The organism is Paenibacillus sp. FSL K6-1330 (assembly GCF_037976825.1).
GTDB lineage: Bacteria > Bacillota > Bacilli > Paenibacillales > Paenibacillaceae > Paenibacillus_AQ.
Genome location: NZ_CP150269.1, coordinates 1558873 through 1674215 on the forward strand (window position 1 = coordinate 1558873; position 115343 = coordinate 1674215).

The window sequence follows — 115343 nt, forward strand, 5'->3', positions numbered from 1 at the left end:
GCGACCTTCTGCCGGATTACTTCAGCTTCGTGAAAGGGATGGTCGATTCCGAGGATCTGTCGCTGAACATCTCCCGCGAGATGCTCCAGCATGATCGTCAGTTGACGCTGATCGCGAAGAACATCAAGAGCAAAGTGAAAAGCGCGCTGCAGGGCATGATGAAGGACGAACGAGACAACTATGAGAAGTTCTTCGCCTCCTTCGGCAGAGGTCTGAAATTCGGCGTCTACAACGATTATGGCATGAACAAGGAAGATCTTCAGGATCTGCTGCTGTTCACTTCCTCCAAGGAGAAGAAGCTGGTTTCGCTGGATGAGTACGTATCGAGAATGCCGGAGGATCAGAAGTATATTTATTATGCTTCCGGTGATTCCATCGACCGGATCGAGAAGCTCCCGCAGACGGAAATGGTGCTCGATAAAGGTTATGAAATCCTGTACTTCACCGATGATGTTGATGAGTTTGCGATCAAGATGCTCATGAAATACAAGGAGAAGGAATTCAAGTCGGTATCCAGCGGCGATCTTGGCCTCGATTCCGAGGCGGACAAACAGGAGAATGAAGCCGAAGAGAACGACAATAAGGAACTGTTTGAAGCCATGGGCAGCCTCTTGGCCGGCAAGGTGAAATCCGTTAAAGCTTCCAAACGATTGAAATCCCATCCGGTATGCCTGTCCACGGAAGGTGATGTCTCGATTGAGATGGAGAAAATCCTGAAGGCGATGCCGAACGGACAGGATATCCAAGCCGACAAGGTGCTGGAGATTAACACGAATCATGAGGTGTTTAAATCTCTGAAAGCTCAGCAAGCGGATGAGGATAAGCTGAAGCTTTACACGAATCTGCTGTACAATCAGGCGCTGCTGATCGAAGGCTTGCCGATTGCCGATCCGGTGGAATTCACGAACGATATTTGCAAAATCATGGTGTAACCGGCGCAGCTGGATTATAAGATAATAACAAACAAACCTGAAACTCTGGTGTAAGGTACCAGGGAATCGGGTTTGTTTTTTTGTACATCTAATCTCAGTGCAGTGTAGATCGTTACACTACGTCCGCGGCAAGATCCGATAACAATCCGTTCTCGGTTGCCAGGCCTAAAAGGTCGTACACCGATATTGGGAACATCGGAAAGCCGACATAGTATGGGGTGATGGCATATAGCGGATAGAAGATGACCAGTGACTTATCCGCTAGATAGAAGTCCTGGTTCGGCGAAACGGTAACCGGACGGTTCTCCAGCACGGGAATGCCGCGTTCCTTGATCTGACGGTTCACCTCGACGGCCAAGATGGCTTGATAGCCCGAGCCTGGGCGGAACAGATCGGATAAGGCATAGGATTTTCCGGTGGCCGTGGCAAAGGTCAGGCCTTTCGTCACCGTATACCCGTGCGCCATATGTTCGGAGTAGGTATAGTTCGTCAGCACGAGGCTAAGAATGCCGCGCTCGTTCGTTTTGATCTCAAAGGTGCCCGTCGTTTGCGGGTTGGTGCCGGTCTGAACCTGCTGCTGTTCTCGCTGCATGTCCTGGATTTGAAGAATAATGACCCGGTTGATGGCTTCTTCCGCCCCCGGATCCATGAGGCCGTGTACTTGCGGATAATGAATCACGAGACTGGGTGCCGTATGCGTAAGGGTATGGATACTTGCCGGGGGTACATATTGCGCCATACGTACAATCGCTCCAATCTAACATCAGATACGTTAGCCTATTCGGAAGCGGACGCAGAGGTTACGAAGTTGGCAGGAGCGGAGGCTTGAGACTTGGAGGCTTCTAAGGCTCCGTCAACCCGGCAGAAGGGCTTCGGATAGGCAGAACGCTCCAATGCGAAAGAAAGCTCTAATGCGAAAGAACGCTCCAATGCGACAGCGGTAGTCCAAGGCCGCGGGCATGTTTGTTGTAAATCAGCAAGCCTTCACTCCTTGTCTGTAACGCCAGACGTAAGCAATCTTCTTACAAAGATCGTGAATATGACTAAGGAAACGACTACCGATGCTGCTGTAACCGTGAACAAATACGTATAGCCGATACGCTCGGAAACCAAGCCGAGTATAATGGCGCCAAGTCCGATGCCGAGATCGAATGCCGTCATGAACGAGGCGTTGGCTGCTCCTCTCCGGTTCTCCGGAGCAATGCGCAGGGTCGCTGCTTGAAGCGCGGGCTGGGCCGAGCCGAAGCCGATACCGTACAGAATGGCTGCCGTAATCAGCCCGGTCAATCCGTTTGACATACTTAAGACGATCAGAGCCGCCGCCGTCACGACAAGGGACGGAATGATGACAGCCGCTTCGCCGAAACGGTCCGACAGCTTCCCGGCAAAGGGTCTGATCAAGGTAAGAGCGACGGCGTACACCAGGAAAAAGGTTCCCGGATTGACCCGGATGGACTCGGCAAACAGCGGGAGGAAGGTCGTGATCCCCCCGTATGCGACAGCCAGGAAAAAGATTGCGACCGTGACAGGGAGAACGGATTTCTCGACTAACTGAATTCGCCCTGCCGACGGTTTGGCTTGATAAGGGGCTCTGGTCATGTAGGCCAGTATGAAGGCAATCAGAGAGAGTCCGGTAGCGACAAGGAACAACGTCCGAAACGAATACCCGCTGACGATAAAAGTACCCAGCATGGGGCCGATGGCCATCGCAACCGTCATCGCCATACCGTACCAGCCCATGCCTTCCCCGCGGCGGGAGGTTGGGATTAAATCCGTAATGACCGTTCCGATGGAGGTTGTCGAGAAAGCCCAGCTCGCGCCATGCAAGATCCGCAGCGCAAGCAGAAGCAGAATGCTGCCAACCCAATCGTAGAGATACATCGAAAGAACAAAGAAGATAAGACCCCAAACGTAAAAAGCTCTTCTGCCGTATCGGTCCACCAATCCCCCGACCATCGGGCGAAAGACGACCGCCGTCAGCGTGAACGCACCGGCCGCCAAGCCCACCTGGGATTCGGAGCCGCCTAAATGCTTGATATATAGCGGAAGCGTGGGCAGCAGCAGATAGAAGCCCGTAAACAGAAATAACATCCCGACCGTCATCTGAATAAACGGTTTCGTCCATAAACGTTCCATCCTGTATCCCTCCTTATTTCGAATTTCTCAATGTGAAAACATCTGGACTCTAGTCTTCTTCGGATTTAACAGTCGATATTTCTTTCCGGATCCACTCGATATTCGTCATTCCTATCTGCTTCCGGTGATCGAGTACCCGCAGCAATTGAAGCCGCTGTTTCTCAGGATCAGGTTTATAAAACGTGATCTCCGCTTCAAAGTCCGTCACATGTTTCAGGTTGGTCTCCAGATAAATCAAATACTGCTCTAGACAATCGAGCCGAACCTTCTTCGGAACATACCGGAAATAGACCATTTTAAAATGGAATATCTGCTCCGTATCCATGTTGTATTCCAGGGGGTTCTCCATGAGCTCGAGAAACTTCTTCCGTCCGGAATCGGTGATCCCGTAGATTTTGCGGGGGCGTTTGCCTCCGCCGGATTCGTCCAGACGAAGATGGATCCACTCGTGATCCACCATCCGGGAGAGCAGGGGATATAACGTTCCGGAACTAATCTGACGGTAAGGACCCCCTGCATTTTTTAATATCTCTTGAAGCATATACCCGTGTTTATCCCCGGTCATCAATTCACCCAACACAAAAATTTCATACATATGAGCGCCTCCAACAATATGTCGTTACGATATAAATATATATCGTAACGACATAAATATGCAATACCTGGAAAAGATTTTTTGCAATCGTTCTCCAAACGACGGTAACTATGACATGGCGCTTTAAGATAGTGATAGATGAAGTGAAGCAAGAGGAGCGATACATTTAATCTGCGTCAGACACAAAAAATAGGAAGAGAGGGATTAGCGGTTTAAAACGGAGTCTTGTAAAAACTGATCCCTGTTAGAACTACCAGCTTAGAGGGGACCTAACAAATGAAGCCGATCTGAGTAGGATCGGCCGAAGAGTGCGCGAGGGGGATGGAGGTCAATTGCAAATTGAGGAATATAGCAGACTAGGATTCGTGGTGCACAGCAGGGAGTAAATGCATGCGTTCGTATAGGCGAGCAGTGCCCAGCATGAGCATTAAGGGTTTTGCTTCCTGCGTTTACAGTCCGCCTGCGTTTTTCCCATGACTTTCACCTTGTTGTCCGTTGTTCTTCTCGACATAATCCAAATGTTGAAACCCCCAGGTGCACATGTCGGTCAGAACGCTGCCCAAGCTCTTTCCGTGCTCCGAGATGGAATACTCTACTTTGGGCGGAATCTCCTGATATACCTTGCGTACGACCAGCCCATCCTGTTCCAGTTCGCGGAGCTGATTTGTGAGCATGCCTTGGGTCACGCCCGGAAGCAGCCGCCGGAGCTCCCCGAACCGTTTGGTTCCGTCCTGCAGCAGTATAAACAAAATCAGCGGTTTCCACTTGCCTCCGATTAATTGCAGCGTTGTCAGGATGCCTTCGGTGTTAGGCCGTTCATGATCGCTTGTTCTCATATTCTCATCTCCCATAGGAAGGGTGTCATCGGTCTTTGTTCATGTGATGTTAGTAATGTAGCACAGTATTCCGTTTAAACCCAGTACTATTCTTATTCGTACTTAGTATGTTTTATCGTACTATGCATGGGATGAATAGGTACGCTAAAACCGACTAAGTACATAAAAAGAGCGTACTTTTCAACGAAGCCGATCCGAAACATAATGGGGGTGTCAAACAAACCAAATGAGACAGGAGAGACCTGAATATGAAAATCATGGTGATTGTGGCTCACCCGAATTTAGACAACTCGCGTGCGAATCGAGTGCTGATGCAGCACAGCAGGCTGTATGCGAATGGAAATGTAGATATCCGGGATCTTTACAAGGAGTATCCGGACTGGAATATCGATATCGAGCGCGAGCAGCAGCTTCTTCTTCAGTATGATCGGGTGGTGTTCCAGTTCCCGTTTTACTGGTACAGCTGCCCGCCACTGTTGAAGAAATGGTTCGATGACGTGCTGACCTTCGGCTGGGCGTTCGGACCGGAAGGCAACAGTCTGAAGGGCAAGGAGTTTATGCTGGCCACGACGGCAGCAGGCACGGAACAGGAGTATCAGGCAGGTGGGGACAATTGGTACACCGTCAGTGAGCTGCTGCGTCCGATTCAAGCCACGTTGGACCGGTGTAAAGTCCGTTATTTGCCGGCCTTCGCGACCTATAACGTGGAGCGGGTAAGCGATGAAACCCTCCAGGCGGAGGCCGACAGATATGCCAATCAGGTTCTAGCACCTGCAGCCGAAAGCCGATACTGAGGCTCGCTTCTCCGTTAACCGATAGAAGATTGGCTCTTGCCGGCCGAAACCATTAAGGGCATGATAGAGTCATATATGACATGACCTGAAGCAGTTCTTATGCTCTTTTATGGGGGCCCGCTACTATTAGCTCGAGGCAGCTTCATAAGCACATGCGCACCAAATTGGAGGGAGGAAGCTTTATGACGATTGATGAAGATATTCATTTGGAGTCCTACGACAAGCAGTGGGCGGATCGGTTTTGCGACGAACACCAGACGTTAATCAGGGAGATCGGCGCTTATACGTCCGCCATCGAACATTTCGGAAGTACATCCGTACCGGGGATGACGGCTAAACCCATCATCGATATTCTGGTGGGCGTGGAGAACGCGTTGCATACGAATGAAATCATCCCCAAACTGACCGCTATGGGTTACGAGGACTTGGGCGAAGCCGGGATTCCCGGCCGTTTATACCTGCGCAAAAGAGGTAAGCATGCCTATAATGTTCACATTGTGTTATACCGTGGCGACATTTGGAATCATAACATCATCATCCGGGAGTACTTGCGAGCACATGCCGTGGAAGCCGAGCGTTACAGTGAGATCAAACAGCGTATCGTTTTGCAAGGAACCCGGACCTTGCTCCGATATTCCGATGAGAAGAATGCGTTCGTTGAGCAGCTTCTTGCTAGAGCGAAAGTATGGATGAATGGTGTGCAATCCGAATAAGCGTCTGGTAACTCTATCCTCCATTCATGGCCTTGCACTGCTTTCGGTAAGCGGAAGGGGTGAGGCCATGAAATTTTTTGAACGTCTTGCTGAAATGGACATAGTCCGAGAAGCCGACGCGGTAGGCCGTTTCCTCGGCGGAAAGCTCAGACTCCGCCAGCAATTCCCTCGCTTTTTCCATGCGAACCTGCACCAAGTATTTCACGAAGTTCATATTCGTTTCGCTCTTGAAGGTACGGCTTAGATACGTGACCGACATCCCCACTGAATCAGCCACCTCCTGTAAGGACAAATCCTCCATCGCGTAATTCTCTTCAATGTATCGCTTGGCTTTCTGAATATTGTGGCGAGACCCTAGATTTCGGGAACCCTTAATCAGCGCCAGCATTTCCTTGACCTTATCCTCGATTTGACGGCGGCAGGCCATGGGGTCATCCTGTGGCCATTGATCCTCGCCGATCTCCATTGCAAGAAGCAAACCGCGTTCTTCAAGCGCAGCCAGCAGATCCTGCATCAGCATATGAGCATATCTTGATAAGCTCACCTCTTCGGGTCCCCTCGTCTCAAAAAGAGCCATGATCTGGCGGATTTGTTCCAATGCTCCCTGCTCATCGGCAGAATACAGCAGCTGGGCGAGCCTGGCTTTATGGCGCTGCTGCGCAAGCGTCCATTCCGTCTGCCGGGAGAATCGCGCTTTCCGGTTATCCAGCTCCCTGCAGGCACGTTCCAGTGTTGTATGGAACTGCGCCGGGTCGATGGGCTTCAGCAGGAAATCCGAAACGCCATAGCGCAGGGCCTGACGTGCAAATTCGAAGTTGTCGTGGCCTGAGAGGATAATAAAATGCATCTGTGGATGGGATTCCCGGACACAGCGGATAAATTCCAGTCCATCCATTTCAGGCATGCAAATGTCGGTCACGATAATATCTGGCCGGGTGCTCTCTAGCATCTGCAGGGCTTCAACCCCGTCTTCGGCTTCGCCGGTGACCACAATTTGAAGACCGGACCTCTCAACAAGCTTTCGCAAACTCAAATGAATGGCGTATTCGTCATCAATCATCATTAACCGGTACATGGTGTCCCTCCTCGCTAGTCCTATACGGCAGTCTAATCTCAAATATCGTGCCTTCCAAGGGCACGGACTCCACAAGATGCAGGCCATACTCGTCACCGAAGGTAAGCTGAAGTCTTTGATGCACGTTCAAGAGCCCGATGCCGCTCGTGGGTTCCTCCCCGCCGTTTCGCAGCATGCCTTCACCCGGCTTCTCCCGGGTTTGCAGGATGCTGCTGATCTGCCACAGCGTTTCCGCTGCCATGCCAATCCCCTTGTCACGGATCATGATGGCAAAATAGCCCGCCTCCGCACGGGTGCTTATCCCGAGGTAGCTTGGCTTCTTGCCTCGGTATCCGTGTATGAACACATTCTCTACGATCGGCTGCAGCGTCAGTCTGACGGCATTTACGCGATCCAGGTCCCGTTCGTTCACATCCATATCAATCTGGAGTCTGCGGAAACGGGCGCTTTGAAGATCGAGATAATACTGGACATGCGTCATCTCCTCCCGCAGCGGCACGACAGACCCGGCATGGCCGATATTGTAACGGAACATATGGGCCAGCGCCCGCGTCATGCGACTGATCTCCATATGATCGTCCGCAATGGCATATGAATTAATAATCTCCAGTGAATTGTACAAAAAATGCGGGTTGATGTGGGACTGCATGGAGCGGAGCTCGGATTCCTTCTGCTTGATCATGAGCTCCCGTTCCTTCAGTTGGGAATCCTGGACCTCCCGAATCAGCCGCTTCAGCTCTCCCGTCATGCTGTAAAAGCTCTGGAATACGGCAGTCATTTCATTGTTGCGGAACCGGTTCATTTTGGTAGGAAGCACAAAATCACCCCGCTCGACGCGGGCCATCAACTTCTGGAGCATGGATAGCGCTCTCGTCAAGGACAAGGAGAATCCGCCTACAAGCGCCAATGCAATGATTAAGAGAATGGCTGCGGCCGCTAGCGAGTAATTACGCTGGGTGATCAAACCGCCGATGAGATTGTTCAGCGGCAGGTCGGCGACGACCGTCCAGCCAGTGATCTGCGAGCGTTCATGCAGGACCATCTTTTCGGTGCTGGAAGCTGCGTCTTGATGCCGGAAGAAGGAGGAGTCCCGGTTTTGAATATGCGTTAACAGCCCCGGTTCGACTTGGGTTCCGACCCGACTCGGATCCGGGTGGTAGATCATCTGCCCATCCTTGCCCATGATCCAGACATCAAAGCCGCCCAGCGAATCATTAGAGCAGATGGCTCCGATTTGCTTCAGATTGAGATCGACAATCAATAAGCCTTTATAGAGAAAGGAAGAATTGTCATAGAGCTTCCGGGCCACGGTAAGGGCTGGCGTGTTTCCTACCCGGCTGAGGCCGATGATTTGAAAATCGTTGAATTGATCCAGCTGCGCTTGAAAGGACCGGTTGCGTTTGCGGATTTCACTCATATCGAGCAGCCCCGGCGCGCTTTCGTAATCGGTGATTTGTCTCTTGTTCTCGGCGACGAGCGAAATTCCGATAATATCGGACCGGCCGTAGATCATCTGGGCAAACAAGTCGTCCTCGACTTTTTTGGCAAGCTGAAAGTACGCATAGGGGGTAAGCTGGGTGGTCGAGAGAAATTGCTGGATCTGCGGGTTGTGGATAAAGGGATAGGTGGAATTCTCCAGATTGGATATGTACGAATCCAGTGAGACGTTGGTTTGCTCGATGATACGCCTGTTAGCGCCTGCGGCAAACTGTTCAATCGCATCGGTAGACGACTGGTACCAGAAGCTGCCAAGCAGAAAGAAGGGGAGGCCAATGAATAGGATGATCAGAACGAACAAACGTTGGTTAATGGTCAGATTACCGGTGGAAACGCCTTGGATGTTCATCGCTCTTCCGCCTTCCGCATTGAAGTAGGGAATTTGAGACTCCCACGGCAAAGCCGCAAGCTGACACCTTCGGTATCATTGGGATTCTTGGGTGGTAGTCGGTCGTGCATTTCTGCTAACCGTAGTTCCCCCAAGTTCAGGGCTGTCTCATCAGCCCGTCCTAAGACAGTGCATATAGCATCTTAGGCTGACAGACTGTTACCATCTGCCACAGGTTGATTCATGATATTGATCGCTCCAACCCGATCACGATGAGCGTGGAATCCGCATGAGCATTCGTACCTTCTGTCTTTTGGTTTGTTCTTCTCCCCACAGGCAGGACAAGATTGCGAAGTGTAGGCAGGATCTACCTCCACAACCTTAATGCCGACAAGCTTTGCTTTGTAGAAGATGAATTGCCCAAGCTGATAGAATGTCCAACTATGCAGATTCTTTGCGTTTTTGCGGCTTGTTCTTGCCGTCTTGCGAATATTCTCTAGTCGTTCAAGCTTGATGATTGACACACCTTCCTGGGTGGCTGTATCGACAATTTGCCGACTAATCTTATGGTTTTGATCTTTCATCCAACGTTGCTCTTTATGACCTAGCTTACGAATGGCAGACAATTTTTTGAGTTTTCCTAATTTACGCCTACGTTGCTCATGCTTTCTTCGTATGTACTTGTTTTGTCTGCCGTTTCCAAAGAATCGGGTTTTACCTGTAGAAGTTACAGAAACAGCAGGAACTTTTAAACCAAGATCAATTCCCATGATGTTTTCGTTGCTTGTTACACTTGTTGGCACTTCTACCGAAATTTGAGCGTACCATTTCCCTGACTTTTCAATGATACGCATCAATCCAAGTTTAGCTGTTCTTAACAGCTCCATATCTCTTCTAGTCGCTGTAGCACGAAACGTTGTTTTCTTCGTCTTTTCATCTACAACGATAGGGAAAGCAACTGTATTTTCGGATACCGTGTAGTTTTGATTGTTAACGAAATATACAGGTTTTTTAAGAATGGGACGAACACCAAGTTTCTTGATTTTACTGAAAACACTTTTGGCATCACGAATCGCTTGATTACAAACCGCAGACGGAAGAATGGTTTCTACATCTTTTGTAGTCATTTTCGGAAATGCCCCCAGTTGTTCAGCCCGTTCGGTTAGTTGATTGACTACCCGAATGTACTCATTTCCCAATTGACCTAGAATGGCTGGTTGATCAGGAAATATGCGTATCTTAACGGTTAAAACTTGCATGTGTTCACCCCTTTTTCTTTTGTTCTTCAACATAACGCTTTACGGTTTCGCTTGATACGTTTCCAGCTGTACTAACGAAAAAAGAACGTGTCCACAGACTAGGCAAATGAGCAAGATGCTCAAACTCCTGCCTTAATATTCGAGAGGTCACTTCTTTCACTTTTGCCATAACGTCTGATGAAGAATCGGTGGGAAGACAGTTCAGGAACAGATGGACATGATCGGGCATCACTCCCATTTCCACAATAATCCAGTTATTCTGATGGCATATTTCAGCTAATAGCTCCTTGAATCGAATTTCCACTTGTTTTACTAACACTTTTCTTCGATAACGAGGGCAGAAAACAAAATGATAGTTAATGAGAGATACCGTCGTAGCTGTACGTCTATATTCTTGTCCCATAAAACAATTCTATCAGTTCAACCGCACAACTGAAACGATTAAACAAAAAGAAAAGCACACACGCACACGTGCTATGTGTTTGCCCTTCCCATCCATGAAGGGATGTTCTGGCAAAGCCGACTGAAAGCCCACGATTAAAACCGTGGGCTTTCAGTCGGCAATCAATGTAAGGAACATTGTAGCAAAAAAACACAAGTTGTAAATAAAAAAACATGATGCCGCAGCAAGAAATCACAAGTGGGCTAAGAAAGCACATGGGCGCATTCGGTCGTTATCAACTACAATCGCATTAATCCATTTCAAACAATAGGGGGCGAGGATTTGTGAAAAAGAGAAAAGGGCTTTACAGCTGGTTAACGGCCTTATTGCTGATAACCGTTATAGTAAGCGGTTGCAGCAATGCTGATGAAGGAAAGGGCGGTACTGCCACACCTGGTACCGGAGGCGATGAAGGGAAAAAGGTAGAAATCCTGCTCGGGTATTATTCCAGCGACAGCTCCGATACGAAGATGAAGGAGCTGATTGAGCAGTTCGAAAAACAGCATCCGAACATTAAGGTGAAGACGCAAAGCGCGCCATACGGGCAGTTCTATCAGAAGCTGGATACGCAAATCGCGGCCGGCCAAGCGCCGGACGTATGGCTGTCCGACGGCGTCTACGTCATGAAATACGCCCAGCGGGGCGCCGCTAAGGATCTGACGGATTGGATCGCAAGAGACCTGAAAGCCGACGAGTACTACGGCCTCGATTTTAATAAGGACGCGGACGGGCGCTATTGGGGCGTGCCGCAGGGCATTCAGGTCGGCGTGCTGTTTTACAACAAGGAGCTGTTTGATAAAGCAGGCGTAATGTATCCTTCGGATGAATGGACCTGGGACGACCTGAAATCGTCGGCAGCCAAGCTGACGGTGGATGCCGGTGGAAAAACCGCCGAGGACAGCGGGTTTGACGCTGCAAGCGTGAATCAGTTCGGGCTGACGTTCTTCAGCATTACCGAAGGCTGGTTCTCCGTGATGAAATCCTACGGCGGCGGTGTCCTTGACGAGAAAGCGGAGAACTCCATCATCAATTCGCCGGAGAACAAGCAGGCGTTCGAATGGATGGTCGACGGCATGCAGCGCGGCATCATTACGGATCCGGTCGACCTGAAGAGCTTCCAGAGCAATACCGCCGTGTTCCCAAGCGGATCTGCAGCCATGCGGATCGGCATCTATGCCCGGGTGCAGGCAGCGAATGAAGCCGGCCTGAATTACGATGTGACGCTGCTGCCGAAGGGACCTGATGGCAAGCGAGTGTCCCCGGTCATCGCCAACTCATGGGTGATTAATCAGAAGTCGAGCGACGAGAAAGCCGAGGCTGCCTGGGAGTGGATTAAATACTGGGCTACGGAAGACGATGTGCAGAAGCAGTGGACTGAACTGGGTGAAGCCGTGCCCGTCAAAAAATCCGTAGCGGAATCCGAAGTGTTCCTCAAGGCGGGAGAGCAGCCGGCTAACCGCCAGGCCTTCCTGGATAGCCTGGAGTTCGCACAGACACTCGACAATAACGCGGTCTGGGAAGAATGGGTAGGCAAATTCAACGAACATGCGGAGCGTGCCTTCCTTGGGGATGCAACTATCGATCAAGCGCTCAGCGAAGCGGATGCTGCCGTTCAATCAATTCTCGATGATTTTTATAAAAAATAAAACAAGGGTGGAAGAAAGGCGGGAGTGAAATGGGCAATACATTAAACGACAATGCAGCACTCAAAGCCGATCCGATGCCGCACGGAAAGCCCGCCCGAAAACGGAAATGGGATCATGAGGGGAGATGGGGGCTGCTCATGGCCTCCCCCTATTTTCTCCACTTTATCATCTTTGTGGCAGGTCCTCTCGCCGCATCCCTGTACTTCAGCTTTTCCGATTACGATATGCTGAATCCGCCCGAGTGGAGCGGACTGGATAATTTCCGGCGCATGGCCGAGGATTCGATGTTCTGGCGTTCTCTGTGGAACACCTTGTATTTTGCGGTTCTGTTCGTACCGCTCCAGACTTTTCTCGCTTTAGTACTGGCTGTCGCGCTAAACCAGCGTTTGAAAGGGCTTAAATGGTTTCGAATGGCCCATTTTATTCCGGTGATCTCCTCATGGACCGTCATCCTGTACGTCGCCGACGCCATATTCAACCCTCGCTTCGGTCTGGCGAACACGCTGCTTGCCAAGCTGGGGCTGGAAGGGCAAGGCTGGCTGCAGGATCCGAAGTTGGCCATTCCGCTGCTTGTCTTCATCGCGGTCTGGAAAGGGATCGGCTATATTATGGTCATTTATCTGGCGGGTCTGCAGAGCGTTCCCGGGGATCTGTATGAAGCCGCGGAGATCGACGGCGCAGGAGCTCTGCGAAAATTCCGCTACATTACGGTTCCGTTGATCTCGCCGACCACGTTCCTGGTGGTCATTATGAGCACGATTTCAACCTTCCAGGCATTTGAACAGATTTATGTACTAACCGGCAGAGGCGACATCAGCTCGGCGGGAGGCCCGAATAACTCCAGTCTGGTCATGATGCTGTATTTATATCGTGAAGGGTTCACGTTTATGAGGATGGGGTATGCTTCCGCCATTGCCTGGGTGCTGTTCATGATCCTCTTCCTGTTGACGCTGATACAGCTCAGGGGTCAGAAGAAGTGGGTGCACTATGACTGATCAAGCAGTCAAGATGGAACTGCAGATGTGGAACCGCATCGGAGGAAGGAGGAACCTCACATGAGAAGAAAGCTGCTGGGAAAAAGCATCGGTTACGTGCTGATCGGGATCAGCTCGCTCATCATGATCGTGCCGTTTCTGTCGGCGCTCATGAATTCATTGAAAACCTACAAGGAATATACAACCGTTCCGCCCCGCTGGATTCCCGAGGTATTCCAGTGGTCTAACTACGCGCAGGTGTTTCAGCTTGGGAATATTGGCGGCTACACGTTAAACAGCATCTTCGTAGCCGTATTGTCCGTCGTCGGCGCACTGATCTCCTGCTCGATGGTCGGTTATGCGTTCGCAAGGCTGCGCTTTCCGCTGAAAAGCGCGCTGTTCGTAATGGTGCTGGGAACGATGATGATTCCGGCGGTGGTCATCATCATCCCGCATTTCATCATTTTTAATAAGCTGAACATGCTGGATACGCTTACGCCGCTGTGGATTATCGAATGGCTGGCTCAACCATTTGGGATTTTTCTCATGCGGCAGGCTTTTATGAATATACCTAAGGAGTACGAGGAGGCGGCCAAGATGGAGGGCTGCAATCCGTTCCAGATTTATCTGCGGATCTTTATTCCGATGGCCAGGCCTACGCTGGCGACGCTGGCGATCTTTACATTCATGGGCAAGTGGAACGAGATTTTGACGCCTGTCATTTATTTGACCTCGAATGAGAAGTATACGCTGCCCATCGGCATTCTCTCCTTATCAGGCCAATGGACCGGCAATGAACAGCTTATGATCGCAGCCGCACTGGTCAGTCTCGTTCCAATTCTGCTGGTATTCCTGTTTGCCGAGAAATATTTTGTGCAGAACCACAATATGGCCGGGATTAAATAATGGAGTGTTATCATCGGCCCGGGAAGGGGCCATGTCTGTGAAGGAAAGGATGAAAGACAAGATGAAAATAGCGGCATTCAGCGGATCGTTAATCGATTACAGCATCCATGAAGCGATGTCGATCACGGCCGGGCTTGGTTTCGACGGAATCGAAATTGCCTGCCGCGAACCGCACTTAAGTCCGGAAGCTTCGCTGCCGCGAGTTCGCGAAATGAAGGCTGTTGCGGAAGTTCATGGCTTGGAGATTCCGGCATTGGCAGGTTATATGGGATATTTCTCGACAAGCGGAGATGCGGAATGCGCTGAGGCTTATGATCAGTTTATGGGCCTGCTTGAACGCGCGGTGATGTTGGAGGCAGGCATGATCCGGATCTTTCAGGGTGGGCCGAATGCCTTCCTGGCGGAGGATTATCATTATGCCAAGGCGGCTTTCTGGATTCGGAAATGCGCGAAGGAAGCCCGGGCTGCGGGAAAACGGATCGTCCTGGAGATCCACAACCAGAGCCTGGTGGAGACAACGGACAGCGCACTGCGGTTGCTGGATTTGATCGGCGATGATCAGGTTGGCCTGATTCATGATGCAGGGAATATGTACATCACGGACACGGAATTTGGGGAAGCGTCGGTCCGGCAGCTCGGAAGCCGGTTGTTTCATGTGCACATTAAGGATGAACGGCGGATCGGGCAAGTGGGCGCGCCGGGAACGTTCAAGAATTTGACCCGACACGGGGAAGAGTTCTTCCTGCAGTGCCGTCTTGGTGAGGGAGAAGTGGATCACGGCGGGCTGCTCAGGGGACTTCGGGAACAGCGGTACGCAGGTTGGCTTACGCTGGAATGCGCAGCACCCTATCCGCCGAAGGAACGGCTCGCTTATGATCTGTCGGTCATCAAGGAATGGCTGCAGGCTGTGGAGGTGTCGACAAGATGACGGGGAAAGCGCGGAAATTTGGAATCATTGGCTGTCAGCATGCCCACATCGGCATGTTTATCGAGGAGATGCTGGCCCTGGGCTACGAATGTGCAGGCGTATACGAACCGGATAATAAGCCGTTAGCCCGTACTCTTGCCCACCGGTACGGCCTGGAACTGACGGGGGATCGGGAATCGCTGCTGAGCGATAAAGGAGTGAGTGTTATCGGCTGCGCGGCCATTAACTATCAGAAGATGGATGTCATTGAGCTGTGCGAGCTCCATGGCAAACCAATCATGATCGACAAGCCCGCCGTGACGGATCGGGCGGGGCTGACCCGGCTGCGCGGCGTTCTGGAGCGGGGAAGGATCGAGGTAGGCATGATGCTCACCGAGCGCTTTCGTCCTTCCCTGCATACCGTTCAGCGGATGATCCGGGCGGGTGAATTGGGGGACATTGTCCATATCTCGATGCGTAAACCGCATCGGCTGAATCCGGAAGCTCGACCTGCCTGGCACTTTGACAAGTCACAATCCGGGGGCATCATCAACGATCTCTTCGTGCACGATTTTGACCTGTTACGGTGGCTGACGGGCCGGGAAGTGGAGACGACATCCGGTTATCTGGCGAAGAATATACTGCCTGAACATCCGACCTTCTATGATACGGCCGGCGTGCAGGTATTCATGGCTGGCGGCATAACGGCGCAGCTTTACGCGGATTGGCATACACCGGCAGGCTGCTGGACATGGGGAGACGGACGGATATTCATTACGGGGACAAGAGGCATTGTGGAAATTCGGCTGGAAGGAGACCCGTTGCTCTCGAGTGATGAGGCTGTGCTTGTTATCACCGATCAGGAGCTGCGCTCCTTGCCGTTGGCGCAGCCGCCGTTCTCCCTCTCGCAGGATTTTCTGAACCGGGTGGAGGGAGAAGCGGGCTTCATCACGCATGACGATATTTACAAAGCCTCGGAGGCGACGGTAACGGCCGATGAGGAAGCACGGATCCTGATTCGGGAAAAGGGAAAAGCATGCGGTTTCGCTGCAAACTGAACGTAACGAGGAGGCGTAGGATACATGACGGAGGAAACATTGCCGGTTCGATTCGGAATTATCGGCTGCGGAATTATTGCCGACATTCATGCACAGGGCATTTTGAACACGGAGGAAGCCGTGCTTGCCGCCGTATTTGATACGAAACGGGAATCTGCGGTCAAGCTGACTGCAAAGTACGGAGGAGATATCTGCGATACATTGGAAGAACTGCTGGCACGCGAGGATGTGGAGGTTGTCTGCATCTGCACGCCAAGCGGCATGCACGCAGAGCAGACGGCGATGGTCGCCCGGGCGGGCAAACATGTGCTGGCGGAGAAGCCGATGGCGATCAAGCTTGACGATGTCGAGCGCATGATCGAGGTATGTGCGGAGAATGGTGTGCTGCTGGCAACCGTCTTTCCGAGGCGCATGTCCCCGCAGGCCCGATACGCCCGGCAGGTCATTCAAGAAGGACGGCTTGGGAAGCTTAGCTTATGCTCGGCGTATGTCATGCTGTTCCGCGATCAAGCCTATTATGACAGCGCAGGCTGGCGCGGGACCTGGGCGATGGATGGCGGCGGGGCCATGATGAATCAGGGAATTCACACGGTGGATATGCTGCAATGGCTCGTTGGGCCTGTTGCGTCCTTGTCCGCGAAAGCCAAAGCCGTGCTGCGCAATATCGAAGTCGAAGATACCGTTATCGCTGCGCTTGAATTTGAAAGCGGCGCGCTGGGCGTGCTGGAGATCACGACGACGGCCTGCGACGGGAAAGGGCAGCGGCTGGTCATCCATGGCGAGAAGGGCGCGCTTGTCATTGAGGAGGATACGATTGTATCCCTTGAAATTGATGGCCAGCAGATTCAGCTGCCTGAGTTCGAGCCCTTTAAAGTTATACCTGACGGACACCGGCTGCAAATTCGAGATATGGCGCTTGCCGTTCGCGAAGGCCGCGAGCCTGTAGTCACCGGGAAGGACGGCCGACATTCATTGGAGATTATTCTTGGCACATACGAAGCTTCCCGGCAGCACAAGGAAATCAAACTGCAGACCGAAACACCGGTATTGTAGGGGATGGAGGTGACTTTATGATGTCTCAGCGCAGCATAAAGCCTGTTCTTGAAGACGTTCAAGATCAACTGAAGGTCCGCGTTTATGACCAGCGCGAAGCGATGGGGAAAGCGGCGGCCGCCGATATCGGCGCGGCCATGCAGCGCCTTCTGGCAGAGAAAGAACACATTCGCATCGTCTTTGCGGCTGCCCCATCCCAGAATGAATGCCTGGCGGCGCTGGTTCAATCGGAAGGATTGGACTGGAGTAGGGTCACGGCTTTTCATATGGATGAATACATCGGCCTTCCTCCGTCGGCACCGCAGCGGTTCGGGAACTTTTTGTCTCGGCAGCTGTTTGATCTGGTATCTCCAGGAGAGGTGCATTTGATCGACGGCATGAATGATCCTGAGGCGGAGTGCGACAGATACAGCGGATTGATTACTGCTGCGCCGATCGATATGGTGGTCCTGGGTATTGGCGAGAACGGGCATATCGCCTTCAACGATCCGCCCGTTGCCGATTTTGCGGATCCGTTATGGGTAAAGCGGGTGAAGCTGGACGAGGATTGCCGCCGACAGCAGGTGAATGACGGCTGTTTCGCAAGCTTGGAGGAGGTTCCGGAATACGCCCTTACGCTCACCATTCCGGCGTTAATGTCAGGTGCCCATCTGTTCTGCGTCGTTCCGGGTGCAAGCAAGCGGGCAGCGGTACAAAGGACGCTGCACGGCGATATACACGAGGCCTGTCCTGCCAGCATTCTTCGAAGGCATGCGGATTGCAAGCTGTACGTGGACCGGGAGTCGTATGGGGAAATCCGGAATGGATAGCCATGCCCTTGTTCGTGTGGGCCGTCATTACGCAACAGGTAAGCGGATAAAGCTAACATGGACTCCTGACGGCCGGATCGAGCAGATGCTTCCGCACGATGGTGACGAGGACGCCTGGATCGCTCCCGGACTTGTTGATCTTCAGATTAACGGCGGGTACGGCCATGATTTCAACTCCTTGCCGCTCACAACGGAGACGGTTATCCAGGCAACCCGGCGTTTATGGGAAAAGGGTATAACGCTTTACTACCCAACCGTCATTACCAATGGCGATGAAGAGATCGAACATTTGCTGCGGGTTATCGACGCCGCTTGCCTGGAGGATGAAGCAGTCGGTTCAACCATTGGCGGGATTCATTTGGAGGGCCCCTTCCTTTCTCCGGAAGAAGGGCCCAGGGGAGCCCATGATTCCCGGTACATCAAAGCGCCTGATTGGGCGTTGTTTTCAAGATGGCAGGCGGCATCGGGAAATCGGATTCGGATCGTGACGCTATCGCCAGAGTGGCCGGAAGCTGCGAGTTTTATCCGGTCGTGCATAGAGGCGGGAATCACGGTATCGATCGGGCATACCGCCGCGACGCCTGCGCAAATTCGAGTAGCCGTGGAAGCAGGAGCGACGATGTCCACTCATCTTGGAAATGGCGCGCATCTGACGCTGCCGCGCCATCCGAATTATATATGGGAGCAGCTTGCGCAAGATCAGCTGTGGGCCGGGATCATCGCGGATGGGTACCATCTGCCGGACTCGGTCATCAAAGTGATGCTCCGCGCCAAGTCCTCCAAAGCGCTGCTAGTCAGCGATGCCGTCTATTTAAGCGGTATGCCGCCAGGCGAATACGAGACCCATATCGGCGGCAATGTCGTATTAACACCCGAAGGCCGATTGCATCTCGCCCGCAAGCCCGAGCTGTTGGCCGGTTCGGCCATGATGCTTGCCGATGCGGTATGGCGGCTGGCTCAGTCAGGGCTGTGCACGTTTCCTGAAGCTTGGGACATGGCTTCAACGCTGCCAGCGCAGGCCATGGGGAAAGCAGACCATTATGGATTAAAGAGAGGGGCGCAGGCCGACTTCGTGGTGTTGGAGAAGGAAGAGGGAAGTCTTCGCATTGTGGAGACGTTCAAGGGAGGCCATTCGGTTTACCAAAGGGAATGTTAGATGTTAAAATATAGAAAACGAAACCGAAAAACCCAGATTGCGATCTGGGTTTTTCCTTATCACGGAACAAGGCGTAGAGATGACATGACATTGAAATGGAGAGTTCCCATTATGCGTAAAATCTCAGCATGGACGTTTATTCTGCCTATCCTCTTATTCACAATTGAGATTTTATTTGTCCGCGACGGGCACTGGTTTCACTATTACGGACTTCTGTCCACTGTCTTTCTTCCACCATTCGGGATTGCGCTATCCATACGTTCCTATGGAATAACAGACTCGAACAAGGACCTGCTATTTATAGCCTGCAATGTGCTTGCGTTATTCTCTTATTTTATCTACACTTTTTTAGGATATCTAATGCTGGGTCCATAGGAGGGCATGTTGGTGTACCAACATAGAGGCAGCTACGGGTAAGTTATTGATCATCGAATATCTATTGGTTGGCGGGGGCTATAGCCTTTATCAGTGGAGGGAATGGGAATTATCTCGGGAACAATATGAATCCGATCGGTTCGCATAAGATGAGGCACTAACCATCAATATTTAGTTTGGCACCTCCGAGTGGGCGGATGGTGCTTTTTTTAGATTCGCTTTTACAACTCTATTACAAAACAATAATAATATGATTGTAGAAGTAGGGGGAGGGGGGAATAATTGTGGCAGCGATTTTAATAGTTGAGGATGAAGTATCAATCAATGAATTGATTAAACGAAATTTGCAGCTTGTGGGGCATCAGTGCACTTCGGTTTTGGATGGTGAAGCTGCGATTTCTGAAATACAATGCCATAACTATGATCTGATCATTTTGGATGTGATGCTGCCTGAATTTGACGGGTTTGAAGTGTTTAAAGAAGTACATGGCACTCCCACCATTTTCTTAACGGCACGTAACAGCTTATCGGATCGAATAACAGGCTTTTCCATGGGGGCTGACGATTATTTGACCAAGCCCTTTGAAATGCTGGAGCTATTGGCTCGTGTCGAAGCGGTGCTGCGGCGAACCCAAAAAAATAAAAAATGCTTTGAAGCGGGAGAGGTGAGGATTGATTTTGATGGCCGTCAGGTATTTTATAAGGGAGAGCTTGTGGAATGCACACCGAAAGAATATGAGTTGCTGGAAGTGCTTGTAAACAACCGCAATATTGCATTGTCCAGGGAGCGGCTTCTGGAGCTCGTGTGGGGCCATGATTATGAAGGCGAAACCCGGACGATTGATGTTCATATCCAAAGACTGAGGAAAAAATTAGGTTGGGAGAACGTGATCAAAACCGTCTATAAGCTGGGTTACCGCTTGGAGGTAAGCCGATGAAATATAGAACCTTTTTAACGACGCTTGTGCTTTTTCTGTTCTCCTTCAATCTCGGGATATTTATCATTTCTGTCGCTTCATTCAAAGATACGGTTCATCGAGCAGAAGAAAGAAGTTTGGGCGAACATTATTTTATTACGTCTGCGCTTATAAAGGATTTTCGTGCAGTGGAGAGCCGCGGAGTTCATATTGAGGGCTCATTGGCTTCTCTGCTCCAACCCTACAGTTATCTGTCCGGGGATCAGAAGGTTAAGCTGGCGCTTTACAAGGGCGAACAGCTTGCCTACTCCAATCGGCTGGAAATGGTATTGCCGAGCCGTTTTTTGGAGCCGCCGAAGGACGGAAATCGTTTGGTTGCGATGCAAAAAACAGGTGGCCATTCCTATGTCATTGTTTCGGGGAAGCTTCCTGCGCCATATGATTCCTATACCATGGTCTATCTTTATGATGCGACAGATGCCATCACCGCATGGAAACATATGAAAAACGTGCTGTTTTTCGCAGGATTTATTCTTTCCTGTCTGCTTGCGCTTGGTCTTATGTTATTACTTAATCGAATATTCAAGCCACTGTCGCAGATTTCCCAAACCTCCCGTAATATCGCAGCGGGTGCATATGAAACCAGGCTTCCGGTATCCGGGCGTGATGAGCTGTCCGAAATGGCACAAAGCTTCAATCATATGGCGTATGAAATCCAGCGTCAAATGACGGAGCTTATCGACGCCGCGGACAAAAAGCAGCAGTTTATTGATAATTTTGCCCATGAACTCCGTACACCCTTGACCGCAATCTATGGATACGCCGAATATATGCAAAAGGCTGCCCTGACTGAGGACGAGAGGCTGTCCGCGATCAGCTATATCATGTCGGAAAGCCGGCGTATGCAGACGATGTCCTATCAATTACTCGAATTGGCGAATCTTAAAAACGATGAGATTGGCTGGGAAGCACAGAATGTAACCGGTCTCTTTCGATCTGTCCAACAGACACTGCATAGTAAAATTACGGAAAAAGATATACAAATCGAGTTTATTTGTGAAATAGATGCTGTGTGGGGAGACGCCTGCTTGCTGCAAAGTCTGTTTGTCAATCTGATTGACAATGCGATAAAGGCATGCAGCACGGGCGGACATATCGTAGTGCGTGCCGCCATAGAGGCCGGAAAGAAGACGGTTTATATCCAGGATAACGGAAAAGGGATGAGCGCTGAAATACTCCGGCATATTACAGAACCTTTTTATCGCGGAGAGAAATCACGAAACCGCAGGGACGGCGGCGCCGGATTAGGCTTGGCCATCTGTCAACAGATCGTCTTGCGTCACCGCGCGGAGCTTGCGTTTACGAGCCATCCCGGGGAAGGAACGACAGTCAAAGTAATTTTTACAACTTCATAATGACTTGGTGATGGTTCTATAATTTGGCTATTCTATACTGCTTATTGTGATCACAAACCAAAACGATGGAGGAGTGAATTCAGATGAAAACAAACAGATCGGAAAGAAAAAAATTTAAAAAAACCATATTAGCGGCTACAGCGGTTATTGGGGCCAGCACACTATTGTTCCAGGGATTCACACAGGCAGCGACGGCGACGGAATTCAAAAAAACAAATACGATCCCTACAAGTTATTCGAATTATGCAGCCGGATCATCCCAAGCGGTGCCAAACAGCTTGCCGAAAGGCTACCAAAAAGCGAATTACAAGATAGGAGCCATTGATCTTGAATATTACCGCAACCAGAAGCCGACCAGCAAGGACATGCCAAAAGAAGAGGCGGCGGAAATTGGCGCACGGGCCTTGTGGGAAGTATTCGGTCTGAACCTGGAGGGTCAGGTGATTGAAATGGGCTACGAGCAGCCAGCCGAAAGTCTCCCCCGTTCGAGATGGTACGCTGATGTGCTCGTGAACGGTAAGCGTAGTTATTCTTTCTCTGTGGATTCGGTAACAGGAGAATTATTTGACATTGTCCACGGTAGAACGCTAGATAAAAAGGTTTCAGTAGCTTTTGATCCGGCACTTGATAAAAACCCGCAGGAATATGTTGCGCTGGCGAAGAAACTGGCGGAGAAATATAACGTTGTTCACGGTCCAATCAAGTCGGTTGCATATAACGGCCAAGGCTACAGCGACAATGATCCGACGATTTCACTTGATATCAAAGGCGAAGATGGGGAAATAGCTTTGATGACTTTCTCTCGATATGACAAGGCGCTGCTCGGTATCGGTTATAACGGGTCATATAAGCCATCACTGGAATTCAGTGAAAGGCTCATGAAGCGGGTGGAGGAAAAGGCCAAAAAGCTTGAAAAGTCAGCTCCCCCAACCAATGAGAACGAAGGATCCTTTCTGAGGGTTTTGGATTTGGATTGAGATATGTTCTTAAAATGGTAAAGTGAAGTTTCAGCCTGTAAGCCGCCACGATGTTGGCGGCTTTTTTGTATAAGAAAACCCCCGGTTCGACCGGGGGTTCAGGAAGGCTTATAGCTATGAGTAAAAATCCCTTGAACATCATGATAAGATGATAGCCGGTTAGAGGGCCGCATCATCAAGATCAAGGAGGACAAGGAAATGGATAAAAGCAGTCTAGCACATACACGATGGAACTACGATTCTGATTGAAACGCAGCGTTGGGTATATCTGCCGCTATTCTTATATTGAACGAATATTTATCGATTATTCGATAGAACTATCGTTACATTTCTTCGTATACCTTTTCTAAATACTTAATGGATACTTGTTGTGCCTCAGATTTTATTTGTATATCGCTTTCATATCCTCGTCTTAGATTTACATATAATGATATCGTATGCTTAATCGCGTTATAGCAACTTTCTTTTTCATGAAGAGCAATTGTTTTTCCCAGTTCCTCGATAAGTTCAGGGGCATGTCTTTCAATTTTCCGTACCCCATTTGGAAGTGAATTGTGTTGCATTAAAATTAATGGACCAATAACAGCCTCTCTAACAAATGAAAGAAGACTGATGACTTCGAATAACTCTCCTCTGCCGAGTTTAGTAGCACCATAATGTATCCAAACCCAGAAACGGTCTTCAATCCATTGAAGATCAGGGGAAGGATAAGAAAACTTGATTTCATTCAGAAGCTGTTCCAAAGAGGAATTCCGTTGCCATACCACAACAGGCTTTTCTACTCCATCCTTTATTTCTTCGATTGTTACAAATTTAAAATCAACATGAAGAGGGCCATGGTACAAGCCAATGAGTAACCGTGGCTCACCTACATGTTCACCAGTAAACCCGGATAAAAGGTGACCAAATTCACCAACGATTTGCAGTCTATTCATCATAATGTCCGTTTTAAAGGTTGGATCATAGACAAGAATCAAATCAAGATCGCTAAACTGATCCATCGTATTAGTTCTCATTGACCCCCCAGCAAGTACACCTACAAATCGTTCGTCATCTTTTATCTTCTTTATAAGATTTTGAATAAACTCTTCATGTTGTTTTAACATGCTTATCACTCCTGAAATTTGACCTATTTAAAAATAGGTATTACGCCATCGTAACATAATTGATGAATCATATTCAATATTGATTTTCTAATCGAAAGAGTTTGAATAATCCATAAGGTTGGCTGCCTCTAATCGTATTTCGCCATCATCTCTGTGAGTATCCCCTTAATGCGATTCACCAGCTCCTGCGGCTCCTTCACGGTGGCTTCATTTCCTAATCCGATAAAAAATTTAGCAAAATACAAAAGCTCGCTCGCAGGGACATTCTGATCGAGCCGTCCGCTTCCATCCGGCCGCATGTCAATGAGGGGAACAGGACACAATTCGGATTCACAGCGCTGAACGCCTTCCCGGCTCAGATCAACCACCATCCGGACATAGACCGATTTCTCTGCCCCGTATTCCCTCCAATTGCCCAGATGGATATGGCGGTTATCCCGCGGCTCGATTCCGGTTGTATCATAGGCCACGGACTTCATGCGGTCACAGCGGAACAGGCGAAAATCATCGCGCAGAAAACAATAAGCGGGACAATACCAGAAGCCATTGCTTGCATAAATGCCCACGGGCTGGATACTCCGCTCGGCATAGCCTTCCCTGCTCTCGTATAACACCGTTACGACCCGCTGGTCGACAGCGGCATCCAGAAGAACGCCGAGAGATTCAACCTTCTGCTGCCTTGTATGCGTCAAAAAATCCACCCGGTTCTTCATCTGGTCAATCCGGTCGCGCACATCCCCGGGCATGTAATAATAAAATTTTTGAAGTGCGGTAGAGGACTCGGCTTCAAAGGGAAGAAATAGATAGTGACGCAGGGCGTGGCTGGCAAAAAACATCGCGACGGCTTCTTCCTCGCTAAAAGCGATTGGCGGAAGAATTCGTTCCTTCAGAACCTGATATCCACCGTGCGGTCCTACCTCGGAATAAAGTGGAACGCCCAGCTCGCTTAGCTCCTGCAGGTCCCGCAAGATCGTGCGAGAGGACACGCCGAATTGATCGGCCAATTCCCTTACCGTGAATTTCCGCATCCGGTTCACGGTCATCATCAGCTCCATGAGACGTTTGGATTTGGACATAAGATCAGCTCCGTATCGTTTGATGACTATGACAATAGTTGTCACCATTATACGCTATACTGGCTGTAGAACCCAGAGACCCCTTATAACTAAAAAATGGAGTGATGAAACGTGAGTCAATTGAATGAAATGAAGCAGTTGTTATTTGAGGAACTGGAGCTTATCGTTAGAACCAGTTCGAATCTGATCGGCAAAATTTCGCCAGAACACTGGGATTACAGACCTGCCCACAATATGAGGTCGCTTCAGGAGCTGGTTTACCATCTCGTTTCGGTACCTGCTACCGATTTATTGATTCTGCAAGAGAAGAGTGAAGCGGAGATCCGGGAGCTGGAGGCAAGCATTGCTGCAGACGGCGTAGACAAGGACAAGCTGATTTCCTGGATGACGAAGGGACTTGCGGATGTAAAGTCATACATGAATGGGTTGACGGATGAAGAATTTATGCAAAAGAAAACTAAACCCTTCTATTTGGAGCAAGGTTCAACGCAAGCCAAGTGGCTGATTGAAATCGTCACGCATGCCCAGCATCATCGGGCGCAAATGTTCAATTACCTGAAAGCCCAGGGTTATGAAGTGAGCATGTTCGATTTATATTAAAGTTAAAGCACGGATATCCAGCGATAATTAAAGGAGAAGTAAAGATGCTGAATATGTTTTTAACATCTTCGTTTAAAGATGTTGCTGATCTTTTTAGAGAATTCGTTGCTGATGATCTGAAAGGCAGGAGTTTAACGTTTATTCCTACTGCGAGTATTCCAGAAGAAATCACCCACTATATTTATACAGCAAAAGAAGCATTCGAAAAGTTGGGAGTCGTCGTTGAAGAGCTTGATATTTCTGCAGCTCCATTGCAGGAAATCAAAGAAAAGCTAGAACGAAATGATTTTATCTACGTATCTGGTGGAAATACGTTCTACTTGTTACAAGAGCTGCGGAAATCAGGGGCAGACAAGATCATAACAGAGCAAGTTCATTCGGGAAAATTGTATATTGGAGAATCAGCGGGATCTATAATAACATCTCCCGATATAGAGTATGTAAAATTCATGGATGATATAGGTAAAGCCACTACATTGAAATCGTTCGAGGGTTTAAACTTCATAAATGTTTATCCTGTTCCGCATTATAACAACGAACCTTTTAAAGACGCAGCTTCTGATTTAATGGCTCACTACAATTCTAAATTAAATCTCGTGCCTATTTCCAATACGCAAGTAATCCAAGTTGAAAAAGATAAAATAGTTGTTCGTTAAAATGATATTCGATTCGATGATTGATGGGATGGCAACTGCCATCCCTTTTTTTATCTTATATATAAATATAATTTCAATTGAAAGTGACGCAACGTCATCTTGTACAATGGTTTCAAAGTTGAAAAGGGGTGTTAGAAAGATATGAAACGATACGCAGCTGCAATTCTATGTGTCCTATGCGTGTTATTGCTCAGTGCATGCAATTCCACGGACGAAGAGGAGGCTCTTCAACGCGTAACGCTTGAGGAGGTTGAAGTGCTGGAGATTGACCATGGCAGCACGACCTTGTTCGTCGAGACAGCGAATGTGGAAGCATTGGAAGTTTCGCTGCTCAGAAACACCAAGTCCGCTGGGGCTGTTGTTGATCAGGATGGCAATCGGGTAAAGATTCGTTTAGATAACGACATCACGCGGATGTTGAATATCGGCAGGATGCCGCAGCTTAGTGTGAGAATTCCTGCGGACTATGCAGGGAAGGTCGTAATTGATGGTTCTTCCGGCAAAGTAACGGGAACTGGGTTGCAAAATCATAGCCTCGAGGTGAAGGGGAAAAGCGGGAATATCTCACTTGCGTTCACCCGTTTGAATAACGATGTGGAGGTATCGGCGACAAGTGGAAACGTGAACATCCAGCTGGATGAAGAAACACCTGATGTGACATGGATGCTGCAATCCGGAAGCGGACATCGGTCCATTGCCGTTCTGCTCCAGGACAGGAAGGAGAGCAATCGGAAGACGGAAGGGCGATCCGGTCATGGCAAGCATGAGGTGAAGCTCAAAACCTCCTCGGGGAACATCTCGATAAAATAATCATGCAAGAACAGAGCTTAAGAAAAAAACAAGCATCCCCATACTCGTCCTTTGCAAGAGTTCACAGCTTTTACGACCCTTGAAGCAGACCATAAGAGGATGCTTGGCATGTTAACCTATTCAAGTTTTTTATATAACAAAGAAGAATGATAGCACTTATTTATTCTTCAGCAGGTACAGAAGCCTTGGATGAAGCGGAGGATCTCATATATTGCGGCGGGTTTACGTCATCAATAAGCAGAATACCATCGTATTGATCACGGGCAATCAGACTTTCGGGGATCATGCCCCAGCTGTAGGCAAAACGCGGCTCGAACATCCAGGAGTTACCCGCCTCACGCTTCTGGTATCGCAAATCAACGAAGGTATACGGCGCACCCGCGGCCGACAGGATCGATTCAATGGAGCCTGGTTCTGCCGGCAGAACGTCATGCACATTGCCCATATTATCTGCGGTTTGTCCGCTGGCCGGATACAAGCCGAGTACGTAACTGTATTTTTTCATTTCGTCCGAGAGTTTTTCTCCCATTAGAGTAACCGGATATGGCGTACCCATGACCTCGGTTTGAGCCTTGCGGATGTGGTCGTTATGTCCCCAGACGATGAATTTCTCCGTTGGATAGACTTCGGTAGCCAGCCACATGAGATTATCGTGCATCGCCTGATCCCGCCATTCCATCGATTCCAGGAACGGTGCATAATCCCCGCTTTCCATGCCGAGGGTTGATTTAATGGAGAGCTCCACATACTCCCGGGCTACCCGAATCCGGTCGTTCAAACTTCTTTCAAGCAGCAAGGACAGCTTGGGGTTATCCGGATATAGCTGCTTCAAATGAGCCTCGTTTGCCTCCATCTTTAAGGATTTTATAGCATCCTTGTATACTTGGATCAGCTGACTTTTCTCTTTGCGATAAGCGGCAAGATCCGTACCAAGAGAGTAGTCTGACAATTTCTTCTCAGCTTCCGCAAGGCGCTTAGCCATGGTCTGATCCTGCAGCCATTGCCCATCCAACAGTGGGTGCTGCATCTGCATGTCAAAACCGGTCAGCACGAGCGGCTGCTTGCTCTTTTGTGCTGTTTTCATGTAGTCGAACAACGGCAAAACTTCCTTGGACCACCAGACACCGAAGATGGAATCCTTCATGGTCGACACGGGACTCTGTTGTCCTGCTTTACCATATGCCAAAGAAGTATTGCTGAGTCCGCTTTCGAAGGCAAGCACGTTATAGCCCATTTCCTGATGCAGGAACTGGATTAAACGAGTCTTGGCCAGATTGAACTCGGCAACGCCGTGGGAGCTCTCGCCGAGGAACACAAAACGTTTATCTTGCAGCAATGGTTTTAGCATTGCCAGATCCTTATATTGGTTTGGACCGCCCGCCGTGTCGGCGGGCTGAATCGTATCCAATCGGTATACGTGGTCTTTAGCCCAGTCCTCCCACTTGGCAATCTTTTCGTCAGAGGTTCGGGCCGTTTTCACTTCTGTAACCTGACCTTGGATGGAATCCGGGGTGGAAGCGTAAATTTTTCCGGCAGGGATTAGGGATGTCCCCACAAGGGAAGCGGTGAGCAGAAACACGGTGAATGCTTTTCTAGCGTTATGTAGCGGCATGCAGGATCACTCCTTAGATGATTTGTTGTATGATTTTCTAATTGAATGGACGTATAGCAAAAAAAGATATTGTCATGGTTACCTTGGGAAACACAGCATCACCTCCTTAATATAGACATAGTTACCGTGATTTTGCTGGAGAACTGCACTGCTGTATTAGCCTTAGTCCTCTTCCCAGAACAGATCATTAAGAGTACGAGATAGCGCTTTGCATATGGCAACGCACAGACTGAGGGACGGATTATATTTACCTAACTCGATCAGACCAATGGTTTGTCTGGAGACACCCACGATCTGGGCTAATTCTTCTTGCGATAGATCCTTCTCAACCCGGGCCATCTTCAGTTTGATGTTTTTCATACGGCAGTCACCCTGATATCCCTTTCTACGAGTCGAACGGATCGTTCTGCGACATTTTCTGGCTCACCTTGTTGGCACCATAGTGGATCATCAAATTCACTCCAACAAAGAGGGGGATATAGATGATCAGTGAGACGAAGAAAACGATAAAGAAGTATTTGATCTCGGTCGCACTGCTGTTATTGCCAAACAGAATGGCGCTGCGGATACCGAAAAAAAGAGCAAGTGCGATACCGATAACGAGTCCCCATATCGCTGTACGCTTACTGAATGAAACTTTGCTTCGCTGGTCATGGACCTCCACTTCATCCGAATAAATTCCCATCGCTACACTGCGGATGCCGAAATATATGCTTCCTCCCAGCATGATCAGCATTTCCAGCCATACAGATTCCGTTCGGGGCAGCGCAAAAGATTTAATAATGACGGAAATGCTGCAAATGATCATGATCAAGGTATACACCTCTTTATATAACTTGTTCTTCAGATTGACGATACGCTCATCCTCAACCGTGCTCTTCTTGAACCAATTCACACTCATCATTCCTTCCATTTTGGTTAACAATCGTTCCTTAGATTTCTTGATACATGGATTGTAATAGTATTTACGTCTTTTTGCAATATATATATGTCATTTTGATTTTAATATTAGTCAATTTGGGAAATAAAAGTATATTCAGCCTCGGGTAAACATCATACCGCACAGGGCTGCCTTTTTCTTGATATATTTTGCTAAGCTGCACATTAGGTTTACAACACTTCTCAGCGTGTTACAATTGGAATTGGGCAGTTCTCTTGCCCGAATTGATTGATACTAGGAGTGTGTTCGTTCTCATGATCCATTTCATTCGCTTACGATAATGTGAGGTACAGATTCAAGTAGGCTCGGCCCTTTTTTTGTGATTGCGGCTTGAGTTTATTTTTCTGTGCCTTTTTCATTGCGTATGATCGAATGAAAGGGTGATTTTGCTGTGTCCAGAAATGAAAGGTTATTAAAAAAAGCACAATGGCTATCGAAACATGAGAAGATGTTTAAATGCCCGATTTGCGGCAGTTCTATGAAGGTTCAACAGCTGGCAAACTTGGTGTGCGAGAAGCTCCATAGCTATGATATATCCAGACAGGGGTACGTCAACCTGCTATCCCATAGAGCCAAAACTAAATATGATAAGGCTTTGTTTGAGGCACGAAAAATGATTAACAGCAGCGGGTTCTTTGGCCCGATGATTGAAGGAATTTCGAATCGTCTGATCCGGATGCAGAAACAGAAGCTGTCGGAATCTGGCAGGCCTCTGAGACTGCTCGATGCAGGATGCGGGGAAGGCTCCCATCTCTCGGCAATTGGACATAACCTACAGGAGCAGGGGCATGAGCCTAACGTTATTGGTGTGGGCATGGATATTGCCAAAGAGGGAGTCGTATTGGCTGCCAAGACATATTCGGACCCTATGTGGTGCGTGGCCGACCTGTCTCAGTGCCCGTTTGCAGACGAACAGTTTAATTACATTTTGAATATTCTGTCTCCTTCCAATTATTCGGAGTTCAGGCGACTGCTTACGAGTGACGGAATGTTGGTGAAGGTAATTCCGGGGAGCCTGTATTTGCAGGAGCTTCGAGCTTTGTTCTATACAGGTACAGGTAAAGAGACGTATTCCAATGACGGCACCATGGAGCTGTTCAGCCGTCACTTTGAACGGATCGAGTTCGAAGAAATTCGGTATCGCGTCGTTCTGGATTCCGAGCAGATGAAGCAATTGATTCATATGACGCCGTTATCCTGGAGCGTTTCGTCTGAGGTTATTGAACGGATGTCAGGTGGAGAGATGGAGATAACCGCCGACTTCACACTTCTGTATGGATGGAAATAACGGTAAGTATTTTTCCAATTTAGATTTCCGTCATATTTTACTAAAGTGTCCACAGTGGGAGATAATAGGAGTTATCTTTGATAATATGAAAAAAAGGTGGTTAACGATCACATGACACTTCGAATGAATCCGTATCTCTTTATGGACGGGAACGCTAAGGAAGCTATTCAATTCTATGAGAAGGCTTTGGACGCCAAAGTCGTCATGGTTCAGACTTTCGGCGAGATGCCGGCTAACCCGGACTTTCCGCTGCCGGAGAGCGCGCGGGATCGGGTATCCCACGCAAATCTTATCGTCGGAGAGACGGTTTTGATGTTATCCGATACGTTTCCCGGGCAACCGGTCCAATCCAGCAATCAGGTCCAGATCTGCATCATGACCGATGCAGCCGAGCGTGCAAAGCAGGTATATGAAGCACTGCAGGAGGGTGGCAAGGTGGTTATGCCGCTGCAGGAAACCTTCTGGAGCCCGGCCTACGGGATCGTTGAGGACAAATATGGCGTAAATTGGAATATCTCAACCGAAGTTGAAGCGTAGAAATAGATTCTATACCTAATAAAAAGGGCCCTGACGATATGCCGTCAGGGCCCTTTTTCAATTATAGCAAATCCAGTTTCCTAAATTACGCCCGCGTTCCATCCCACCACTTATAGTAGATATGGACATGCCCGGCGGGGCTTGCCACTAGCGGATCGATAACGAGTGTCTTGCCGCTTACCTTCAACTCGATCACCTTCTTGTTTTTCTCGGCGGAGTCTATCTTCGCGAGGAAGGAGGAATCGACTTGGAATCCATACAGTTGGAGGAGCTCGATCAGCATGCTGCGCTGCGTTTTATCGGTGGCATTGGATAGCGCGATTCCGCTGAACTGCATAATCTGCGGCTCGAATTGAACGGACACGGCATAATCCGTTTCGCCGGTTTGCTTCGTGCTGGTCATGACTATTTTGTTTAACCCGTCGTCATAGATCCTGTAGCCGCTGTAGTTCGAGAATACCTTCTGACGAATCACGAGATACATCTCATCCCGGTACACATCCCAAGGCGTTGGCAGCTTCGGAAGCATGGCCTCCGCACTTGGCACGGTGGGGCGATCATATAGGTTCGACATTCCACGATCGGTCAGGTTCTTGATCAGCTGAAGCACTTCGGCGCGCGTGATGGTGCCGCTGCCTACATACCCTTCAATCGTATTTTCGCCCTTAATCCGGCCCTGCGCGTACTTTTTGCCCAGAACATATTGAACCGCTTGATTTCCATCGTAGTTCACGCCATCGGCGCTGGATATCAGCTCGGCCACATGGCCCCGCGTTATGTATTGGCTCCGCTTGGTTTTGTCAGTGAATCCGTGTACAGGATAGTTCTTGAAGTGCAGAAAATGATAATATTTATCCGACCATAGTTCGGTCAATAGTTCTCCTGCAGGTCTTTGCCTGTGATGCCGACAACCAGCATGCGGATGAATTCGGCCTCGGTCACATTTTGATTGGGCATGAACATTCCGTTGGCATAGCCGTTGACAATCCCTTTGTCGACGCCCCATTCGATGGTCGTTTTTGCCCAGTGGTTATCGATATCCCGAAACGTAACCCCGGCGGAAGCGCTGCCAGCCCCAACGAATAAAGAGACAACCAGGAGTATAGGCGCACATAGTGCCCTGAACTTCAACATCTGCAATCCTCCATCTATAATTTGCTAAAATACTACAAAATACATTGTATAAGTGTGTTTTTCGACCGGTCAAGCGTCTGAAAGCGCTTCTGGTCAAAGATGGGCTGTTATAACTAGCTAACTAACTTAATCGATACTTAGTGACTACAGGACTAAGGAAGTGCATATATCCTTCACTTTGAAAAATGGATTTGCGAAAGAAAGGCATGTTTTTCGCGAAAGAGCTAGGGAATGGAGTACGATGTACCATGAAATAATTGACTCGGAGCAAGCAGGCTATAGTCTAAAAGTTAGGGGTTCGGAATTCCTATTGGAAGATACCAAGCCATTAGGTAAAATATCCCTTGTTTACTATCTATAGAAGAGGGGCGAAATTCGATGAGATTGGTGCGAAAATCCGTATTGACCCTATGCAGCCTTTTGCTTGCAGTCTCGGTCCTATTTCCGCAAACAACGGTTCACGCAGCGGATCAGAAATGGATGAATCAAGTATGGAGCGAGTATAAATCCTATAACAAGAAGACGGTAAATGCGTATAACAATTACCAGAAACAAGTAGACAAGAAATATCAGGTGTTTTATGATGCGAGCCATGCGTCCCTGGATCAGCTGGAGAAAAAAGTGCTGGAGGATCAAAAGCAGTGGGACGAGAAGCTTCAAGCAGATCTGGATCAGCTGAAGCTGAAGTATGAAGGGAACCGTGATTTAAAGGAGAAGCTGACACAATATGAACGGTTCATCAATCCAAGTTATTTAAACAGTCCGATGTGGAAGTATGCAAAAGCCGCAGACCGGGATTATTTGAACAGTACCCTATGGAAGCTGAGCAAAGCAATGAACGAGGATTATTTGAACAGCTTGATGTGGACATACAAGAAGACGATCACCCCGAGCTATTTGAACAGTTCCGCATGGAAATTCAGCAAAATGGTCAGTGAAAGCTATTTGAACAGCCCGATGTGGAAGCTTCGTAACGGATCCAGTACGTCGTACCTGAACAGTCCGATGTGGAAGTACAAACAGGGGAAAATCAGCAAAGCAACAGCTAAGAGTCAATACAGCAAGCTGTTTAAGGAACAGACAACCGCGATCTCCAAGGGTAATGCTGCAAGAAAATCCGAAATAACGAAAATGGCAAGCGGTACGCAGAAGAAGATAGGCGAGCTATACAAGGAAACGGTGATCACCCTTGAGACACGACGCGAGGAGGCACTGAAGAGCATCTCCGACCTGCGGATTGAAATCACCGGAGAAGGCTTGCAATGGGAAACGCTGCTTGTGGAGAGACCGTAATATTATTTTATTGTTAACAAGGGAAGAGCTGCCCTACTGGTCTGAACATAACCAGAGGGCAGCTTTTGCTTTGTAAAAATGAAAACAAGAAAATGCAGGATATTCTTTGACTTTGACTGCTTTTTCAAATAATTCCGCGCTGTGAGCGAGGAACTGTGCGGCTTATAGAGAAACCAATCTTCGATGGTTTGATTATAAGCAACAGTAACCTAGGGGTATCTTCATCTCCATGTGATGAGGGCATGTATAGGGTGTCCGATTCCGGCTAAATGTCAGCAAATGAAAAGAAGTCCAGCACTCTACTATCGATTACCCTAGATTGGTAGACATTCTGTTGAGATATGTCCATACCCTTAAGCAAAGATCGGGAAGGAGACTAAACATGAAAAAGCAAGTTTTGTTCATCCATAGTGCCGGCCCTCAAGGTATAGACCAAGGCAGCTGTGACTTAATCGCAGATCTAAAAGAACAGCTCGGGGAAGTTTATCATGTCTCATCCCCGGCCATGCCGGATCCGGATTACGCTCTGTGGAAAGCGCAAATCGCTAATGAAATCGAGGCATTGGATGAGGAGGTTCTCCTCATAGGCCATTCCCTGGGCGGCTCGGTGTTGCTAAAATTTCTGTCGGAAGAAGGCTGCAGGCGAACAGTCTCCGGACTGTTCTTGATCGCAGCCCCCTACTGGGGCAAAGACGATAAGTGGCAGAGTGAAGATTTTAGATTGCCTGATTCTTTCGCCACCATGCTGCCTCGCATATCAAGTCTGTACCTGTACCACAGCCGCCACGATCCCGTGGTGCCTTTCGCGCACGCTCAGCACTACGCGAAGCAACTCCCCCAAGCTGTCACCCGAGAATACGAGGGCGACGATCACTATTTCTGCGAGGGCTTGCCCGAGCTTGTAGATGATATCAAGCGTATATAATCTAAGTCTTCAATCTTGGAAAGCCCCCCTGTACATGTTAATTACAGGGGGCGGCTTCCTCTCACTCCCCCTCCCCAAAAAAGGCGAGAGTAGCTGCGCCGCGGCTATCGTTCGTCCCTTTTTATGGCTAATGTGAGATGTATCGAAGCATGAGCTAACAACGGACTACTTAAGGTAGTGCTCCAGCGGAGAAGGCGGAATGATTCTGGAGAAGCGAAGCGGTCTCCTTTGCCCCCGGATTTCTACTCTGGCCCATTCATTCATAGAAATCTGGGGGCAACAGAGATCGGAAGAAACATCCGCATGCGGAGCGATGAAAAAAACAGCCGGAGCGATGCAAAGGGTCTACCTGCGAACATAGCAATGCTATGGGAGCCATAATTTTAACGTGGCGCATATAAAGCTCGCATCAAAAAAGACGACATCAGCTTTTCGCTAATGTCGTCCTCTTTTTTTACTTGCTCGCTTTATATGCGCTCAAGTATTCCTTCACCTTCGCTGGATCGGCAACCAGCTCGTTGCCGGTTTTAACGATTGGGCTGACAGTGGAGTAAGCTTTAATTTTGTTGTTGTTGTAGTAAGTCAGGATTTCATCCTGGTTGATGGAGTAGAGCACCGCTCTTCTCAAATCATCGCTTGTTGCCACATCACGGTTTTTCGTGTTGAACAGCAAGTAGGATACGGCGTTACTTTCGATGGTTTGCAGCTTCAGCTTACTGTCGCCTTTAACCACATCGTATTTCGTTTCAGGCACGCCGTAGTACAGGTGAATTTCGCCGCTACGCAGTGCGGAGAGCGTGCTGTCCGCATCTTTGATAAAGCGAACTTTCACTTGTTCGATTTTCGGTTCGTGCTCGGTACCCTTCATATAGCCAGGGTTTTTGTAGAAGGTCGCTTCATAGTCAGTTTTGGAAGACAGAATGTAAGGACCGCTGGCATACAGCGTGTTGTTGTATTTGTCGCCTTCGGTTACCGTGTTTTGGTCGCCGTAAGGGATGTCTTTGTTCACATCGAATTTCTCAACATCATATGTGTTGATGGATTCCACTTGTTTCTTCGATACGATACCGGCCGATTGGTGAGCCAGGTAGTTCAACACTTGCGGGAACGGCTCGGTGGTCGTCAATTTAATGACTTGGTATTTACCATCTTTCGTGCTTGCTTGATTCTTGTCGTCGACAAGGGAAGTGATCTTGGTATCCAAACCAGCTTCCAGTGCATCCTTGATGCTTTCGCTGCCACCGGACACTTTAGTGTTCTCCAGTGTGCTCAGATCGGTTACAGCTTCAACCGTGTTGATATGCTCGTGAAGCGTGTAGGTGCGATGATCAGGTACCGAATTTTTGTCTTTGGCTCTGTTCATGGAGAAGATGACATCGTCAGCGCCTACGCGCTCGCCGGAATCTTCAGCCTTTTTATTTGTGATTTTCGCAAAGTCAATATCGTCTCTAAGAATGAAGTAGTACTCCGAGTTGCCTTCGCCAATGGCATGGTTATAAGACAGCGATCCTTCGGATGTGATCTTGTCATCATCGGTCAGGTTGATCAGACGTACGTTCATGTTGGTGTTGATGATATTGATGGAACCATCGTTACCCTTGATTGGATCAAGAGAAGTCAGTTCAGAGATCGATTGGGACAGAATCAGCGGCTGCGTAGCACGCTTGGATTGGTCTTTGAAATCAACAGCTTCCCAAGGAAGGGAACGGGATTTCGAGAGACGGACGGAGTTTTCGTCCAGCACATCCTTGTTGAACGCTTGGCTCTTCAGGGAAATGTACAATGGCGCGATGTAAGCTTTGTCCGTAACGAGACGCTGTTCAAGCTGTTTGTAGGTTTCGGCAGCGTCCTCAGGCGTTTGTGTTGCCGCTTGGTCGATCAGTTTGTCCACTTCTTCGTCGGACATGATGCTGTAGTCGCCGCCCGTTTTGAACAAGGAACGTACAGCGTAGTCAGGGTTACCCGTAACGGTTGTCCAGCTGGACAGCGCGATGTCGTAATTTCCGGCATCTTGCTGTGCCTTGTAGCTGCCGTAATCCGGCTGCAGATTCAGCTTCACGTTGAAGCCGTTCTTTGTGAGCTGGTCGCGAATGATGTTGACATCGGATTCGTTAGAGCTCATGCCAAGCAGTTCAATATTTACAGCGGATGTATCTGTAGCTGTATCCGATGGTTCTTGCTGATTTTGCTGTGCATCATCTTTGGTTGTTACGTTGCATCCAGCCAGTACAATGACTAGCGAGAGGAACAGTAACAGCAAGGAACTCTTTTTCATTTGTGATACCCTCCTGAGTTGTATATATATAAAATACTTTTGAAACCATTAGTTAGTGTGCCATGGGCACTGAAGCTCATTAATCCAGCTTAGGATCTAGGGCATCCCGCAGTCCGTCGCCAAGGAAGTTGAAGGACAGGACAAGCGCGATGATCGCGAGACCCGGATAAATGGCCAAGTAGGAATGTGTCTCAAGATACGTGCTTCCGATCTTAAGGATATTACCCCATTCCGGGATGTGCGGCTCAACGCCGAGACCCAGATAACTCAAGCTGCTCGTCGAGATGACGGCTGCACCAATGGTTAGCGTAGATTTGACAATCATGGGTGCAAGCGAGTTTGGAACAATATGCTTGAATATAATCGAAAAATTGCTCGAGCCGAAAGCTCTGGCCGCATCAACGTATTCAAAGGTAGAGGCCAGGAGCACATTCGCCCTCATGGTTCTCGCATATGTCGGGATAGCCCCTACGCTGAGTGCCAGGATGAGGTTGATGGTGTTGGCTCCGAATGCAGCAATGATCGCAATGGCGAGTAAGATACCCGGAATGGCGTACAGCACATCCAGCAAACGCATGATGATGTTATCGGTATGGCGGCCATAGTAGCCGGAGATGGCACCGAGAACACCGCCGATGACAACCGGGATCGCTGTAGAGGCAAATCCGACGATCAGCGAGATTCGGGCCCCGAACACAATTCGGGAGAACAAATCCCGGCCGAAGTTGTCCGTACCGAAGGGGTACACAAGGCTTGGCGGCTGCAGGATGGCACTGTAGTTGTTATCAATTGCGATGCTGTAATCGAAAGTAAACAGGCTGCTTACCGACAGACAGAACAGGAAGATCACAAAGAACAGTCCGGACATGGCCGTGGAGTTAGCGGTAAGCTTCACCCACACGTCGCCCCAGCGAGTCATCGCCGGATTGCCGTTCTTGCGTATCTTCGCTAGCAGGTTGATGCCGAGCACCAGGGCAAAAATATTACCCGTCACTGCAGTCAGAATGACCGGAAAGGCAAGCCAGGCCATTTTGGGATGTGCATAATTCGTTGTTACATATCGGGCAACGAGTATAAGCGCGACCAGTTGAATGACTGCAATAATCAGAAGCGCGGCCATCGCCGGCAGGAATGTATTCGAGACGTAAGGCTTGAACAGATTCAGTGCCGATACCGCGATAACAAACAGCTGGGTTAACAGCATGTAGACGGCAATCGTATATTCAGGAGGCTTCTGTTTTTTAATCAGATTGAAACCGAACGTGACGGTAAACAGATTTCCTGTGACGATGCTCAGCAGCTGAATGTATCCCAGGATCCTCGTCGAGCGCCGGATTTCTCCCTGGCTTTGAAGGTCTCTTCGGATCAACAGCGTGATGATGATCTGAATGATGGTAAACAATGCATATACCGCAAAGGCGGTGAACACCCACGGTTTGATGGTTCCCCCAGTGAAATCAAAGCTGTTCAGAAGCAGGATCACCGTTAAGGTCAAAGAAATAACCCATGTGAAGCTGGCTTGACTGTACTCGTGTGAGGATTTCAGCTGGTGTTTGGTTTCTTGTTTAGAAAGAAGCTTCTTGATCATGAGTACACCTGCTTTAGTATTGTTTCATCTTGGACCTGATCCGTGGATCGAAGAACGCGTACAAGATATCAATGATGACGTTCACCAGCGATATGGTAATGGCGGTGTATACCACGCCGCCCATAATGGCCGGGATGTCAGGGATGAATTGTTTATCGACGATGTAGCTGCCGATACCGCTGATGTTGAACACCTTCTCTGTAACGGCAGAACCGCCAAGCATCCCGCCGAACTGAAGTCCAATGACGGTAATGATCGGAATGATGGCGTTGCGGACAGCATGCTTCATCAGGATGGTGCCCTTGCTGAGCCCCTTCGCTCTGGCTGTGATCATGTAATCTTCATTAATAACCTCCAGGGTAGAGGAGCGCGTCATTCTCGCTACCGAAGCAGTAAGTCCTGTGCCGAGCACAATCACTGGCATGATCATGGACAACCAATTCTCCGGATTAAAGGTGGCGGGCAGCCAATGCAGCTTGATCGAGAAATTCAGGATGAAGATCAGTCCCTGCCAGAAGTTCGGAATGGACAGCCCAAGCAGAGCCACGAACATAAAGGTATAGTCAAAGAATGAATTCGGTCTCGTAGCCGAGATAATCCCGATTGGCAATGCGATCGCAATCGCAATGATCAGGGAAATGACCGTGAGCGTCAGTGTGATCGGGAACTTTCTGGCGATGCTTGAGGTGATCTCTTCGTTGCCAGAGAAGGATTTGCCAAGATCGAAATAGGCGATTCCTTTAATATTGTTCCACAGCTGGGCCAGGTACCCTTGGTCTAGACCGTGCATTTTGTTAAAAGCCGCGATCTGTTCCGGCGTTGCCGTCTCGCCCAGGATGTTGGCTGCAGGGTTGAACGGCGATAAGTGGAGAATCGTAAAGACGAGCACGGCTACCCCAAAGATAACGAAGACCGTCATCACGAGTCTCTCCATAATATATTTCAGGTAAGGATTGCTGTACAAAAAAATAAGGATGTACATCAGCAAGCCTGGAATAAGTGATATAATGAAGAACAACGGATTCTCGATGAGAGAACCAAACGTATCCGCCATGGTCAACCGTTTCCGGTTGTTCAGCTTCAGTTCCTTGGCAGTCCGTTCCTTAAGGACTTCATGGAACCTTGCTTCTACGATCTTGTCGACTTCCTGCCGGAGCTGACCCTCATTGACTTTTTGCTTGAAAAAGTCGTGTTTGCGTTTCTGCTGCTCCATAATCTCGGAGCGAAGGGCCTCCAGATATCCGGCAGCCAGCATCTCGCTGCGTATGCGGTTCTCCGCCGCTGTGTAGTCATCCTTCTTTCTCTGAACCAAATAAAATAGGAAGACCACGAGATTCACGGGCGCTCCCAATAATAATAGTAAGTATCTATAAGAAGGATTCAGAAGGATCTTACTGTATGTGCTGCTTATCAAACCTATGAGTCTGTTTGGTCTTGCTGCTTCTGTCCCCCCCATAAGCTGCCTTTCCTCCTTGTTTCAAATTGCATTATTCCGAGTGATATAGTATATTTTATTTTAGCCTATTTTAAAAGTCAATAGATTATAAGAGTTGTAGATGATATTCCTTTAATGACATAAACGCATAATGGCAGGTGAGCAGAGTTGGAACCGATATTGCAGGTTAAAAATTTGAGTGTAGCCTTTCAATCCCGTGATTCAGAATTTCACGCGGTGCGTGGGGTCAGCTTTGAAGTGAAGAAAGGGGAAACGCTCGGGATCGTTGGGGAATCCGGGAGCGGCAAAAGCGTCACTGCACGCTCGATCATGCGGCTGCTGCCGTCCCCGCCCTCTTATATGAAGGATGGGGAGATCCTGTTCCTTGGCCAGAACCTGGCAGAGAAAACCGAGAAAGAGATGGAGAGCATCCGCGGACGCGATATCGGGATGATTTTTCAGGACCCGATGACCTCGCTTAATCCGACTATCCGAATCGGGGAACAAATATCGGAGAGCCTGGTTAAACACCAGAAGCTGTCCAAGCAGGAAGCGAAGAAGCAGGCGCTTGAGATGCTGAAGCTGGTCGGCATACCGAACAGCGAAGCGCGCTATAATCAATACCCGCACGAGTTCTCGGGCGGCATGCGGCAGCGGGTCATGATCGCCATCGCGCTGGCGTGCAGTCCTGCGCTGCTGATCGCGGATGAACCTACAACGGCGCTTGACGTAACGATTCAGGCCCAGATCCTCAATCTGATGAAAAATATGCAGGAGCGCTTCGGTTCTTCCATTATATTGATCACGCATGACCTCGGCGTTGTTGCGGGCATGTGCGACCGCGTGGCGGTGATGAAGGACGGCATGATCGTGGAGACGGGCACGACGGAGGAAATCTTCGAGAATCCTCAGCATCCTTATACCTTAAAGCTGTTAAACGCGCTTCCGCGTCTGGATGAGAAGAAGAAAGTTAAGCCGGCTCCGATCATCGTGCCAAGCACGGATTACAAGGGACCTCTGTTAGAGGTTAAATCCTTGAAGCAGTATTTTGATATGGGTAAAGGAAATGTGCTTAAAGCGGTGAATGATATCAGCTTTCATATTCAGGCTGGGGAAACACTTGGAGTCGTCGGGGAATCCGGCAGCGGAAAATCGACGACGGGACGAGCCATCCTTCGCCTTCACCAGCCAACAGGCGGAGAAGTGCTGTATCAGGGAATGTCTGTGAATCGTCTTTCTCCTTCGGAAATGAAGGCCATGCGGCGCCATATGCAGATGATTTTCCAGGATCCGTATGCTTCGCTCAACCCGAGATTGAAGGTGGTGGACATTATCGGCGAAGCGCTGGATGTTCACAAATTGACTGGCAGTAAACAGGAGCGGAAGAAACGGGTCGAGGAGCTGCTGGATATGGTCGGATTGGATCCGGCCTATGCCACGCGTTATCCGCATGAGTTCTCCGGCGGTCAACGCCAGCGGATCGGGATTGCCCGGGCGCTTGCAGTGGAGCCGAAATTCATCGTGTGCGATGAGCCGCTCTCCGCGCTCGACGTGTCGATTCAATCGCAGATCGTGAAGCTGCTGGAGGAACTGCAGCATCGTCTGGGCTTGACCTATCTGTTTATTGCGCATGACCTGTCGATGGTGAAGCATATCAGCGACCGCGTTGCTGTTATGTATATGGGCAAAATCGTAGAGCTGGCTGAAAGTGAAGAGCTGTACTCCAATCCGCAGCATGATTATACGAAGTCCTTACTCGCGGCGATTCCGGTACCCGATCCGAAGATCGAATCCAAGAAGAAACGGGTACTGCTGGAAGAACGCACCGGAGAGGACAAGTATAATCTCGAGCATTCGGAGCTTGTGGAAGTATCGGAAGGCCACTGGGTGGCTATGCCAACCGGAGCCTAACGAACAATAATAGAACCTGTCCCGACCGGAGTCGGGGCAGGTTTTTTGTTGAATAAGGAGTATGAAGTTCAGAAGTTTACCGTCTTGATCTCGCCAAAAAAACTTTCGCTAATAACTTCCGCTAGATACGGTCTGTTTTCTGGGAAAGTACGCCCGATCAACTTTGTTCTCATTCAACGGGACATGCCAAAAAAATTCGCTCATAAATCGACGATTTGCGTGGTACATAAAAAAGGAATTGAGCCCTGAACGGCAAATATTTAAATGTTAGGAAGCGTTCTCACGAGAAATGAGCCTACGAATTTCCAATTGTACGTACATTAGCAACATACCGATAAGGAGGAAGTGGAATGAATCGTTTGCAGCAAGGGGATGTCGTATTATTTCAAGGGGACAGTATTACGGATTGCGGTCGTGACCGGAACTTTTCCGGCAGCTTGGGTAACGGCTACCCGCTATTGATCGACTCGTTGTTCGGCATGAAATTTCCTGAGTTAAACGTAACCTTTTTGAATAGAGGGATCAGTGGAAACCGGGTCGTTGACTTGAATGACAGATGGCAGGAGGATTGCCTGGACCTGAAACCGGACTGGGTATCCATCTATATCGGAATCAATGACACTTGGCGTCGATATGATAGCGGTGACCCGACAAGCACCGAGGATTACAAAGCTGGCTACCGTCGATTGATCGAACGCACCAAAGGGGCGCTGGACGCCAAGTTGATTCTGGTTGAACCGTTCGTGCTGCCGCATCCGGAGGATCGCAGAGTTTGGCGCGAGGATCTGGATCCAAAAATCACGGCGGTTCGCGAATTGGCGGTAGAATACGGGGCGCTTCTAGTGCCGCTGGACGGATTGTTCGCTGCGGCGTCGGCGCGCCGCGAGGCTGCTTTCTGGGCGCCGGATGGCGTGCATCCGTCACCGGCTGGACACGGCCTGATCGCGAAGGCTTGGCTTGAAACAATGGGTGTTCGTTTGGATTAATTCATGTATCAGCGAATAGCGGAATGCAAGATGAAGGATAAGCTTGATGCGCTGATCGATCAAGATTAGAAAAGAGCTCGGGCGTGAATCACTGCCTTTCGAGCTCTTTTTTTAATCATGCATTAAAGCGAGAAAATAAAGGTTGACGCCTCCTGTTAAATCCTATAGGATTACTTGTATTAATAGTCGTCCTTTTAACGGAAAACAGGGGGAGAGAGAACATGAAAGGCAGTAAACATGTAAGGAAATTAACGACGCTGGTGCTCGCGTTTATGATTGTCTTAACCGGTTGTGCCGAATCGGGCAGCGGTGGCGGGAACGGAGCCGGGAATCTGGCGGACAAGGTCGAGAACCTGCCGGCAGGCATCGCGGAGAAGGATCCTGTGAAATTGATGGTCGTCCGGAAAATCGGGGGCGATGATCATACGGCGCAATTTTTGGCAGGCGCAAAGCAGGAAGGCGAGGCACTCGGGTTTAAGGTAGATACCTTCTCGGCGAACGGGGATTCCGCCAAATTCCATGATGCGATCGCCCAGGCCATTGACAGCGATTACGATGGATTTATCATTTCGCACGGAGACGACCCTGCATCGGTTCAAGACGTGAAGAAGATTACGGATAAAGGGATTCCTGTCGTCACCTTTGACTCCCTGCCGGAGATCGGCGACATTGCAGGGGTAACCCAGACATCGCAGGATGACGAGCAGCTGGCGAAGCTGGCATTGGACAAACTGGTCGAAGAGCAAGGGCCGGAAGCCAACATTGTCTATCTCTGGGTAGACGGATTCCCGCCGATGGTGCGTCGTAATGCCGTATACCAGGAAACGCTGAAGAACAATCCGGGCATCAAGGAACTGGAGCGTTTCGGTGTAGCGAGTAACCAGACTTCACTGGAAACGCAAAATGCAGTATCCGCCATCCTGACGAAATATCCGAAGGGTGAGCTCGATGCGATCTTCGCTACCTGGGATGCCTTCGCCATCGGTGCAGCCAGAGCGCTAGAGGAAGCGGGACGTACCGAGGTTAAGATTTACGGCATCGACGTATCCAATGCAGATTTGGAGCTGATTCAGAAGCAAGACAGCCCATGGGTGGCAACGGCTGCCGTGGATCCGAAAACGATCGGCGCAATCAACGTCCGTTTGCTTGCTAAAAAGATTGCCGGCGAGGAAACGCCTGCTACGGTCAATCTGGAGCCTGTATTGATCGAGCGCTCAGGCCTTGCCGGTGCAACCGAAGCGGTCAACATGGTCAACCTGGCGGATATTATCCCTAGCTGGGGAACAAGCACCGAATTCGAAGAGGACTGGATGAAGGCGTTGAAAGAAGCAGGCGGCAAATAAACAGCACGATTCATACAGGCGCTCTTGTCGGTCATCGATAAGGGCGCCCTATCCTATTTGAAGGGAAGAATGCACTTGCGAAGCGTTATGGAGCCAACAACTGCCACATCGACCGACGTGTCGGGTGCGGCACCCTTACTTCAAATGAAGCATATCTCGATCTCCTTTCCGGGTGTTAAGGCGTTGACCGATGTTGATTTTCAGACGACGGCGGGAACGGCCCATGCGTTGATCGGCGCGAATGGCGCAGGGAAATCTACATTAATGAAGATTCTATCGGGAGCTTACAACCATTACGAGGGCGAGATCTGGATCAATGGGAGCAAGGTGCACATTCGTTCCCCGAAGGAAGCGAAGGACCTGGGCATTCAGATCGTCTATCAAGAGGTGGATACGGCGCTCATCCCGAACCTGACGGTCGGGGAGAACATTATGCTCGACCGGACGGTTCACGATATGGGCAAACGGCACTTGATCCACTGGAAAGAACTCCATCAGGAGGCCGAATCGATTCTTGCACGGATGAATATCCGGGTTCCCGGCAAGAAGCTGATTTCGGAGCTGACGCTGGCGGAGAAGCAGATGGTGCTGATCGCAAGAGCCGTCTCCAAGCAGTGCCGGATTCTGGTGCTGGACGAGCCGACCGCGCCGCTCAGCCACAGCGAGACGGATCAGTTGTTCAAGCTGGTGCGCAAGCTGAAGCAGGATGGGGTCGGCATTATTTTCATATCGCACCGGCTGCCGGAGCTGTATGAAATTTGCGATGATATTACGATCATGCGGGATGGTCAGCTAGTGAAGAGTGACCGCATTGCGAATATCGATCAGCCGAAAGTGGTGGAGTACATGCTGGGCTCCAAGATGGAGCAGCAGTTTCCCCACGTCGAGCGGGACATCGGCTCCACCTGGTTCGAGGTGAAGAAGATGTTTGACCCGGGCAAAATCAACGGCGTTGACCTGCACATCCGCAAAGGGGAGATCGTCGGTCTGGCTGGTCTGGTCGGGGCCGGGAAAACCGAGCTATGCCGAGCGATATTCGGAGCATCCGACACATCGACCGGCGAGATCACGCTGAACGGGAAAAAGCTGCGCATCCGCTCGCCGCATGATGCCGTATCGCAGGGCATTGCGCTGGTCCCCGAGGAGCGCCGCCGCGAAGGTGTCTTCGTGGAAGAAGCGGTGTCCGTCAATTTAACGGCTGCGGTGCTGTCCCGTTTTTCCAGATGGGGCTCCTGGCTTAGCTTCGGCAAGGAAAAGCAGGCGGCGAGGGAGATTATTCAGTCGCTCGGCATTAAGACCCCAAATGAGCGGGCCAGAGTGAGAAACCTGTCCGGGGGCAACCAGCAGAAGGTGGCGATCGGCAAGTGGCTGTTGGTCGACGCGGACGTGTATATTTTTGATGAGCCGACCAAAGGGGTTGACGTTGGCGCGAAGCGGGACATCTTCCATCTGGTGGCCGAGCTGGCCAAGCGGGGGAAATGCGTGCTGTACGCCTCAAGCGAGCTGTCCGAAATCGTTGGCATCACGGATCGGGTATATGTGATGTATGACGGCGGCATCACGAAGGAGCTAACGACGCAGTCATCCAACGAAGAGGAAATATTGCTTTATTGCACAGGAGGCGTGTTGACATGAATACAGCAAGACCTGTTAAGGAGAAGCCGGCGGCTAGTTTTGCTTTTGATTTTCTTTATAAATACGGTACGTTGATTACGGTATTTGTACTTATTCTCATATTCGGGACCGTCGCCGACAACTTTTTGAATACAAGCAACATTATTAACATACTCCGTTCGATCTCGATCGTGACGATCATTGCCGTCGGGCTGACCGTATCGCTGGCCGTTGGCGGCTTTGACCTGTCTGTCGGCTCGACGGCTTCCCTGGCGAACGCGTTGGTCATTTCCATGTTTGTCTGGCACGGGCAAAATATCGGCATCGGCATTGGTATCACGCTGCTGTTCTGCCTGGTTGTGGGGTTGATTAACGCCTTCCTGGTCATCAATTTCAAAATTGACGATATGCTGATGACGTTGGCCACGATGTTTATCTTTCAGGGCGTTGCGCTCACGTATACCCGCGGCGCTACCATTTCCCAGAATATGATCCTGCCGAGCGGAGATTTTGCCACCGGTAAAATTCCGGCGGTGTTTGAGAAGATTGGGCAAGTGCCATGGATCATTATCATTATGGTTCTCGTCGTCCTCGTCGTCCATCTGTTCCTGACCTATACCAAACACGGACGGTATATGTATATGATCGGAGGCAACCGTGAAGCAGCGGCTTTATCCGGGATTCCGGTGAGCAAATACCGTTTGCTTGCTTATCTGGTTTCTGCATTGTTTGCCGCCATCGGCGGCATTATCCTCGGGGCACGCGTCATGACGGCAGAAGTCAACTCCGGCGGACCTTATCTGATGGATGCCGTCGCCGCGACTTTCATCGGATACTCCGTATTCGGAGCCGGCAAGCCCAACGCGCTCGGGACCTTTGTCGGCGCCGTGTTAATCGGTATATTGCAAAATGGCCTGATCATGCTGTCCGTGCCGTATTATGCGATGGATATCGTGAAGGGCGCCGTGCTGGCGTTGGCGCTTGCTTTAACCTACTATAAGAAGCGGCATTGATCGCTTAAGCTGCGCTTTCTGTAACCGAACTTTGTTCCATTCATACTTATCGAGACCATCCCTCCAGTGTCCCAACTTCGGAGTGGGCGGTCTTTTTTCATGACTAGCAGCATTTAGACAACCGATGGGATAAGCAAAATTTCAAGCCTTATTCTACGGGCGAATTCGGCGGATTATCCATGATTTGGTTATTTAGTTGACGGACCCAACTTGTATTCATTATCCTTGATAGAAGACTGATTATAATTGTACATACATTTGCCTCGTATAAAGAGAAAGGGGACTCATCATGAAAAAAACAACCTTCATACAACCGGATCCCATGACTTGGCTGGACACATTTCACTTTGAAATTCCGATAAAGATAAGGTATTGCGAAACGGATATGCTGGGTCATGTCAATAACGTCAGTTATTTCATGTATTTTGAGCAGGGACGCATTGAGTACTTCGAGAACCTGGGATTGACCGAGGATCTGTTCAGCGACAAAAAGGTGTCGGTGGTTGCGGATCTGGAATGCCAGTATCTTGCTCAAATGTATCTGAAGGACCCGCTTAAGCTTCATGTCCGGGTGGCTGAGATCGGGCGTTCCTCCATGGACGTCCAATATGCGATCGTGGTGGATGGCACCTTAAAAGCGGCCGGTCGCGGAACCATTGTCCTCATCGATACCGCGTCAGGCAAGAGCACACCGATTCCGGATTCGGCACGCGAGCGAATTTCGACGTTTGAAGGATGGATGTAACGAAAGCGAAAGATCAATCATAATCAAATAAGAAGGGAAGGGATTAGGGATGAACATCCGTTTTGCCGTTATCGGCACAAACTGGATTACCGAGCGGTTTCTCCAAGCTGCTCTGGAGACGGAAGAATTTATTCTTGCTGCCGTATACTCTCGTACAGAAGAGAAGGGAAAGGCTTTTGCGGCCAAGTACGCGGATCCCAAAGTGTACACGGATCTTGTGACGATGCTGCAGGATGACGAGATTGATGCGGTGTACATTGCGAGCCCGAATTCCTATCACGTCGATCAGGCGATATTATGCATGAACCACGGAAAGCATGTTCTCTGCGAGAAGCCGATGGCTTCTAACGCAGTCGAAGTGTCCTCCATGATTGAAGCTGCGAAGAATAACAACGTTCTGCTAATGGAAGCCCTGAAGTCGACGTTGATGCCGAATTTCAAGACCGTCAGGGACAACCTGTACAAGCTGGGTCCGATTCGGCGTTATTTTGCAAGCTATTGCCAATACTCCTCCCGTTATGATGCGTACAAGCAGGGGACGGTACTCAATGCATTTAATCCCGAATATTCCAACGGTTCACTCATGGATCTGGGGATTTATTGCCTGTACCCGATGGTCACCCTGTTCGGTAAACCGGGCTCCGTCAAAGCTTCGGGTTATATGCTATCCTCCGGGGTTGATGGCGAGGGCAGTCTGTTGTTGTCCTATCCCGAGATGGATGCCGTTATCATGCACTCCAAGATCAGCGATTCCTATGCCCCTGCCGAAATCCAGGGCGAGAACGGCACGATGATTATCGACAAGATCAATCAGCCTTACGATGTGAAGATCCATTACAGAGACGGCACCATTGAGAACGTCACCCAACTGCAGACCCATGAATCGATGTATTATGAAGCTCGGGAATTTATCGATTTAATCCAATGCGGCGAAAGGGAAAGTGCAATCAATACCCATGCCAACTCACTCATTACGGCTGAAATCATGCAGGAAGCCAGACGTCAGGTCGGACTGCGGTATCCGGCCGATTCCCGCACCGATATATGATATTTGTCATACTCCCGAAATGACGTTTATGACTACGACACGCGTGACATTCTAACTATAATTAAGTTAGACAAGTGCGTGATACATGTATAACGTCCTTGCGCCATTTCGAGGAGGAAGACAACTATGGCTAAACCCGATAACAAACTATCCAGCTTAAAGAAGAACGTTGCCCCTTATGAGGAAATTGACACAAAGGCGAGTATTGGTCAGCTTTTCAATACACTGGTTCCCTTGATATTGCTATGGTATGCAGCTTATTTAAGCCTATCCGTATCGTACTGGCTTACCATTCCCATAGCGGTTATTGCATCGGGGTTTGTTGTCCGGACGTTTATCATATTCCATGACTGCTGTCACGGATCTTTCTTCAAAAGCCGCAAGGCGAACAAAATTCTCGGCACGATTACAGGCGTAATTACATTGTGCCCTTACGAGCAATGGAAGAACACGCACGCGATTCATCACGCGACGAGCAGCAATCTCGATAAGCGTGGAATCGGCGATATGTGGGTATTAACCGTTGAAGAGTATGGAGCGGCTTCTTTTTGGCAGCGTTTATACTACCGGGTATACCGCAATCCGATCGTGATGTTTGGACTGGGTCCTATCGCCATTTTTCTGGTATCTTATCGTTTCAACCGCAAAGGCGCGAGACGCAAGGAGAAGATCAGTAACTATATAACGAATATTTCGATTGTTGCGCTGTATGCATTACTGTGCTGGGCGATTGGATGGCAGGCGTTTCTGCTCGTTCAAGCTCCTATCTTTATGGTATCGGGGATGCTTGGCATTTGGTTGTTCTATGTACAGCATCAATTCGAAGAAACGTACTACGAGCATGATGAAGAGTGGAGTTATATCAATGCAGCCGTAGAAGGCAGCTCTTATTACAAACTTCCGAAGGTTCTGCAATGGATTACGGGTAACATCGGCTTCCATCACGTTCACCATCTTAGTCCGAAGGTTCCTAATTATAACCTGGAGAAGGCCCATGAAGCCGCTCCTCCGCTGCAAAAGGCAACAACGATTACGCTCAAGACCAGTCTGAAGTCTATTCGTTTCCGTCTGTGGGATGAAGAGAAAAAGGTGTTCGTCACGTTTAGGGAAGCCAAGAAGTCGCTCCGTAAACCGCAGGAATCGGTATTGGCGAAAGCCGAGAAGAGCCTGGCGAGCAGCAGACCTAGAGTGCAGGGCGAGTAATTCCGTTCGAGACGAGGTTATAATAGAAATGAATAAGAATACGGGTCCGTTATGTAGAAATGAGGACTAAAGCTTGAACCGACAGAAGGTGGGACTCCATGCAGAAATGGTATCAGATATTTCATAAAAGTACGGGGCTGAGCCCTTATGTATGGGTCGTCTTCTACATCCTTCCGTTTTATTTCATCTTCCGTTCGACCTCTACCTACCAGGTTGTCTTCGGAACACTGATGATTGTGATGTTCTTCGCCTTCTATGTGCTTTCATTTCTGGCCAAAGGCTGGCTCGTCTACTTCTGGACGAGTCTGCAAATTTTAATATCGATTACGATGTCATTGGTATTCGGGTATATCTATTTCTCGTTGTTCCTCGCATTTTTCATCGGGAACATCAAGAATAAAGCGGGGTTTATCACGCTGTACTCCATCCATCTGGTCACGACCATCATTACGGTCAATTATGGATTGTTAACGCGGAATCCGTTCTTTATCACACAGCTGCCATTTATGCTTGTCAGTGTAGTCGGGGTGATTCTGCTGCCCGTGACGAACTATAACCGGAATAAGAATGATCAGCTGCAGGGTCAGCTGGAGGATGCCAACAAACGGATTTCGGAACTGGTGAAGCTGGAGGAACGTCAGCGGATAGCCCGCGATCTGCATGATACGCTCGGACAGAAGCTGTCTCTCATCGGCCTCAAAAGTGATTTGGCCGGTAAATTGATGACGCAAGATACGGAAAGAGCTCAGGCCGAGATCAACGATGTACGCCAGACGGCCAGAACGGCACTCCAGGAAGTGCGTGAGATGGTGACACGGATGCGGGGGACCCGGCTCACGGATGAAATTTTCCGCATTCAGCAAATTCTAAAGGCTGCCCAGATTGAATTAAATTTTGAGGGAACGTTGGAGCCGGAAAATCTGTCGTTAATGAATGAAAATGTGATCAGCATGTGCCTGAAAGAGGCCGTGAATAACATAGTGAAACATAGCAATGCTACGGTGTGCTCCATTGTGATCGAATCCACGGAAACGGATCTGGTTGCGAGGGTGAAGGACAATGGAACAGGGTTCGTGACCGATGCGAGAAACCGCGGAAATGGACTGCGGGGAATGAGAGAGCGGCTTGAATTCGTAAACGGAAGCATGGAGCTCACTTCCGGCGAGGGGACTACGCTGGTCCTTCGTGTACCTAATGTGCTCAGAATGCCGGATAAGGAGGCGGGAATATGATCCGAATTGTCATAGCCGAAGATCAGCGATTGCTGCTTGGAGCCCTGGCCTCACTGCTTGATCTGGAAGAAGATATGCAAGTGGTCGGGACGGCAGGGAACGGGAAGGATGCCGTACAGCTTGTCAAACTTCATAAACCGGATATCTGTATCATGGATATTGAGATGCCGATGATGAACGGACTTGAGGCTGCCGAAGAACTAAAGGGCTTTGGCTGCAAGGTAATGATCTTGACGACCTTTGCCCGGCCGGGGTATTTCGAGCGTGCCGTGAAGGCCGGCGCCAACGCCTACCTGCTTAAGGACAGCCCAAGCGAGGAACTGGCTGCATCCATTCGGAGCATTATGGCAGGCAGACGAATATACGCCTCCGAGCTGGTGGATGAAGCGTATTCCGGTGAAGAGAATCCGCTGACGGAGCGGGAAAAGGAAGTGCTGGGCCTGATAGCGGACGGCAAGAATACGAAGGAAATTGCCAACCAGCTGTTTATTACGACAGGTACCGTGCGGAATTATATTTCCGTTATTCTTGATAAGCTTGGCGTCAGCAACCGGATCGAAGCAATCACGCGTTTTAAAGAAAAAGGTTGGTTTAAATAATTAAATAAATATAGCCGGAAGCCCCGTGGTTGCAGCCACCGGGCTTCTTTTTCGTGTGGATAAAGAGCAAGGGATAGCCTGGAAAATCCATTTTGATTCGCGATATATGTATTTTTTTACCTGATGTATTATTCGTTTTTATGCATAAATATTCATTATCTTTTGTGTGGTAAATTATTTGGATATAATTTATATTTTTTGGAAACCATAAAATCACTAATAAAATTAAGCCTGTACTTTATGTAAATAATGTAGTATCTATTGGGCTATCAAGCAAGAATATTGCTGTTGCTTTGTAAATGTATGCATTTTTATGTATAATAGGAATGATTGCCCGAAGTCAAATTTGAGGAGGAGGAGGTCTTCTATGGACCATATGATGTTTGAGGTTGGAACTGCTCTGATTCTGGTTGCTATAGCCTCCATAATTGCAGGAAAGCTCAAGTTCTCGATTATACCGTTCTTGATTGTACTCGGGATGCTTGTAGGTCCGCATGCACCAACGATAGGAATTCTTGACTTTAAATTTATCGAGAGCCAGGGAATCATCGATTTTCTGGGGCAAATCGGTATTCTATTCTTGCTCTTTTACCTTGGCCTTGAATTCTCTGTTCAAAAATTAATCAAATCCGGACGAAACATAGTGGTAGGCGGAACCATATATGTCATCCTAAACTTTGCACTGGGCCTGGCTTACGGATTTGTAATCAACATGCCGCTATATGAGACGTTAATCATTGCAGGGATGTTGTCCGTTTCCTCTACTGCAATTGTGGCGAAAGTGCTGGTGGATCTGCGGCGCACCGGTAATGCGGAGACGGAGCTTATTCTTGGCATGATTTTGTTCGATGATATATTCCTTGCCGTGTTCTTATCGATTATGTCGGGACTGCTGTTAGGCGGGGCTACATCGGTAGGGGCAACGATTATCTCCGTAGGTATATCCATAGGTTACATGCTGTTGTTCTTTGTTATTGCGAGAAAAGGTCCACCTATACTTAACAAATTGCTGAATATTACATCCAGCGAAATTTTCATTATCGTTGTTTTCTCGTCGATGTTCTTTATTGCTGGATTTTCAGAGACGCTGCACGTAGCTGAAGCGATTGGCGCGCTGTTGTTCGGACTAGCCTTATCCGAGACAGATCATAGTGAACGGATTGAGCAGTTGGTTATTCCTTTCCGTGATTTCTTTGGAGCGATCTTCTTCTTCAGTTTCGGTCTCGGTATCGACCCGACCACGCTGGGGAATGCGTTATGGCTGGCACTCGGTGCCGTGGGACTGACTATTATTGGCAACCTTGTAGCAGGCATGATCGCGGGACGCAAGGCAGGATTATCGCATAAGTCGTCGCTTAACATCGGATTGACTATTATGGCGCGCGGGGAGTTCACGATCATTGTTGCGAATCTGGGACTAGCTGGCGGACTGTCCGCCGTGCTGAAACCGTTCTCGGCGCTATATGTTCTGATTCTTGCGATCCTCGGGCCTCTTCTAGCCAAGGAGTCAAAACGGGTCTATCGTGGCGTGAATAAAATATTCAAATGGAGCGAACCTGTGGAGAAAGTAAAAAAAAGGAAAGTATGAGGATGCTGGGATGATTTACTTTCTTCCAACTAATCTATATAATCTAGAGATTGAATTAACCCCAGAACGGAGGATTTTCACATGAGTATTATTCGCGAATCTGATCTGCCGGGTATCGGGAAGAAATTCCTTATTCAGGCAAGATCAGGGGATAAGCTGGTTATTGTGATTCATGACGATGGCCGTAGAGAACTGTACCATTTTGAAGATGACGATCCTGAGGAGACCATCTCCCAGATTACATTAGAGGATGATGAGGCTAGACAAATTGCCGGCATCATCGGCGGCATGACGTATAAGCCGAAAGCGCTCGAGACGATCGAGGTGACACTTGAAGACCTGATCATCGAATGGGCACGCATCGAGCCGCATTACAAATGCGTGGGACAATCCATTGCAGGGCTTCAGGTTCGTCAACGTACAGGTGCTAATGTATTAGCGATTGTGAACAAGAAAGAGCAGAAAATCAATCCGGGTCCGGACGACATCCTGACAGCGGGATCGACGCTGGTACTAGCGGGCGAGCGCAAGCAGATCAAGCAGCTGAAAGAACTGCTGGTTAACGGTTAATAGCGCTCCTTGGTTGATACGATGATAAACCATACCGAAAGCAAGCTCCTCTTTTGTGGGGGGCTTGCTTTTTTATGCGATGGGCAACCTATTCATCCAAGGGATAATATACGAATCTGTTTTGCATAAAAAAAGCGCCAAGGGCTTTGTCCCTTGTGCGCTTTTTCTGTTTAACAGCGGGATGCTGCGGGTTATGGAATTCCAGAGGGGCCGGTTATTTCCGGGCCACTATCATAAACCGTGCGGAATTCGTCCGAATCCCACGATCTGTGTGATGGTCTCTGATGAACTGCTGCAGGATGCGAAAATCCAATTCCTCCTGTCCAAACCCGGGGATGATGGGCGTGTGCTTGAGCAGAAAGATAAGATCCTCTTCACGCTCATAGTACTCAACCGCATCGTATTCGGCATATTGGATATCGCCGAACCCGGCAAGCCGAAGTTCCTTCATATATTGATCCTTTAAGGCACCGTCTTCACGGGAGGATTGTCCTCTGCCAAAGGCTTGAGCCAGATTGGCTTTATCACATTCGCGAACCTGCTGCGTCAAAAACACGCCATCTTCATCTAGTACTCTTCCCACCTCTGATGCACGGAAAGGGGAGTGTCTGCATGAGATTACATTGAAAAACGCCTCCGGGAATTGAAGAGACTCTGCATTCATCTGCATCAAGCGTACATTGGAAACAGGTACGTTCCGTTTATTCCGCCGGGCTGTCTCTATCATCGCATGCGAAAGATCGATCCCGACCAGCAAGGCTGCTTTGTCGGCGATGGACAACAAGTTCTCTCCACCACCAGTGCCAATATCGAGCACAACATCGGATGGTGTGCAACATTTGCCGACCTCATCGTAAAAATCCCACTCCACACCTTCCGAGATACATCGGACCTGGCTGAAGTCCCAGCCGTTTAAGGCTCCTACAATATCATAAAACTGCTTGTATTCCTGTGAATTCATTTATATTGTCCACCTTCCATATGAGATAAAATGGGATGCTGCAAACCGATTGACCCTCATTCGATCGAAGCCAAAAGCCGGCAGACTTCTTGGTTATAGAGCAGGAGAACTTGTCCATAGGAACGGACGACTCCCTTTCTGTCCGGCAGCTGATTTATGTTATATAGCAAAATGCAGCTCATATGGCTACGAGTTATAATTTTGGCATGGCCCGGTCCTCTGTGAACCCGAGCCTAGCTACTTCGAATGATACGGATCAAGTGCAACATCCCATTCACCCCCATTCTGAAAAGTTTATTTTTGAGATAAGAAAGATATACATCTGAGGCATAGTATCCTTATCTCGCAAGAAAAACTTCCGCTATATGCGGTCTGTCTACTGAGAAAGTACGTCAATAGACGTTTTTCTTATTGTAAGTCCAAGGATTCTTCGTAATCAAGGAGAATTTTATTAGGAGGAAGGACCATAATCTTAAGCAAATGATAAGAATTTGGAAGTGTTGGCGTTAAGAATTGTTTACTATACTAGATAAATCTGTTTCGCAAGGAACGAGAATAATATGATTAAAAACCATGAAAGGGTACTGCCATGAACAAAATAAACGCTTTACCAAGGGAGCGTCTTCCCGAGCTGCAATTGGTACGCGCATTTGCCATCCTCGGCGTGCTGTCCGTGCACTCCACTTCGTATGCTGTATCTGCGATGACAGACTCCAAATACTTTTTTATGTACAATTTCATGAACATCTTCATGAAATACGGAACGCCAACATTTATATTTTTGAGCAGTCTGGTACTCTTTTATAATTACTATGACCGTCCTACGACGAAAAAGCTGATCGGTGGATTTTACAAGAAAAGACTGCTGTATATTATCATTCCATATACGCTGTTCTCTGTGTTCTATTTCGCGCTGCTGCACTATTTATATTATCAGGGCAGACCGTTTGGCGAGACGATGGAGAGCTTTGTTCAAAAGTTGTTGACGGGCAAAGCGTATACGCATCTATATTTCGTATTTATTAGCATTCAGTTTTATGTAATGTTTCCGCTTGTGTTGTGGCTGTTCAAGAAGGTGCCCCAGCTTGCGAAATGGTCGATACCGATTGGACTGGTGATCCAGTGGACGTTTATACTAATGAATAAGTACTATTGGCAGGTACCGAATAAAGGGAGCTGGGCATTGTCCTACATTGCCTATTTCATGCTGGGAGCATTTATCGGCATCTATTACCCGAAACTGAAGGCCTGGCTTGTCATTAGCCGCGCGAACGCACGACCACACCGCATCGCCGCCTGGGTGGTGCTATGGATCGCATGGGCAGCTGCCGGTCTCGGCCATGTGTACATTTATTACAACAACCGTCTTCACGGAACCGGATATAATTCAACGCTGTATGAGCTATTGTGGAATATGCATACTTATTTTGGGGCGCTTGTCCTGCTCCAGTTTGCCATTCTGTTCTATCGGGCAGGGGTGCGCGGATGGACACCAGCGCTGGAGAGACTGGGGGCCGTATCCTTCGGGATATATCTCATTCATCCATTCTTTCTGCTCGTCTACCGGGAGTTTCCGCTAACCACGGGGAGCTCGATGCTGACCCATCTGTGGTATGCAGGAGGTTTTGCGGCAGCGCTAGGCTGTTCATGGATCGTTGTGGAATTGACGGTTCGATATATACCGGGCTCATGGGTGATATTCGGTAATATTCCGAAGGCGAAGAAATCGGTTAAGCCAGTCGATTCGCCGTCCGTGCCGCTTTCCGGTTCGTAGTCGGTTTCATCGCAAACCAGGACGCATCCGAAGACGAGGGCATGGCTATGGAGAAGAAACATCAATTACCGCACCACGCGGTCTGACATCCATGAAGAAAGACGACGTACAGATGTTGTGCTGACGGCCGCATTCGGAACAAGGAGGAGCCATGTCTGGAGTTACGATATTAATGGTTGATGATGAAACCGAAATTTTGAAATTGATGGAGATTTACGTCAGAAATGAGGGCTACACGCTGCTCACCGCATCTCACGGCCTGGAAGCGCTGGAGATTCTAAGAACCCATAAAGTGGATTTAATCATCCTTGATGTCATGATGCCGCAGATGGATGGCATTGAGGCATGTATGAGAATTCGGGAGGAGAACAACACGCCGATCATCATGCTGTCCGCCAAGAGTCAGGAGATTGACAAGATCGCCGGGCTCAGCATCGGCGCGGATGATTATGTGACCAAGCCGTTCAGCCCGCTGGAATTAATCGCTAGAATCAAATCACAGCTCCGCCGATACAAACAGCTGAACAGCAACTCGGTGAGGGATGAGAACGAAATCCAGATCGATGAGCTGATTATGAATGTCGCTTCCCACCGGGTAACGGTGGCAGGCGTTGAGATTAAGCTGACGCCGCGCGAGTTTGCCCTGCTGCATATGCTGGCCATCAATCGCGGACTCGTGCTTAGCATGGACAAGATTTATACCGAGGTGTGGAACGAACCGTTCATGGAATCGAAAAATACGGTCATGGTACATATTCGCAAGCTGCGCGAGAAGATCGAGAAGGATCCGCAGCAGCCGGAATATATTAAGACGGTGTGGGGGATTGGCTACAAAATAGAGTAAACTTAAGCAGAGGTGACTAACTTGAAAGTAATGAAGCTTCATAGCATCCGCCTGAAGATGCTGTTTATGCTGCTTGCCAGCATCGGCATTACGGCAGCCCTGCTTATCATACTCTATGCGTTAAGTACGCTAATACTCTCGATTCCGGCAATCAAGCCGCCGCTCGTCTGGATCATTAACCATATTGGCTCGGATCCGGTTATGCTGGTTACGGGCATCATTCTCTTTTTTGCCAGCTATTATATGAGCACGAAGTGGTTTGTCCTTGATCTGCAGAAAATACAGACCGGTCTTCAGGACATCACGGCGGGACGATTCGATTCCAGAATCGAGCTTAAATCCCAAGATGAATTAGGCGTCGTCGCAACCAGCATAAACCGCATGACCGAACAGCTGAACGTTTATCTGGAGGAAATCAGGAATGGGCTTCGCGAGATTGCCAAGGGGAATTTCGACACCGACATTCCGGTGCAGTCAGGCAGCCAGCTGGGTGAGGTGGCGGAGAGCATCAACCAAATGAGCAGGCAGCTTCACCAATCCATTCTGGAGGAGCGTAACGCGGAGAAAACAAAGAATGATCTGATTACGGGCGTTTCCCATGACTTGCGGACGCCGCTTACATCGATACTGGGATTTCTGGAAGTTATTGAGGAAGACCGGTACCAGGATGAAGTGGAGCTGCGATATTACGTGAATATCGCTTATGAGAAAGCGCAAAATCTAAAGAAGCTCATTGATGATTTGTTCGAATACACACGGATTAATAACGGGCTTCCGCTGGATATCCAGAAGATCGATATGGCTCAGTTCATTAGACAGCTGATCGAGGAATTCGTTCCTGCCCTGGAGAAATCCGGGATGGAATGCAAGCTTGTGGCAGAGGAAGGCCTCATTATTCAGGCAGATGGCGCCCAGCTTGTCCGAGCTTACGAGAATTTGATAACCAATGCGATCCGTTACGGGGATTCGGGCAAAAAGATCGACATCGCCGTCCGCAGCGATGGTAATCAGGTGAGCATTAGCTTCACCAACTACGGAGATCCGATTCCTGAGCGGGATTTGCCGTTCATCTTTGATCGCTTCTACCGTGTGGAGACCTCACGTTCGAAGCAGACAGGGGGTACCGGCTTGGGATTGGCCATTACGAAGAGCATTGTGGAGATCCAAGGCGGTGAAATCCGGGTACGGAGCGACCGGCAGAGGACAACCTTTGAAACGCGGTTTCCTAAAGTCGTATAGTGGCTGCTTCAACTTGCCTGTATGTACTACATCTTTTTTTACAATGTAAAACACAACCCAGTACCGCGACGGTACTGGGTTTGTTGTATACTGGAAAGAAAGAAATTTTTCTAGGGATTAAACCCACTAATATCGAGGCCATAATTGAAACTGCAAAGTTACTCTGTCTCATAGGTATTATTGTTCTCCCGAATCACTTCCATAAACTCCAGGACAATCGTTGATATGGCATCCTCTTGAGGCATATAGATATATTGACTGATTCTCAAAATATCGTCTTTGTATAAATCAATGAGTTGCAGAATGGCTTGATCATCATTCTGCTTTGCAGCTTGCAGCAAAGTCATGAATTCGCGATCTGAGATAACTTTTGGATCATTTTTCTTTTCCATCGGTTCACCGCCTGTTGAGAGATATGGAGCTGCTTGGCTACTTCCGCTTCAGTGAGGTCTTCTATGAAGAGTTTATATATAATGGTTCTCCCTTGCGGGGGTAATGAATCCAGTAATTGACCAATCCAAATGCGGTCATCGGATCTTGCGTGAAATGAGCCTGTCTGCACGGTACTAAAATCAGGGTACGGCGTTTCTCGTTTTCTAAGCTTTTTAGCCTGATATTGTATTCTCCAACCAATTCGATAAATTTCTGTTTTATAGCGTTCGTATGCTGTTATATGCTTCTTCATAACGCATCCCTCCTATGCCTGTCTATAATCGTATTCATCATTTAGGGGAAAAAGAGAAGTTAACGAGCCGCAAAAAAATAAGAACGTTTGTTCCTATTTTATTGTACCATTTTTTACATCTATTGTGAAATGGTACTCTATAAGTTGAACTATTGAATCCACTCATAAAAACGGACAAAAGAAAAAGGACAGCTCCGATAAAGACCGAGCTGTCCTTTTTCATTCTCATGTTATTGGAGTGTGACCCTAGGATTGAGTGTGATCTCAAAGGCTCGCCACCAGATGAAATCAGGATTGTCATAAGCCAGCGAAGCACTGCTGTATTCTGCCAATGTCCACGAACACCCCTTTATTTGTTTGACATTGCATGTCGGAGCGGAGGTGCCAATCAGGAAAGCGTCCCTTCCGGCCAGCGTTGTTTGGTGAATCTGCATTTGATCTCGAAGGATCGTGAACACTTGCTGGTAAGCTGATTCTGTGTTAAAGAGACGCATGTTCTGATCAGCGAACGAGGCTTGAAGATTATCGTAACGAATATGGCTTGGAGTTCTGGAATAGCTTCGGACATCGACGACAGCAAGCCTCTTGTAATAGTAATCCTTCAAAAACCGTTTAAAGAGTAGTGATCCATGAGCGTTAACGGCCATATTCAACTTGGAGGCAGAGGTTTCTGATACCAAAAAAGCATATCTTGCTTGCCCCATGCCAAGCGAGATGCCCATAAGGTTCCCGGCAGTGTTCCATGCACTATAACCTAATAGGCGTCCCGTATACTGGCTGTCTAGCAGCGCTTCCGTTACTGTTGGATTGGCAGAGCCTTTCCCGGTGAAATCCATAACCACGGTTGCTACGAAGTTTGCTCCATTGGCATGGATACGGCTTACGGCATGGGATACCTGTGTTTCGTCTGTGATTGCCAGAATTTCTATGTTTGGTTCGCAAGTTACATATTGGCCGCCAACCACATCAATATGACGAAGAATATTCTGATGTAAAGTCATGTATTCATAGTCGTTGATGATCGTGGATCCATGAGGGCCGTAATATTGCAGCGAAATTTGCGTTTTGCTGCCTTCTCGATGCAATTGATTAGCCATCCGTGCTACCAGAGAATGACCCAAGCCATCTGCATCAGGCAATATAATGGCACGATTCGGATTTTGCCCCTCGCAACCGTCCAGATAACGATCGATGTAGTTCTCCACAAATTTAATTTCATTGATTTGCACACCTTCTACTTTCGCATCGTCCACTCCAACGGCCAGGAAATCAATATAGCCCTGACGTACAAGCCTGTCCAATACATAATGATTGGTTTTAAACTTATGTTGCCTTGTGTTGTAGTAATGGGTTTTATTGAAGTGGACGGTATCGCCCAGCTCGGTGCCATCACTGGATATATTATAGCCGTTCAAAATATCGCTGAAGTCTGTATATTTTTTGCGAGCTATACCCATGAAACTGCGAGACTCGGTGTACGCGTTATAAGAGAGTCCCTCCACATAAGTGGTCGTAGCGAGTCGCAAAATGGTATCAAACACATAGATTGGCTTGCTGGGATAATGTTGTTTAATCTCGCGGATTAGGTCAAGCAAGTCTGTTGTCCCTGAATCATAATGGGGATACGTCCCGCCTCCGCTTGTTCGCAAGCGTCTACTACCGATTAACCCCCCATAAACGAGCATATCGATAGAAATAATAAACCCCTGGACGGAAGAGGCATGATTCAATATGAACTGACGAATATCCTCCGGTTTACCAAAAGTAGGTGCGGAGGTGCCTGTAAGTTGGCTGCCTGAGGCTTCTGCGACCGAATCGATTCGGTTACGAATAACTGCAGCAGTAGGAGTTATCAGGTTCAAGCCCGAAGCTTGTCCCAATTTGATTACATCATCAAGGTTTACTGGGCGATCATCCAAGGGTACATACAATACATTTTTCATTGGTCAACTCTCCTTATTTATGGTTTGATTGGCCTTCATATATATAGGTAAATTTTCCATTCCGTTTACAACCATAAATCATTTATTTTTTTCAATCCAATCTTCCAAGCATTTTAAAGTCAATCCGGATTGCGCTCTGGCTGTTAACCCCTTCAGACGGAGGGAAGTACATGGATTTAAGCATATTTTTCGAATGTATGAAGATCTGATTCAGCATAAGCGAAGGTAATTGTTCAGCTTTATTTAAGCATTCGTTAAGAACTTGCCCCACTGATTGATAAGATATGTTCCTTATACTTTCCTTCAGAGAGTACATAAGGAGGCAGTCGGGATGGGATCCATACATCATGCGAAACGGAACATTAGGCTTACTATGGTATGGCCAGCAATCATAGTATTGGTTGGGGTCTTGCTACTATCGGGGTGCGCAGAGTTCAAGATTTCTGGTGAAGATACCCGGATTGAGAATCGAACCATTGGAGGGGCGGCAGCAGCCAATAGAAACTCATCGATGGCACCAGCATCCTTTCTCGAGCAATTATGGGGGGAAATATCAGACGGGGTGACGAATCGCACCAGAAAAATGAGAGGCAGGCAAACGCCGGGCCATACCCTATCCGAAGCGAGTTGGCGTATGGAGGTACGATAATGCAGGGAAGACGGCTAATTGTGAATATGCTGCAGAAGTCATTTTAACGAGATCCTATCGTGAATGTAGACGACAATAAAGAAAATGAGGACAGCTCCCTTTCCTGGAAGGGAGTTTTTTTGTTTTGATTTTGGAACAGATTGTCTTATAATAGCGTTTACATGATGTATGCTTGTATGGGAGAGGATGGTTTCAGTGAGTTTACGCGTATCGATCCGAAAGCGACTATTCATTGGAATAACGGCAGCTGTCTGTATTTCACTTGTTGGGCAACCGGCTCAGGGTATACAGATGAGCACTCGTATCGTAGTCGCTGGTGCTGCTGAAACTGGGGGCTTTACATCCGGCCAACGCGTTACGATTCAGCAGAAGGCTGCTTTATTTCCTAATACGCTTAGTAAGAATAGCAATCTGACAAAACTCAAGGTGAGCTATTACGGCACCAAGGGGGAAACGCTCCGGCTTTCCTCCGTGAAAGGGGAATTGGCTTTAATCAAATCCGATTCCCGGGGAGACTTATGGCTCCCGACATGGTATGTGTCCAAGGAAGCTGCCCTAGTAAAAGAAATTTCTCCGCTCTCGCTTCAACTGCGCAGCAGCGGCAGTATATATCTTACTCCCGGCAGCACGGTGAAATGGCCAATATCCCAAACGGGAACGTCTCTTATCGCCGTAGCGAAGTGGAAGGACTGGTATGGCGTCATGATCAGTCCTGCCAAGTGGAAGGAAGATTACCGGATCTACCGTCCGGCGATGATGTGGGTGCGAGGCAGTGACGTGACGGCCAAGAAGGCGATGCCTGACGGGCTTCTCGATGGGAATTCGGAAATAACGACGGATGTGGTACGCAACTTGACGGAGTTTCTTTTCAAGAAAGGCACCCCTTCTTCTTATGTGAAAAAGCTGCTTGGCGAGCCGCAGGCGAGGGAGACATCGCGGAATCAGGAGATGAGCTCCAATAAACCGATGATACTTGGAGAGACCTGGAGATATGAGCAGCGGGATGCCCATTATACCGTGACGTTCTCTCCGTCCGGAAAGCTGACGGCCAGCGAGTGGACGATTCCGGGGACCGGATCCCTTGAACGGAGTTTCAGTCCTGGCGATGATTACGAGTTTACCTATCATTTTGCCGCCGTGCCGCCGCCGAAGACCCTAAAAGCTGAGCCCGACTGGCGAAATCAGGGCAATCTGAACTTCACCTTCCTGCTTGAGGCAAACGAGGACGTCCTGCTCCTCAAGGGGGATGATGGCGGATACAGCGGGATGCACGATAATTCATCCTTGTATGCGATTGACCGTGGCACCGGCATGAAGCTGTGGCAGGAGGATGCGGGATTTGGCTGGTATACAGCCGTCACGGATAAGGAGCGGGAGTATGTCACGATGTTCTCGGCTTATAACCCGGTGGTAAAGGATTATGTAGCCCGCGTGCGGCATATCCAGTTGTCGGATGGAAAAGTGTTATGGGAGGTTAAGCCGAAGAACGAATTTGGACTGACGATGACGGCTGCGCAAGACACGGTAGTTCTGGATGAACCGCTCGATCTGAACGAAACCAAAAGTTTGCTGAGCGTGCTGGATCAGGAAACCGGAAAGCTGCGTTGGAAAAAGACGTTGTCCGGCGAACACCGCTTATTGAACCAGGGCACGGACGATCCGTACGTGCTCATCGAGCAGAACGGACAGCTTACCGCTTACGATCCCGAAACCGGCAAAGCCGTATGGGATTACAAAGTCGGGAAAAAGTTCATGGACGATCCGACCCAAGATCCGTATTTTACTGGAGGCTATCGCTACAATCCGGTATCTCCTGCGGATATGACAACAAGATGGATGCTGCTTGGCAAGGAGTGGGTTCTGCTCAATACGGAAACTGGCGAACGCGAAGGCGTGTATCCAGCACGTGAGATGGAACGGTTCGAGGTGCTAAATGAGCGGTATTTGTTGGTGCAGCGCGCGTTGAACGGGAAGTATTTCAGCGGGGCTACCGCTTACGAAAGCGTATTGTATGACAGCTTGGAAGATCGGGAATTATGGACCGTGAAAGGCAAAGCTGCCCGCGGCGCCATTGAGGGAGAGCGAGTCTATCTTACATTGAACGGCATCCCGGCAGCGGTAGATAAAGAAACCGGTAGCGTAATTTGGAAGATGGAGACCATTTCCAAAGCGAGTGACGATCTATCCCATCTAGTTGGCAGCAGTTATGGAATCCTGGACCGCTACCTGCTTCTGAGCTTGGGAAGCGATCTTGTGGTGTTGAACAAGGACGACGGCAGAAGCTTGGGAAGATTGCATAACGTGATTACCGGCAACGTGGATTTGCGAGAGCAATATGCCAGAAACGGTGCACTGAACGTAACGGATCATCAGGTGTTGGTCGGAACAGTGAATGGAGCGTTCATTCGCTATGATGCGGAAGAATTAAAGGCTCGTCTGGATGAACTGTTTGAACGCATGGAATAAAGAATGAATCAAGAGATAAGCGTCCCTGGTGTCTGGAAACAGATGCTGGGGGCGTTTTTTTGGTTTGCAATCTTGCAAATTTTGATATTGTTTCATTTCTATAGGGTGGTATAATATTCCTGGTTCAAATTAACTAGATCTGAAAGACTTACATTCAGATAAGAGATGAGGTTCATTCATGTTCAAGAAAATGTGGGTTCTGCTGTTGGCGGTTTGCGTGATGATCCCGAACGCAGCCGGGGCAGCTTATGGGGAGTCGGGCAAGTCAAGCTCGAAGATTGCAATGTTATTGCCTGATGGTACACCTTTGATGGAGGATGGCACGGTCTGGGTTACGTACAGCCGCCTTCCAATCAACCAAATCCCGATTCCGCTGGGTGGAGATCTGAAGTTCATCGCGGGCTCCAGCGGATATGGATTCGGCGTCAATAACGCGGGTGGACTCGTTATGTGGGGGGAATCGGGATATGAGGCTGTAGCGGGTGTGAACCATGTGAAACAGGTTGGACAAGGCTACTGGTTGACCTCTGACGGCAATGTTCAACGTATGGTTAATTCCAAGCCGCAAGATGTAAAAGGCTTTGAGGGAATAAGCGTTTTTGACGAGAATAAGGGAATTATCGGCGGTGTTACCCAGTCGGGAACAATCTTATATCATAATAGTGCCTATACGCCGGAACCTGTGACGCTTGGTCAAGCAGCGGATGTGAACGCCATTCGCAAAATCAAGGTTGCCGGCGATTACGCCGCTATTTTATACAATGACGGAAGACTTGTGCTGTTCAGTACGCTTCGAATCAATGGCAGCACGACTTATCTGTCCCAAAACCTGATTTCTGACGGGGCTGACATCTCTTTTGGGAAAGAACAGAAACTGATTTTCGTTAAAAAAGATGGAACGGTGTGGAATGCGAGATTGGATGTATTCACGCAAACCTTCGAAATGAGCCCGTTGAACGGGATCAGCGGAGTGAAAGAGATTGTGGGAATCGAAGGTTCCAAAAGCTTTTTTGCCCGGTTATCGGATGGTACTTGGACGGAGTATGATAGTGGACAGCAATACGATGTGGCGGTACCGAGCATTACCGGCGTCACTATTAAGGTATCGAACAGCAAGCCGAAGGTGGGGAGCTCGATCACGCCAACGGTTGAATTTCAGTACAGCAGCGGAGAGAAACACAAGGTTCCGGCGAATATGATCTCGTTATCGGTAGATAAGCCTCATCTGGTCAAGGCAGGGGATAAAGGCACCTATAAAATCATGGGTGTGGGTGAGGCCACGCTGACGGTGGAAGTTGCAGGCAAGAAGCAATCGGTGAAAATCATTTCAGGACTTGGCAAACCGCTGGAGAACGCTAAACAGGAGAAGGGAATTACCTACCTGCCTCTGAAGCCGGTGTTTGAAGCCGTGGGAGGTTCGGTTCAATATCAGGCTGCTTCCAAAACCTTTGATATCACCGTAGGACAGACCGAGCTTACCGTCAAGGCAGGAAGCAAGCAAGCGAAGATCAACGGAAAAACCGTGAATATGAAAGGTGCTCCGATCCAGAACAAAGGGGAGACACTCGTATCCGCGGATCTGCTGACCGCAGCACTGGGTGCAAAACTGAAATGGGACGCATCCAAACAGCAAATGACCGTGACGCTGGGCGCGGCACAATTCGTTGTAAAGGGCGAGCCGAAGAAAGCAACGAGCAGCGGTAACACCGGAAACTCCGGGAAAAGCAAAATGTCATCGGTCCCTGCGACCGGAAGCATGGCTGGTTGGAGGCTGTTAAAAGGCCATGAATATGAAAAATCCTTGCGGATTTATTACCAATACAAGAATGGCATCCTGTCGACCAAAACGGAGGATATCCGTAAGGTGGATTTGAATAAAAAGGTGACTTGGACGGATGATTACGGCCGTAAGCATACCAATACCGTCCGTGAAATCTACTCTCTGTTCACCCTTTCGAATGAATATACCTCTGAATGGCTCCACAAGAAATTCGGTAAGCTTTATGAGGATTGGCTGCTAAGCTCCTTGGTTGATGCCGCTCGTATTGTTGAGCAATATCTGCAAGAGACCGGTCAGATGCCGAGTTATGCACCCAATGTCACCCTGACGCCGGATGCGGTATTTGAATACGAGTGAGTGAACACAAGCAAGGAAAAAAGATATTCTCGTTTCCGATAAGGGCCAGGAGATTCCTGGCTCTTTTTGTTATGGATGCAAACATGTCCGGTAAACGTCATTTCTGTGCAAACTCCATGCACAGAAGTTGCAGCGAATATTATAACTTACATCAAAATATAGTAGACGTAAATGCAAACCTTGTTTACTTGCAATTTTAAATACCAAGGGGGGGACATTCATGAAGCGAAGGACGCCGCCTAACCGATCACCTGAGCCGGGGGATACCGATTCTCTGCCTCCCAGAAGGACCACTCTGTTTTGGAGGCTGTTTGCCAACTATTTTCTCCTCATTCTCATCCCCGTCATTGTTGCTTCGGTTCTTGCGCAGGTGCTGGTCGTTCGCATCATTGAAAAGGATGCCGAGCGTTTTAACCAAGTGATGATGAATCGATTCTCCGAGCAGACGGATACCGAGCTTCAGTCCTTGAAAACGAGCATGATTAATATCCTCAGCACCTCCAGATTACGGAGCGTGCTTCTCGCTCCCATGGCTTCTTCGCCGGAAAGCCAGCTGCTTCCGGAACTGCTTCATTCCCTGCGGGAGCAGCTGCAGCAGCTGGAATCGGATGATCTCGTCGAGAGGGCGTATTATTATTTTGTTCACCAGGATTTGATGATGGATGCCGAAACCTACACGAATAAAGCGTATTATTTCCATTCCCATTATCCCTTGGATCTGAACCGCCGGCATCAGCTGGAAGCTGAATTATCCGGCAAAAAAATGATGGACTTTATGGATACCCCCGACACGTTGACGGCTTCCATGAGCTACCCGTTTAATACCGCGGCTCCTGAAGTCTATCTCCTGGTCGAAGTGAAACGAGACAAGCTTCAGGAGCAGATTCATATTCCGGAGAGCTGGGTTACGGGCACGGCGATTGTGGATGATAGGGCCAAAGTGATCGCCCAGAACGGACTGACCGAGCAGGACCAGCTTGCCCTGCAGCAGCGAATACGTACAGAGGGCATTGCTTCGCAATTCACGATATCGGACAAGACGGGGCTGTCCTTCATGGCATCTGGCTTTGACGAGTCCTGGCATTATATCAGCATGATCGATTTGGGTACATTGATGAAGCCGGTCTATATGACCCGATGGATCTGTTGGTTATTCCTCCTATTCTTTCTCATTGTTGGCGCACTCGCCTCGTATTATTTAAGCCGGCGCTTATATCGGCCGATTCGGGAGATTAAGGATGGACTGAAGCTGCATCACACTCCGAACGGGGAGGTCGGCCACGAAGGAAACGAGTTTGATGTCATCAAACGCTATTCCCAGTTCATTATTACGGAGAATAAAGAGCTGTTCCAGATGGTGAACGGGATGCTGCCGATTGTCCATGAGCAGTTTTTTACGAAAATCCTGCTGGGGCAATACCGCGATGCCTTATCGATTGAGTACTACGCCAAGGAGATTGAGTTTGCCTACAGCCATAAGGCGGCAAGAACCGTCCTGTGCATCTCGTTCCATTATGATCCAACCGTTTACGAGTCGGCATCGGAATCCACCAAGACTTTTTTGCTGACGGAGCTGAAGGACAAGATTCATCGGCTGGCACATGGCATGGTCTGGATCTGCCAGACAAGGCCGGATCTGATAGCTTGCATCGTGGAGCATGGTTCCATTACGGAGGGCGAGGACCATCCGGAACAAATAGCGGAGCAGATAAGGCACGTTTTTCTGGAATACGGTGCTTATTATAAAGCGACCATCGGTATCGGAAAGACCGTTCATGCCATTGAGGAGCTGCACCAGTCTTATGAGCATGCGCTGGCCATGCTGAAGTACCGGGGGCTGCATTCTGCGGTGGAGATTTGCGGCAGTCAGCCTTCCCGGGAGCTGCAGCAGTGGGATTCTTTTCTATCTGTACAGGAGGTTCAGCGGATTCTCAATCAGTACAAAACGAGGGAGTATGACAAGCTGCTTCATTCCGTGCTTGCTCTGCTGGAGGAGGGAGAGGGCAAGGATGCATCTGCCATGCAGATGAAATATCTGCTAGCCGATGTGCTAAACACCTGGATTCGGGCCGTGGAATCGGAGCGCAATGAACTCAACGTTCCGTATTACTCGGGTCTGTTCGAACGAATGAATCGCTGCATGACATGGGACGAGCTGACGTGCTGTTTCGAAGAGATTCATGGTTTTCTGTTCCGGAAGCCGGCTTCCAGCAGCCGGAGTCAACAGTTTAGCGAGATCGTGGAATACATTCATGAGCATTATGATCAAGAGATGTCGATCGAGTATTTTGCCGGTATGTTGAATATGTCCATCGGGCATTTCAGCCGGACCTTCAAGGAGGAGGTCGGGGAGAAATACGTGGAATATATCGCGAAGTACCGGCTGATGAAGGCGAAGCAATTTTTGCTTGAAACCGATTTGAAAATTGACGAAATTGCCGAGAAGGTTGGGTATTGGGGCCGAAATTCTTTGATTCGGGCTTTCCGCCGATATGAAGGCATTACGCCCGCCAAATACCGGAGTTTTCACCAATAGGAAAGAAGAGACTGCATTATTTTCTGAAGTCTCTTTTTTTGCATGGAACAGGCTGAAAGCCTTGCGGCACAGGCAGTGCAAAACATGTGTCTTAAGGAAAAGATGTTTGCTTTACGCGAAGGAAGCACAGCTCGTATAGTGGGGACAACAACGAATGAATGTAAATGCTTTCAATCGGAGGTGGGGATTATTGGCGCAGCTATCACGGATCGGCTATGTTCTGAGAAAACATAAAGCGTTGTACTTGCTGATGCTGCCCGGCATTTTGTACTACTTGATATTTAAGTACGCGCCGATGTACGGCATCATCATTGCCTTCCAGGACTATTCGATCGGCCGGGGTATTTTGGGAAGCCAGTTTGTCGGATTCAAGCATTTGATTGAATTTTTCTACGTCACCCCCGATGCATGGAAGCTGATTCGCAACACGATCATGCTGAATGTGTATGATCTCCTGTTTCATTTTCCGGCGCCGATCATTCTGGCGATCCTGTTCCATGAGTTGAAGAGCAAATGGTTCAAACGGTTTGTGCAAAACATCAGCTATATGCCGCATTTCCTATCCACCGTCGTGATCGCGGGCATTCTCGTGACCTTCCTGTCTCCCACCACGGGCGTGGTGAACCATCTGCTCGTCAAGCTGCTTGGCATCGAGCCGATCATGTTTCTGGGCATGCCTGAGTGGTTCCGGACGGTGTATGTGGGCTCCGAAATATGGCAGAAGGTGGGGTGGGGCACCATTCTCTATCTGGCTGCGATTGCCGGAATCGATCCGACGCTGTATGAAGCGGCCAAGATGGATGGGGCGAACCGGTGGCAGCAGGTCAGACATATTACGTTCATCGGCATGGTGCCTGTCATGATTATTCTGTTTGTACTATCGCTCGGTAATTTCATGGAGGCCAGCTTCGAGAAAATACTATTGATCTACAACACGATGAATTATGAAACCTCGGATGTCATTAACACCTTTGTGTACCGGCGGGGCATCCTCGATGCCGATTTCAGCTTCGCCACCGCGGTGGGCCTGTTCCAATCGGCGATTGGCTTCATTCTGGTCGTTGCGGCCAATCGGATCGTACGCAAATATTCGGAGACCAGCCTGTGGTAAGGGAGGTGCGCGATGAAAAAGCAGGAAAGCTTCGCCTCGAAGCTGTTTGACGTATTCAATGTATTGTTCATGATTGTGCTGATCATTGTAATGGCTTATCCGATGGTTTACGTATTCTCGGCTTCCATCAGCAACAATGCCATGGTCGCGAGTGGCGCCGTGCTGCTATGGCCGAAGAAGATCACGCTGATCGCTTACGAGCAGCTTATCTATAACCCGGATCTCTGGGTGAGTTATTGGAATACGATCCGTTATACCTTCCTTCAGACGGTACTGACGCTGATTGCGACCTCCGCCATGGCATATCCGCTTGCGAAACGATGGCTGCCCGGCCGAAGAGTGATTCTGCTGATGGCGGCGTTCACACTACTGTTCAGCGGCGGCATGATTCCAACCTTCCTGATCGTTCAAAGGCTGGGGATGCTCGATACGATATGGGCGATCGTGCTCCCGTCACTGATCAGCACATGGTATCTGTTTATCATGCGGACATTCTTCGAGGCGCTGCCGGAGGAGCTTGAGGACGCGGCTGCCATCGACGGATGCGGGTCCATGCAGATTCTGGTGCGGATCGTGCTGCCTTTATCCGTACCGGTGATGGTCACGATCGGCCTGTTCACGGCCGTGAATCAATGGAACTCTTTTTTCAGCGCTTTGATCTATCTGAATGACCGGGAGATGTACCCGCTGCAGATTATGATGCGCAACATCCTGATCGCCGGTACGAATGTGCAGGGCGAGGGAGACCTGACACATCTGGAGACGTTGAAATACGCCATGATCATGATCGGTACGCTGCCGATCCTATGCGTCTATCCGTTTATCCACAAATATTTTGTACAGGGCACGATGATTGGCGGCATTAAGGGGTAGTTATGGATTTCAAGCAAATCCGTCTCTATACGTTGTGAAGATAAAAGGGAGGTTAGGGAATGAGGAGAAAGGGGTTCAGAACTGCGCTTGCCATGATCCTGCTCAGCGCGATGCTGGTTGCGGGATGCTCCGGCGGGGGCAAGGATGATTCGGGAACGTTAAGTCCTGACAAACCGGTTACTTTTTCTTGGCTGGTATACGACCGGGTCGAGGGAAAGGTTCGGGATGACTGGGAGATTTTCAAAGAGATCGAGGCGAAGACGGGCGTCAAAGTGAAGTTCCAGATCGTGAGCCAGGAGGGGCTTGAGGAGAAGAGGCAGATCATGATTGCCACAAATACCGCCACGGATTTTATCCAGGTGCCGACGCAGGACGGCAGGGAGCATGGACCGGAGAAGGTGTTCCTGAATCTCAATGATTACTTGGATCGGGCGCCGAATCTGAAAGCCTTTTACGACAAATATCCTGAGGCCAAGGCGCTGGCAACGGGCACGGACGGAGGCTTGTACACCGTACCCGTGTTGGAAGGGGATGCGGAGGGCAAGGGCTTCAACTTTATCTGGTATGCCCGCAAGGATATCATGGATCAGCATGGGATAAAGGCACCGACCACCGTGGACGAATTTTATCAGTATCTGAAAACATTGAAAGAGAAGGTTCCGGATTCCTATCCGCTCATATCCAACGCCATCGTTGGCGATACAGGGCTGTATACGACCTTCGGGCGTATATTCACGGGGATCAGCGGTTTCTACAATCTGGATCCGACCACGGATCAATACGCGTTTGCCCCATATCATGAGAATTATCAGGATATGTTGGTCTATCTGAATAAGCTGTATGCGGAAAAATTGCTGGATCCGGAATTCTCGCTGCTGACGCAAGCGCAGTGGGAGGAGCGAATACTAACCGGCAAATCCTTGGTGACGTTTTTCTGGAAGGCGGACCTGGAGTCGCTCGTAGCGAAGGCGAGGGGGGCTGGTACGGCCGAGTATGAACTCGACGCGATTCCTTCCTTTGCCGCCGAAGGGATCAAGAACTATCAGTTTTCCCGTCCGGTCGTTGGCACTGTCGGTCGAGCGATATCGGCCAAAGTGAAGGATAAAGAGCGTGCCGTTCAATTCCTTGATTATTTGGTCAGCGAAGAGGGAACGAATTATCTGTCCCTGGGAATCGAAGGCAAAACGTATACGATGGAGGACGGTAAAGCGGTATATAACAAGGAATTTGGCGAGTCTCCGTTTAATGCGCTGCGCAAGGACTGGGGCGTATGGTATGACCTGATCACGCTGAATAACGCTAAATCCCGTGAAGTATGGGAGCGTGGTTTAAGCGAGAAGAGCAAGGATATCAATGCCCGGTACGAGCAGTACATTGTCCCGGCACCGAAACAGATCGTCAAGACGGAAGAGGAGCTGGAGCTCGAGAAATCGAAGCTGAACAATCTGAACAAATTCCTTGAGCAAAAGGTGACGGAGTTCGTGACCGGCAAAACCCCGATTAACGACACCACCTATCAGCAATTTATTGACCAGGCCAAGAAACTCGGCTCCGATGAACTCCTTACTATGTACAACACCGCCTACACGCGCACGTACGGCGGTAAGTAATTACTTATGGAGATTGGAGGAATCAGGCAATGGACGATATGAAAATTATCGACGTCGACGTTCATAACGAGCAGGACGACAGGGCGCTGCTTCCATATTTGCAGGAGCCCTGGCGCTCCCGGGTAGCCGCATCTGGCATCGGTTATGCAGGCTCAGGGTATTACTCGCCAATCGGCGTGATGAAAAAGGACTCGATCCCTCCGGGGGGTGGCAAAGCCGGTTCCGACCCCGATTATATGATCAAGCAGCTGATCGAGGGCTATAATCTGGACTACGCCGTGTTGACGGGCGTTGTCTACAACATCTCTTCCACCCATGATCCGGATTATGCAGCCGCGATATGCTCGGCCTATAACGATTATCTGATCGCCGAGTGGCTCGGCAAACATAAAGCATTCAAAGGCGCAATGGCGGTAGCGACTCAGGACCCTTTGCTGGCGGCACGCGAGATCGACCGGATCGGCGGCCATCCGGATATCGTGGAGGTGATGATCTCCAGCGCGGCGCGTTCGCCGCTGGGTCAGCGTCATTATCACCCGATCTACGAAGCAGCGGAGCGCAAGGGTCTCCCAATCGGGATCCATCCGGGAGCGGAAGGCGGCGGGAGCTCGACGGCTCCCACCGCGGCCGGCTACCCGACCCGCTACATTGAGTGGCACACCTGCCTCTCCCAGATGTTCATGGCGCATCTGGTGAGCATGGTATGCGAGGGCGTATTCGTGAAGTACCCGAACCTGAAGGTCGTTCTGGTTGAAGGCGGAGTGGCTTGGCTGCCGGGCCTGATGTGGCGGCTGGACAAAAATTACAAGGCGCTGCGCGCAACCGTGCCCTGGCTGACGAGAATGCCGAGCGAATACATCCGGGATCATTGCTACTTATCCACGCAGCCGATTGAGGAGCCCGACAATCCGCAGCATCTCATCGATCTCTTCAACATGATCGATGCCGAGAACATGCTGCTCTACTCCAGCGACTACCCGCATTGGGACTTCGACTCGCCAAGCCATATTTTGCGGGGGCTGAAGCCGGAGGCCCGGCGGAAGATTTTTTACGAGAATGCGAAGCAGCTGTACAGATTGGATTGAGCGGATGGATGATGAACGTAGAGCCAATTTGATGAAACTAACTTGCATGATCGAAGTTAGCTCGCATGGTCGAAACTAGCTCGCATGATCGAAGCAAGTTTGCATGATCGAAGCTAGCTCGCATGAACGAAACCAGCCTACTAGATGAGATTAGCTTGCTAGATTGAAACTGGTCAACGATGAACGTCAATAACTGGCAACTTTTTTACTGAGCAGGAGTAGGTTATGAACTCGATGATTTGGACTGCTGGATAGAATACCTTAGCTAAATTGAGCCATTGGATTAATTAATATGATAGGGAGTGGCCGGGCAGATAGGGTAACTCGACAACCGGGATTAATGAATTTGACTGGAGTCAACTAAGGTACTCTGGATGAATAGCACGCGGTGAAAGACAAACAACGAACTGGGCGCACAGGCAAGGAGGTGCATGAATGGGAGTACATTACGTGCTGGCGGAGGAGGACATACCGGAGGGCGGACACCAGGTCGTAAACATTGAGGGACGCGAAATTGGAATCTATCGGATCAACGGCGAGTTTCATGCGATTCTCAACTACTGTCCGCATCAGGGGGCGCCGATCTGCGCAGGACTGGTCTCCGGTACGACGCTTCCTTCGGAGGTATACGACTACGAATACGGCCGGACAGGCGAGATCGTCCGCTGTCCCTGGCATGGCTGGGAGTTTGACCTGCAGACCGGCAAGTCGCTGTTCAGCGACCGCATCCGGGTGAAGAAGTATAAGGTAGAGATACATGAGGGCAAGATCGGGGTGGTGATGGGGAGGAAGTAGGTGGGGAGTTGAAAGAGTATCATTAAGGACAGAGGGACTCCATCCAATGTGAACAGACGTGGGGCCGTCGAGCATTGGATACTTGTTGGATGCAGGTGACGATTGGATACTTGATGGATGCAGGTGACGATCAAGGCACATTCGTTGGGAGTTGGGTATAACGAGATGTCGCTATTACATTGGTGTGGCATTGAGATATAATCGGATGTGGCAAATTACCTGGCCTGCTCCTGGTTATTGTGACCTTGCGCCACTTCCTGGGATTACTTAATGGGAAACTGCAGGTTTCATTGCCAAATCATGGGCGCTCAAGGTACTTGTGTCAGCTTTTAACGGACTCTAGATCCGTTATTTTAAGATCACAACCCGATTATTTACAAAGTACCGGACTCCAGATCCGCTATTGTGCGAATTACGGGTGCCAATACCAATAAAGACAGCAAATAAGGTCCTCTGGGTCCGCTAAAGTTACCAAAAGGGTTGTTTTGGACAAAATAAGGTATTCTGTGTCCGTTAGGAAGTCTTCACGACGAATAAGAGGACTTTCGGACATATTAAATGATATGGCGATCATATTTTGGGCGTCCGGTTAAGGCGGATGTGGCAAATTACCTGGCCTGCTCCTGGTTATTGTGACCTTGCGCCACTCCTTGGGATTACTTAATGGGAAACTGCAGGTTTCTTTGCCAACCATGGGCGCTCAAGGTACTTGTGTCAGCTGTTAACGGACCCTAGATCCGTTATTTAAGTCCAAAACTACGTTTTTTTACAAAGTACCGGACTCCAGATCCGCTATTGTGCGAATTACGGGTGCCAATACCAATAAAGACAGCAAATAAGGTCCTCTGGGTCCGCTAAAGTTACCAAAAGGGCTGTTTTGGACAAAATAAGGTATTCTGTGTCCATTAGGAAGTCTTCACGACGAATAAGAGGACTTTCGGACATATTAAATGATATGGCGATCGTATTTTGGGCGTCCGGTTAAGGCGGATGTGGCAAATTACCTGGCCTGCTCCTGGTTATTGTGACCTTGCGCCACTTCTTGGGATTACTTAATGGGAAACTGCAGGTTTCATTGCCAACCATGGGCGCTCAAGGTACTTGTGTCAGCTTTTAACGGACTCTAGATCCGTTATTTAAGATCACAACCCGATTATTTACAAAGTACCGGACTCCAGATCCGCTATTGTGCGAATTACGGGTGCCAATACCAATAAAGACAGCAAATAAGGTCCTCTGGGTCCGCTAAAGTTACCAAAAGGGTCGTTTTGGACAAAATAAGGTATTCTGTGTCCGTTAGGAAGTCTTCACGACGAATAAGAGGACTTTCGGACATATTAAATGATATGGCGATCATATACCGTCCGGTTCACAGGTGAATTTCTACTCATTGCCCTATCAGTCTGAGCGGGGGACAGGTAAGGTGCGTGATCCGGGGCATGCTTGGATGGCTATCGACTGAAAAAAAGAGCGAGTATGGTGGGAATGAGTCCCACACACTCGCTCTTTTAGTCATGGCGATTATCCCGAACGGGTTATAGTTGTTCTATACAATCCCCCTCACACCACCTGCGACAACACCAATCCCCCGTAAGCAAACGCGGCCAGGATTACCAGCGCTGGGTGGATCTTGCGGATGTTCATGGCCCAGAAGGCGATGGCGGCGATGCCGAGGGATTGCAGAAGGCCGATGGAGATGACCGAGCTTTTGCCCATCTGCCAGGTCAGGGTCAGCATCATGATGGCGATGACCGGCTGAACTAACAGGGTCATGCCTTTGACGACTGGCGACGTACGGTATTTCTGCAGCAGATTCAAGAGCCAGATGAGAGCTACCGCCGAAGGAATAACCGTAGCCGCGAGGGCAAGGGTCATGCCCATCCAGCCGGATACGTCGTACCCGACAAAAGCGGCGATTTTGGTGGCGATCGGCCCGGGAAGCGCGTTGCCAAGGGCCAGCATGTTGGAGAACTCCGGATCGGTCAGCCATCCGTGATTCGTGACGATCTCCTTGTACATGAGCGGGATGGAAGCGGGACCGCCGCCATAACCGAGCACGTTGGAGACGAAAAAGCTGATCAGCAGCTGAAGCCATTCTTCCATTAGGCGGACCCCTCCTTATCCTGTCTTTGTTTTTTTAATTTGGCTACGGTTTTGAAATGTACGGTGCCGTAGGCAAGGAACAGTATAATGACAATGGCCGGATGAATCTGGAAACTCTCCAGCAGAAGAAACGATACTGCGAAAAATCCGATCCCGGCGTAGATGCCGAGCCCCTTTACAGCCTTCTCGCCGAATTCGTAAGCCATCGTTCCCAGCATCACGGCAATGACCGGCGTAACGCCGGCAATCATGCCTGCCACCACTTTGGAGCTGCTAAGGAACGTCACCGCCGACAACAGCGCGATCATCGCAATACAGGTCGGAAGGATATGCGCGAGAATGGCAACTATGGCGCCAAGCACCCCTTTTTCCCGGTAACCGAGATAGGCGGCCATCTTCGTGGCGATGGGACCCGGAAGCGCGTTGGCTAACGCGAGCACCTCCCCGAATTCATCGTCGCTGAGCCAGTTGTAACGAACGACGGCCTCGTGACGGATCAACGGAATAACTGAAGGACCGCCGCCGTAGCCGAGTATTCCGGTTCGGAACATTCCGAACGTTAATTCCATGTATGGGTTGCTAGTTTTATCAGGCAAGGTATGAGTCCTTTCTGTTGTAAGAGTTAAAGTCGGATGCCCATTCGGCTTTTATAACGCTTGATTAAGATCTGCGTATCCACACTTGTAATGCCCGGGAGCGGGTAAAGCTTCTCATTTAAAAACATTTCCATTTCCTTATGATCGGTAAATAGTCCGTGCATATGCAGCTTGCTGGGACCGGTCATATGATACAGACTTGTTACATACGGCTCGTTCTCCAATGTGTCCGCTACCTGCTGTAGATGTTTGGGTTCGACCTCCACATTGAAAAAAGCAGACACCGAAATCCCCACTTTCTCCGGATTAATGACCGCCGCGAACCGTTCAATGACGCCGTCATCGATTAGGGCGTTGACCCTAGCCTGTACGGCAACGCGGGACAACCCAATCTCCTTAGCCAAATCCGTGTACGAGATTCGCCCGTTCTTGCCGAGGATCGCAATGATTTTGCGGTCCGTATCATCAATCAGGGGAGGCCCGTTTTCACCGGAAGAATGAATATTCATGGGCTGCAGCTCCTTTGGTTTTACTTATATGTAAGAGTTAGCCGACATAATTATTACAAAACGTAATTAAAATGAAGGTTATACTTGCGATACGTTTAAATATATAAGCAATTTATAATATTTTCAATCTGATTTGCAAAGTTTGAAACTTTTTGTCCGCTTTTCAAGTCTAAGACTATGGATAGAAAAAGATAGATTTGATTTATTTGGATCTACAACCACTTTTAATCCGTTAAAAAAAATCTGGGGGCATTAGGGGATCGGAAGAATAATCCGCATGCGTAGTGCTGAAAGGGCTAACTGGTTAGAATCCATTATGTAATTCTATTAAATGGTTCATTTTATAGAATTACCCTTTTATATCAAATTATGATAGGATAAACGTGGTAAATAACTAGCTTCTTAGAAGTTCTTATTTGGAAAGGCGGCATCGATATGAAAAGATTATTTTGCCTCATTCTGGTTATCGTTATGATTCTCCCGGTCAGCATCGTTTCGGCAGCGGGCACGAATGAGAAAGAGACTCAGAGCAAGGTCAAGGAGACCAAGGATACAGCGGGCACAACCACTCAAGCCAAGTCGAAGAGCAAACCGATAGATCTTGTTTTTGCAGGTGACATTCTGTTGGACGGCTACGTGGGGAGTCAGATTGATAGATTCGGGAACCTATACCCATTTAAGAAGGTTGCCCCCATCTTGAAAAAAGCGGACATGGCGTTTGCCAATCTGGAGACACCGGTCTCCACTCGGGGTAAGGCTGCGGACAAAACCTTTGCTTTCCGTTCGAAGCCGGATACGCTCGAAGGCTTGGTCTATGCAGGAATCGACGGCGTAACGCTGGCTAACAACCACATTCTGGACTATGGGCAGCATGCGATGCTGGATACGATTACACATTTGAAGCGCCAGAAGATCGGGTACACGGGAGCCGGGCGCAATATTGACGAGGCCTTCCAGCCTTACGTTCAGAACATTGATGGGAAGAAAATTGCGGTGCTGGGCGTCAGCCGGGTCCTCTCGGGTAATTCTTGGATCGCGGGCAAGAACCATCCGGGCGCTGCTTCCGCGTACACAATGGAGCCGATGTTAACCCATATTAAGAAATCGGCAAAAACAAACGATTATACGATCGTGTATATCCACTGGAATGAGGAATTTTCCGACTATCCGGAAGAATATGCACGCACGATGGCGAAGAAGATGATCGATGCGGGTGCCGACATTATTATTGGTTCCCACAGCCATACGTTGATGGGCATTGAGTATTACAAGAACAAACCGATTTATTATTCGCTGGGCAACTTCGTGTTTAATCGCTCAACACGGGGCGGTGACAATACCTTGCTGTCGATGATGGTCCATTTTGAGATCCAGGGTTCCAAGATCACGAGCCGGATTACGCCGGTGAAAATTATTCAAGGTCAACCGAATCTGATGGACAAGAAGTACAACAAAGACATCATCGCGAAACTGAACAAACTCTCCTATAATGCAAAAATTGATGCCAACGGCAATGTCACCAAAAAATAAAAGGAAGTTTATAAACAACTGCGGCCATAACCATAGGACGCGGTTGTTTTTTTGTGCGCTGGGGAAGACCTTCGCAAAAAATGTCAGAAACGGTATGGATTTTTTCTCATTCTCAGCATTCGACAAAATCCGCACTTACTCCATCCAGCCAGAAATTCCTGCTCCGAAAAATAAAATAAAGTTTTACAAAACATATTGTAATTCGAAATAAAATTTCAATATGATAAGGGAAAGAAGACGGGTTAACTTCGGTCGTTGGTGGTAGCGGTGAATATGAAGCGGAAGCATACATTTTTGCAGCCCTTCCAGCTAATGACGGAATGTAACAGCGATAGCGGCAGAGTTAACTTCGTCTTAACACAGATCGGAGGTGGAATTAACAAGCTAACGTTATACTCCCGAGTAGGTCTTTCATTCACGGACAAACATCCGGGAGAAAACAAGAGTCCAAGCACAGAGAGGGAGGAATTAATGTACATGATAAAAAGCAAAAAGAGAATATCGTCGCTGCTCAGCGGAGTGATGTTTCTTTCGCTACTGCTTCCCGCAGGACAAGCTGCTGCCGACCCGGTCGCCGCTGCGTCATCGGTCATTGATATGCGGCAGATGGAGATTGGGCCAGGGGCTACATATACATGGGCGAATATGCAAAAGGGCAGTGGCGAGCAGAAGGTCCACATGGTGGAGTTTGATCCATCGCAAGGGAATCTGGAGCTTCAGCCCGGCCTCACCGATGGCAAGGTCTACGGCATGCAGGGAGTCAGCAAAATGGCATCCGATGCCGACAAGGCAGGCAACCGCGTCATCGCGGCAGTGAATGGGGATTTTTACGATATGTCCACCGGAATTCCGCTCGGATTGTTTATGGGGGGCGGGGAGTTATTAACGGATCCGCCCAGTGGCCGGAACGCCTTTGGCATTAAGCCGGACGGGACCAGCCTGTACGGCAGTCCGAAATTGACGAAAAACGTGACGATAGGCGGAGTGGTAAGCAGTCTATCATCCATCAACCGTCTCAGAGGGACGGACGCACTTGTTCTTTATACCGAAAAATTTAATGCCACCACGATGACCAATAACCTTGGAGACGAGGTGATTCTGGATATTGTGAGCGGCAGGGTCGCCAGTGGGGAGATCTTGACGATGAAGGTGGCCTCTGTTCTTAAAGATCAGGGGAATTCGCCGATTGGCCCAGGCCAGGTGGTACTATCCGCATCGGGATCACAGCGGAGCAAGCTTGCCGGACTCCAGGCAGGGGATGAAGTAAAGGCAAGTTTTGAGCTGGACAACGAGTGGAAGGATGTCACGATGGCGATTGGCGGTACGGTGATGCTGGTGCAGGATGGCGTAGTCCAGCAGCATACCGATCCGGCCGTGCATCCAAGAACGGTGGTGGGAACCAAAGCGGACGGAACCGTTGTGCTGTTCGAGGTCGATGGTCGTCAGCCCGGCTTCAGTGAAGGGCTTAACTACATCGAACTTGGCGAAATGCTGCAAGAGCTTGGTGCGGTAAACGCATTGAATCTGGATGGAGGCGGATCAGCTACCTTTGTTGCCCGCCTGCCGGGAGAAGCCACGCGCAAGGTGCTCAACTCGCCATCCGATGGCGGTGAACGCAAGACGGCCAACGGTATTTTGCTGGTGAACAAGGCGCCTGAAGGAGCACCGAATAAACTGGTCGTTGCACCTACACTGGAGAGAGTGCTGACGGGCTCCTCTACAACTTTCAAGGCGGCAGCCGTGGACCAGAACCTGCATCCGGCGAAAATGACGGAGGCTGCGGCATGGAGCGTTGACCCTGCTTATGGGAAGATCGACGCAAGCGGTACGTTTACGGCAGGGGATCAACCGGGTGTAACCGAAGTATCCGTACAATCCGGCAATCTGACCGGAACAGCCGCGTTGGAAGTCGTTAATGAGCTGACCGAGCTCAAGTTCTCGGACGCCGTGAAGACCTTCTCTTCCGGCTCGACCGAGACGCTTAAGGTGACCGCGCTTCGAAATGGACAGGTGATTCAGGCGGATAACAGTCGTTTTGAATGGCGAACCGAAGGCGACATCGGGACGATTGACGCAAATGGAACGTTTACCGCCACGGACAAGCAGGATGTCAGCGGCAAAATCCATGTGAAATACGGAAATGTTGAAACTTCCATTGATGTGAATGTCGGGCTTCCGCCGGTTATGCTCGAGGATTTTGAGAACGGCCTCAGCCGTTATAAACCAAGTGCCGGAGCGCAGTATAAGTCGACCAAGGTATCCATTGAAACCGATGAGACCTACATTCGCTCGGGGAATGGCGCATTGAAGCTGGAGTATGATTTTACCGGAATGACAGGCACCTCCGGCGCTTATCTGCAGACGAATGGCACAGCGGACAATATCGAAATTCCTGGTTATCCGGAGAAGATCAGCATGTGGGTCTACGGGGACGGCAATGCGCACTGGCTCCGTGCCCAGATTCGTGACAGCAAGGGCACGATCCCGCTCGATTTTACAGATCAGACGATTGGCGTTGATTTCAAGGGATGGAAGTATCTCGAAGCGTCCGTTCCCAAAGGAAGAACCCTTCCGCTGGTGATGGACATGCCTGTTCGTTATATGGAAACCCAAGCCGCGAAAAAAGACGCCGGTGCCATCTACGTGGACGAAATTCGGGCATTGTACAGCCCGGCTAATGACGATATCGAACCGCCGATTCTGAAGAAATTCTCGCCGGCTGAGGGTGCGGAAATCAAGGTGAATACGCCGACCATAACCGTGTATGCCGAGGATGCAGGTTATGATCCTGTCGCACACCCGGGAACCACCTTAATTGATCCGGACAAAATCCGATTCTATCTGGACGGCAGTCCGGTGCAGCACACCCTGTATCCGCCGGAAGGAAGAATCCATTACACGCCGAGCGTTCCGCTTGCCGATGGCGTTCATCAGGCGAAAGTAACCGTCCGCGATATGGCGGGCAACCAAACGACCAAGGAATGGAACTTCACCGTAAATACGGGCGCAGCCAAGGTGGTGTACGATACGCCGGATACGATCTATGTTGGCGGCAGTTATACGCTCGATATCGGCGGAGTGAAGACCTCCCAAATTCGCGGCGGGCATGTCGATTTCCAATTCGATCCCACCAAAGTGGAGAATCTGGAGCTCATACCGGGAGACAAGCTGGGTCCAACCCAGGTTAGCGGGAACATCGACGGTACAACTGGAAAGGTGAGAGTGACCTGGAAGGACATCCATACCGCATCCCTGCAGGATACGGATTGGATCGGCCAAATCCGGTATGACGTGAAAAAGAACGCCACTGGCAGCAGCATTCTATCACTCACGTCCGGGGCGGTATCCTTTGCCGATACGGGCAATACCGAATTTTCGTTCTACGGTCTTCCGATAGAATCGCAGATCGCAACGCATTATGCGCTGAACTGGAATGAGGAAGGAACCGTACAGGGATACGAAACCGTGTTTGAAGTGACCGATGCCCAAGATCAGCCTGTGGAAGGCGTTCAGATCATGGCTGACGCAGCGGCGGTGGGCAAAACAGATGCTGCGGGCATCCTGAAGACGGCGGCGCTAACATCCCAGGTGAAGACGTATACCGTGCAAGCCGTAAAGAATAATCAATATAGCCCGGCCTTGGAGTTTAAGGTTTCGCCGCTGGCTGGAAGTCCTACTCCATTCAACATCAGCGTGGGCATGGGCGAAGATCCGACCACGTCGCGGATGCTGAACTGGCACACGGACCCGGCGACGGATGGGACCGTCGTGGAACTGGCCAAGCGGTCCGAATTTACGGATTTCGATGCGCCGAACGTCCAGAAGTTCAATGGTGCTAGCGAGCTGTACCATACCTTGGATCTCGGCACCGTTCGTGTCCATAAAGCGACGGCAGCCGGACTTGAGCCAGGCACAGAGTATGTGTACCGTGTCGGTGATGGACAAGGCCATTACAGTGCCCAAGGCTCTTTTAGCACAACGGAGCTTACGGGAGATACAACGAAATTCCTGTATTTTGCCGATTCCCAGGCATCCACAGCGAAGGAGTTCGAGCTGTGGGGGAATACGATCGACAAGGCGGCAGCCGAGCATCCGGACGCCGAATTTATGGTCCATGCCGGCGATATGGTCGACAAGGGATTCCTGAAGGAGCAGTGGAACTACTGGTTCGCTGAAGCCCAGAAGCATTTCCTGAATACGACGTTAGTGTCTGCCATCGGCAACCATGAAGTGATGGGGAATAACGAGAACGGAGACTTCCTGGCTCACTTTAACCAGCCGGGCAATGGCTTGGACACCCTGAAGGGAACCAATTTCTCTTTTGACTACAAGAACATTCATTTTATTATGCTGAACAGCGAATATCAGTTGGAGGATCAGAAAAAGTGGCTCCAGCAGGATCTGGCTGGCAATGACAAGGAATGGACTATCGCGATGTTCCATCGCGGGCCTTACGGAAGCATCTATGATTCCGCTGAGGTACGCAGTCTGTGGGCGCCGGTGCTTGAGGAATCCGGTGTGGATCTCGTGTTAAACGGACATGATCATATTTATATTCGTTCCTATCCGATGATGAACAACCAGATTGCTGCGGACGGGAGGGGCACAACCTACGTCGTAGCGGGATCGTCAGGACCTAAATTCTACTCTCACACGGAGCGAGGCTGGCATGAGGTGGTCGACGATGAACCAACTCAGATGTATGCTTCCGTGGAAGTGGAGGGAGACGAGCTTTATTATGTAACCAAAACGGTTGACGGACGCGTCGTGGATGAGTTTACGCTGGCGAAATCGGATACGAAGCCGGAGCCGCAGCAGATTGAAGTAACGCCAAGCCAGCTGACACTAGCTGTAGGCGAGAGCCAGAAATTGCTGGCTCAAGTGAAGCCGCGCAGGGCTGAACGAACCGTTGTGTGGTCCGTATACAGTTCCGAACCGGCGAATGATGTCGTCACCGTATCTGCAGACGGCATCGTGACGGCTCAAGGTCTGGGCAGCGCGGTCGTAAGAGCGACCAGCACGGTAGCACCGGACGTCTATGCAGATGTGAAGATTACGGTGGACCGAATTCCGAACGGCAGCATAGAGTCGATCGCCCTAAGCGGCAAATCCGAGCTGAAGGTCGGGGACACCGATCAGACCGTCACGGAGGCGGTTTATACCGACGGCAGCCGTATCCGCTTAATCGAAGGTGTAACCTATGAGAGCAGTAAGCCAGAGATCGCCTCGATCGATGAGTTAGGCTCAGTCAGGGCATTGGCCGAAGGGGCGACCGTGATTTCGGCAACCTACGAAGGGTTCAAGTCGGAATATGATTTGAAGGTGACCACCCGGGGCGGGGGAAATCCTGATCCGGGACCGGAGCCACCGGTAGACCCTCCGGTACAGCCGCCAGTAACACCACCGGTAACGCCGCCTGTGACACCGCCAGTAACACCACCGGTCACCCCGCCTGTGACACCGCCGTCAGGCAGCGTCACCTTATCAGCGAGCGAGCTGGCAGCTCAGCTGTCGAACGGGCAGGTTGTAATCACGATGGATGGAAGCTTTACGGATATCACGCTGCCAGGGAATGCAGCAGACATACTTAAGGATGGTTCGATCCATATTGAAGCGAAGAATGTGGCCATAACGATCCCGGCCGAAGTGCTTCGCCAGTTGGGTGGTCTTGCATATCCTGGCCAGCTTGAGAAGAGCACGATGAAACTGAGTGCCGCCACGTTATCGGATGCGGAGATGAAGGAGCGAATCGCGCAAGCTGCCCGCGTCTCCGGGGCCAAGCTGACAGCAGTCGGAGCCATGCTGAAGTTCCGGCTTCAATTAACGACAGCGGATGGCAAAGCTTACAACTTGACTAAATTCGATCATCCGATCACGCTGGAACTGCCGTTATCTAATGACACTAACGGCAAAAGAATAGCGATGTACTATTTGTCCGAAAATGGTGAGTTGGAGTATATAGGCGGAGTGGAAAAAGATGGCCGCATGACTTCGGGGGAGATCCGACATTTCAGCGCCTATGGTTTACTTGATTATGAGAAAACCTTTGCCGATGTGCCATCTTCATTCTGGGCTGCAGAAGTGATTGCCGATTTGGCAGCGAAGCAGCTCATCGAAGGCGTCAGCACGGAACGCTTCGCACCGGCTCAGCAAGTGACCCGGGCTGAATTTGCGGCGATGCTGGTTCGTCTGCTCGATCTTCAGGCAGAGAGCTCTGCGCCGTTTGCCGATGTAGCTTCAGGCAAATGGTACGCAGAAGCTGTGGCCGCAGCTGCCGGGTCGGGCATCGTGAATGGAATAAGCAAAGACCGTTTTGATCCGGATGCCCCGATCAAGCGTCAGGAAATGGCGGCGATGCTGGTGCGTGCTTATGCCCACGCGATGAAACTACAGCAGGAGAACATCAGCGCGGGCAGCGATTTTGCCGATCTTGCTTCATCCCCGGACTGGGTTCGGGAAGCGGTAGAAACGGCGCATGCCCTCGGATTTGTTCAGGGCCGTACACCGAGCCGCTTTGAACCGGAAGGCCTGACCACGCGTGCGGAAAGCGCGCAGGTCATCTATAATCTGTTGCACAAACTGAAGTAAAGGCTAGAAGGCAGACTACCGCTTCTCTTCTCCTGTAGATGATCACAGAGGAGAGAGGCGGTTTCTTTTCTTAAGACTAACCGAGGGCTGTCTTTACGGCATAAACGTCAAAAGACATTTTTCTTACAGGTTAAAGAACGGTGGAAGTTCCGATATAATGATTACATGGTCAATGGACGAATGTGAATCGAATTAATGGCTAATCTGGAAACCGGAAAGGAGGAGAGAGAATAACGGAATACGCGAATACGCCGAAGCCACCTTACTATGCCTGCATTTTTGTGTCCAAACGAACAGAGGGTAACCGGGGTTATGGGGAGATGTCCGATAAAATGGCAGAGCTCGCCGCGCAGCAGCCCGGCTATTTGGGGGTGGAGTCTGCACGGGATGAGGGCCTTGGGATCACGGTATCGTACTGGGATTCCCTGGAGGCCATTTGTTTATGGAAGGAGAATGCTGCTCATCAGGTAGCCCAGGAACGGGGCAAGAACGAGTGGTATGAAAGCTTTGGTTTACGAATTTGCAAAGTGGAGAGGGACAGCTTCTACAAGCTTTAGGCAAGGCTAATCCAGGAAGATGATGAGGAGGAGTAAATGATGATACAGAATCCGGGCAAGATCAGATGGGGAATCATAGGGACAGGCTGGATTGCGGAGCAGTTTGCAGCCGATCTGGCGTATGTGGAGAACGCTCAGTTTGTGGCCGTGGGCTCTCGTACGGCAAGCAATGCAGGAGAGTTTGCGTCTAAATACGATATACCGCGGGCTTATGGCAGTTACGAGGAACTCGTGAAGGATCCCGATATTGACGTTGTTTACATAGCGACTCCGCATCCGCTGCACCGGGATCATGCCTTAATGTGTCTTCAGGCCGGCAAAGCCGTCCTGTGCGAGAAACCCTTTACGATTAACGGGGATGAATTGGAGGAATTAGTGGCAGCTGCACGGGAGCAAAAGCTGTTCCTGATGGAGGCCATGTGGACGCGTTTCCTTCCCCCGATTCGGAAGGTGCGCGAATGGTTGAACGACGGACTTATCGGCGATGTTCGGCTGCTGAAGGCCGATTTTGGTTTTCGCAGCGGCTGGAATCCGCAGGGCCGTTTGCTCAATTTGGAACTTGGCGGCGGCGCGCTGCTGGATGCGGGTATTTATCCGGTGTCGTTTGCATCCATGATTTTTGGAACCGAGCCGGAGAAGATATGGAGTACCGCGCATATCGGTGAGACGGGCGTAGATGAGCAGTTCTCGGTTATTCTATCTTATGAATCGGGCAAAACCGCTTCGTTAAACGGGGCGATCCGGCTTGGATTGACGAATGAAGCTTATATTTATGGCACCAACGGGTATATTCACATTCCGTCCTTCTTGAATGCAACATCCGCTGCGCTTTATGTAGATGGCGAGGAACCGGTGGTTGTTACAGATGACCGGCAGGAGAAAGGGTATAGCTTCGAGGCTTATGAAGTGGGGCGGTGTCTAATGGAAGGGCGGCTGGAGAGCGATGTGATGACGCTTGATGAGTCGCTTGCGATTATGAGGCTGCTGGATCAGATTCGGGGACAGTGGGGCCTGAAGTATCCTTCGGAAGGTTAAGCCGTCTGGCAAATAAGGGAGCAGTGCGAGAGAACATCTCGCCCTGCTTTTTTTGTTGCTGCTATAGTTAAGATGACGTGAACAGAATTATTACGCGTTCTCAATGTCATTATTTACATAAGTTTTACGTTGGGATGACAAGCCCTTTATACCCCCTTGTTATGCTGGAGCTGTTTGACAGTCTTGCTTCACACACATCCAACATCATAAAGGAGAGAATACATGATTACTCATCTGTACAAAAGGCTATTATCCATGCTGTTATCCATAGCGTTAGTGTTTGGATTATTTGCAGGAATCGGATCCTTATCCACTGTTGAAGCAGCAACGCAGGATCAGCCTGATATCTTACTTCAGCGCAATGCGGAGTGGAAGTATTTTGATCAGGGCCAAGATTTAACAACCGTATGGCGTTCCACCTATGATGATTCCTCATGGGAATCCGGATTCGCTCCTTTCGGTTATAAAGATAACGGAAGCAGCATAGCAACCACGGAGTTTGGTCCGCTGGGCACCATAGTAGACTATGGTACGGATAAAAAACTCAAGCACCGCACGACGTATTTCCGAACGAATCTTCAAGTCAACAAGGACCAAATTGACAGTTACGGCCAGATTCTCGGCACGTTCGGCATTGATGACGGCGCCGTGCTCTACGTCAATGGCCATGAAGTAAGACGCATGGGCATGCCGGAAGGCGAAATCACGTACGACATGAAGGCGACCTCGAGCAAGGACCTGCCCGTTATATATGGGGACGTGGACCTGACCGAGCCGCTGAAAACATATTTGCAGGACGGCAATAACGAAATTGCGGTCGAGATCCATCAGCAGAGCGACAGCAGCTCGGATCTATATTTCGATATGAAGCTTGCCGCGTTAGCGCAGGCACCGGCACTGGATATTTCCAAGGTAACGGTAACCTTCCATGGAGACGCGACCAGCGCGAAAGGCTTTACCTGGTATACGCCGCTGGGCTCTTCCCAAAGCGATGTCCAGGTTGTGGAGAATCGCGGGGCCGGGCCGGACTTCAGTCAGGCGCTAGCATTTAGCGGTCGTACTTCCGTCTCCTCGAATTCTCCGGGAGAGCATGTACATAAAGCGGAAGCGACAGGTTTAATGGCGGATACCTCCTATTATTTCAGAGTTGGGGACCAGAGCCTGAATGTGTGGAGCGAGGTGGGTACCTTTCAGACGGCACCTGTCAGCGGTGCCTTCACGTTTATCGATCTGACGGATACACAAGCGAAGGAAGAGGACGAGGCGATGCTGTCGGCAGCTACCTTGTCCAAAGCACTTGCCACTATTCCAGATGCTAAATTCGTTGTCCATAACGGAGATGTGGTGGAGAACGGCACATCGGAGCAGGAATGGAACTGGTTGCTGGGTCATTCGCAATCCAGCCTTTTGAATACAACGATTGCCCCTTCCGCAGGGAATCACGAGAATAAGAATTATGCCTTCTACGAGCATTTTAATGTGAAGCAGCCAGACAACGCTGCAACGATTACTGGCGCGTACTACTCTTATGATTACAGCAATGCGCATTTCATCGTGCTTAACTCCAATGAGAATTCGCCCGAGTACGCGAACTTCTCTGCAGAGCAAGTCGCGTGGGTGAAGCAGGATGTGGAGCAAGCGAAGGCTGCCGGTGCAGACTGGATTATCGTCAATATCCATAAAGGGCCGTATACAACTTCGAACCACGCAACCGACAGTGACATCATGGGTGCGAACGGAGTAAGGAACAAAATTGCTCCTCTGATGAACGAGCTGGGAATTGATATGGTGCTGCAGGGCCATGATCACATCTATGCGCGGACAAAGCCGATCAAGAGCGACGGAACCGCCGAGGATGCCACGAAAATTACCGAGATGTTTAATGGGCAGAACATCGAATATGCAGTTAAGCCGGATGGAACCATCTACATGATTCCTGCCACCGCAGGAGCCAAGGTTTATTTCAAGAACCAGAAGCCGGAGCTGGGTGATTCATATTTCAATTTGTTTGAGCGCGCCGAAGAGAACCACGCCCGCCAGTACGGAAATACAACCAGCCTTGCCAGAGGCCAGGTTCAGAACTTTGTCGGGTTTACGATCGACGGTGGCAGGCTGACAGCTGTGACGTATGAAATCGATCAGAATCAGATGAACGGGCAGCCGTTTATCGTGGATCAGTTTGGAATTATGAAGGAGACGAAGCCGGATCCTGTTCAGGAAAAAGTGAGCAAAGTGACGGTTACGTTCCACGGCGATGCCAAAACATCCAAGGGTTTCACCTGGTATACATCCCAGCAGGTGACAGGCAGTGACCTTCAGATCGTGGAGAAGTCTGCTGTCGCTCCTGACTTTACGAATGGGATCACGTTCCAAGGACGTTCGGCTGCTTCTACTAATTCAGCAGCAGAACTTGTGCATAAAGAGGAAGCAACGAAACTCAAGCCCAATACGTCCTACGATTTCCGCGTAGGAGATGCAGCGCTTGGGGTTTGGAGTGAGACGGGAACCTTCCGGACTGCGCCGGAGAAAGGAGCGTTCACGTTCATTGATTTGGCCGATACGCAGGCGAAGGCAGAAGATGAAGCGGTGCTTTCATCCGAGACACTTGCCAAGGCGCTGGCTACCGTGCCGGAAGCGCAATTCGTTGTCCATAACGGCGATATTGTAGACAAGGGCGTCAAGGAAGAACAGTGGAATTGGCTGTTAGGTCATTCACAGGAAAGCTTGCTCCATACGACGCTGGTGCCATCTGCGGGTAACCACGAGGATGAAAACTACGCCTTCATCGAACATTTCAATGTACAGCAGCCGGATAATTCGGCAACCGAGACCGGAGCGTACTACTCATACGATTACAGCAACGCGCATTTCGTTGTGTTGAATTCCAATGAGGACTCGGACGTGTACGATAATTTCTCTGTCGAGCAGGTGGAATGGCTCAAACAAGATGTGCAGAAGGCTAAAAAAGCCGGAGCGGAGTGGGTGATCGTCAATATTCACAAAGGTCCGTACACTACTTCGAATCATGCGACGGACTCCGATATTATGGGAGCTAACGGCGTGCGGTCCAAGATTGCTCCGTTAATGGCAGAGCTCGGCATTGATTTTGTATTGCAGGGTCATGATCATATTTATGCCCGCACCAAACCGATCAAGGCTGACGGCAAAGCGGCAGAGCCGGAGAAGATTACGGAGATGCTAAACGGCGAGAAGCTGGAATACTCGGTTAATCCGGACGGTACGATCTATTTGATTCCGGCAACCGCAGGACCGAAAGTTTATTATAAGAATCCGAGTGAAAAGCTTGGGGATGCATACTACGGACTGTTTGAACGCGCGGAAGAAAACCATGCGGCCAAATACGGACCGGATCCGAGCGATAACCGGCGTCCGAAACGCAGCCAGGTACAAAACTTCGTCGGTATTACGATCGATGGCGGCAAGCTGACCGCGGTCAGCTATGAAATTGACCAGAACCTCAATGGTGCACAGCCATTTATCATTGATCAATTCGGTATCGTGAAGAAGGATGTTCAAACGCCGAATCCCGATCCAGGAACTCCAGGTCCGGGACCAGGTCCAGGAACACCGAATCCGGGGCCTGGCACATCCAATCCAGGATCAGGAAGCAACTCTGGTTCAGGCAATAATCCAGGTTCCGGTTCAGGAAGTGGCTCAGGATCAGGCTCGGGGAACGGTTCAGGTGCCGGGAATGGAACGAACCCGGGTAACGGATCGGAAACAGGTTCTCAGCCTGGAAGCAACCCTGGTACGGATTCGGGTAATGGGAATCTACCGGCGCTGAGGGATACCGCGGGGCACTGGGCCAAATCAGCCATCGATAAGGCCGTGGCAGCAGGCTTTGTCAACGGGTATGGAGACGGAACCTTCAGGCCAAATCAACAGGTTACGCGGGCTGAATTCATGGCTATGCTGGGCCGCGCGCTGCATCTGACCGAAGGCGGGACTAAGCTTACGTTCACGGACGCAGGCAAGATTCCTTCGTGGGCCAAGGATGCTGTAGCGCAAGGCGTGGCAGCAGGCATCATCAGCGGTTACAAGGATGGCTCCTTCGGTCCGCACAAGCCGCTGAACCGGGCCGAGCTGGTAGCGATGATCGTTCGTGCCAGCGGAATAAATCCCGACTCGGTAGCGAAATTGACCTTTAAAGATACGAAGGAAATTCCGAAGTGGGCTGCGCGGTATATTGCGACTGCGGTTGATGCAGGACTTGTGGGCGGTGTGGGTAACAATCGCTTCGCTCCACAGCAATTCGCAACACGGGCGGAAGCCGTGACGCTGATTATCGGACTTCTTGAACACGTGAACTGAATGAATCAGGAAGCCAAAACGGGGGATTGTCCCGTATTGGCTTCTTTTTTGCGATTGCATACGCCATGGCAGCTTAAATTCCTGCTCGAAATATAAAATTATATTTTATAAAAACTATTGAAATTTGAAATAAAATTTCAATATGATAGAGGTAGAGATGAACGCGTGTGTTCGAATCCATGCCGATCATCTACTTTTAGCGACAGAGATAGGAGGTGGGGGGCGCCGATTCGAATCGTAATCGTATTTGGGTTCAACGAATAGTAAGCGCATTCATAAAAGTAGGGAGTGAATTAGTGAATGAAAACCAGAAGACATGTCTATCGAAGCAGCAGGTCGATCCTGTGCATGACGCTGGCGTTAGCGATGATGTTCAGTACAGCTGTTTCTGCATGGGGCAGCAGTTCCGTTAATGCAGACGCAAACGCCGGAGATCCACGCGCTGTTGTGATTGAAAATTTCGAATCGGTAACCAATTTGTCCGCAACCTCCGTAAGGGGAAAGGCTCAGCTGGATGTAGTGGGGAGGCCGGAACCAATCTATTATGGACATCACGCTGCAGCTCTAACGTATGATTTTGTGGGCAGCGAATCCGGTACCTCGGCGGCTTATCTCAACTTCAAAGATCCGGACGGTTCTACCGGCAGAAGCGTCCCCGGTTCACCGACTGCACTCGGTTTATGGGTTTACGGCGACGGCGGGAATCATTGGCTCCGTGCCCAGCTTCAGGACGCTTCCGGCGGCAAGCATGCCGTGGATTTAACCTCTACCTCCGGTTTTAGCTGGAAGGGCTGGAAATACGTCAAATTTAACGTCCCCTCTACCATCAAGGCTCCTCTCAAAGTGAATCAAATCTATATCACCGAATTAAAGGACACGAATAAAAACAAAGGTACCGTATACTTCGACAGGTTGTCCGCATTCTATACGGCTTCCCAGGTGTACGGGCTCGACATTGGCGGGCTGACGCCCATGGGCGTAGGAGAAACGGCGAAGCCCCAGGTATATGCAACCTATGAAGGACATACGGAACCTGCATTATTAACAACCGGCGTGAAACTCACCAGCAGTGACGATAACATCGCTACTGTCACGGGCGCTACATACGACACTATTGAAGCATTGGCGCCGGGAACGGTAACCATAACGGCAGAATACGGAGATGGACCAAAATCTCAGTATGAGCTTCATATTACGCAGGATGTGCCAGCCCCTGGAGAATTGCTGTTATCCGGGCCGCTTCATATGGAGACCAGTCTTACCGGCAACATGAGAACCAGTGTGGTTTACTCCGTATACGGAAACCAGACGGACCCTGTATGGCTGACTGAAGGAATTAGCTATGCAAGCCATCAACCGGGCGTTGTATCTGTAGATCAAGCCGGTCAATTGACAGCAGTTTCCGCAGGAACGGCAGACATTACGGCTTCGTACCGTGGAATAACCGCACAGCATGCCATTACGGTGACGGACCCGGTTCCTGTTCTGCAGAGCATCGAACTTCAAGGACTTACAGCGGTTACGGTTGGAGACTCCTTCGAGACGGCGGTGTCCGCAACCTACTCCTGGATGGAGGAGCCGGTGATCATAACGGAAGGCGTTACGTTTACCAGCAGTCATCCGGATGTAGCCGCTGTCGATGATAAAGGAGTGGTATCCGGCTTGAAGATAGGTTCCGCTAGAGTAACAGCGACATTCCAAGGAAAGACCAGTTCCCTCTACATCACGGTGAACAAAGCTTCTGAGCATCCGAAAGCCGAGATGAGAGCGGCCTGGATTGCAACCGTCGACAATATTGACTGGCCAGCCAAAGGAGTCACCGATCCGGATCAGCAGAAGCAGCAGTTTATCAGTCTGCTTGATCAGTTGGAGGATGCGGGAATGAATGCGGTCATTATGCAGATCAAGCCGACGGCGGACGCATTCTACCCGTCCAATTACGGGCCATGGTCAGAATGGCTGACGGGAGTTCAGGGCAAAGATCCGGGGTACGATCCGCTGGCATTCCTGCTGGAGGAAGTCCATAAGCGAAACATGGAGTTTCATGCCTGGTTTAATCCATACCGCATCAGTCTTCAAGGAGACGTTAACAAACTTGTAGCAGACCACCCGGCCAGGCAGCATCCGGAGTGGGTTGAAGAATATGGCGGCAAGCTGTATTTCAACCCAGGAATACCGGAAGCGCAACAGTTTATTATCGACGGCATCATGGAGGTCGTTCGGAATTACGACATCGACGCCGTGCATTTTGACGATTACTTCTACCCGTATCCCGTAACCGGCGTGGATTTCCCGGATACGGACACCTTTAACCAATACAAAGGCTCCTTTACGAATAAGGGAGACTGGAGAAGAAATAACGTCAATCAATTCATTCAGAACGTGAACGAAGCCATCAAGGCAGAGAAGAGTTACGTGAAATTCGGCATCAGTCCGTTTGGTATCTGGAAAAATAAATCCAGCGATCCGACCGGCTCTGAAACCAATGGTCTTGAGAGTTACAATGCCATCTATGCCGACTCGAAGAAATGGGTTGAAGAAGAGTGGATCGATTATATCACACCTCAGATTTATTGGAATATCGGTTATTCCGCTGCCGCTTACGATAAGCTGATCGATTGGTGGAGCGGGATCGTGTCCGGCAAGAACGTTCATCTATACAGCGGACAAGCCGTATATAAAATCGGGTCGAATGCCGATTGGTCCAACCCCGAAGAGATGCCGAACCAGATCCATTACAACCGCAACTTTGAGGAAGTCCGGGGCAGCATATACTTCAGCTCCAAATGGTTTAAGGATAATGCGCTCGGATTTACGGATAGACTGAAGAACGATCTGTATCGATATCCGGCATTGATCCCGGCGATGCCTTGGATCGATTCGGAGGTGCCGACTTCGCCCAAGAAGCCAAAGGCTGATCAAAAGCAAGAAGGCGTGAAGCTAAGCTGGAGGTCGACAGGTGACGAGACGTATTATGCGGTCTATCGTTATGATGGCCGAGACGCCGGCAGTGTTCAAGATCCGTCGCATTTGTTAGGGACTCTCCGAAAAACAGCCGATAAGATGCAATTCTTTGTCGATCATACCGTAGCGGAGGGACAAACCTATACGTATGTCGTGACGGCAGTTGATCGTCTGCATAATGAGAGTGCCCCAAGCAAACCGGTCACGGTGAAAGTGAAGCATAGTGGTAAGCCTGGAAAGCCCCCGGTGAATCCACCAGGGAAACCGAGCAGACCGTGAGTTGACATGAGCGCGATAGGATCTAATCCATACCGGTTAACGGCTGTTCCACTTCCCTAGCAACATGTAGCTTCAGGGAACGACCAGCCCATTTCAAGCAAAAGGGACATCCCGGCTTATAGCCTTGGGATGTCCCTTTTGCGCTTGTTCCAATGGATATGCGTGATACAATAGGTGCATTACGACCTGGAGTGTGGTGCATGTTCAAGAAATTAGGAATGGCATTGGTTTACGCCGCCGTAGGTGGTCTTGTTTACTTTTATGGCGATGCCATATTGGTATGGATTCGATCGACAGACAGTATCATGCTGATGATGTTCATGGCCGTCATCATGGCCTTGTTTCCGGTGATCCCTTATCCGGTGGTAGGAGGCGTTATCGGTGCCGCCCTGGGGCCGGTCATCGGCGGAATTGTCACTTGGGTCGGCTCCACCGTCGCTTCCATCCTTATGTTTATGTTCATCCGATACGGCTATCAGGAATGGGGCGACCGGGTGCTTTACCGTTATAACAGGCTGGGAAAAGTGACAACGATGTTCGAACGGAACGCCTTTTTGACCATCCTGTTTACCCGGTTGATCCCGTTTATTCCTTCCATTGTCATCAATGTGTACGCGGCTCTCAGCAAGGTAACGTTCGCATCATACAGCATCGCGTCCGCGTTAGGCAAAATCCCAGCCATGCTGCTGTTCTCGATGGTGGGGGATCATCTCATGACAGACCCTTCCCACATCATCATCACCATCGGCGTATATGGCGTATTTCTTGTGATAACCCTTATGGTTTACCGATTGTCGGGCTTTGGTCGTTCAGGAAGAACGGAGACCGAACGTTTATAAGTGTTCAATTGATGAGGCGGGACCACTCCGTTCAGCAGATGCGGAGTTCTCGCCCTTTTTCTTTTGGAACCAAGCCCGAACAGCCTCGATCTCTCGCTGATCCATTCCGCTTAAACTTTCGTTGATCTCGCTGAATATCATCTTCACTTGAAGGGATAGAAGCCCCCTTCTTCGCTGTCTGCGGGTACCGCTAACCTCCATGGCGATAATCTGCGGCCTGCGTATATACCTGGTGGACATAGCAATGAAACGGCTGCGGATCGTTAGCTGTTTATCCGTTACATTAAGTCCGGAATCCCGGTGCGAGAGGAGTCCCCAAGCTAACGAGAGCGGAAGCAGCAGAAGTGATAACAAACCGAGCTTGTCAAAATACCAAATGCATGGGGCACTAACTACCGCGGCAAAAGCCAGCTTCCACCGCAAGTACATCCATTTTGCGCGGGGCGGCGGCGAAGCGGTAATGGTCTGAGCGCTGAATTGAGGCGTAACCCGATTCAGCAGTGCCGGAATATCTCCAGTCTTCAGTAGAGGGTGAAGCATGAAATGCTTGTCAGACTCAGACGTAAGCACATGAACCTTCACTTCAGCGTAACCGAACCAGCGCCGGAATACGCCTTCTTTAACGGTGATGGCCAGCACTCGTTCGGGAGAGAAGAGCAGTCTCTTTCTCTCCAGCAGACCGCAACTGACTGAGATTTGTTTCCCGATCCGCTCGACGGTAAATCCCGCATATTTGATCGTGTAGAGCACGGCGGAGAGCAGCCAGGATACGATGAGCGCCACAGCAGCAATGCTGATCCAACTGCCGGGCAGCAGCTTCCCTGCCGATTGAAACAGCAATTGGTACATCCGATCCGGGAGCAGGTCATCGGCAAAAGATAAAATACCGCCCACAAAGGCTAAAGCCAGCGACAGGTTGGGTGAGGAAAGTGCGGCAATGAGCAGGCGTCCGGAGGATAGTTGCAGCAGCGTGCTGCGTTCTTCCTGTACGGTGATTGGATCGTTTGCATTCTTTCTGCCAACGACGCCCGAATCGGAATCCTCCAAAAGATCGCTTCCGTATCCCATGTTCTGATTCGACGGTTGAATGGATTCGTAATTCTCTCGGGTTTCCGGCGGTTGAACAGATGGCCCCTCCGTCTGAACGGGAAGGCTCTGATCGGATGGGTCGGGGCTTTCATGGGCTTGGTGAACCTCACGCTGCGTCTGCCTTGTTCGGGTTTGCTCGCGTAGCCAGCGCTGCAGCCGTTCGCCTTCGCTATTGGTAATGGCAGGCAGTATGCCCCCGCCTTCCGTTTTGCCCGGCGTTTCGATTCGGACCTGGGTAAGCCCCAATATACGCTGCAGCAAGGGCTGCTCCATATTCATGGAATGAATGCGGCCCGTATAGATGGACAATTCCTCACGGAACAGAACGCCGCGACGGATGAGGATTTTGTCTTCTTCTAACGTATAGACGAAGCGTTTCCACTTCAGATACCCGTACAGAAGCAGAAGCGAGACCAGGATGACGATGGCGGCGGACAGCCAGTACCAGGGGATGTCGCGCAGCGATTTTCCGTTAAGGAATTTGATGGATACCAGAGCGGCGATCGGAATGAGTGATTTAACGCTGCTTACGAGCGGGAACAGGATGAACAGCCGGTGAAGTCTTGTCGGTTCATTCATCGTGATCCACCACTTTGGCCAGCTCGCCGATCTGTTTTTTCAATTCCTCTGCTTCTTCCAGCTTGAGCGCCTGAATGACATGAGTCGTAGCGGCGGTAACGACCTTTACCTTGGCTAAGCCATATTTACGAAGGAGCGGTCCCCGTTCCAGCTCGACATGCTGTACCCGCGTCATCGGGACAAGGGTGTCACTGAGCCAGATCCAGCCGGAGCGAAGCTCCAATTCTTCCTCGCTTACCTTGAAGCCGAATTGTTTGTAGGTGAAAGAGGGCACGGCCCAAGTAAACCAGGCTCCGAGAACCAAAAGTCCGATGGTGATCCAGCCCGGTATCAGGGTCCACCCGAATATAGCAGCCATAATCAGATAGGCTGCTGCAGCGAGTAGAATAACCCCATCCGTAATGAAACCCGTTATGCGGGAGATCGTTACGGAGTCCGGGTGACACCTGCGCATGGCGTCAAGTCGATTGTCCATATGTATGTTCCTCCTTGATGTTACAGATTCGTACATTTTGCATCTTTTATGTATGTCTACGTTCTTGGGGATGGATCGTTTCATCCCGTCCTTTGACTTGATTGCCGTGCCTATCATTGTAGCATAACAGGCTAACGAGCATCTGAACCTGACCTAACGGTTACATGAACACATGCCAAATCTGTTAAGCTTGAGTTAAGGAAGAACATGAATGATCGAGAGGCGAAAGGATCGCATGCAATGAAAATAGACCGGCTATTAGCCATAACCGTCCTGCTTCTGAACCGGGGGAGACTGAGCGCCAAGGAGTTGGCCGATCGGTTTGAAGTATCGAGCAAAACCATATATCGCGATATGGATACGCTATGCCAAGCCGGGATCCCGATTGTTGCCCACCAGGGAATATCCGGCGGGTTTGAAATTATGGAGCATTATATGATTGACAAGTACTGGCTGTCCGCTGAGGAGATGAGTGCGCTGGTTACAGCCGTCAAAGGGATGAGCAGTGCACTGGATGATCAGCAGATGGGCATCCTGCTTGAGAAGGTAAAAGCGCTGCTGCATAGGGTAGAGCAGGGGCTTGGCGATGAATATCGGAGGGAACCTGTGGTCATGGACTTTCAGCCTTGGGGACAGCGTCAAGGACTGAAACCCACCGTGGGCTTGCTCAAAAAGGCTATTCAAGAAAAGCGCAGGGTCGAGATGGAGTATATTGATACGCAGGGCAACGCGGAGCGAAGAACCATTGAACCGGCATCCTTGATACTGAAGGGCAATATTTGGTATGTACAAGCCTTTTGTCTGGAGCGGGAAGACGATCGAATCTTTCGATTATCGCGCATGCAGCATATCGAGATGCTGGATGAGACTTCGGAGACAAGAATGATACCGAGCATGGAACGATTAGAATGGGATGCTTCTTGGTCGAGCGCACAGGAGCAGGAGACTGTGCTGTTATTCGAAGCAGCCGCGCGTCAGCGGGTGGCGGATATTTTTCCGCCGGAACAAGTAACCGTCAACCCGGACGGCTCTTTACGCGTTCACGTGTTATACAAATTGGATGATTGGTTTTACGGCATGATTCTAAGCTTTGGTGATCAGGTGCTGGTTGAGCAGCCGGGCGAAGCAGCCGAGGAAGTGAAGCGAAGAGCACAATTGATTATGCAGCGCTACGATAACTAGGACAGATAGATGTCCACGTTACCTCTTTAGAATAGAGATATATTCATTTTAAGGAGGATACACATGAGTGATAGCAATCAGAATCAGAGTGAACGATTTATAGAAGTTAGACCCGCCATGTCCATTCAGGGTGTCGGCGTTCGAACGACGAATGAAGCGGAGGCAGGACCGCAAGGCAAGATACCACAGTTATGGGACCGGTATTTCCAAAGCGGTTTGCAGGCACAGATATCTGATAAGGATCAAGCCATATATGCTTTGTATACCGATTACGAAAGCGACGCATCCGGGGAATACACCTTGATTATCGGTAACAGGATAGAGGAAGACGTGGCTGCTGCAGCTTCTTCGGAGGAATTGGAGCAAGCGTCCGTCCCAGCAGCCAAGTACATGGTATTCCGGACAAGACGTGGCCCTTTGATGGAAATTGTCCCTGAGGTGTGGTATGAAATTTGGAGTTACTTCCAGCAATCAGCCGAAAAAAGGACGTATACCGGCGATTACGAACGCTATGATATGCAGCAGTTTGATCCTGCCCATACCATGGTGGACGTTTACATCGCTATTGAATAGCGGTTAAGAATCGGCTACTGCTCCATTGCTTGGAGTGGAAACGACTAATCCGGGTGATATAACCCAATCCGGAAGTTAGCTATATTTGCCAATAACGAACTAGAGGGTGATCCCGCAGCGGGGTCACCCTCTTTATTTCACTATCCAGAGACCGGCATCTTAATCATCGTTATGAAAGTAGTGCCGCCATAATCAAACGATGTTACTTCCGAGAAACCCAGCTGGGTATACAAGCGAATGGCTCGTTCGTTGAATTTGGCAACGGTCAGCCGATACGATGTGTAATTGTGAATTTCAGCGATGGATGACAGCACGAACGAGAGGAACTCTTTTCCCCGGCCTTGTCCGGTCGATTCCGGTTTCATGCCAAGTCCGAAATCCAGCAAATCCTCGTCATATGCACCTAACGGGATCGCAATCGGAATTTGGGCAGATGAGCCTGTGCAGCAAAAGCCGAACAGCTGCCCTTCTTCGTCCAGTATGGCGTAATAGGAATACTCAAGGAGTTCTTTCCGAAACTCCTCATCCGGCTCGCTGTTGTAGAAGTCATAGGGAGGTTCATAGTTCCATTCCATAATTTGCTCGGCGAACGTTTCGGTCATGGCCGCGATACGAAGAGGCATGATTCTCATCCTTTGGGTTTGTTGATATTGGTTTCTTCCACATCCCTTTATTTCGATTTGGAAACGTAAATAACCTTCTCTTCCGTGTTCATAGCCGGTCGGTCAGCAGGACCGAACCACTATGGAAGAGAAGGCATGTATTCCGAAGGTCCAGCTTATTTAAACCCAGTCAACGCCGATCCCGATTTCATGAAATACTTCTGTCCGAAGAAATAGATCAGGATCATGGGAATCGCCATGATGGTGGAAGCCGCCATCAGTTTCTCCCACTGCGCCCCGTGATCCTGCTGAAAGCTTTGCAGGCCGACGGTGATGGTCCATTTTGCCGAATCGTTCAAATAAATGAGCGGTCCCATGAAATCCACGTAAGACCACACAAAAGAAAATAAAGCGACGGTAGCCAGAGCCGGTTTCAGGATCGGCATGATGATCTGGACATAAATTCGCAGCTCCGAAGCCCCGTCAATTTTGGCAGCCTCTGACAACTCGGTCGGTACGCCAAGCAGGAACTGCCGAAGCAAAAAGATGAAGAACGGTGCTCCGAAGAATGCGCCGATGGTCAGCGGCATGATCGTATTCACCCAGCCGAGCTTGGTGAAGATGATGTACTGCGGGATCATCTGCACTTGAGCCGGCAGAATCATGGTCGCCACCACGATGGTAAAGATAATGTTTCTGCCCCTCCAAGGAATGCGGGAAATCGAGTAGGCTACCAGCGGCGCCGAGAACAGCTGACCGATGATATTCACCATACAAATCAGAAACGTGTTCATCATATAGCGTGTAAAAGGAATGGCTTGAAGGGCTTCTTTATAATTCGACCATTGGAACGTTTCAGGCAGGATACTCGGCGGAAACTTGAGTATTTCTTCCGGCGTCTTCAACGAGGTCATCACCAGCCATACAAATGGGAACAGGAAGATAACAGCGAATAGAAGAAGGACTACATGCGGTAAGATCACTCGCAACTTGACAGCCATGTTACTCACCTCCGTAATAGACCCAGCGGCCTGACGTTTTTAACAGGATGAACGTAATCAGCAATACGATAATAAACAGAATCCAGGCAAGCGCCGAGGCATATCCCATTTTCAGAAAAACAAAGGCTTCCTGATACAGATTGACCGCATAGAACAGTAGAGACTGTTCCGGACCGCCCAAAGAGCCGCTTCCATCCACCTTGCCTCCTGCCAGAATATAAGACTCCGTAAAAATTTGAAAGGCTCCGATTAAACCCATAATGAGCTGAAAAAGAATGATCGGGGACAGGGCAGGGACCGTAATCTTCCAGAACCGGTACCACCAGTTCGCTCCGTCCACCTGAGCCGCTTCATAATATTGCCTCGGCACGCCCTGGAGGGCTGCGAGAAAAATTAATGCGCCCGAACCCGAGCCCCACAGGCTCATCAGGATAAGAGACGGTTTTGTGTACCGGGGATCAAGCAGCCACGCCGGGTCCGTTAAACCGAGAGTGCGAAGTGCCATGTTAACTAAACCGAAGTCGGGGTTCAGCATCCATGTCCACAATAGAGCGCTTGCAACGATCGGTATGACGGATGGAAGGTAGAAGATGGTGCGGTAATAATTGATCCCCTTTACTTTGAAATTGAGCATCACGGCAATCAGCAGAGAGACGGTCAGCGTGATCGGCACGGATATGAACGCCATAAAAAAGGTGTTACCGAGCGACTTATAGAAGCGGTCATCCGCAAAAATTTGCTCGTAATTCTGAAGCCCTACCCACTTGGGAGGGCTGAATAAATCGTATTCGGTCAGACTCAGATAGAGCGAACCGAAGAACGGATAGACCGTAAAAGCCAGAAAGCCGATAATCCAAGGAGAGGCGAACGCCAGGCCAAGGTATACATAATGACGTTCCTTCCTGGACCAGCCTGATACGTGTTTTCGTTGATTCGCTGCTGTGGAGACTCTCATCTTCGCGATTCTCCTTCCGCTTTAAGAGGTTGTTCAAAAAGTCCGCTTTTGATCACGAAGCGAATCAGGAAGCAGCTCGGCATCGAATCTTGAATTCAGCCGGGCCCTCCGGTGCTCACGTACCCAAAACGTACGCTCCGCTCCTGACGTCCCTAGCTTCATCCAACCTTCTCGGTGCTGAAAATCGACCTTTTTGAACACGCACTTTAAGTATTTAGTATGCAGCCCCGCCCAATGCATCGCTGCATTGGACAGAGCCTGCTTAGCTCATCATTTCACCAGTGGCTGAATCTTTGCCTTTACCTTGTCCAAGCCTTCCTCCATGCTGACGGTACCACGGAGGATAGCATCATATTGCGCGCTGAACTCCGTCATGTATTCGTTCGCGTAGGAGGAAGCCGGGAAGGACCTCAGGTTTTCGCTTCCCGAATAGTCGAGGAATTCCTTGAATCCGGGCACATCTTCATAGAGTGGATTAGAGAAAGCAGAGTTTCTCGTTGGGAGATTCCCAAGGGCGGCCGTAAATTCGGCCATTTGCTCCGGTTCGGTCATCCATTTAATGAATTTCCAGGAAGCGTCCGGGTTTTTGACGCCTTTTGGGATATAGAATACGCTGGTAGTCACATTTCCGGAGTTTTGAAGTTCCGGTTTGTTCTCATCATAAGGAATCGGGGCAATTCCGTAATTCAGATCAGGCGAGTATTGTTTGATGAAGGTGGGCAGCCACTCTCCATCGATCGTCATCGCATACTTGCCCGAGAAGAACGGATTCTGTGCTGACATGTATTGGCCAAGCCCGGAAGAGAATCGATCCAGATTATCGGAACCGTATTGATCCCAGATCTCCTTCGAGAGCTTAATCGCTGATTGGATCCCGGGATGGTCCGGCGTCACCTGCTGCGCCGATTCATTATAAAACGATCCGTTAAAGGCATAGCTGAACGTATACGCATCCATTCCGGGCCACAATCCGAGTCGCTGGAGGCGCCCGCCATCCTCGACGATGCTCAGCTTTTTGATATATTCTTTAAGCTCGCTTATCGTTTCCGGTGGACCGTCATAACCGGCTTCCTGCAAAATATCCTTGTTGTAGAACAGCATGGATACATGCATGGCCGTCGGAATCGCATACGTCCTGCCCTCATGCTGGGAAGTGCTTAGGGCAGCCGGCACGAAGTCTTTAAGATCCAAGCCGTCCTTCGTTATATAATCATCCAGCGGCATCATGGCGCCGCGCAGACCCCATGGCACGACATTCTGTCCGAATTGGGATGCGATGTCCGGAGGATTGCCCCCGGTAATCGCGGTAAGCTGTTTCTGATAGTCGCTTTGGGATAGGCCTTTTACTTGAATGTCGGGATTGGCCGAGTTCCACTTGGCAATCAATCGTTCCAGCGCTTCCGCTTCCGGTCCGGTCCATCCGTACCAGAAGTCGAGCGTTACGGCATCCTGGGCAGGCGGATTATCGGATGGCTTGTCACCAGCATCACTGCCCGATTGCGACGGATTACCGCCAGAGCATCCTGTTGCGATAGAGAACAATAGAATAAGACTCCATATCAAATGTTTCTTCTTCATTCCTCTTCCTCCCCTTGAGCAATCGTGTACAATCGTGTAATCGTAATCGAAGTTCTATCAATTCCCTCCCCAAAACAGTTGACTAAACAACCGGCCCTGATCCAGTTATTTGTAAGAATTATGGATATCGTAGCATGTAAAAAAATCATTTCATTTCACTATCGTGTTCAAAAATAGGATTATCGTATGGCATTGAACGTTCTATTTGATCGCTTGTTTACGAAAGTCGGTGGGGGAGATGCCCGTGTATTTTTTGAAGATTCTGCAAAAATAGGAGAGTTCATTAAATCCGGTGGAGTAGCAAACATCCGTAACGGTTAACTCCGGCTGCTTCAGCATCATCATGGCTTGCAGAATCCTCAGGTCGGTGAGATACCGGTTGAATGTTTTGCCTGTCCATTCTTTGAAGAGGATGCAGAACGTGGACCTTGATAAATTTGATAGGGTGCATAGATCATTCAGATTCATATCTTCCTGGTAGTGGTTATGGATATGATCAACGACTCTTGTCATGATTCCCCGGTATTTCTCTGATTTCTCGAACCCTTCTCTGAGCAGTTCACCGTTGACCTGCCGTACCAGAATCGAGAGGAGGACAAGCAGTTTCGCTTTGAGCGAGATTTGAAAAAAAGGGGTTCGTCTCTCGTATTCAATCAGCATGTCCTTCAAGACATTTTGGACCGTTACGTCGGTAACGCTGTCCAGCGTTATTTTGGATTGGGCGTTCATTTCCTTGCGCAGAAAGTATTCCAGAAACCCCACATCGAAAAAAGTATGATCTGTTGGCATTTCCTGAAATCTCTCGTTCACGAAGGCTGGCATAAATTCGCATCCGTAAATCTCGATGTCCTCATCGGGTGAAATGCTGACGCTGTGCAGGGTAAACGGAGGTATAACAAAAATATCGCCCTTGGAGATCTTGTACGCCTGTTGATTAACGGTGTGTTGGAATGCTCCTTTCGCCACATACCAAATCTGAAAATAATCATGACAATGCGTCCACAAGCTCTGTTGATAGGTCAATTTATACATTTTGCACGGAAGACCTTCCAACATTTCCATCTTTGAGTTAAAATAAACGACACCTGATCCCGTTAGTTCTTCAATATCAACCTGACTCCAATAAATACTCAATGTTTTACCCTCCCCTATTGATTTCCTTTGATTTAAGAAAACGCTTTCAGTTTATGAGTCAGCCATTTTCTTAAAGATGATTATCCCTGAAAAACGAATCGTGTACAGCATTCCTCTTCCTGCCCTTTGAAATATGTTTCGCATTCGCAAACATCCTATTTCTAGGGGAACGTGGGGTTATTATGAAAATTGTATATTTGGATGGTTTGAGAGGTTTAGCTGCCTTGATTGTGGTTGTGTCTCATTTTTTTCAGGTGTTTGCACCGTCTGTTTTTGAGGGGAGGAAGGAGATCGAGCATTTCGCTTTCGAGGGGATTGCCGCGCGAACACCGTTCAATCTGTTGTTTAACGGAAACTTTTCCGTCTGTCTGTTTTTTGTGTTGAGCGGATATGTGCTCAGCTATCGTTTTTTTCAAACCGGGGACAGGCTGATCATTTATTCGTCTGCCATTCGCCGCTATTTTCGTTTGGCCGCACCCGCCTTGGTATCCGTCTTCCTTGCTTATCTGATCATCGTGTTGGATCTCGGAGCATACGACAAAATACGCGGAATGACGTTATCTTCGATGCCCGATCCGTTTATGGCTAGCGACAATCTGCTGGTCATGCTGAAGGAAGGCTTGTTTCATATCTTTTTCACGTATGGATCGCAGTATAATCCTGTACTCTGGACCATGACATATGAGCTGTTCGGATCGTTTCTGATTTTTGGGTTTCTTGTCCTGTGTGGGAGACGGGTGATCCGTTATGCTGCATATGTTCTCCTGATCTACGTCTTCAACGATTCTTACTACCTGGGATTTGTGCTGGGGATGCTGCTCGCAGACTTGAAGCATAGTGATCGGGATTGGCTGTCTTACTTCAATGCACCATGGATGACCTTCATATGGATCACGGTTGGCATTTATCTTGGCTCCTATCCATACTTGGATCCGGAGGGAACAATCTATTCTATTCTCGTGTGGGAATCGGATGGATTCGAATTTTTTGCATTTTATCATGTGATCGGGTCGTTTCTGATTCTGATAGCCCTGCTGAATTCGAGATGGCTGCAAGCGTTGTTTCATCATAAGTTATTTGCCTATCTGGGAAAGATATCGTTCTCGCTCTATCTATTGCACTTCACGATCATCTGTACACTGGGATGCCATCTATTTCTTCTGTTCAGCACATTTCTCTCCTATGGGTGGAATGTAATCGTGACGAGTCTAATCACGGTTCCGGTGATCTTTGGCGCTGCCCATGTATTCTACCGGCTGGTGGACGTTAACGTCTTATCTTTGCTGTCGCGCTGGAGTAAGAAATGGCTTGCCAGCCGGAAGAGGAGAGCGCTCAACGCCCATGTCCCTCATGAGAAATCCGTAAAGGCAGACTAAAGACTAAGGATATCAAATAAGCCCATTTATGCATGAGAAAAAACCTTCTGGACCGCGGCCGATAGAGTTTGGGCATTTCCTAATCCCAGGCTCGGCAGGCTGCGGTAACCGAAGGTTTTTGCTATTCCTCCTTACATGAAATGAATATGTCTTACATACCCTGCTTCGATTTTTTACAGTTCAAGGGATAGTAGCGCCCGTACGCTTTTCCATAGGACACGATTCTTTTAATGGTGTCCTTCTGTTTAAGTTTGGTGAATGGGCATGGATCAGGGAGCGTGTTCACTTCCAGTATCCAGAGCGTAAGGTCGCGATCTACTGCGAGGTCGAGTCCCAATTCGTTCAATGCAGGATAAGTATGGCTCATGGCAGCAGCCACTGCCAAGGCAATACGGTCAATCTCTTGAAGGAGTTCGTCTGTCTTCGCATCATCCGCACTTGCGCGAATAAGTCGGTCTGCGGCATAAATCGTACCGCCTTGGCTGCCGTTGGTAACCGCTTTTCTCGGATGGGCGACACGTCCAACCGTTCCGGTAGCCTCCCATTCCCCCTCCGGGTTTCTTTGAATCATGACACGAAGGTCGAAAGGGCGGTGATCATATGTCAGCAAATGTATTCCTCTCTGGATCAGATAGCGCTTGCTGTCTATTTGTTTACTCAATGATCGGCACAGTTCTCGATAAGAACGACAAGTCAATGTTCTTATGCCGTTTTGATACTGATATGCCGACCCCTTCTTCTCCACGCGCATGACCCCTTTACCTTGTGAACCAGCATCGGGTTTCACATATACCATGTCGTAGCGCTCCAGCATGTCAAACAGATGTTTCCGTGAAAACAGCTGGGTGGGTGGAACGAGCTTCGCCAACTCTTGTTGGCTTTGCAGAAGTTTTGTTTTGGTCCACTTGCTCTTCACCGTGAATCGGGAGGTTTTCATAAGATGTGCCTCATTTCAGGAAGATATGGTGTTATTGTACGAAGCTGGCGGTCAAAGTGTAACCGTGCAGCTTTTTTTTCTATAGGGGGAATCGAACGAAATGAAGGAAGCGACATAGACTATAGTCAGGGGGAGTGGACTCTAATCTGTCGAAGGGGGAAGCGAAGTGCGGGATTCCAACATTCTGCAGCAAGCCTTGGTCCGATCGCGTCGTTATATGCCATGGTATGAGGGCTGGGTACGGGGGAGCATCGGAAGAGCGCTCGATGGGATGGCTCAGGAGCCGAGGTTAGAACTGGAGCATCTACCGCTGATGACGCACACCGTGCTGGAGGAGTTATACTATACGGACGACAATCCGTTGGCAGCTCGAAGTGATGTTCATTATTATCGTACTTCCGGCACGAGTTCGGGTCGGCGCAAAGCGATCTATTACTCTGAAGCCGATGAAGAGGATTATATTCGGTTTAAGCTCCAGGTGTACCGGCAGATTCTTGGATCCGGCCAATATCGATCGGCTATTGCGGATATGGGTACCGGGCACGCGGAGGCAACGTCGATCGAGGTGTTCCGCCGCTTAGGTATGAACGCCGAATCGATCCCCTTTCAGGCGCCGATTGAGCAGCATCTTGAGCGGCTCGCACTGTGCAATCCGGAGGTGCTATATACGATGCCGTCGATACTGGATCGCATCCTGAACGCTTCGATTGACGCGACCGTATATGGCATCCGTCACGTCATACTGGTTGGCGAAATGGCTTCCCCCGCCTGGATTCAGCTTACCGCCAAACGGCTCGGAATCGGTGCAGACCATATTACGGATACGTACGGTTCCATCGAGATTGGCACGATTGCTTATTACTCCCATGAACACGGGCGATATCTTCTGACGGACGGACTGCTTGCCGAGGGAGTACGCCCGGAGCAACTGGACGCTGATCTCGAACCGCTTGCCAATCCGGAGGAATCCGTGCTCGTCCTGACATCGGGGTATCGGGAAGCGTTTCCCGCCATTCGCTATGTCACCTACGACGTAGTGCGCGATTTGCGTCCAATGATGGTGGATGGAAGACTCCGTCAAAGCTTTAGCAGCATCGTTAAGCGAATCGGACCAGATCTGAAGCATGGAGAGAAGATCAGCATCTATGATATTGAAAATGTCGCCTTGCGCCATCTGCATGGGGGCAGCGTTCAGGTGAAGGTGGCTCATAACGCCTTGATCGTGTATATATTCCATTCCACGGCAGAGCAAGCGATATTACAGAGGATCAAGCATGATATCGAGCAGCAGATTCCCGAGATCGGTACGATGATACAGTCCGGAATCCTTGGCGAAATCCAGGTGATTCGCGGAGATGGTGAGCCAGGAGCAGGTAAGACATCGGTTAAACATAAAAAAATATGGTACGAGTAAATAAGGAGAATGACCTTGGAACTTCAAGACGGGATTGCAGGCGTGATCGGTGTCACTCCATTAATCCGCCTTAGTCGATTGTTTAACAACCGTTCGTTTGATGTATACGGAAAACTGGAGTGGATGAATCCCGGAGGAAGCACCAAGGATCGACCGGCGCTTCATATGCTTCGGGAGGCCATGCGCCGCGGCGAGATCACGCCGAGCACGGTCGTCATTGAATCCAGCTCAGGCAATCTAGGCATCAGCCTGGCACAACTCTGCAACTACTTGGGGCTGCGTTTCATCTGTGTCATTGATCCGCGCACAACCGATCAGCATCGCCGCATCATTCGCAGCTTTGGCGGGGAGCTTGAACTGGTCACGGAGCCCGACAAGGAAACCGGTGAATTTCTGCCTGCACGAATAAGAAGGGTTAATGAACTGGTTCACCGTATGCCTAATGCTTACTGGACCAATCAATACGGTAATCCGGACAACTATTTGGCCCATAAAGAAACCACCATGCAGGAAATCGCTGAGCGGTTGGGCGAGATTGATTATTTGTTTTGCGGGGCTAGCTCCTGCGGCACGATCCGGGGATGCAGAGAGTATATTGCGGATCGGCAGTGGTCTACCCAAGTTGTGGCTGTGGATGCAAAGGGAAGCGTTATTTTTGGAGGAGAGAAAGGTCCGCGGAAATTGCCTGGACTGGGTGCCGGCATAACGCCGACTTTATACCACGAGGATATAGCGGACCGCGTAGAGTACGTGTCGGACCTAGATTGCATACGGGGCTGCCGGGATCTGGTTCGGTACGAGTCGATTCTCGCCGGCGCTTCATCTGGCGGGGTTATCTCAGCAGTCCAGCGGATGTCGGGCAGCATCCCTGAAGGAGCGTTATGTGCGGTAATTTTACCTGATCGCGGTGAAAGGTATTTGGACACGGTGTATAACGATATATGGGTACAGCAGGAGTTTGGTGTGGACCCGGTTACTTTCTCGTTTGGAGGATAGATCATGATTTATTTACATGACGGACACATACGTGAAATCGGGATGGATTGGTCAACGCTGATTCAAAGGATAGATGAAATCATCAGGATCAAAGAGAACGGGGACTGCGTTCATCCGCTAAAGCCGTATTTACGCTTTCGCGCCCCCGAGAATCGAATCATTGCCATGCCAGCTTTTGTTGGGGGAAATGTAAATATGTCCGGCATCAAGTGGATCGCAAGCTTCCCGGGCAATAGCCTGCATGGTCTGCCGAGAGCGCATAACACGATAATCCTTAATCATCCGTTGACCGGTGAGCCCGTGGCTGTCATATATAGCGGATTGCTGAATGGTTTGAGGACAGCTGCGGTAAGCGGGTTAATGCTGAAAGCCTTCATTGAAGCCAGGCGGCTCGAGAGCGTACGGATTGGTATCATTGGCTGGGGGCCAGTGGGGCAGATGCACCTCGCGATGTGCAGGGCGCTGTTGGGGGATCGCTTGGAACGTGTGCATCTATACGATCTCAAAGGCATCGATCCGGCAACCGTTCCTGAGGAGGTTCGGAACATCACAGATATTGCGGATACTTGGCAGCCTGTCTACCGAAACGCTGATGTTCTTGCCACATGCACCGTCTCGGAAGAGCGATATATCAATGAGAAGCCATCGAAGGGGATGCTGCTTCTCAATGTGTCGCTGCGGGATTATACAACAGACAGCGTAGCCGGGGTCAAGGCCATTGTTGTCGATGAATGGATGGAGGTTTGCCGTGAGAACACGGATGTGGAACAACTGCATCTGATGACGGGATTGCAGGAATCCGACGTCCTGACGCTTTCAGATATTCTATGTCGTGACGGCCTGGCGGCTTACGACGATCATGAAACGGTTTTCTTCAACCCTATGGGGTTAGCGGTATTCGATATTGGCATAGCCAGTTACTATTATCACGAAGCAAAGCGATTTGGGAAAGGCATCGGGTTGGATAAAGGATAGCGATCCATATTAGAATAACAGGGCCCTTCGTTCCGCTGTATAGCGGAACGAAGGGCCCTGTTGTTAAGATAGACCTTTAACCGCTCGCATGGGTCTGCACCACATGCTGCCGGCGGTAAGCGCCCGGCGTTATGCCGGTGGCCTTCTTGAACGTCCGGTTGAAGGAAGTAATGTTGAGATAGCCGACACGCTGGCTGATCTCATTAACGGTCAAGTCTGTGCACGCCAGCAGTTCCTTCGCTTTGTTCATGCGGATGCCAAGCAGATGATCACTGAAGTTAAGACCGGTCTTCTCCTTGATATAGACGGAGAGGTAGGCGCTCGACAAGTTCAGCTTGGCTGACAAATAGTCGAGAGACAGATCATCGGCATACTGGTTATGGATGATGTTCATGAACATGGCGATGAGCGGCTCGTCGCCGGTATCCTTTTTCTTGCGAATGAGGGCGCAGGAGGCTTCGACGAGCTGACGGAATACCCCCTGGTAATCAGATAAACAATGACATTCTGCCAGCCTTGCGCTCCACCGCTTCAAGGATTGGACAGAAGTTTTATCTATCTGGGCCATCTCCATATAGCTTAGAATCTTGGAAGCGACCGAATCGGCGAAGAAACGAAATTGCGCGATGCCCGCCTCCTTACGCTGCATTGCTTCGAGCGCCTGGTCGATGATCTGCAAGGAGCGGCTGTCGCTGCCGGATTGCAGGGCGTCCAGCAGTCCTTTTTCCTGTGACGGGCTCAGATTGACGGTGGTTGGAAGAACCCGCTGCTTGGTTACCATCTGGGATTCTTCCAGGAGCTGTGCCTGCGCGGCCAGTCCTTTGACCTGATGGTAGGCTTGATTGAATTCGGACGAATGGCTCACCTGGGAACTGACGGCGATGGTGACCAGGAACAATTCCTTTTCCTCGTTTAACATGTCCTTGATTTCCAGCAGAAGATCCTCCAGGCGGGCGGCTTCCTCCCGTTTAAAGATAGATACAATCTCGTTCTTTTCGATCTGGAACGTATGAGACCCCGGATAGCGCTCAGCCGTGATCAGATGAATATGCTCCAGGATATGGCGGACAGCCTGATCGGTCTGGAGGGGGAGCTCATAAACCGGATTCATCCGGAAACGGATGTGATACAGAACCACGATAAAGCTTCCGTCATCCGACAGGAAGTCCTCCCACTCGCTGATATCGGTATTGATGCTCTTCAACTGACTGATATAAGAGTAACTGGTTAGAACCGATTTATGCTTGTTCATGCGCTCCCGTATTTCTTCCTTCTCCCGGAACAGCTCTTGAATACGGTTCTGGATCAGATCGTATTCCGTGATGCTGCCGGATTCTGGCATGGATGTACTGTTGGCTCTGTTCAGCACGGTGGTTAGAATCTGCTTCACGGGCTTGTGCAATCTGCGGCTGAGGAAATAGGAAGCGGCAAGGGCCACGCCAAGCGACAGGCAGAAGATGAGCAGCAAACCGCCGGTTAACCGGCTTAACTGAGAAGAGACATGGCTGTAAGGTACGGCCGAGACATAGGTCAGTCCGTCGAATCCGGCTTCGGCAAAATAGTAGGTTCCATCCTTCAGCACGGCTTTCTGTCCGGCTTCAAACGACGGAAGCTGATCTTGGTTCATGGAGCCTAGCGTATACAGCACTTGGCCTTCGGCATTCAGAATGGCGAGTGCACGATCAACCGCCTCGCCGAAGAAGGACTGGGCAGCCTTGTCGATATCGATGAGGGCAATGACCTCATAAGGACTATCCGGCTGTTTATAGACAAAGGGCATCAGTTTTTTCTCGGACAAATCGTTGTTGATTCGATAGGTTGATGCAGGGAGGAGTTTGAAGGACTCCTGATGGCCTTCGTAGCTGCTCCAGAATGAATAAGGATACATCGAACTTGCATAGGAACGATTGAACATATAGGAAGCATCGCCGCTTCCGGATTTGCTCAGTACAAAATCAAACTCCCGGAGATAAATCAGGGTATCCTCCAGAAAGAATAACGGGTTATAGATATCGCTCCGCATCTGCATCATCACATCTCGGGCTTTCAAGTAATTCACTTCGTTTCCCGCCTGGTTGCGAAGCTGATTATTGAAGCCGATTAATTCGGATTGATTGTATATATCAAACATCAGCACCTGAAGCCTGCTGAATTGATTGGTGAACCGTTCCGCCGTATCGTGAACGGCCTGCTGGCTGGTGTCGATGATTTCTTTTTGCAGGCTGGTCTTAAAAAGCTGGAAGATGACCATATAGAACAATCCGAATAACACGATGATGGCCAGAAAGCTCAGAAAAATCTTAAAGAATACACTGCGGCTTTTATGTCTGATCCAATTCACACCCTTCCCCCCTTTGTATTTTTCTGACGTCCAAGGTTTCACAACATTATATAGGACAAGTGTTAAGGATTGTGCCCGATTCGTGTTAATCGTTCGTAAAAAATGGATAGTCAATATTTTAGATTTTAAGCAATGCTTTAGGAAAACGGCGCTTCTGCCCGGTCATCCAATGAAAGGCGAGACATCATTAAAATGGTCAATACCCTTTATGCGTTCTGGTCGTTTATGATGCAGACGTGGACCTTTGGGACACACGAAGACGCATAGACGAAAGAGGGGGGATTGCCGATTTTACAACGTCATCTTAACACCGTGGAAGCGCATTCAAACATTCGCAAGAAAAGTGCTTGGCGAAGCTGGATGATGCAGGTTCGCAGAAACTGGCAGCTTTACGCTTTATTTGCACCAGTTCTGTTATACTTCATTGTATTTCATTATGTACCCATGTATGGCGTCCAGATTGCATTTAAGGATTTTATTGCGAACAAAGGGATCATGGATAGTCCATGGGTGGGCTTCAAGCATTTTGAACGCTTTTTTGACAGCTTTTACTTTTGGCGGATTATTAAAAATACGATGGGTATCGGGTTATATGAGTTGGCGGTCGGATTTCCGATTCCAATTATCCTGGCCTTGATGATTAATGAAGCCAGATCGGGCCGGTTCCGCCGATTTGTACAAACCGTAACTTATGCACCCCATTTCTTATCTACGGTGGTCGTCGTTGGCATGATCATGATGTTCCTGTCGCCGGTCAGCGGCCTAGTCAATTCGATTATCACCTCCTTCGGCGGAGAGCCGATCGCATTCATGACGGAGCCCTCCTGGTTCAAGAGCATCTACGTGTGGTCTGGCGTGTGGCAGGGCATGGGCTGGAGCTCAATTATCTACTTGGCAGCACTTGCCGGGATTGATCCGCAGCTGCATGAGGCGGCCAAGGTGGATGGCGCGGGCTGGCTCCGGCGAATCTGGCATATTAATCTGCCGGGGATCGCGCCAACGATGACCATTCTGCTCATTTTGAACATCGGTTCCGTTCTTGGCGTCGGCTTTGAGAAGATCTTCCTGATGCAAAATTCGCTCAATATGGAAGCGTCCGACGTCATCGCCACGAACGTATACCGGAGCGGTATACTGGGTGCCCAGTACAGCTTCTCGGCTGCGGTCGGCCTGTTTAACTCCATCGTCAACTTTATTATGCTGATTACCGTAAACCGGATTGCCCGGAAAGTCAGCGAGAACAGCCTATGGTAAGGAGGAATGATGGCATATGCCGCAAAGCCGCAGTGAACGAATAGCCGGTGTATTTATTTACATTATACTATCTTTTATTACACTCCTTGTACTGTATCCTTTATTTTTTGTTCTGATTGCTTCCATCAGCGCTCCGGAAACGGTGATGCGGGGGGAAGTATGGTTATGGCCGAAGGAACTGTCGTTTGTAGGCTACGAACGGTTATTTGCCAATTCGGAGCTCATGCGGGGATTTCTAAACACGCTGCTCTATACCACGACGGGCACAGCGCTGAATGTACTGATGACGATCGCAGCGGCTTATCCATTATCGAGAGCCGATTTTAACGGCCGCGGCATTTTTACGGCGATCATCGTATTCACCATGTTCTTCAGCGGGGGGATGATCCCCAATTACTTGCTGGTGAAGGAACTGGGGATGCTGGATACGATTTGGGCCATCATTATCCCTTCGGCCGTATCGGTGTGGAACATTATCATCATGCGGACCTTCTTCCAAAGCTCCATTCCGAAGGAAATGCAGGAGGCGGCGTTTATCGATGGGGCCTCTAACATGCGGGTGCTGCTGCGGATTGTGCTTCCATTATCCGGACCGATATTAGCTGTCATGGTTTTGTTCTACGCAGTGGGCCACTGGAATTCGTATTTTAGTGCGCTGATCTATTTGTCGGACCGTGCGAATTATCCGATGCAGCTGTTCCTGCGTGAAATTCTGGTTCAGGGACAAATGCAGGAGATGGTTGATATCAGTGATGATTCACTGGCACGAAGTCTAATGGATGCGGAAGCGATCAAATATGCGGCGGTCATTGTGACAAATCTGCCGATGCTGCTGCTGTATCCGTTCCTGCAAAAGTATTTTGTGAAGGGTGTTATGATTGGCGCAATTAAAGGTTGATTACGGATATTTCATGA

94 protein-coding genes (1 of these 94 running past the window's edge) are annotated in these 115343 nt (G+C 49.6%); 60 read left to right on the forward strand and 34 right to left on the reverse strand.

Annotation, left to right across the window (positions count from 1 at the left end; translation table 11 throughout):
* Positions 1–932, forward strand: partial view of a molecular chaperone HtpG gene (gene htpG, locus NYE54_RS06785; RefSeq protein WP_339271005.1) — the final stretch only. It extends 946 nt beyond the left edge of the window; 932 of the gene's 1878 nt are visible here — the last part of the coding sequence; its start codon lies beyond the left edge, outside the window; its stop codon occupies positions 930–932.
* 112 nt (positions 933–1044) lie between these two features.
* On the opposite strand, the gene NYE54_RS06790 is transcribed toward htpG, so the two are convergent.
* From NYE54_RS06790 to NYE54_RS06805, 4 genes are all read right to left on the reverse strand, one after another.
* Positions 1045–1671: a DUF3298 domain-containing protein gene (locus tag NYE54_RS06790; protein WP_339271007.1), complete on the reverse strand. Its 627-nt coding sequence runs from the start codon at positions 1669–1671 to the stop codon at positions 1045–1047.
* Positions 1672–1916: 245 nt separating this feature from the next.
* Entirely contained in the window at positions 1917–3068 is a 1152-nt protein-coding gene (locus tag NYE54_RS06795) for an MFS transporter (protein WP_339271009.1), read from the reverse strand.
* Positions 3069–3117: 49 nt separating this feature from the next.
* On the reverse strand, positions 3118–3663 hold the full coding sequence (locus NYE54_RS06800) for a PadR family transcriptional regulator (RefSeq protein ID WP_076322846.1): 546 nt from the start codon (positions 3661–3663) through the stop codon (positions 3118–3120).
* Positions 3664–4112: 449 nt separating this feature from the next.
* The gene (locus tag NYE54_RS06805; RefSeq protein ID WP_076322847.1) at positions 4113–4499 is read right to left on the reverse strand and encodes a helix-turn-helix domain-containing protein; all 387 of its coding nucleotides are present in this window, start codon (positions 4497–4499) and stop codon (positions 4113–4115) included.
* Positions 4500–4747: 248 nt separating this feature from the next.
* Here NYE54_RS06805 and NYE54_RS06810 point away from each other — a divergent pair, with 248 nt between their 5' ends.
* Together NYE54_RS06810 and NYE54_RS06815 are read left to right on the forward strand one after the other, a co-directional pair.
* Positions 4748–5293, forward strand: coding sequence for an NAD(P)H-dependent oxidoreductase (locus tag NYE54_RS06810; RefSeq protein WP_339271011.1), 546 nt, complete (start codon positions 4748–4750; stop codon positions 5291–5293).
* 182 nt (positions 5294–5475) lie between these two features.
* Positions 5476–6006 (forward strand): GrpB family protein, encoded by a 531-nt coding sequence (locus tag NYE54_RS06815; RefSeq protein WP_339271013.1) that lies wholly within the window; start codon positions 5476–5478, stop codon positions 6004–6006.
* Between the two features lie 13 nt (positions 6007–6019).
* Here NYE54_RS06815 and NYE54_RS06820 read toward each other — a convergent pair whose 3' ends face one another.
* The 4 genes from NYE54_RS06820 to tnpA all read right to left on the reverse strand — a co-directional run bounded on the left by NYE54_RS06820 (position 6020) and on the right by tnpA (position 10568).
* A complete protein-coding gene (locus NYE54_RS06820; RefSeq protein ID WP_339271014.1) occupies positions 6020–7081 on the reverse strand; it encodes a response regulator in 1062 nt (353 codons plus the stop codon).
* A complete protein-coding gene (locus NYE54_RS06825; protein ID WP_339271016.1) occupies positions 7059–8927 on the reverse strand; it encodes a histidine kinase in 1869 nt (622 codons plus the stop codon). Before NYE54_RS06825 ends, NYE54_RS06820 begins: the two co-directional genes overlap by 23 nt.
* Before the next feature lie 182 nt (positions 8928–9109).
* Positions 9110–10165 (reverse strand): transposase, encoded by a 1056-nt coding sequence (locus NYE54_RS06830; protein WP_339271018.1) that lies wholly within the window; start codon positions 10163–10165, stop codon positions 9110–9112.
* A 4-nt stretch (positions 10166–10169) separates the two neighbouring features.
* Positions 10170–10568 carry an IS200/IS605 family transposase gene (tnpA, locus tag NYE54_RS06835; protein ID WP_339271020.1) on the reverse strand — a complete coding sequence of 133 codons (399 nt, stop codon included), beginning with the start codon at positions 10566–10568 and terminating at the stop codon, positions 10170–10172.
* Between the two features lie 323 nt (positions 10569–10891).
* On the opposite strand from tnpA, the gene NYE54_RS06840 reads away from it, so the two are divergent.
* The 11 genes from NYE54_RS06840 (at position 10892) to NYE54_RS06890 (ending at position 22800) form a co-directional block, all read left to right on the forward strand.
* Complete coding sequence (locus tag NYE54_RS06840) at positions 10892–12253, forward strand: sugar ABC transporter substrate-binding protein (protein WP_339271022.1); 1362 nt, start codon at positions 10892–10894, stop codon at positions 12251–12253.
* A 29-nt stretch (positions 12254–12282) separates the two neighbouring features.
* The gene (locus NYE54_RS06845) at positions 12283–13248 is read left to right on the forward strand and encodes a sugar ABC transporter permease (RefSeq protein ID WP_215163803.1); all 966 of its coding nucleotides are present in this window, start codon (positions 12283–12285) and stop codon (positions 13246–13248) included.
* A gap of 60 nt (positions 13249–13308) precedes the next feature.
* Positions 13309–14133: a carbohydrate ABC transporter permease gene (locus tag NYE54_RS06850; RefSeq protein ID WP_076322856.1), complete on the forward strand. Its 825-nt coding sequence runs from the start codon at positions 13309–13311 to the stop codon at positions 14131–14133.
* Positions 14134–14194: 61 nt separating this feature from the next.
* A complete protein-coding gene (locus tag NYE54_RS06855; RefSeq protein ID WP_339273408.1) occupies positions 14195–15061 on the forward strand; it encodes a sugar phosphate isomerase/epimerase in 867 nt (288 codons plus the stop codon).
* Positions 15058–16098, forward strand: coding sequence for a Gfo/Idh/MocA family oxidoreductase (locus tag NYE54_RS06860; RefSeq protein ID WP_339271025.1), 1041 nt, complete (start codon positions 15058–15060; stop codon positions 16096–16098). The genes NYE54_RS06855 and NYE54_RS06860 overlap by 4 nt, the downstream gene beginning before the upstream one ends.
* A 24-nt stretch (positions 16099–16122) precedes the next feature.
* The gene (locus NYE54_RS06865; RefSeq protein ID WP_339271027.1) at positions 16123–17151 is read left to right on the forward strand and encodes a Gfo/Idh/MocA family oxidoreductase; all 1029 of its coding nucleotides are present in this window, start codon (positions 16123–16125) and stop codon (positions 17149–17151) included.
* Between the two features lie 17 nt (positions 17152–17168).
* Positions 17169–17960: a glucosamine-6-phosphate deaminase gene (locus NYE54_RS06870; RefSeq protein WP_339271029.1), complete on the forward strand. Its 792-nt coding sequence runs from the start codon at positions 17169–17171 to the stop codon at positions 17958–17960.
* The gene (locus NYE54_RS06875) at positions 17953–19116 is read left to right on the forward strand and encodes an amidohydrolase family protein (RefSeq protein ID WP_339271031.1); all 1164 of its coding nucleotides are present in this window, start codon (positions 17953–17955) and stop codon (positions 19114–19116) included. The genes NYE54_RS06870 and NYE54_RS06875 overlap by 8 nt, the downstream gene beginning before the upstream one ends.
* A gap of 659 nt (positions 19117–19775) precedes the next feature.
* The gene (locus NYE54_RS06880) at positions 19776–20429 is read left to right on the forward strand and encodes a response regulator transcription factor (protein ID WP_339271033.1); all 654 of its coding nucleotides are present in this window, start codon (positions 19776–19778) and stop codon (positions 20427–20429) included.
* Complete coding sequence (locus NYE54_RS06885; RefSeq protein ID WP_339271035.1) at positions 20426–21823, forward strand: HAMP domain-containing sensor histidine kinase; 1398 nt, start codon at positions 20426–20428, stop codon at positions 21821–21823. The genes NYE54_RS06880 and NYE54_RS06885 overlap by 4 nt, the downstream gene beginning before the upstream one ends.
* A gap of 83 nt (positions 21824–21906) precedes the next feature.
* Positions 21907–22800, forward strand: coding sequence for a hypothetical protein (locus NYE54_RS06890; protein ID WP_339271036.1), 894 nt, complete (start codon positions 21907–21909; stop codon positions 22798–22800).
* 323 nt (positions 22801–23123) lie between these two features.
* Here the strand turns inward: NYE54_RS06890 and NYE54_RS06895 are convergent, their stop codons facing one another.
* Together NYE54_RS06895 and NYE54_RS06900 are read right to left on the reverse strand one after the other, a co-directional pair.
* Positions 23124–23906 (reverse strand): nucleotidyltransferase domain-containing protein, encoded by a 783-nt coding sequence (locus NYE54_RS06895; RefSeq protein ID WP_339271038.1) that lies wholly within the window; start codon positions 23904–23906, stop codon positions 23124–23126.
* Between the two features lie 128 nt (positions 23907–24034).
* Entirely contained in the window at positions 24035–24982 is a 948-nt protein-coding gene (locus tag NYE54_RS06900; RefSeq protein ID WP_339271040.1) for a YafY family protein, read from the reverse strand.
* 111 nt (positions 24983–25093) lie between these two features.
* Here NYE54_RS06900 and NYE54_RS06905 point away from each other — a divergent pair, with 111 nt between their 5' ends.
* The 3 genes from NYE54_RS06905 (at position 25094) to NYE54_RS06915 (ending at position 27048) form a co-directional block, all read left to right on the forward strand.
* Positions 25094–25582: a DinB family protein gene (locus tag NYE54_RS06905; RefSeq protein WP_339271042.1), complete on the forward strand. Its 489-nt coding sequence runs from the start codon at positions 25094–25096 to the stop codon at positions 25580–25582.
* A gap of 44 nt (positions 25583–25626) precedes the next feature.
* Positions 25627–26238, forward strand: a complete 612-nt coding sequence (locus tag NYE54_RS06910; protein WP_339271044.1) for a Type 1 glutamine amidotransferase-like domain-containing protein — start codon at positions 25627–25629, stop codon at positions 26236–26238.
* A gap of 141 nt (positions 26239–26379) precedes the next feature.
* Positions 26380–27048 carry a DUF4097 family beta strand repeat-containing protein gene (locus NYE54_RS06915; RefSeq protein ID WP_076322868.1) on the forward strand — a complete coding sequence of 223 codons (669 nt, stop codon included), beginning with the start codon at positions 26380–26382 and terminating at the stop codon, positions 27046–27048.
* Positions 27049–27208: 160 nt separating this feature from the next.
* Here the strand turns inward: NYE54_RS06915 and NYE54_RS06920 are convergent, their stop codons facing one another.
* From NYE54_RS06920 to NYE54_RS06930, 3 genes are all read right to left on the reverse strand, one after another.
* On the reverse strand, positions 27209–28660 hold the full coding sequence (locus tag NYE54_RS06920) for an erythromycin esterase family protein (RefSeq protein WP_339271045.1): 1452 nt from the start codon (positions 28658–28660) through the stop codon (positions 27209–27211).
* A 162-nt stretch (positions 28661–28822) separates the two neighbouring features.
* Positions 28823–29020 (reverse strand): helix-turn-helix transcriptional regulator, encoded by a 198-nt coding sequence (locus tag NYE54_RS06925; protein ID WP_009594955.1) that lies wholly within the window; start codon positions 29018–29020, stop codon positions 28823–28825.
* Positions 29021–29045: 25 nt separating this feature from the next.
* Entirely contained in the window at positions 29046–29561 is a 516-nt protein-coding gene (locus NYE54_RS06930) for a DUF6773 family protein (RefSeq protein WP_339271047.1), read from the reverse strand.
* 430 nt (positions 29562–29991) lie between these two features.
* Here NYE54_RS06930 and NYE54_RS06935 point away from each other — a divergent pair, with 430 nt between their 5' ends.
* Positions 29992–30888, forward strand: a complete 897-nt coding sequence (locus tag NYE54_RS06935; RefSeq protein ID WP_339271049.1) for a putative RNA methyltransferase — start codon at positions 29992–29994, stop codon at positions 30886–30888.
* A 111-nt stretch (positions 30889–30999) separates the two neighbouring features.
* Complete coding sequence (locus tag NYE54_RS06940; protein WP_339271051.1) at positions 31000–31425, forward strand: VOC family protein; 426 nt, start codon at positions 31000–31002, stop codon at positions 31423–31425.
* 85 nt (positions 31426–31510) lie between these two features.
* On the opposite strand, the gene NYE54_RS06945 is transcribed toward NYE54_RS06940, so the two are convergent.
* Together NYE54_RS06945 and NYE54_RS06950 are read right to left on the reverse strand one after the other, a co-directional pair.
* Positions 31511–32299 carry an S-layer homology domain-containing protein gene (locus NYE54_RS06945; protein ID WP_339271053.1) on the reverse strand — a complete coding sequence of 263 codons (789 nt, stop codon included), beginning with the start codon at positions 32297–32299 and terminating at the stop codon, positions 31511–31513.
* A complete protein-coding gene (locus NYE54_RS06950; RefSeq protein WP_339271055.1) occupies positions 32296–32559 on the reverse strand; it encodes an S-layer homology domain-containing protein in 264 nt (87 codons plus the stop codon). The genes NYE54_RS06945 and NYE54_RS06950 overlap by 4 nt, the downstream gene beginning before the upstream one ends.
* Positions 32560–32937: 378 nt before the next feature.
* Between NYE54_RS06950 and NYE54_RS06955 the strand changes: the two genes are divergently transcribed.
* Positions 32938–33852 (forward strand): hypothetical protein, encoded by a 915-nt coding sequence (locus NYE54_RS06955; protein ID WP_339271057.1) that lies wholly within the window; start codon positions 32938–32940, stop codon positions 33850–33852.
* 382 nt (positions 33853–34234) lie between these two features.
* Complete coding sequence (locus NYE54_RS06960) at positions 34235–34777, forward strand: alpha/beta hydrolase (RefSeq protein ID WP_339271059.1); 543 nt, start codon at positions 34235–34237, stop codon at positions 34775–34777.
* A gap of 454 nt (positions 34778–35231) precedes the next feature.
* Here the strand turns inward: NYE54_RS06960 and NYE54_RS06965 are convergent, their stop codons facing one another.
* The 3 genes from NYE54_RS06965 to NYE54_RS06975 form a co-directional block, all read right to left on the reverse strand.
* Positions 35232–37052 (reverse strand): ABC transporter substrate-binding protein, encoded by a 1821-nt coding sequence (locus NYE54_RS06965; protein ID WP_339271061.1) that lies wholly within the window; start codon positions 37050–37052, stop codon positions 35232–35234.
* Positions 37053–37131: 79 nt separating this feature from the next.
* Positions 37132–38640: an ABC transporter permease gene (locus tag NYE54_RS06970; RefSeq protein ID WP_339271063.1), complete on the reverse strand. Its 1509-nt coding sequence runs from the start codon at positions 38638–38640 to the stop codon at positions 37132–37134.
* A 13-nt stretch (positions 38641–38653) separates the two neighbouring features.
* Positions 38654–40096, reverse strand: a complete 1443-nt coding sequence (locus NYE54_RS06975; protein ID WP_339271065.1) for an ABC transporter permease — start codon at positions 40094–40096, stop codon at positions 38654–38656.
* Positions 40097–40243: 147 nt separating this feature from the next.
* Here NYE54_RS06975 and NYE54_RS06980 point away from each other — a divergent pair, with 147 nt between their 5' ends.
* From NYE54_RS06980 to NYE54_RS07035, 12 genes are all read left to right on the forward strand, one after another.
* Positions 40244–41986, forward strand: coding sequence for an ABC transporter ATP-binding protein (locus tag NYE54_RS06980; protein ID WP_339271067.1), 1743 nt, complete (start codon positions 40244–40246; stop codon positions 41984–41986).
* A 350-nt stretch (positions 41987–42336) separates the two neighbouring features.
* Complete coding sequence (locus tag NYE54_RS06985; RefSeq protein WP_339271069.1) at positions 42337–42972, forward strand: SGNH/GDSL hydrolase family protein; 636 nt, start codon at positions 42337–42339, stop codon at positions 42970–42972.
* A 221-nt stretch (positions 42973–43193) separates the two neighbouring features.
* Positions 43194–44315, forward strand: a complete 1122-nt coding sequence (locus NYE54_RS06990; protein WP_076322879.1) for a sugar ABC transporter substrate-binding protein — start codon at positions 43194–43196, stop codon at positions 44313–44315.
* Between the two features lie 144 nt (positions 44316–44459).
* On the forward strand, positions 44460–45950 hold the full coding sequence (locus NYE54_RS06995) for a sugar ABC transporter ATP-binding protein (protein ID WP_339273410.1): 1491 nt from the start codon (positions 44460–44462) through the stop codon (positions 45948–45950).
* On the forward strand, positions 45947–46942 hold the full coding sequence (locus NYE54_RS07000; RefSeq protein ID WP_339271071.1) for an ABC transporter permease: 996 nt from the start codon (positions 45947–45949) through the stop codon (positions 46940–46942). Before NYE54_RS06995 ends, NYE54_RS07000 begins: the two co-directional genes overlap by 4 nt.
* Before the next feature lie 289 nt (positions 46943–47231).
* Positions 47232–47687, forward strand: a complete 456-nt coding sequence (locus NYE54_RS07005; protein WP_076322881.1) for a thioesterase family protein — start codon at positions 47232–47234, stop codon at positions 47685–47687.
* Between the two features lie 49 nt (positions 47688–47736).
* Positions 47737–48735, forward strand: a complete 999-nt coding sequence (locus NYE54_RS07010) for a Gfo/Idh/MocA family oxidoreductase (protein WP_339271073.1) — start codon at positions 47737–47739, stop codon at positions 48733–48735.
* Between the two features lie 126 nt (positions 48736–48861).
* On the forward strand, positions 48862–49938 hold the full coding sequence (locus tag NYE54_RS07015; protein WP_339271075.1) for a fatty acid desaturase: 1077 nt from the start codon (positions 48862–48864) through the stop codon (positions 49936–49938).
* A gap of 98 nt (positions 49939–50036) precedes the next feature.
* The gene (locus NYE54_RS07020) at positions 50037–51170 is read left to right on the forward strand and encodes a sensor histidine kinase (RefSeq protein WP_339271077.1); all 1134 of its coding nucleotides are present in this window, start codon (positions 50037–50039) and stop codon (positions 51168–51170) included.
* Positions 51167–51769, forward strand: coding sequence for a response regulator transcription factor (locus NYE54_RS07025; RefSeq protein WP_339271079.1), 603 nt, complete (start codon positions 51167–51169; stop codon positions 51767–51769). The genes NYE54_RS07020 and NYE54_RS07025 overlap by 4 nt, the downstream gene beginning before the upstream one ends.
* Before the next feature lie 367 nt (positions 51770–52136).
* On the forward strand, positions 52137–53357 hold the full coding sequence (locus NYE54_RS07030) for a cation:proton antiporter (protein WP_213645875.1): 1221 nt from the start codon (positions 52137–52139) through the stop codon (positions 53355–53357).
* Between the two features lie 81 nt (positions 53358–53438).
* The gene (locus NYE54_RS07035; RefSeq protein WP_071221197.1) at positions 53439–53927 is read left to right on the forward strand and encodes a cation:proton antiporter regulatory subunit; all 489 of its coding nucleotides are present in this window, start codon (positions 53439–53441) and stop codon (positions 53925–53927) included.
* Between the two features lie 214 nt (positions 53928–54141).
* Here NYE54_RS07035 and NYE54_RS07040 read toward each other — a convergent pair whose 3' ends face one another.
* Entirely contained in the window at positions 54142–54888 is a 747-nt protein-coding gene (locus NYE54_RS07040; RefSeq protein WP_339271082.1) for a class I SAM-dependent methyltransferase, read from the reverse strand.
* 589 nt (positions 54889–55477) lie between these two features.
* Between NYE54_RS07040 and NYE54_RS07045 the strand changes: the two genes are divergently transcribed.
* The 3 genes from NYE54_RS07045 to NYE54_RS07055 all read left to right on the forward strand — a co-directional run bounded on the left by NYE54_RS07045 (position 55478) and on the right by NYE54_RS07055 (position 58745).
* Positions 55478–56662, forward strand: a complete 1185-nt coding sequence (locus NYE54_RS07045; RefSeq protein ID WP_339271084.1) for an acyltransferase — start codon at positions 55478–55480, stop codon at positions 56660–56662.
* 151 nt (positions 56663–56813) lie between these two features.
* On the forward strand, positions 56814–57506 hold the full coding sequence (locus NYE54_RS07050) for a response regulator transcription factor (protein WP_339271086.1): 693 nt from the start codon (positions 56814–56816) through the stop codon (positions 57504–57506).
* Positions 57507–57527: 21 nt separating this feature from the next.
* Positions 57528–58745, forward strand: coding sequence for an ATP-binding protein (locus NYE54_RS07055; RefSeq protein ID WP_339271088.1), 1218 nt, complete (start codon positions 57528–57530; stop codon positions 58743–58745).
* 158 nt (positions 58746–58903) lie between these two features.
* Here NYE54_RS07055 and NYE54_RS07060 read toward each other — a convergent pair whose 3' ends face one another.
* From NYE54_RS07060 to NYE54_RS07070, 3 genes are all read right to left on the reverse strand, one after another.
* Entirely contained in the window at positions 58904–59092 is a 189-nt protein-coding gene (locus tag NYE54_RS07060; protein WP_339271090.1) for a hypothetical protein, read from the reverse strand.
* Positions 59089–59430 (reverse strand): sigma-70 family RNA polymerase sigma factor, encoded by a 342-nt coding sequence (locus tag NYE54_RS07065; RefSeq protein WP_076322893.1) that lies wholly within the window; start codon positions 59428–59430, stop codon positions 59089–59091. The genes NYE54_RS07060 and NYE54_RS07065 overlap by 4 nt, the downstream gene beginning before the upstream one ends.
* Before the next feature lie 230 nt (positions 59431–59660).
* The gene (locus tag NYE54_RS07070) at positions 59661–61373 is read right to left on the reverse strand and encodes a DUF4127 family protein (RefSeq protein ID WP_339271092.1); all 1713 of its coding nucleotides are present in this window, start codon (positions 61371–61373) and stop codon (positions 59661–59663) included.
* Positions 61374–61704: 331 nt separating this feature from the next.
* Here NYE54_RS07070 and NYE54_RS07075 point away from each other — a divergent pair, with 331 nt between their 5' ends.
* The 9 genes from NYE54_RS07075 (at position 61705) to NYE54_RS07115 (ending at position 74635) form a co-directional block, all read left to right on the forward strand.
* Entirely contained in the window at positions 61705–62022 is a 318-nt protein-coding gene (locus NYE54_RS07075; protein WP_339271094.1) for a hypothetical protein, read from the forward strand.
* Positions 62023–62217: 195 nt separating this feature from the next.
* Positions 62218–64488, forward strand: coding sequence for a PQQ-binding-like beta-propeller repeat protein (locus NYE54_RS07080; RefSeq protein WP_339271096.1), 2271 nt, complete (start codon positions 62218–62220; stop codon positions 64486–64488).
* 178 nt (positions 64489–64666) lie between these two features.
* Positions 64667–66625, forward strand: coding sequence for a copper amine oxidase N-terminal domain-containing protein (locus tag NYE54_RS07085; protein WP_339271098.1), 1959 nt, complete (start codon positions 64667–64669; stop codon positions 66623–66625).
* A 220-nt stretch (positions 66626–66845) separates the two neighbouring features.
* Positions 66846–69161, forward strand: coding sequence for a helix-turn-helix domain-containing protein (locus tag NYE54_RS07090; RefSeq protein ID WP_339271100.1), 2316 nt, complete (start codon positions 66846–66848; stop codon positions 69159–69161).
* Positions 69162–69351: 190 nt separating this feature from the next.
* A complete protein-coding gene (locus NYE54_RS07095) occupies positions 69352–70272 on the forward strand; it encodes an ABC transporter permease subunit (protein ID WP_339271102.1) in 921 nt (306 codons plus the stop codon).
* A gap of 12 nt (positions 70273–70284) precedes the next feature.
* Positions 70285–71145, forward strand: coding sequence for a carbohydrate ABC transporter permease (locus NYE54_RS07100; RefSeq protein WP_339271104.1), 861 nt, complete (start codon positions 70285–70287; stop codon positions 71143–71145).
* A gap of 59 nt (positions 71146–71204) precedes the next feature.
* Entirely contained in the window at positions 71205–72755 is a 1551-nt protein-coding gene (locus tag NYE54_RS07105) for an extracellular solute-binding protein (RefSeq protein WP_339271106.1), read from the forward strand.
* Between the two features lie 29 nt (positions 72756–72784).
* Positions 72785–73840: an amidohydrolase family protein gene (locus tag NYE54_RS07110; protein WP_076322909.1), complete on the forward strand. Its 1056-nt coding sequence runs from the start codon at positions 72785–72787 to the stop codon at positions 73838–73840.
* A gap of 435 nt (positions 73841–74275) precedes the next feature.
* Positions 74276–74635: a Rieske (2Fe-2S) protein gene (locus NYE54_RS07115; RefSeq protein WP_339271108.1), complete on the forward strand. Its 360-nt coding sequence runs from the start codon at positions 74276–74278 to the stop codon at positions 74633–74635.
* A 1560-nt stretch (positions 74636–76195) separates the two neighbouring features.
* Here the strand turns inward: NYE54_RS07115 and NYE54_RS07120 are convergent.
* Genes NYE54_RS07120 through NYE54_RS07130 form a run of 3 tightly spaced genes read right to left on the reverse strand, consistent with a single transcriptional unit; the run spans position 76196 to position 77843 of the window.
* On the reverse strand, positions 76196–76738 hold the full coding sequence (locus tag NYE54_RS07120) for a chromate transporter (RefSeq protein WP_339271110.1): 543 nt from the start codon (positions 76736–76738) through the stop codon (positions 76196–76198).
* The gene (locus NYE54_RS07125) at positions 76738–77307 is read right to left on the reverse strand and encodes a chromate transporter (protein ID WP_339273412.1); all 570 of its coding nucleotides are present in this window, start codon (positions 77305–77307) and stop codon (positions 76738–76740) included. The genes NYE54_RS07120 and NYE54_RS07125 overlap by 1 nt, the downstream gene beginning before the upstream one ends.
* A gap of 53 nt (positions 77308–77360) precedes the next feature.
* Positions 77361–77843: an Lrp/AsnC family transcriptional regulator gene (locus NYE54_RS07130; RefSeq protein WP_076322912.1), complete on the reverse strand. Its 483-nt coding sequence runs from the start codon at positions 77841–77843 to the stop codon at positions 77361–77363.
* Between the two features lie 435 nt (positions 77844–78278).
* Between NYE54_RS07130 and NYE54_RS07135 the strand changes: the two genes are divergently transcribed.
* The 7 genes from NYE54_RS07135 (at position 78279) to NYE54_RS07165 (ending at position 95967) form a co-directional block, all read left to right on the forward strand.
* Positions 78279–79373 (forward strand): CapA family protein, encoded by a 1095-nt coding sequence (locus tag NYE54_RS07135; protein WP_339271112.1) that lies wholly within the window; start codon positions 78279–78281, stop codon positions 79371–79373.
* Positions 79374–79850: 477 nt separating this feature from the next.
* Entirely contained in the window at positions 79851–85961 is a 6111-nt protein-coding gene (locus NYE54_RS07140) for a phosphodiester glycosidase family protein (protein ID WP_339271114.1), read from the forward strand.
* 230 nt (positions 85962–86191) lie between these two features.
* A complete protein-coding gene (locus NYE54_RS07145; RefSeq protein ID WP_339273414.1) occupies positions 86192–86518 on the forward strand; it encodes an antibiotic biosynthesis monooxygenase in 327 nt (108 codons plus the stop codon).
* Positions 86519–86557: 39 nt separating this feature from the next.
* The gene (locus NYE54_RS07150; protein ID WP_339273416.1) at positions 86558–87553 is read left to right on the forward strand and encodes a Gfo/Idh/MocA family oxidoreductase; all 996 of its coding nucleotides are present in this window, start codon (positions 86558–86560) and stop codon (positions 87551–87553) included.
* Between the two features lie 222 nt (positions 87554–87775).
* A complete protein-coding gene (locus NYE54_RS07155; RefSeq protein WP_339271116.1) occupies positions 87776–91885 on the forward strand; it encodes an S-layer homology domain-containing protein in 4110 nt (1369 codons plus the stop codon).
* A 300-nt stretch (positions 91886–92185) separates the two neighbouring features.
* Positions 92186–95128 carry a family 10 glycosylhydrolase gene (locus NYE54_RS07160; protein WP_339271118.1) on the forward strand — a complete coding sequence of 981 codons (2943 nt, stop codon included), beginning with the start codon at positions 92186–92188 and terminating at the stop codon, positions 95126–95128.
* Positions 95129–95328: 200 nt separating this feature from the next.
* On the forward strand, positions 95329–95967 hold the full coding sequence (locus NYE54_RS07165; RefSeq protein WP_339271119.1) for a TVP38/TMEM64 family protein: 639 nt from the start codon (positions 95329–95331) through the stop codon (positions 95965–95967).
* On the opposite strand, the gene NYE54_RS07170 is transcribed toward NYE54_RS07165, so the two are convergent.
* Entirely contained in the window at positions 95962–97635 is a 1674-nt protein-coding gene (locus tag NYE54_RS07170; protein ID WP_339271121.1) for a PH domain-containing protein, read from the reverse strand. The genes NYE54_RS07165 and NYE54_RS07170 overlap by 6 nt on opposite strands.
* Complete coding sequence (locus NYE54_RS07175; protein ID WP_076322918.1) at positions 97628–98110, reverse strand: PH domain-containing protein; 483 nt, start codon at positions 98108–98110, stop codon at positions 97628–97630. Before NYE54_RS07175 ends, NYE54_RS07170 begins: the two co-directional genes overlap by 8 nt.
* 240 nt (positions 98111–98350) lie before the next feature.
* Between NYE54_RS07175 and NYE54_RS07180 the strand changes: the two genes are divergently transcribed.
* Positions 98351–99292 (forward strand): YafY family protein, encoded by a 942-nt coding sequence (locus tag NYE54_RS07180; RefSeq protein ID WP_339271123.1) that lies wholly within the window; start codon positions 98351–98353, stop codon positions 99290–99292.
* A gap of 63 nt (positions 99293–99355) precedes the next feature.
* The gene (locus tag NYE54_RS07185) at positions 99356–99865 is read left to right on the forward strand and encodes a GyrI-like domain-containing protein (RefSeq protein ID WP_339271125.1); all 510 of its coding nucleotides are present in this window, start codon (positions 99356–99358) and stop codon (positions 99863–99865) included.
* A gap of 140 nt (positions 99866–100005) precedes the next feature.
* Here the strand turns inward: NYE54_RS07185 and cpaA are convergent, their stop codons facing one another.
* The 5 genes from cpaA to NYE54_RS07210 all read right to left on the reverse strand — a co-directional run bounded on the left by cpaA (position 100006) and on the right by NYE54_RS07210 (position 105135).
* On the reverse strand, positions 100006–100488 hold the full coding sequence (gene cpaA / locus NYE54_RS07190) for a capreomycin N-acetyltransferase CpaA (protein WP_339271127.1): 483 nt from the start codon (positions 100486–100488) through the stop codon (positions 100006–100008).
* A 155-nt stretch (positions 100489–100643) separates the two neighbouring features.
* A complete protein-coding gene (locus NYE54_RS07195; RefSeq protein WP_339271129.1) occupies positions 100644–101468 on the reverse strand; it encodes a carbohydrate ABC transporter permease in 825 nt (274 codons plus the stop codon).
* 1 nt (position 101469) lies between these two features.
* A complete protein-coding gene (locus NYE54_RS07200; protein ID WP_339271131.1) occupies positions 101470–102423 on the reverse strand; it encodes a sugar ABC transporter permease in 954 nt (317 codons plus the stop codon).
* A 270-nt stretch (positions 102424–102693) separates the two neighbouring features.
* The gene (locus tag NYE54_RS07205) at positions 102694–104001 is read right to left on the reverse strand and encodes an ABC transporter substrate-binding protein (protein WP_339271133.1); all 1308 of its coding nucleotides are present in this window, start codon (positions 103999–104001) and stop codon (positions 102694–102696) included.
* 201 nt (positions 104002–104202) lie between these two features.
* A complete protein-coding gene (locus tag NYE54_RS07210) occupies positions 104203–105135 on the reverse strand; it encodes an AraC family transcriptional regulator (RefSeq protein WP_339271135.1) in 933 nt (310 codons plus the stop codon).
* Between the two features lie 182 nt (positions 105136–105317).
* Between NYE54_RS07210 and NYE54_RS07215 the strand changes: the two genes are divergently transcribed.
* Positions 105318–106511 (forward strand): acyltransferase, encoded by a 1194-nt coding sequence (locus NYE54_RS07215; RefSeq protein ID WP_339271136.1) that lies wholly within the window; start codon positions 105318–105320, stop codon positions 106509–106511.
* Between the two features lie 151 nt (positions 106512–106662).
* Here the strand turns inward: NYE54_RS07215 and NYE54_RS07220 are convergent, their stop codons facing one another.
* Complete coding sequence (locus NYE54_RS07220; RefSeq protein ID WP_339271138.1) at positions 106663–107448, reverse strand: YheC/YheD family protein; 786 nt, start codon at positions 107446–107448, stop codon at positions 106663–106665.
* Between the two features lie 166 nt (positions 107449–107614).
* Between NYE54_RS07220 and NYE54_RS07225 the strand changes: the two genes are divergently transcribed.
* The 3 genes from NYE54_RS07225 to NYE54_RS07235 are packed head-to-tail and all read left to right on the forward strand — an operon-like array spanning position 107615 to position 110833.
* The gene (locus tag NYE54_RS07225; RefSeq protein WP_339271140.1) at positions 107615–108862 is read left to right on the forward strand and encodes a CoF synthetase; all 1248 of its coding nucleotides are present in this window, start codon (positions 107615–107617) and stop codon (positions 108860–108862) included.
* Positions 108863–108871: 9 nt separating this feature from the next.
* Positions 108872–109858, forward strand: a complete 987-nt coding sequence (gene sbnA, locus NYE54_RS07230; RefSeq protein WP_339271142.1) for a 2,3-diaminopropionate biosynthesis protein SbnA — start codon at positions 108872–108874, stop codon at positions 109856–109858.
* A gap of 3 nt (positions 109859–109861) precedes the next feature.
* Positions 109862–110833: a 2,3-diaminopropionate biosynthesis protein SbnB gene (locus NYE54_RS07235; RefSeq protein WP_339271144.1), complete on the forward strand. Its 972-nt coding sequence runs from the start codon at positions 109862–109864 to the stop codon at positions 110831–110833.
* Between the two features lie 76 nt (positions 110834–110909).
* Here the strand turns inward: NYE54_RS07235 and NYE54_RS07240 are convergent, their stop codons facing one another.
* Positions 110910–113174 carry an AraC family transcriptional regulator gene (locus tag NYE54_RS07240; RefSeq protein WP_339271146.1) on the reverse strand — a complete coding sequence of 755 codons (2265 nt, stop codon included), beginning with the start codon at positions 113172–113174 and terminating at the stop codon, positions 110910–110912.
* 363 nt (positions 113175–113537) lie between these two features.
* Between NYE54_RS07240 and NYE54_RS07245 the strand changes: the two genes are divergently transcribed.
* Positions 113538–114428 (forward strand): ABC transporter permease subunit, encoded by an 891-nt coding sequence (locus tag NYE54_RS07245; RefSeq protein WP_237566323.1) that lies wholly within the window; start codon positions 113538–113540, stop codon positions 114426–114428.
* A 16-nt stretch (positions 114429–114444) separates the two neighbouring features.
* The gene (locus tag NYE54_RS07250) at positions 114445–115326 is read left to right on the forward strand and encodes a carbohydrate ABC transporter permease (RefSeq protein ID WP_076322931.1); all 882 of its coding nucleotides are present in this window, start codon (positions 114445–114447) and stop codon (positions 115324–115326) included.
* Positions 115327–115343 lie beyond the last annotated feature (17 nt).

Excerpts from the sequence above, each read along its gene's own strand:
- NYE54_RS06910 (WP_339271044.1), top strand. The coding sequence starts at position 25,627 with ATGCTGAATATGTTTTTAACATCTTCGTTTAAAGATGTTGCTGATCTT.
- NYE54_RS06975 (WP_339271065.1), bottom strand. The coding sequence starts at position 40,096 with ATGGGGGGGACAGAAGCAGCAAGACCAAACAGACTCATAGGTTTGATA.
- NYE54_RS06965 (WP_339271061.1), bottom strand. The coding sequence starts at position 37,052 with ATGAAAAAGAGTTCCTTGCTGTTACTGTTCCTCTCGCTAGTCATTGTA.
- NYE54_RS07160 (WP_339271118.1), top strand. The coding sequence starts at position 92,186 with ATGAAAACCAGAAGACATGTCTATCGAAGCAGCAGGTCGATCCTGTGC.
- NYE54_RS07220 (WP_339271138.1), bottom strand. The coding sequence starts at position 107,448 with ATGAAAACCTCCCGATTCACGGTGAAGAGCAAGTGGACCAAAACAAAA.
- NYE54_RS07195 (WP_339271129.1), bottom strand. The coding sequence starts at position 101,468 with ATGGCTGTCAAGTTGCGAGTGATCTTACCGCATGTAGTCCTTCTTCTA.
- NYE54_RS07235 (WP_339271144.1), top strand. The coding sequence starts at position 109,862 with ATGATTTATTTACATGACGGACACATACGTGAAATCGGGATGGATTGG.
- NYE54_RS06860 (WP_339271025.1), top strand. The coding sequence starts at position 15,058 with ATGACGGGGAAAGCGCGGAAATTTGGAATCATTGGCTGTCAGCATGCC.
- NYE54_RS06990 (WP_076322879.1), top strand. The coding sequence starts at position 43,194 with ATGAAAGGCAGTAAACATGTAAGGAAATTAACGACGCTGGTGCTCGCG.
- NYE54_RS07170 (WP_339271121.1), bottom strand. The coding sequence starts at position 97,635 with ATGAATGAACCGACAAGACTTCACCGGCTGTTCATCCTGTTCCCGCTC.
- NYE54_RS07110 (WP_076322909.1), top strand. The coding sequence starts at position 72,785 with ATGGACGATATGAAAATTATCGACGTCGACGTTCATAACGAGCAGGAC.
- NYE54_RS07135 (WP_339271112.1), top strand. The coding sequence starts at position 78,279 with ATGAAAAGATTATTTTGCCTCATTCTGGTTATCGTTATGATTCTCCCG.
- NYE54_RS06930 (WP_339271047.1), bottom strand. The coding sequence starts at position 29,561 with ATGAGTGTGAATTGGTTCAAGAAGAGCACGGTTGAGGATGAGCGTATC.
- NYE54_RS07115 (WP_339271108.1), top strand. The coding sequence starts at position 74,276 with ATGGGAGTACATTACGTGCTGGCGGAGGAGGACATACCGGAGGGCGGA.
- NYE54_RS06795 (WP_339271009.1), bottom strand. The coding sequence starts at position 3,068 with ATGGAACGTTTATGGACGAAACCGTTTATTCAGATGACGGTCGGGATG.
- NYE54_RS07040 (WP_339271082.1), bottom strand. The coding sequence starts at position 54,888 with ATGAATTCACAGGAATACAAGCAGTTTTATGATATTGTAGGAGCCTTA.
- NYE54_RS07050 (WP_339271086.1), top strand. The coding sequence starts at position 56,814 with ATGTCTGGAGTTACGATATTAATGGTTGATGATGAAACCGAAATTTTG.
- NYE54_RS07010 (WP_339271073.1), top strand. The coding sequence starts at position 47,737 with ATGAACATCCGTTTTGCCGTTATCGGCACAAACTGGATTACCGAGCGG.
- NYE54_RS06955 (WP_339271057.1), top strand. The coding sequence starts at position 32,938 with ATGAGATTGGTGCGAAAATCCGTATTGACCCTATGCAGCCTTTTGCTT.
- NYE54_RS06985 (WP_339271069.1), top strand. The coding sequence starts at position 42,337 with ATGAATCGTTTGCAGCAAGGGGATGTCGTATTATTTCAAGGGGACAGT.
- NYE54_RS07105 (WP_339271106.1), top strand. The coding sequence starts at position 71,205 with ATGAGGAGAAAGGGGTTCAGAACTGCGCTTGCCATGATCCTGCTCAGC.
- NYE54_RS07130 (WP_076322912.1), bottom strand. The coding sequence starts at position 77,843 with ATGAATATTCATTCTTCCGGTGAAAACGGGCCTCCCCTGATTGATGAT.
- NYE54_RS07005 (WP_076322881.1), top strand. The coding sequence starts at position 47,232 with ATGAAAAAAACAACCTTCATACAACCGGATCCCATGACTTGGCTGGAC.
- NYE54_RS07090 (WP_339271100.1), top strand. The coding sequence starts at position 66,846 with ATGAAGCGAAGGACGCCGCCTAACCGATCACCTGAGCCGGGGGATACC.
- NYE54_RS06895 (WP_339271038.1), bottom strand. The coding sequence starts at position 23,906 with ATGTTAAAACAACATGAAGAGTTTATTCAAAATCTTATAAAGAAGATA.
- NYE54_RS06875 (WP_339271031.1), top strand. The coding sequence starts at position 17,953 with ATGGATAGCCATGCCCTTGTTCGTGTGGGCCGTCATTACGCAACAGGT.
- NYE54_RS07215 (WP_339271136.1), top strand. The coding sequence starts at position 105,318 with ATGAAAATTGTATATTTGGATGGTTTGAGAGGTTTAGCTGCCTTGATT.
- NYE54_RS06855 (WP_339273408.1), top strand. The coding sequence starts at position 14,195 with ATGAAAATAGCGGCATTCAGCGGATCGTTAATCGATTACAGCATCCAT.
- NYE54_RS06915 (WP_076322868.1), top strand. The coding sequence starts at position 26,380 with ATGAAACGATACGCAGCTGCAATTCTATGTGTCCTATGCGTGTTATTG.
- NYE54_RS07100 (WP_339271104.1), top strand. The coding sequence starts at position 70,285 with ATGAAAAAGCAGGAAAGCTTCGCCTCGAAGCTGTTTGACGTATTCAAT.
- NYE54_RS07200 (WP_339271131.1), bottom strand. The coding sequence starts at position 102,423 with ATGAGAGTCTCCACAGCAGCGAATCAACGAAAACACGTATCAGGCTGG.
- NYE54_RS07045 (WP_339271084.1), top strand. The coding sequence starts at position 55,478 with ATGAACAAAATAAACGCTTTACCAAGGGAGCGTCTTCCCGAGCTGCAA.
- NYE54_RS07180 (WP_339271123.1), top strand. The coding sequence starts at position 98,351 with ATGAAAATAGACCGGCTATTAGCCATAACCGTCCTGCTTCTGAACCGG.
- NYE54_RS06800 (WP_076322846.1), bottom strand. The coding sequence starts at position 3,663 with ATGTATGAAATTTTTGTGTTGGGTGAATTGATGACCGGGGATAAACAC.
- NYE54_RS07250 (WP_076322931.1), top strand. The coding sequence starts at position 114,445 with ATGCCGCAAAGCCGCAGTGAACGAATAGCCGGTGTATTTATTTACATT.
- NYE54_RS07075 (WP_339271094.1), top strand. The coding sequence starts at position 61,705 with ATGGGATCCATACATCATGCGAAACGGAACATTAGGCTTACTATGGTA.
- NYE54_RS07025 (WP_339271079.1), top strand. The coding sequence starts at position 51,167 with ATGATCCGAATTGTCATAGCCGAAGATCAGCGATTGCTGCTTGGAGCC.
- NYE54_RS07085 (WP_339271098.1), top strand. The coding sequence starts at position 64,667 with ATGTTCAAGAAAATGTGGGTTCTGCTGTTGGCGGTTTGCGTGATGATC.
- NYE54_RS07015 (WP_339271075.1), top strand. The coding sequence starts at position 48,862 with ATGGCTAAACCCGATAACAAACTATCCAGCTTAAAGAAGAACGTTGCC.
- NYE54_RS06925 (WP_009594955.1), bottom strand. The coding sequence starts at position 29,020 with ATGAAAAACATCAAACTGAAGATGGCCCGGGTTGAGAAGGATCTATCG.
- NYE54_RS06890 (WP_339271036.1), top strand. The coding sequence starts at position 21,907 with ATGAAAACAAACAGATCGGAAAGAAAAAAATTTAAAAAAACCATATTA.
- NYE54_RS07120 (WP_339271110.1), bottom strand. The coding sequence starts at position 76,738 with ATGGAAGAATGGCTTCAGCTGCTGATCAGCTTTTTCGTCTCCAACGTG.
- NYE54_RS07035 (WP_071221197.1), top strand. The coding sequence starts at position 53,439 with ATGAGTATTATTCGCGAATCTGATCTGCCGGGTATCGGGAAGAAATTC.
- NYE54_RS07070 (WP_339271092.1), bottom strand. The coding sequence starts at position 61,373 with ATGAAAAATGTATTGTATGTACCCTTGGATGATCGCCCAGTAAACCTT.
- NYE54_RS07065 (WP_076322893.1), bottom strand. The coding sequence starts at position 59,430 with ATGAAGAAGCATATAACAGCATACGAACGCTATAAAACAGAAATTTAT.
- NYE54_RS07000 (WP_339271071.1), top strand. The coding sequence starts at position 45,947 with ATGAATACAGCAAGACCTGTTAAGGAGAAGCCGGCGGCTAGTTTTGCT.
- NYE54_RS06815 (WP_339271013.1), top strand. The coding sequence starts at position 5,476 with ATGACGATTGATGAAGATATTCATTTGGAGTCCTACGACAAGCAGTGG.
- NYE54_RS06970 (WP_339271063.1), bottom strand. The coding sequence starts at position 38,640 with ATGATCAAGAAGCTTCTTTCTAAACAAGAAACCAAACACCAGCTGAAA.
- NYE54_RS07205 (WP_339271133.1), bottom strand. The coding sequence starts at position 104,001 with ATGAAGAAGAAACATTTGATATGGAGTCTTATTCTATTGTTCTCTATC.
- NYE54_RS06805 (WP_076322847.1), bottom strand. The coding sequence starts at position 4,499 with ATGAGAACAAGCGATCATGAACGGCCTAACACCGAAGGCATCCTGACA.
- NYE54_RS07030 (WP_213645875.1), top strand. The coding sequence starts at position 52,137 with ATGGACCATATGATGTTTGAGGTTGGAACTGCTCTGATTCTGGTTGCT.
- NYE54_RS07125 (WP_339273412.1), bottom strand. The coding sequence starts at position 77,307 with ATGGAATTAACGTTCGGAATGTTCCGAACCGGAATACTCGGCTACGGC.
- NYE54_RS07060 (WP_339271090.1), bottom strand. The coding sequence starts at position 59,092 with ATGACTTTGCTGCAAGCTGCAAAGCAGAATGATGATCAAGCCATTCTG.
- NYE54_RS06885 (WP_339271035.1), top strand. The coding sequence starts at position 20,426 with ATGAAATATAGAACCTTTTTAACGACGCTTGTGCTTTTTCTGTTCTCC.
- tnpA (WP_339271020.1), bottom strand. The coding sequence starts at position 10,568 with ATGGGACAAGAATATAGACGTACAGCTACGACGGTATCTCTCATTAAC.
- NYE54_RS06950 (WP_339271055.1), bottom strand. The coding sequence starts at position 32,559 with ATGTTGAAGTTCAGGGCACTATGTGCGCCTATACTCCTGGTTGTCTCT.
- NYE54_RS06865 (WP_339271027.1), top strand. The coding sequence starts at position 16,123 with ATGACGGAGGAAACATTGCCGGTTCGATTCGGAATTATCGGCTGCGGA.
- NYE54_RS06870 (WP_339271029.1), top strand. The coding sequence starts at position 17,169 with ATGATGTCTCAGCGCAGCATAAAGCCTGTTCTTGAAGACGTTCAAGAT.
- NYE54_RS06960 (WP_339271059.1), top strand. The coding sequence starts at position 34,235 with ATGAAAAAGCAAGTTTTGTTCATCCATAGTGCCGGCCCTCAAGGTATA.
- NYE54_RS06825 (WP_339271016.1), bottom strand. The coding sequence starts at position 8,927 with ATGAACATCCAAGGCGTTTCCACCGGTAATCTGACCATTAACCAACGT.
- NYE54_RS06900 (WP_339271040.1), bottom strand. The coding sequence starts at position 24,982 with ATGTCCAAATCCAAACGTCTCATGGAGCTGATGATGACCGTGAACCGG.
- NYE54_RS07175 (WP_076322918.1), bottom strand. The coding sequence starts at position 98,110 with ATGGACAATCGACTTGACGCCATGCGCAGGTGTCACCCGGACTCCGTA.
- NYE54_RS06920 (WP_339271045.1), bottom strand. The coding sequence starts at position 28,660 with ATGCCGCTACATAACGCTAGAAAAGCATTCACCGTGTTTCTGCTCACC.
- NYE54_RS06830 (WP_339271018.1), bottom strand. The coding sequence starts at position 10,165 with ATGCAAGTTTTAACCGTTAAGATACGCATATTTCCTGATCAACCAGCC.
- cpaA (WP_339271127.1), bottom strand. The coding sequence starts at position 100,488 with ATGCCTCTTCGTATCGCGGCCATGACCGAAACGTTCGCCGAGCAAATT.
- NYE54_RS07155 (WP_339271116.1), top strand. The coding sequence starts at position 87,776 with ATGATTACTCATCTGTACAAAAGGCTATTATCCATGCTGTTATCCATA.
- NYE54_RS07185 (WP_339271125.1), top strand. The coding sequence starts at position 99,356 with ATGAGTGATAGCAATCAGAATCAGAGTGAACGATTTATAGAAGTTAGA.
- NYE54_RS06995 (WP_339273410.1), top strand. The coding sequence starts at position 44,460 with ATGAAGCATATCTCGATCTCCTTTCCGGGTGTTAAGGCGTTGACCGAT.
- NYE54_RS06845 (WP_215163803.1), top strand. The coding sequence starts at position 12,283 with ATGGGCAATACATTAAACGACAATGCAGCACTCAAAGCCGATCCGATG.
- NYE54_RS07020 (WP_339271077.1), top strand. The coding sequence starts at position 50,037 with ATGCAGAAATGGTATCAGATATTTCATAAAAGTACGGGGCTGAGCCCT.
- NYE54_RS06790 (WP_339271007.1), bottom strand. The coding sequence starts at position 1,671 with ATGGCGCAATATGTACCCCCGGCAAGTATCCATACCCTTACGCATACG.
- NYE54_RS07140 (WP_339271114.1), top strand. The coding sequence starts at position 79,851 with ATGATAAAAAGCAAAAAGAGAATATCGTCGCTGCTCAGCGGAGTGATG.
- NYE54_RS07245 (WP_237566323.1), top strand. The coding sequence starts at position 113,538 with ATGCAGGTTCGCAGAAACTGGCAGCTTTACGCTTTATTTGCACCAGTT.
- NYE54_RS06810 (WP_339271011.1), top strand. The coding sequence starts at position 4,748 with ATGAAAATCATGGTGATTGTGGCTCACCCGAATTTAGACAACTCGCGT.
- NYE54_RS06940 (WP_339271051.1), top strand. The coding sequence starts at position 31,000 with ATGACACTTCGAATGAATCCGTATCTCTTTATGGACGGGAACGCTAAG.
- NYE54_RS06820 (WP_339271014.1), bottom strand. The coding sequence starts at position 7,081 with ATGTACCGGTTAATGATGATTGATGACGAATACGCCATTCATTTGAGT.
- sbnA (WP_339271142.1), top strand. The coding sequence starts at position 108,872 with ATGACCTTGGAACTTCAAGACGGGATTGCAGGCGTGATCGGTGTCACT.
- NYE54_RS07165 (WP_339271119.1), top strand. The coding sequence starts at position 95,329 with ATGTTCAAGAAATTAGGAATGGCATTGGTTTACGCCGCCGTAGGTGGT.
- NYE54_RS07150 (WP_339273416.1), top strand. The coding sequence starts at position 86,558 with ATGATACAGAATCCGGGCAAGATCAGATGGGGAATCATAGGGACAGGC.
- NYE54_RS06850 (WP_076322856.1), top strand. The coding sequence starts at position 13,309 with ATGAGAAGAAAGCTGCTGGGAAAAAGCATCGGTTACGTGCTGATCGGG.